The following is a 115,343-nucleotide window of genomic DNA, read 5'->3' on the forward strand; positions in this document are numbered from 1 at the left end:
ACATTATTCGTGGTAAAGAATTACTTGCGCCCTCAACAGCAGCGGTAACGATAGAACCTAATTGGCAAGAACAACAACGTTCAGCTGTTGCCAAACGAACAACCAACTAAGTTTTACAATATTTAAGCATGAATCGCGAGTGTTCATTCAGACATTAATTATCGACGGCATAGCGCTTTATGATGACGTCGACAATTAAAATTTGAAGCCTAATAAGGCGGTACTGAACACTCTAACTATAAAAAGAAAACAGGAGTAAATTATCTTTAAATTTATTAAAACAACAACAAGGAGCTCATCATGACACCTTGGCTATCTGCAGGCATATTATTCACCTTTGCTGCTATTATCTTTGTATTATACCGATGGGGAAATGTTCGCTGTGTTGGCGTAACCCCAGTAAGAACCTTTACCTTTATTGCTATTTTATTTACTTCAGGACTTGATGTGGGACTTATTATGTTCCCGCTCACCGAATTTGCTGGCTATGCCGATTTAGCTACCAGTCCTGAATACGGGTTCACCAATCCGCTAGCGGTAGAGTTTGGTTTTTGGGCTTTTCTTATATGGGCTTTTTACTTTTTAACCTGTTTTTACTTTTGCGTACTTGAACCCCGTGTACGCTTTTTTGAACTCCCTTTGGTTAAAATTATTAATAACATTGTCATCATAGGTACTTGTGCCTTTACCGCCAATTTATTACTGATCAACCTACCTTGGTACATGCCAGAACTTGGCGATGGCGAATCTATTATTGGTAGCTTTTACGCTATTGTTTTCTTGGTCATAGCCTTTGCTGTTTATTCAAGTACCAACATACGCTACGTGCGTATTTTAAGCTTAGCCACTACTTGGCTTTTTCTTGGCTTAATTGCATTAATGTGGGGTGGCGCTTTTCTTGGTGAAAACTCAAGCATCGGCGAATTTGCTAACACCTTTGCCATGCTAGGTGGCTACTTTGGTAACATTCACGAATTTGTTTTACCTATGAACGACTACCACGAGTTTTACCTTTATTGGTGGTTTGCATGGAGTATTATGATCGGCCAATTTACGGCTCGTTTTGTGGGTGGTTTACGTACCTACCAAGTACTTGTGGCTATGATGGTATTTCCGTCTATCCCAATTGCTATATGGTTTACCGTATTGTACTACTACAACTTAAACGGCATAGAAACAGCCGGTTTCTATAACATTGCCATGGTTGTTGTGGGTATTACCTTTGTGATCAACTCACTCGATTCATTAGTGCGTTTATATACCGACAATTTGAATATTGGCGTTGCTCGTATAGGTAAAGTGAAATACTTAATAGGCAACCTCGTTGCACTTAGCTTGCTCACGTTATTATTTAAATTAGATTTCTTACAAATTCAATGGGTTGGAGCTGTAGTTATCGGATTATTCTTTACTTGTTTTGGCTATATTTTATTTACCAAATTCAAAGAAGTAGCAGCAATAGAAAGCTCGCCGAAAGAAAACAAAATCGATTTCACCAAAATAGAACACGTGACTTAATAAATGAGAATTAAATTAATGAAAAAAAGTATTATCACACTAGCAACAAGTTGTTTACTAGCAGTATCTGCCAATGCCTTAGCTGACGTTTCTTCAACTGTTAACCTAACGTCTGACTACACTTTTAATGGTGTAAGTAACAGCGACAATGGCCCAGCATTACAAGCCAGTTTAGATTACTCAAACGACAGTGGTTTTTACACAGGAACATGGGCAACAAACGTAGACTTTGGTAGAGGAGATAACACTCAATTAGAATGGGATATTTACGCCGGTCAATACTTTCAGTTAAACGAAAAAGTAGGACTTGATGCAGGTATTGCTTACTACACTTACCACGGTTATTCAGGAGCAGACGAACTAAACTACCCTGAAGCTTATGCCAAATTTGGTTATAACTCATCTGTGGGCGACACCGAGCTAAACTTCTGGTACAGCTGGGACTATTTTGGTCTTGATGTAGGTCACTACATTGCCATGGTTGCTCATACCTTTGAAATTGCACCAGGACATAACGTTAGAGCCAGTTTCGATCGTTCAACTTCACGTGATGAAAACAAATGGGCATGGAATGGTAAAGAAGCTTACAACCACGTTCGTCTTGAATACATGAGCAGCTACAAAGGTTTTGATTTTAACCTCGCGCTTGAAGACACCAATATGAATATAGATACCGCAGACACACGTGTTGTGTTTTCTGTATCTCGTACCTTTGGTTTATAAAAATCTGAATCTAGTCTTATCATGAAATGATTCATCTTTAAATAGCATGAACAGTAAAAGAGCTTCTATATACTATGTAAAAGCTCTTTTTTAATGCCTGAAATATAACCTTATTTAGAAAAACAATTTGATACTTCTTCGTCAAAATATTCTCTAGCCCATTCAAAACCCGATAGAAAATCACAAAACCATAAAAACTGTTCAACGGAATATAAAAGCTCATGAATAACTATGCTTTGAGGTAACTCTCCTGTATGCGATGTAATATTTCTCTTCTCAATTTGTTTACATATCAATATACAGTGATTGGTTTTCTTAAATGCCAGTATCTCATCCTTATACTCATCAAATAGTTCTGGTAAATAATTTGAAATTATTTTCGGAATTGGCGGACTTGGAATTGATTTTATTAACCATTCACTACTTGGTGAACGAGAACTAATTAGATCTTTCAATCTAACTTCTACAGAAGCTATCCCCATAATTAAAGATGCCCTGACACTCACACTTGATATCTCTTTAGCTTCTCTTAACAGTTCATGCCCTGTAGGCTCTCCATCTTCAGCTACTGAAAGCTCTAGAGTATCTTCAGAAAAAGCAAGATTAATTGGGATAGCGATATCCTTAAGATAACATTTACGAACTTCTAAATTTTTTATAAGTCTCCAAGCTGTATTTTTATTCTTAGAGCAATACGAGTTTATACGTGAACAAGGATTAATATTTGTATCAATATTAAATCTCCACCTTAATGTAGATACAAATGACTTAAGTCTACTGGAATTTTTATCTATTTGATCTAACAAAAAAATTTCTAATTTTTTTGGGTACATTGAAAGAGGTTGTTCTGGTCCATCGTTAATTGATAAGTCAGCGATAGAGATTGCTCTGGCTTTATAATTTGGCTTAAGTTGTTTCCCATCGCAATAAGCTTCCATTAGTGAAATTAGTGCCTCTGGGACATTAAGCTCTGTAATATATGTCAGACGAAAGCTTCCTCGACTATCGTGAACATCATTGTTTTCTAAATCAAATAGTTCAAAGAAAACACTACCAAAAGAAAACTTTACTGATAGTTTATCCATAGTTTGATCTAAAGTACCACTAAGCTTTATATCTTTAACCTCCACCTGTGTTTTCAAATACATCGTACAATCGTCCTAAAAAATTAAAATGGTACACAATTACAATAACCTGAAATATCTACTTAATATAGTTAACTTATCAATAAAAAAATATTTCCAAAGAAGTAACACCATTAAGATCAAAGTCATTTATCAGAGCCAAAATAACTAACTTCCCAACTTTATACTTAGAAAAAGTGTATCAAACACTTCCTGCTGTCTTACTATCCCTGTATTATCTGCGCCATAAATTTCGACAACCTTTGTTGACACCCATCCTTTAGATTGGACCCTGTTATGACCAAAACACACAAACCCAATAGTGCCGCTATGCTCAAAAGAGCACACCAAAATATGCCTTTAGGCGTTGCCGATAGTTACAGATATTGGGGCGAAGATAACACCGTATTTTTAAGTAGCATGAAAGGCTGCACGATTACCGATTGCGACGAGCAAACTTTTGTTGATTTTCGGTTAGCTTACGGGCCTATTATATTAGGTTACCGCGATGAACGTGTGGATAACGAAGTAATAAATGCCATTACTAACATTGGCACTATTTCTGGTTTTTCTACGGGTCTTGATTCTGACGTTGTTGAATTGGTTAAGTCGCTCTGCCCTAACATTGACCAAATGCGCTTTGCTAACTCAGGTACTGAAGCGGTAATTGGCGCAGTACGTACAGCGCGTGGTTTTACTCAACGTAATAAAATTGTTGTAGTTGAAGGTGGATTTCATGGTTTGCACGATGAAGTGATGTGGAAATCAGACGTTGATAACTGGGAAGTAAGCGATAACAAATCGCCCGAAATCATTCCTTTTGGTGCAGGCATTCCACAAAGTACACGCGAACATCAAGTTAGCGTACCACTAAACGACTTTGATGCGATTGATGCGGTATTTGCAGAACATGGTAACGATATTGCAGCTATTTTAATAGAGCCAATTATGGGTAACTGTGGTTCTATTGCATCAACACAAGAATACATGCAAAAGCTACGTGATATTTGCGACAGTAATGGCTCGTTATTAATTATGGACGAAGTTAAAACGGGCTTTCGTGTAGCTAAAGGTGGCGTACAAGCTTTATATAACATACATGCCGATATAACCACTTATGCAAAAGCTATGGGTAATGGTTATCCTGTTGCTGCTTTTGGTGGCCGCGCTGATGTAATGAGTGCAATTTCGTTTGATAAAAATGGCGTAACACATGGCGGTACTTATACTGCAAATATGGTGGCGTTAAGTGCAGCAAAAGCAACGTTAACCTTACTAAAAGAAACCGATGCGCTAGCAACTATCGACCATGTTGGCGAAAAAATTCAAGCCTTGCTTTCTCGTGTATTTACTAAGTTTGGTGTTGAGCATTGCTTCGCAGGACCTAATGCTATGTTTGGTGTGCATTTTGGCGCTAACGTACCGCAAAACTATCGTGATTGGAAAAAAACCAACAGCGATTTATATACGCAATTTGCCATGAATTTAATCGACAATGGCGTAATGCTAGAACCCGATTCGCGCGAACCTTGGTTTATTTGTGAAGCGCATCAAACGATAGATTTTGAATGGTTAGAACAAGTGGCTGAAAAATCGATGGCTGCGGCAATTAACGGATAAGAAGTTAGAAAATCAACGCGTAAAACTAATCAGCTGTATTTAGCACAATTTTTATCATTCAAATTGATTAAATACAGCTTTATTCTTACATTCGATACTTACTGTTTATTATGCGCTAAGTGCGATAGAAGCCATTTTCATGGTACTTTCAAAAGATTCAGCACCCGCAATAAATAAACCGTTATGACAGAACATAGCATCGTTAAGTCCCGTTACTTCTTTCAGCTCATCACCCGATAAACCAGCCCAAGGTGCAGGTAGCGATTTTCTATCTTCAAATGATCCTGGTTCAACCGGTACCGTTTGAATGCGCCACTGACCCGATTGAGACGGATAAACCATATATAACGCTTCTGTAGATAGCGCATGTACAGTTCTTTTCCATGGGGTGTATTTGTCTAACACGATCACTCGTGGATCTTTTGCATTTTCAATCGCTTTCGCCACAATATCTTTTGCGCTAATTCCACCACTAGCTGACGCTATAAATCGCGTTAAAATACGCGCAGCAAACTCAACGGCTTCATCAAAGCAAGTATCAAAATGACTGTCTTCTTGCCATGTAGGGTTAAACATTGAAATGGTTTGGCTAAGACTAATACCTTGCGCAACACCTTCAGTATAACCACAATCAATAGCATCAATCGTTGACACTAAACCCGCATCAACCGCATCAGCGACTTCTTGATTATTTTGGCATATTTCTAAACCGTATTTTTGCCAAATCAAACCAAATGATGAATAAGGAATACCATTTTCACGCGCGCCAGCACCACCACGTTGATGATGATCAAAACGCCCTGCGTCTGCGTTATATTCGCCACCTACATCAATCACAATATCAGCTTTGCCGATAACGTCTAAATCACGCGTACGTATCAATTTAAAAGAAGGAATAATGCACTTAAGTGCAGCGACACTAAATACATCGTCTGCATGAAAATTACCATCGTGAGTTGCTATTGTTTTATCAGTCATTTGTATTCTTAATTTAAATAGTGATTTTGAGAAAGGGATAAGAAGATATCGCGAGTTAAACGTTACGTTTAAAAATAAGTAACCTGTAATACTTGTCAGTAAAATTACATGGCGAATTCTATACGAAGACGTCTAATAACAACAGTTAGTTTTTAATAATTGAGTCAATGCTATTAGCACTGAATACTTTGTAGTGATTTAATGCCAACTAACTTAGTTAGCTGGCATTACTCTTTCTGAGGCTAATCAATACACCTCAAATAACTTTCTATTGACCTATTGGCGAATATTCTCGTAACTTTCGGCTTTAATTTTACTAGGATCTGCCATTTGCTGAATATAGCGTTGTGCTGCTGCATTGCCTAATGGCATTTTACCTTTGTTAGCGATGTTCTCGCGTGATAGATAAAACCAAATATCTTTCGCTTTAGCGTCTTTTAACACTTCACCCTTTTGTGTTTTAGCGTAGTTACTTTTGAATAATCCACTCTGTACGTAGCCGACTAACTTTTTAATTTCATCGTTAGTAAGCGCTCCGCCAACTTTATCGTTATTACCTGCGCCCCATGGTGGCATTGAAGCTCCGTGATTACCCGCAGTTACAAACGACTCCATCGCTATAGCAGGATAGTTCATAAAGTTCTTCAACGGTTTTCCGTCAATACCTTCACCATGTTCGCCATGACATAACATACAGTTCGCTTCAAAAATTTGCTTACCTGTAAGGTTAAGTTTTGTGCCTAAACCTTCAGTAATCGGTTTTGATGCAGGTAGTGGAATAATGGTTCCATCGGTTCGCGTTAATCTATTACGCTCCATTAAACCGTCTACTACAGGATCGGTAATCGCTACCGGTTTAATATTAGCTAACGAGTTATGTTGCGAAGCTTTGTAGTTATTGGCTACAGGCACACGATAGCTTTGTTGATGAACATCACCTTCTAACGCATTAAACGTGCTGTTTTTTGTCGCCATATTACCGACAGAAAGATTAATTTTAACTTCGCCAGCAATAACCGGAGCAGAGCCATATTTACCATGACCTTTACTCACGTAAGGAATGCCATCAGCATCGTCGTCGCCCGTGCCGTAACCGGTAAATACTTCACCTGTTGATTGATGCTCTGAAAGTAACATACCGCTTTGATCAACGGTTTGTACCCACCAGCGTGTCATTTGTTCTATTTGTGTTTCTAACAAATACGTTGGTGTAGTAAACATAACCTCGCGCATTGCAGCCATAGTAATACCTACTGAATACGGTGTTACTGTCGCTATGTCTTGATTTAAATGACTACGGTAAACACCATGCTCTGCAACCCAATATTTTTTGTTCATTAAGTTGTAAGTTAAGCGTGCTGCTTCAAGGTACTTTTTATCGTCTAAAGAATGATACGCCGCAATTAATGCACGTACTGCTTCCCAGTTAGCGGTTGCTACATTGGCTTCACCTGAGGCTGCACCTGTATGCTTGTAACTACTGTTAAAGCTACCATCTGCATTTTGTACTTTCACAATAAAGTCAGCATTGTTTTTAATAACCGTTCTAGCTTGTGCCGCTACTTCTTTATAACGACCAATACCGTCCCAAGATTCTTCTAAATCGCGTAAGGCTACCATTGCCATTGTCATGTCTTTTAACGAAACTTCAGTACCTTTACCTGATTCAGGATGCCACTGCGACGTTAATAAACCGTTGTCGTTAAGATGCATAGCAACAATATTTTTAAATACGGCGTTACCTAAGGATTCCGCCACTTTACCCATTTTCTTTTCAAGTAAGCCACCATCTACAGGTGCATTGTCGGTAAATAAGTTATTACGACGATCAACCATTACGGCATAAGCTGATGTTGCCCAGATCCATGAAGCTTGATCCCATAACTGGCTGCTTTCGTCTTTAATGTCTAACGACCATACGCGCTCAGGAATATCGCCAATCCATACAAGGTTAGGTTCAACTTTATGAGGTAAGTATTTAAAGCCTTTACTTGGATCGTAAGTTTCGGTGTTTAGCCCAATTAAGTTTTCACCGTCGGTAAACATAGAGGCTTTAACTTGTAGCATTTCGTTAAAAGCACTCACCGCTAAACCCCAACCACGTAAGCCTTCTTCAGCGTCGTTACCCACAAGAGACACTTCTTTACCGGCTGAAGCATGCGATGTGCCTTGATGATTTGCTTGATAAAAGCGATCAGCCCATTGTGCTCTACGCTTAACAAATTGCCCTAATGCGCCCATATCAAAAGTGGTGTTCATTTTATCAATATCGAAACGATGAGCTTCGTTATTTAAAAAGGTATTGGCTACGCCCCAACCGCCTTTTTTACCACTCATAGGATCTTCAAAGCTGTCGGTATTATCTAATTGCCCCGTAAAAAATGGTTGTACAGATTCGTACTGTAAGTAAGTCAGTTGAATATCTTCAAATACACGAGGAAATCCAGTACGTTGATATACCAGTGGTAAGTCAAAACCAAGTAATACGTCTTTATTTGAAAATTCACGCTCGCCACGATCACGCACTAATTTATTAAAGTTACTGTGTTTTTTAGCTTTCATGCTCCAATAAGGACCATGCACCATATGAACGCCAGCATGACCTCGGCCACCGACATAATCTAATAAATAGCGTGCATAAAAATACATTTCTCGCGCGGTTACCCACTGAAAAGAACGTTTATAAGCAACAGGGAAACTCGCTTTAACCATGTCGTTGTAGCCTTCCATACCCGTTTTAAAACCTTCGTTTGCCATAAAGGTTGCTTCATTGGTATAAAAGGTACGATCTATTATTTTACTTTCTAACGGTGAACGATATTGCGAAATATCGGGTTGTACAAATCCGCCTTTAATTGGCACCGCTCGTTCGTCTGGTGTGTAAATATAGTTTTTACCTACAGCATAAGACGCTAAACCAACCGCTAACGACAATATACTTACGCGAATAACTGCTTTTTTTACTTTATGGCTTTTCGCCTGAAATTTTGATGTGTTCATGTTAATTCCTATGTAATTATTTTTTGTAGCCTATAGACCAACGCTAATACCAAATCTGAAAATACTGCCCGGAGCAGGACCTAAATCAGGTGCTTTAATACGTTTGATGATTGACGCTGTCATGCGTACATTTGGACTTGGACTAAAAATAATAGAAGGTGCGAAATTCACCGTTAAGCCTCCAGAAAAAGGCGGACGTTCGTGTAACTCAAAAATAAAGGCATCGTCGCCAATAGCGCTACAGTTGCCTATTACACCAATATCGCTTGCATCACATTGATGAATTTCAGGCTCTGGAATACTACCAGCGTAAGAATCTTCTTCTTGGTCAAAAGCAATTAAACTGAAATCTAACGACAAGTAATCTTTATAAATAGGTTTAACAAAACTGGTGAAATACGTAGTTAAATCACCTGGATCAATACCATCGCTTTCTGACACAAATTTATGACTGAAACCACCATGTAATGCGCCTCGGCCAATAATGCTATTGCTTTCAAATTGTCGAGTAAGAAAAGCACCTACAAGGTAACTTGTTGAACCTGTGCCTGATTGTAAAATAGCGGGTAAACGACCATCACCAGAAAAGCGACCAAAAACACCATTATTGAAAGGAAAATCACCAACAAAGGCATTGTCTGCATTAGCGCCACCCGGAGCAAAAGAGCTTACGCCAGCAGCCGGAGCACTAAATGCTGGGTTGTTATTACATACATCGCGATTATCAATATTAAAGTTACGGAAGAAACAACGACCGTCTCCCCATGTACCGTTTTCAACATTTGCTCTTTGCAGTGCGTCAAAACCTTGGGCTACTGTTGTATTAGGTGGCTGCGGACGCGAAGCACTAATACGGCCATTACTACCAAAAGTACCTTCGTTACTACCTGTTGGTAAAAATACCGCACCCACTACCGCTAAACCAAAACCAGAGTTAGCTTGGTCTAATACTTTCTTCTTTAAAAATAAACCAACATCGCCAATATGAGCATCGCTACCCGCATTTTCTAACCCAATAAAAGGTTGGCCGTTCGGATGTATTTGTCCGTCGGTTTCTACATTTCTGTAAGGAATATTTAAACGAACGGTAAAACCATGGAGGTATTTTTTATTTAAATCGAAACCATAAAATAAATCGACATCGGTTAGTTGGCGATCAACTTTAAAGTCTCCAAAAGTATCTAAGTTTGATTTACCGTTAGCAAAAAAGTCTTCACCTCGAATAGAGGCATGGCGTTGTGAAAAATCGATTCGCCATTTGTTAGGTGGTAACACATAAGCATGTTGTGTAAGTGCAGGAGCTAATAAAGGAACGATAAAAGAAGATATTTGCGCGCCTATTTTTTTACGGTCGTTAATAAAAAAGTTATCGTATTTATCTCCCCCCAGTTCAGTACCTAAATTTAAGTAATCGTCAGCTACCGTTTTTTCCGCTATTTCGTCAGCAGCAAAACTTAAAGCACTAGTTGAAAGTAAAGCCCCTGCAAAAAGTGTACTTAACACCACGCTAAGATGAGTTCGCTTCATTTTTTTTCTTCTATTTATGACCATGTTATTCCCGTTCAGTAAATGAATAATGTTTAGAGCAGGATATAAGGAAAGTGATAACAAGAAATCACAGAGATATAACAAAGGGGTAACAATGAACTAACGGAAATATTAATTTTTATTAATATTATCAATAAGTAAAGATTTTGAAATTATATTAAAGATAGACGGTCTATTAGATCCACTCTTTGACTTATCATCAAATATAACGATAAAACTGAATTTTTTATGGAAGGGTTAACTTTATTTGAAAGATGGGTAATAACACTGAGTTGCTACCCAATAACATATATTTGATCACTAAACGACATTAAGTTTGAGCGGTTAATAGAAAAGAGATTGAAATACAATGCATGACTGATTGAATTCACAACCTAAGCAAACATTTACTAAATCATCAGAAAATTAGACTGTGTGAAGCTTATTGCTCTCGTAGCTTTTAAACCGCTCTATGCTAACTTTGAGCCTATAACAGCCAAAAATCTTTATAGATATGATGCAAGAAGCTCTGCTTTGATATATCAAAATAGAGCTTCAAGTTTAGGCTACGTTTTAACTAATTTATAACGTGCGCCTTTCGATCTAAACGGCCACTAAAACGTGTTAAAATAAGTGCTATTAAAACAACAACAGCGCCAACCCAAGGAGTATTCATTAAACCATGCTCTTTAACAATAATACCACCTCCCCATGCCCCTATTGCAATGCCTACATTAAAAGCGGCGATATTTAGGCCCGATGCAACATCTACCGCATCAGGTGTGTATTTTTCAGCTAATTTCACAATATAAACTTGCAAGCCTGGTACGTTGCCAAAAGCAAATGCTCCCCAAACTAAAATAGTTATCACAGCGGCAACTGGGTTATAAGCGGTAAAGTTTAAGACTAATAATATGCCAGCAAGTCCTGAAAAAATTATTGTTAAAGCTTTAATAGGGCCAAAATTATCCGCCATCTTTCCGCCCCATATATTTCCGACAGCAACGGAAACACCGTACACTAAAAGTATTAAACCTACTGAACTAGATTCAAAGCCAGTCACTTCATTAAGAATGGGTGCTAGGTACGTAAAAGCAATAAATGTCCCGCCATAGCCAATCGCTGTGATCGCATAAACTAATAGTAACCTTGGATGTGTTAACACCTTAACCTGTGCTGCAAGATTAGTTGGTTTAGCTTGCTTTAAATTGCTCGGAACGAGTATAGCGCTGCCAATCATGGCTAATAAACCTAAAATAGATACGATTAAAAAGGTAGCTTCCCAACCAAAAACTTGACCGATATAAGTGCCTAATGGAACCCCTGTTACTAAAGCAACAGTTAAGCCTGTAAACATAATAGCAATAGCACTTGCTCCTTTTTCTTTTGGCACTAAGCTTGTGGCAATGGTAGAGCCTATAGAGAAAAATACGCCATGCGCCAAACCTGTAAGTATTCTAGCTATAATTAATGCTTCAAAACTAGGTGCTTGCCAAGCGACTAAGTTTCCAATAACAAATAACCCCATAACCGATAACAACACGTTTTTTCTATTCCATTTACTTGTAAAAGCAGTTAAAACTGGCGCACCTATCGCTACACCTAATGCGTATAGACTAACCAATAAGCCTGCTGAAGGGATTGATATACTAAGGTCTTGTGCCATTGTTGGTAGTAATCCAACAATCACAAATTCGGTTGTTCCAATCGCAAAAGCGCTGAGGGCTAGTGCAAGTAATGCTAGTGGCATCATAATCTCCAAGTTTAATTAATACAGCGATTTGAAGTAGGGAGTTAAAAAAGCCCTTACTTCTGTTTGTTGGCGTAATTATTACCTGCTAAACTGTTGCAATAAACAGTGTTACTTACAAAATACTATTGTAATAAACGGGGTTAATTTGAATTTAAAAACAAGATCAGATGATTTAGAGCTTTTATTAGCCGTTGTTGAGTTTGGCGGATTTTCTGCTGCCGCTGACGCATTAAATATTCAAGTTGCTCGTATATCACGCTCGGTAACGAAAATAGAAAAAGAGCTGGGCGCAACTATTTTAATTCGCACCACTAGACGAGTTATGCTGACAGATGAAGGTAAGAAATTTGTTGATGCGGTCAATATTGGTCTTCAGCACATTCAAAATGCAGAAGCAGATATAACCGTTAAAGCAAAGATCCCTCAAGGAAAGTTACGTATTGATGCTGTTAGCCCATTTATATTTCATCAAATAGCGCCTCATATAAATGCTTTTAAAAAGGCTTACCCGAGTATTGAAATTGAACTTAACTCTAATGAAGGAATCGTCGATTTAATTGAAAAACGTACCGATGTAGCAATTAGAATAGGGAAATTAGATGACTCAACATTACATGCTAAAACTTTAGGAAAAAGCTCACTTTTTATTGTGGCATCTCCGCAATATATTGCACAAAATGGCTTGCCTAAAAAACCAATAGATCTGAAAAATCATACCTTAATCGGTTTTTCAAATATCAAAACACTTAATAAATGGCCGATTAGAGGCTTAGATACAATTACACCAACAATAACGGCAAGTAATGGAGAAACCATTCGCCAGCTTGCTTTGTCGGGAGGTGGTATAACATGCTTATCTGGTTTTATGGTTAATCAAGATATCGCATCAGGTAAACTCATTTCATTGATAGATTCATATAGAATTGAAGGTACAGAAAGGGAGTTGGTGAATGCTGTATTTTATAAATCGTCCGCAGCTTCTGAAAGAGTTAAAGCCTTTATAGACTTCATTAAGCCCAAACTAACATTATGATAAATGTTAGTTTGGGTTTGTAGTTTTAATGATAAAAGATATAAAACACGAAATGCAATGAGCTACTCATGCCATATGTAATTAAATAAGTCTGCCTTTCGTTATTTTTCATATGAGATTAGAATGATAAAGCTGACCATTACATTCTATCTTTAACACTTTTATAGGCCATTCATTTATGTCGATTTATATTTCTTTATTACGTGGGATCAATGTTAGTGGTCAAAAAAAAGTGAACATGAAGGAGTTAGCTTCGCTTTACCAATCACTAAACCTGAGCCAAGTGTCTACTTATATTCAAAGTGGTAATGTTGTTTTTAGTTGTAATAACTTTACTGAGGAAGAGCTCGCTAAAAACATTGAAAATGCTATTGAGAAACATTTTGGCTTTAACGTACCTGTTTTAGTTTTGTCGCAACAAACGTTAGTTAATGCTTTAAAAGCCTTACCTTTTAAAGCTATTTCAGTTGCTGAACAAGGTAGCCAAGTGATATTGAGCTTTTTGTCTAATGAGGTAAAAACAGAAAGTATAGATGCACTAAAAAGCTATTTAACAGTAGAGGAAGAATTAGTTACAGGTAGCAAACTTGTGTATTTACATTGTCCTAAAGGCTACGGAAAAACTAAGTTATCGAATACCTTTTTAGAGAAGAAATTAGCTGTAACGGCTACATCAAGAAATTTAAAAACCGTTGTGAAACTTTGTGAAATGGCTGCTGAAATAGCTTAGTTCTTATTGGTTAAAGTTATTACTTAAAGTTATCAACTAACAAGTTGCAAACTTAACAGTCTAATTTTGTGCTTTGCTCTACCAAAGCACGGCATCAATTTCATTTAATAAATACTGCGTAAAAACGTGAATATCTGGCAGGTCGTGCTTAATAGCATATTCAACGGCAATGGCTTTTTCTGATAGCTCGGTAAAACCAAACATTTGCCCTGCCCCAGCAATACGGTGAGCTAAATTAGCGAGCTTTTCGTTGTCGTTATTTTTAAGATGTAAAATTAAGTCTTCTTGTTCTAGCACTAAATTAGAGCGGAATCTCTCAACAAGGTCAGAAGTATCTATATTTGATACTTTTTCTTCTTGTTCTTTGGCTTTGTGCGAATCACAGCAGTATTTTACTATGGTGTTAATAAATAGCTGCCTTTCAATAGGTTTTTTCAGATGACCATCAAAACCTAGCGATAGATATTCATCAATTTCATGAGACATCGCATTAGCCGTTAGCGCAACAATAGGTACTTCACAGCCTTGCTGCCTTAATACATTAAAGGCTTCTATACCATCCATTTCAGGCATTTGAATATCAAGTAGGATCAAACTAGGTTTACTATTTTTATAGTGTTCAACAGCTTCTTTACCGTTAAGAGCTGTGAGTACTTCAAGCCCCATAGTTGTTAAAATACGCTCAATAATACGTAAGTTGTCTTCATAGTCGTCAGCTAAAATCACTAATCCTTTACAGCTCACGTCATCACTGATTTTAGGTTGATCGAGTACTTGAGTTATTTCAAATTTGTCATCTACCCCAAAACTATAATCACAAGGTAAAATAAACGAAAATACGCTACCAACGTTTAATTCGCTTTCTACTTTAATTTCGCCCTGCATAATACTCGCAAGTTGCTTAGACAAAGATAAGCCGAGCCCCGAACCACCAAAGCGTCTGCTAATACTGCTATCGCCTTGGGTAAAGCTTTTGAATATATCTTGTATTTGCGTGTCGCTCATTCCTATGCCGGTATCAGTAACTTTAAATATCAATTGGTTATTCGATACATAAACGCTTAATTCGACTGAGCCATGTTGAGTAAATTTGATGGCATTAGCACATAAGTTAATTAAAATTTGTTTTAATCTAAAAGCGTCAAATTTAATAATAAAAGGCGTAGGTAAACGATGAGTAATAATAAAAGATAAGCCTTTTGATTTAGCTTGATCTAAAAACATATTAATGAGTTCGATAAAAACACCGTGAAGATCTTGATGATGTAAATCGAGCTCAAGTTTATTTGCTTCTATTTTACTTAAATCTAAAATGCTATTAATTAAGTCTAATACATGCAAACTGTTAGAATGAATAACTTTAACTTCTTTAGATAAACATTCGCCTTTTATTTCACCACTTAATATAGCTTCAGACTGCCCTATAACTGCTGTTAATGGCGTTCTTATTTCATGGCTCATATTGGCTAAAAATTGACTTTTCACCTGATTAGCTAGCTGTAGTTCTTGTGTTAGCTCGACTAATTCTAAGGTTCTTATTTTGATTTTTTTAGCTAACTCTCCTTTTGAACGAATATCTTTTATACGCCTATAAAGGTAAAACGCAGAAATAAAAATAAAGATAATAATTACAATCGTAAAATTACGTTCTTGATTGAGTTTTTGTCTTTCAAGCTCTTGTAGTTTTGTTGTTTGTTCAAGGCTTCTTACCTTTTCTTTTAACTGTTCCGACTCGTATCTCACTAAGCGCTTGTTGGTTTGATCATTTGTATGTTTATAAAATTCGTTAATATAATCTTGTTGAGTAGATAGCGCTTCTTTATTGTTTTTTTGATAAGCGTAAATCAATGAATATAAAGCTAAATTATTATTAATTTGCTGCTGATAATTCATTTTCAAGGCTTTTTCATGGGATAAATCTAACTGCGTTAAAGATTCCTCTACATAACCTAAATGAAATAAACCAACCGCTAACTCATATAAAGCACCTACTTCGGCATTTTGATTTTTTGATAATTTAGCAACACCTATAGCAGCCTCGGCATAGTTAATAGCAAGGTCGGCTTCCAGTTGTTGATTATACAAATCAGAAAGGTTATTCAGTTGAGCGGCTATATAATAATCTCGGTTATTTTTTTGATAGTAGTTGAGGGCTTGTTCTGTGTAATAAAGCGCTTTTTTATATTGTTTAGCATGTTTATAAGAAACCCCTAAATCAGCATATGTTGTGGCAATACCATCTTGATCGTTAAGCAGCTGTTTCTGTTCTAACACTTCAAGCAATAAAGTAATTGCGGAGTCATGCAGTTTAAGTCGTAAATAAAGCTCAGCAATATTGCCGCGAATATCGATTTGATCTTCAATGGTTCCGTAGTTTAAATAAAGTTGTTCTGCTTTTTGATATTGATCTAGCGCGCTGAGCGTATCGCCCATGGCGGCATACACTAAAGCGATATTATTAAGTAAATTGGCATGTTCTACGGGCATGTCTGCTTGGGTAAAATACTTTAATGATTTTTGATAAAAATCTAACGCTTCTTGGTTGTTACCTTGGAAGTAATGAATAATACCAATATATTTATTCGCCAGTGCTTCTTCTTTATTTAATTTATTGCTAGAAGCAAAATACTTAGTTTTTTCAAAAGCCTTTAGCGCTTCGTCGAACTTCTCTTTAGAATAATAAGTAATTGCTTTTGCATGAAGTATTTTGCATTTTTGAATGGAAGTAAGCTCTTCGTTATTTTCAAGAAGAGTTAATTGATGAACGGCAGAGGCAACATCTTTGATCTTTTCAATTTCATTAATCTTTTGTTCAAGATCATTTTGAAAAGCGTATCCAGGTATTAAGCTACTTAATAAATAAAGTAGCCCAATAAAAAAATACGCAGTTTGCCTAAAAATCATGCCTATACCTTAGTTTTTTTAAGTTAGCATATACCCGTTACCAATCAAGAGGCTATTTCAGAGTGCTTGAGCGATATCAATTCAAGGCAATGTTTTGTAATAATGGTCGTTCCCTTATAAAAAGCATTAACGAAGAAGTGATTTTGCTCAAGCGCTTCTTCGATGGGTCTAAAAACAATTTATGCCGCGTTATTAACTTTAGTAAGGGAATAACCATGACGTAAACTTAATGCCTTGCATACATGGATGTATGTACTTAGATTTTGTTTGGAACGTAAAATCTGTGCCTAAATTATTTTTAGTTCCCACTGAAACCTGCATCTTGAATGATAACGGGTATATAACATATTGACCACCTTCAGTAGTAAAAATATTAACTGCTTATGTTTTTTTGTTGATTGAGTAAAAGTTGTTTAATTTCAGCTAATTCTTTTTCAAGTTTATCTATTTGCGCCCTACTGGCTGGCTGACCTTCTTCACCAGTTTCACCATGAGATTCGGCCCTAAAATTTTCATGCTCTTTACCCATCACTTCAAGAACCGTTCCTACCATCATATTTAAAAAGATAAAGGCGGTTAAAAAGATAAAGCTTAAATAATAAATCCAGCTCATGGGGTGTACGGCCATGGTTTCGTACATAACATCGGTCCAATCTTCAAATGTTGCAACTCTGAAAAGTGTTAACATTGAAATAGAAACATCGCCCCATAACACGGAGTTAATAGCACTAAACATGATGCTACCAACAGCTGCGTAAATATAAAAAATAACAAACATTAATAAAGCGATATAGCCCATTCTTGGGATTGCTTTAAGTAGTGCGTTAATCAGTAACCTTAACTCTGGCACCATAGACACTAAACGTAATACCCTGAAAACTCTTAATAACCTTGCGAGTAAAACGCCAGAACCACCTGCGGGGATCAAGCTACCTATAACAATAATGGTGTCGAATATATTCCAACCGCTTTTAAAGAAGTTTCTTTTATCTTTGTAGGTAATAAAACGGATAGATAATTCAATAACAAAAAAGATGGTGATACCGTGATCTAAAATAGACAAAATCGTAACAACATCATCAGGCAAGTTATGGGTTTTAGCACCAATCAACAACGCAGATATAATAATAACGGCGATAATAGACCATTGAAAAACATTACTTGAGTTAATTTTATGCAAAAAAGTTTGTATTTCGTATAGTGTGGCTTTCACTGTTTTTCTCTTAATTAGCTTATTTAAATAGAATAAATTGAATAGGGTTAAATGAACGATAATACACTTTGTTTACCGCTTATAAATAAAGACTTTAGCTTACTACGCTATCAGCAACATATGGGTTAGTTTGGCGTTCTTCACCAAAGGTACTCATAGGTCCATGCCCAGGAATAAAGCGTACATCGTCACCCAATGGAAATAAGTTACTCCGAATTGAGTGTATTAAGGTGGGGTGATCCCCTCTTGGAAAGTCCGTTCTACCAATAGAACCTTTAAATAATACATCACCTACTTGTGCAAGTTTTGATGCTCGATGGAAGAATATAACATGACCCGGCGTATGACCCGGACAAAAATAAACCTCAAGCTCAATGTTGCCAAAAGTAACGATATCATTTTGATTTAACCAGCGGTCTGTCTTAAAAAAATCAGCATCACTAAAACCAAAACGTTCTTTTTGTTCTGGAATTAAATCAATCCAAAATTGATCTTCTTTATGTGGCCCTTCAATAGGTACATTATAGAAAGAAGCCACTTTATGAGTAGCCCCAGCATGATCTATATGTGCATGAGTTAATAATACTTTGGTGAGTTTAAGATTATTTTCGCTAATTGCCGATTCAATTAAGGCGAAATCGCCGCCGGGATCAATAACAGCAGCTTCCATGGTTTCATCGCACCAAAAAAGTGTACAATTTTGCTGGAAAGCCGTCACGGGAATAATTTTAAACTGAAGCATACAACTCGACCTCTACAGGCTAATAACAAACAAAACACATATATTGGGATCAATTACCCTAATCCAATAGAGAATAAAGAAAGTATTTTACATTATTAATATGTCTATTTTATGTATCTCTATCCAAGATAGATTGCAGGTAAATTAAAGTTGTTATAAGTGTTCAAAGCTCATTAAACTTATCTAACCATTCACTAAAAGAGTCTGATACTTGTGTTACGCTGCATAATCCTTGATCGAAAAACCAAACGGCCGCATCTTTTTGCTGGCTTACACAATCCGTCTGCTTAAAACAAAACATATTGCCCTTACAGTCAGACGCAAACAAAATATGCCCTTTCTGCATGCCACTCATTTCGTATAGCTGTGATAACGAATAAACATCTGCCAAACTTAAAAAGTCTTGTACTTCAGAAATATCAGAACCTAAATCACAAATTTTAGTTAATACATTTGGCGTATGAACTAAACCATAAGTCGAAATTAAATACTTGTATGAGTCAGGTAAAAAAGCATTAAGTTTAGATTCCAGCTCGTTAATATCTTCAGCTTTAATAGGAACCATAGCACTTTTACTGCCCCAATTTTTTACGAATAGATCTATGCTATTCATGTGCTAATACTCCAATAAAACAAATAATTAACTCGAGTTAGATGAATAAGTAGGCGCTAATGTAGCAAAAAATTAAATATAAAACATAAATATACAAAGTAACTTAAGAAATTTATAACCTAGTCGATATCTATAATGACTAGGTAAATATGGATCATTAGGGACTTTCAATATGAAAATTCAAACCACGGCTATTAATCAAACACCAACAATAACCAAAGAAATACTACAACAAGCTAATCAGCAGCCTACTACATTAAACATCCTACAAGAAGATACCGTTACGTTTAAAAATGCTAACGGAGAAGAAGTTACCTACAATCTAAAGCCTAACGAAAACCAAAAAGCTTCTGCCACCGATATTAAACGCGATATGTCGCATTTAGGCCAAAAACATAGCCCGATAAAAGCTGCTATAACTTTATTTATGGATACAGGTGAATATCAATTTGGCGAATTCAACAGTAAAGCTAAAATAGACGAATATTTTACTATGACAGATAGGTTAGGTATTGAACAACAAGATAAAATGCAATATATGAAACCTAGCCAAGACTGGTTAGATATTGCAGATAAATTATCAGATAAAGAACTAAATGAGTTTGTTGATTTAATGTATAGCATATCTGAATCTGTTCATTTTGAGCGTAGAAACAGTGATGAAGTTGAGTTAACTATTTCAAAATTTAATAAGCTAACAAGTGGAGAACTTGGCTCTGCTATTAAGACAATGACACAGCTGAATACTCAAGCTAATGATTATAAAAAGCCGACAGACACATATAACAATTGGGGTATAACAACAGGTGCAGGAAGTATTTTTACAGGCACTCTTATAGGTGATGCTGGTGGAGATATATTACGTGATTATAGTAAATTAATGTTCGACTCTGCCTTATCAAAAACAGAACTCAATACCGTTAATGAACACCTATCAGATATGGATTTATCGGCGGCTAAAGGCTTAATAAGTAGCGTAACATTAATGAAAGGAGAGCCTAAAATGCAATTATTTAGCTTACTTTCTGAGTCTGACAGCAATGAGCTATCTGCAGTATTTAGCTATATTAATGATTTAATCAACAAACCATATAATGCGACACAATACGACATTGAATTTAGTGACAATACCAAAAGACTCGCTACAGTTGTAGATCCTGCACTCTCGGAAACAGAACAAACTTATGCCATAGAAAATATTCTTGCTGTTGAAAGTAAAAATGGATTAATGAACACCACTGAATTAACCAAAAAAGTCAATACAGGCACTTCACAAGCCCAAATAAAAATATGGGACACATTAGCTGAAGAATCGGAAGGATCTTCTAATGCTTTAACCAATAAAAATGTAAATGCCTTGCTCCAGAGCGTTACCGAAAAAATTGAACTTAAACACAGACAACAATTACAAAACTCTTTTCCTCTATATGTAGAGGCCTACGGACAAATTAAAACAATAAATAAAGCGCTTAGCTAAAGGCTGTTAATCTTTCAGATTATAGCTATGTTGTTTTGGAAAAAGCGCCCGTTCTATATATTTATAAGATAAAAAACTTTTTAAAGTTCCTTTTAGTAGGTAAGCTTTCCCTCAGCTAATAACAATCAATTATATTAATTAATGACATCATCAAGAGACTTTTTTCATTCGCGTTTAGGTTTTGTACTTGCCGCAGCAGGTTCAGCAATAGGTTTAGGTAATATTTGGGGGTTTCCCACTCAAGCGGCTAATAATGGTGGTGGTGCTTTCTTATTCGTTTACCTTATTGTTACGCTACTTTTCGCTTTACCTGCCCTTTATGCCGAAATTTATTTAGGTAACCAAGCACAATCAAACCCTGTAAGAGCTTTAAAAGAAGCCTGTAAAGATTCAGTGCCTAATTTGGGTAAATACATGGGGATTATCGGCTTATGCGGTACGGTAATGATGTTAAGTTTTTACACCATTGTAGCAGGTTGGATGCTAGCTAATGCCTTATCTCCGCTTGCTGCACTACTTAATTTTTCTGACTTATCAGTATGGTTATCAACATCCAGCACCACACGAAATTTAATTTTTACCCCTATATTTTCTTTATTAGGCGCGGCCATTATTCATCAAGGTATTAACTCAGGTATCGAAAAATGGTCGTCGCGCTTAATGCCAGTACTGTTAGTTATGTTACTTGGATTAATTGTTTATATTTTACAACAGCCAGGTGCAATAGAAGGTTTAAAGGTTTATTTAATACCTGATTTTTCACAAGTTATGGAACCTACATTAATCGTATCAGCCATGGGACAAGCTTTTTTCTCATTGTCTGTTGGTGTTGGCGGCATGATGGTTTATGGCTCGTACATGAAAAAAGATCATGACATTGGCAAGCTAGTGCTTTCGATCGCCTCGTTAGATATGTTTATTGCTTTTATGGCTGGCTTGTTAATTATTCCTGCCCTTTTTGTTGCTCAACATGCAGGTTTTGAGGTATTTAATGAAGGTAAATTAATTGGCGAAGGACAATTAATATTTAATATTTTACCTCAACTATTTTCAAGCATGGGTTCAATAGGTTTATTTGTTTCATTCGCATTTTTCTCTTTGTTATCAATTGCTGCGCTTACCTCAACTATTTCGTCTATTGAAGTTCCCGTGTCTTATTTAGTTGAAGAAAAAAGTAAATCAAGAAACAGTGCAACATGGCTTGTTTCACTTGTAGTGCTTTCGGCAAGTTTATTGATTATCGCTTTTTTTGACACCTTGTTCGGCTTAGTAATACAGGTACTTACTACCATTTTACAACCGTTAAGCTGTTTGTTTTATTTTATAGTGGTGGGCTGGTTATGGAAACGCGGTAATAAACTCGTAGCAACAAACCAACAAAATCACAGTAAATGGCTAGCCTTATGGGGCAATTATTTACGTTATTGCTGCCCTATTTTATTAACCATTGTATTTATTAACGTAGCCATTCTTAACTAGCTTGAGTAATAGTACTAGGCGTTTCATTTAATCTGATACGCCTATCTCCTTATATTTTACTAATTAATCATATTTATGATTGCTTGCACCTATGCACTTGCTAAAATAGTGCATTAATTTCTACTTGGCTCTACTCATACGAATGTATTCACGCTTATTAACACCATTAGATTTAGGTTTTACTCAATTAAAAAACAGAGTTTTAATGGGATCTATGCATACCAATTTAGAAGAAGCGCCCAATGGTTTTAACCGTTTAGCCGCTTTTTATGCATTAAGAGCACAAGGTGACGTAGGCTTGATTATTACGGGTGGTATTTCTCCAAACCCCGAAGGTAGATTAGCGCCCAACCGCGCGATAATGAACGATAAAAGCGACGTAGTAAATCATCAACTTATTACCCGTGCTGTACATGCTGAAGATGGCAAAATATGTATGCAAATACTGCATGCAGGTCGATACGCTTATCAAAAACAAATTGTTGCACCTTCTGCCATTCAATCACCTATTATTCCATTAACACCAAAAGCATTATCGAGTAGCGATGTTGAACAACAAATTAATGACTTTGTTCATACCGCTGTTCTCGCGCAAGATTCTGGTTACGATGGTGTTGAAATTATGGGCTCTGAAGGTTATTTAATTAACCAGTTTATTGTTAGCTCAACCAATACTCGAAGCGACAAATGGGGTGGAAGTTACCAAAACCGCATACAGTTTGCGGTACAAATAGTAAAAAATATAAGAGCAAGAGTCGGCACCAATTTTATTATTATTTATCGCCTATCGGTACTCGATTTAGTCGAACAAGGCAGCTCGCTAGCCGAAGTGATTGAACTTGCTCAGGCAATAGAAGCTGCAGGTGCAACCATAATAAATACAGGTATTGGTTGGCATGAATCAAGAGTCCCTACTATTGCCAGCATGGTGCCTTCAGGAACATTTGCCAGTGTAAGCCAATACATTAAAGATAATGTATCTGTTCCTGTGGTGGCGAGTAATCGTATAAATACGCCAGAGTTGGCCGAAAATATATTAGAAAACAACTGGGCAGACATGGTGTCTATGGCTCGCCCTTTATTGGCCGATAGCCACTTTGTACAAAAAACTAAAAACCAAATACCAGAAGCAATCAATACCTGTATTGCTTGTAATCAAGCCTGTTTAGATCATATTTTCGAAAATAAGGTTGCGACCTGTTTAGTTAACCCTTTTGCAGCACATGAAGAAGAATTTAAACTCGTCCCCTCTCTTACTCCTAAAAAATTAGCTGTAATTGGTGCTGGTCCTGCCGGTATGGCGTTTTCGTTATATGCAGCAACGCGTGGTCACGAAGTTACTTTGTTTGAAGCGACCGATAAAATAGGTGGGCAATTCAACCTCGCGAAACAAATTCCGGGCAAATCAGACTTTAACCACACCTTACGTTATTTTGAATATCAATTAGCTCAGCACAAAGTACGTATTCATTTAAATACCGAATTAAAAGCTCACGATTTAAGTATTTATGATGACGTTGTTATTGCCACAGGAACAACGCCTAACCAGCCAACGTTTGAAGGTTCTAGCCATAACAAAGTGGTGTCGTATCAAGATATTCTTTCAGGAAAAATAACCGCGGGTAAAAGTGTTGCTATTGTAGGCGCTGGAGGCATAGCCTTTGATGTTGCAGAATATTTAACAGACACAAGCAACTCAGCGCAAAATACCGTAACAAATTCAGAGAAAGAAATAGCAGAATTTACTGATACTTGGGGCATAGATCTGTCACTACAAAATAAAGGTGGTGTAAAAGCGGCTAACCATAAAAACTCAGTAAGAAACGTTTATATGCTGCAACGAAAAATTAGAAAACCAGGAGCAAGTTTAGGTAAAACTACAGGCTGGATACACCGAACCTCTTTAAAAGAAAAACACGTGTCCATGCTTTCCGGCGTAACTTATAACAAAGTTGACGACAACGGCTTACACATCAACATTAGAACAAAAGCCAGAGTGCTAGACGTAGACACTATTATTATTTGCGCTGGCCAAACAGAAAATAACAGTATTGTTGATGTAATAGCTAAAAGCATTTCAGCTGACAACATTCATATTATTGGTGGCGCTTTAAATGCGCAAAAGCTTGATGCACAAAAAGCGATTGAAGACGCACTACACTTAGCTAGAACAATTTAGCTTACTAATAATAAAACATAAAAGGACAGCTTTTATTGTGTTAAAAAACTCATTACCAACACATATTGCAAAACGAAAAATTATATTTATTACCAGCATTATTGCTTCATTAGCCTTTATTTTATTTTCTCTTACTGCTTCAAGTCCCAGCTACGGAAGCGATTGGTACAAAGCTTATAATATGGAAAAAGTTGAAGCTTATTCAAAAACCTTCAACTCAAACATTGTCTTTTATAAATCGCAGACTAAATGGAATACGCCCTCGTTAACCTTAATTCATGGTGTGGGTGGCTCAGCTGAAGATTTTAAAAAAATCGTTAAGCAGCTCTCGCAACATTATCAGTTATTTATTCCCGACCTGCCCGGTTATGGCCAATCGCAAAGTCCTAAAAATAACTTTTCCCCCAGCAAGTATGCTCAAGCCTTATACGAAGTACTCCCTAAATTAGTAGGTAAACGTAATATTGTTATTGGCCATTCAATGGGAGGAAATATCAGTGTTCAATTGTCGCTCAAACACCCTGAATTAGCAGAAAAACTTATTTTAATAGATGCGGCTGGCTTTATTAATAAATTTTCTTACAGCCAATATATCGCCAATAATTACGCGCTTGATAAAATACAATTAACAGAACACGAAGCCCCCTTACTAAAAGGCTTAATTAATACCGTTAATAAATTAATTCCTGATCCAAGCAAAGTTTTATTAAGTGACGCAGGTAGAAAATACCTATTAGAAAACAACAGTACTTATATTTCAGCTATTGCTGTACTGGACGAAAATCTAACGAAGTTAATGAGAAAACCAGCACCTCCTACCCATATTATTTGGGGCGGAAAAGATCAAGTCATGCCCGTACAAGTAACCAAGTTACTCAGCTATTTATTAAAAACACAATCTATTGAAATTTATGAAACAGCAGGCCACTCTCCACAAAAACAATTCCCAATACAAGTGGCCAACAGTATTCATAACTTCATACAAAATGGGGCTAAAAGTACTAAAAACATCAATAAAACTACAGTTTACAATCAAAGTATCACTATAGATTGTGATAAAGGTCAAACGACTGATTTGTTAAATAACGCAACGTATTTAAACGTCACTATTAAAAACTGCCAACATAAGAGCAGTATAGACAACTTTACTGCTAGCCAATTAGTTGTTGAAAACTCTAAAATCACTTTTACTAATTTAAGCCTAAATTACCCAGAGGGCTTTAGTTTTATATCGCTTAAATCAAGTATTAATGTGTGGGGCGGAAATTTAAAAGGCTTATCGGTAGGTTATATAGAAGAAAGCGATCTAGAACTTCACGGAGTAGATATATATACCAAAAACACCTTAGTTATTAGTAATGTACCTACCACAATGAATGTATCGTTAACCCGCGTACATCAAAGCAACAGAAGCTTTAGTTGGCACGGAATAATTAACGTAGGGTTTTAGCTAACAGTGCTGTCTTTCTCGTTTTTAACCCTATTAGGTAGCACAATTCTAACGGTTTTAGTAGCAAGATGAACCTCTCGAAGAAAGTAGCTCAAACCTACGGTAAGAGTAAGCATTGACGAGATAAAAAGGGTTCCAACCACCCACTTTATTTCAAAACCTAGAATAGCCTTTATAAAAAGTACCGCAATCACCAAACAAACCAGTAATGCTGAAAGCGTACAGGCTGTAATAGCAGAACTCGCTAAATAGCGACGACGCTCAAGATAATGCTGCTCTACTTCATAACAGTTAAGATTAACATGCTCAGCTTTAACAAATTGATCGGCAACATATCGCCCACGATCAATAATACGCGCAAGACGCCCCGTCATAACATTCAGCATGCTGGCAATACCTGTTAATAGAAAAGCAGGAGCCAATGCGAGCTGTATTACGTGGCTTACATCGCCAAAAAAAGGTGTGGTGTCCATCATAACGGCTTCATCGCGATCAAATTAATTAAGGTTTCTTCACGCTCTTGTGGTGGTTTAATACCAAATAAGTTTTCGCCAATAGCTAAGTCTTCTCGGCTCCACCAAAGAAAAGGATAAGATATTTGTTCATCGTTAACGGTAAAACCAGAATCTTTAATAAGCGTTAAATATTCGTCTGCTGTTTTTTGTACGCTCATCGGATGGCGAAACAGTAAACGGATGATCCACGAGTGAATATAACGTTTAGTGGATTCAGCAAACATGAATATTCCCCCGGGTTTTAAAATACGTAAAAACTCTTTTAAAGCTTCAGGTTGGTAAATTAAGTGGTGAAATGTTTGATGGCAAAATACCATATCCACTGAATTATCTTCCAACTTGATCATTGAGCTAGAGCAACGTACATATTCAACATTGTTTAGGTTATGTAGAGCGACTTCTTTTTTAGTTTCGTCTAGCATTTCCTGATCTATGTCCATGGCAATTAATCGCTCGGGGCTATATCTGTCGTTCAGCTTTTTCATTGAACGACCATAACCACAGCCAACATCAGCAATAACATTAAACGTACGAGGTGTATCTTTTAACAAATGAGTAAGGTCTTCTAGCGCAACTTCTAGAACATAGTCTGTCCATGTATTACTTCTAAGAAACCATTTACCAAAAGCTGATTCAGGTACGTGAGCTTCTGCTAATACGTTTTTCATATATTTTCCGTTGAATGTTATTGTGTAAACTTTTTAAAAATAAGCGAAGTATTGATACCACCAAAAGCAAAGTTATTACTCATTACGTATTGGGTATCTATTTCTCGTCCATCGCCTGTTATGTAGTCTAAATTCCCACATTCGGGATCAACGTTATCTAAGTTTAATGTTGGAGCAAACCAACCATTGTTCATCATTGAAATGCACGCCCATGATTCAATAGCACCACAAGCACCTAATGTATGGCCTAAATAGCTTTTTAATGAACTAATCGGTACGTTAGATGTTACGGCCATTTCAGTTGCGTGTGTTTCTGCTATATCGCCTCTGTCGGTTGCTGTTCCGTGTGCGTTTACATAACCAATTTCAGATGCCTGTATACCTGCGTCTTGAAGAGATTCGGTAATAGCTACCGCCATGGTTTCTTTAGTCGGTTGTGTAACATGAACGCCGTCTGAGTTGGTACCATAGCCCACCACTTCAGCGTAAATAGTTGCGCCACGGTTTACGGCATGCTCGTATTCTTCAAGAATAAGTGTACAAGCGCCTTCACCAATAACAAGGCCATCTCTGTCTTTATCGAAAGGTCTTGGGCTGTTTTTAGGATCATCATTTTTCGTTGAGGTTGCATATAATGTGTCAAACACAACGACTTGGGTAGGACAAAATTCTTCACCTCCGCCAGCAACCATCATTTCTTGTTTACCAAATTTTATAGCTTCGTAGGCATAACCGATAGCTTGAGAGCTAGAAGTACAAGCTGAGCTTGTTGTATACATACGCCCCGAAATTCCGAAGAACACCCCTACGTTAACAGCCGTAGTGTGGCTCATCATTTTGATATAACTGGTAGCGTTAATACCGTTCATATCGCCCGACTTTATTAAGTCGCCAAAGGCAACCATAGGTTCACTTGAACCAGAAGAAGAACCGTAAGCGATACCCATACGGCCAGATTTCAGGTATTTATCGTCTAATAAATTAGCATCTATTAAGGCCTTTTCAGTTGCGCTGGTTGCCATTAATGAAATGCGCCCCATTGAGCGAATTTGTTTTCTTTTATAATGAGCCGGACGTTCAAAATCTTCTATTGGGGCTGATAAGTGTGTATATAAACCCTTAATAGCTTTTAGCGATTCATCTATTTTTACGGCATTTTTTTTCTTACGTAAATTCGCTTCAAAGTCTTCCCAATTATGACCAAGGGACGTAATAGCCGACATTCCGGTAACAACAACACGTTTCATTTAAAAATAAACCTCTTATTCATGTAATTTAACTTTATTACATTTTTCTCTTAAATTGTTATAACTGTTCGGCTAAAAATTTAGCAGGATCGTTAGGCTGAAATACATTAATTCTTGCTGTTGCTAATGGCTTATCATTTTCTGAAATACAACAATCAAACGCGCTTAAACCTGATTCATCACTATACAATTTATCTACTTTCACAATAAGTTTCATGCCTTTTGTAAAAACAGAATAATCGCATTTGTATTTTCTTGAACTTACTAAAAAGCCAATTTCAACCGCTCTACCCTGACTAATTTCATTCGCATTAGCGTAAGCGGCAATACTTTGAGCCATATATTCTATGCCCACGTAACTTGGTACTCCTTGCAAAGCGTCGTTATACAATAAACTCGACTCTGTTATAGTGTGGCAACAAGTGCCAGACTCAGCTTCAAATGAAATAAGCTCATCAAGCAGGATCATCGGCTCTGCATGAGGCAGTACTTCTTCAATGCTAAAGTTTTTCATATTATTTTCCAATGAGAACACTCACGTTATTTCCGCCAAAGGCAAAAGAGTTAGACAAACATGCTGTAAACGCTGAGCCTTTGTTTTGCCCTACGGTAGTTAATGCGATGTTAGGTAATTCTTCATCTTTCGACTCGTCCCAGCAGTGTGGAATATACAAGGTATTTTCGGCTTGTAACATTAACCAGCATAAACCAATTTCAGTTGCACCGGCAGCACCTAAGGTATGACCTATCATGCCTTTTACTGAACTGCATGGCGTTTGAGTACCAAACACTTTATCTACCGCTATGGCTTCCATTGAGTCGTTTTTCTTGGTTGCTGTGCCGTGTAAGTTGATATAATCGACATCACTAGCATTTAAGTTAGCTTCAGCTAAAGTTTGTTGCATGGCTGAAATAGCGCCCTCACCTTCAGGATGAGGTGCTGACATGTGATGTGCATCGCTTGATTCACCGCAGCCTAATAATTTAATGTGACCTTTGTCTTTTCTAAGTACACATAATGCGGCAGCTTCTCCTAAGTTAATGCCGTTTCTGTTGGCGCTAGATGGCTGACATACCCCTGTAGAAGTCGAGTCTAAAGCAGTAAAACCATTTACGGTCATTCCACATAAAGAATCAACACCACCAACTATTGCAGCATCGATAATACCCGCATGTATTAATTCTTTTGCGGTAATAAAAGCTTTCGCGCTAGACGAACAGGCGGTAGAAATTGTATAAGCTGGACCGTCGATACTTAACTCTTCACTAATAAATTCAGCTAAGTTAAACATTTCTTGCATGCGGTAGTCGTAGTTTTTAGAAAACTCACCGCTGGCATTTTTTTCAACAATCGCTTGTTCGCCTTCAGCTATACCTGAAGTGCTGGTGCCAACAATAACCCCTATACGATGAGTGGGCGTTGATGATTTTACGTCATTAATTTCGTTTTCTAACGCGAATAACGCTAATTTAGCGAGTTGATTATTACGCGTATTAAAATAAGGTTTTTTGGTACTTAATGAAGGCAGTTCAGCGTTAACTTCACCCACAAATAAGCGTCCTTCGTTTAATAAACCTTCGCGTTCAACAAGACCTGTTCTGACACCTTCGAACATGTTTTTTTGGATATCTTTATTGTTATTTCCTAAAGCATTAACTAAAGAAAATTCACTTAAAAAAATCGTTTCCGCTTTTTTATTTGTCATTTAATTGCTCTATTACTAACTCATATTGTTCAGCTATGTTTTGTAAAACAATATGTTTTGATGTGTATGTTATTTTAACTAACACCTTGTTTTGATTTTTAATTTCTCGCACTTGTTCACTATTTTCAGTCGATTCAATAAGAGTATATCCTTTTGAAAGACCTTGCTTTATTGTATCAACAGGCCATTTTACCCATTGAATATCGCGAATAATACGCAGTACAACCTCATCATTAAACTGTGTGCTTACCAGTTCAACTAAGCCACTATCATATTGCCATTTGGCTTGAATAATTGGTAAACCGCTATAAGTCATCGCCACCATATTTAAGCGTTGTTCATGAAATTCTATTTGTGTCAGTAACTTTTGAGTTTGTTTATTTTTAAAAACTAACGATTCTAACACGGCTGTATCCACTAAATGAGCGGGTACTGTTTGTAAAGTGTAAAAATCACCGTTAACTTGATTGTTACTAACTAAGTTTGCGCAGCCATTTAACAACATGAATACAAACATACTCAAGGCAAACGGCTTAATTGCAAATAACAGCTTCACTAGTCTTTATTCTCGTCGTTACAAATATCAACTAAAGCGGCTAAACGTCGCTCTGTTTTAGCCACATAAGGATTCGTTTCGTCCCATGCGTAACCAGCTAATATTGAACAAATCATTCTTTTTACGTCGTTGTCATCTTCTTGGAAAAAAATCACATTTTGTAAGTGAGTATCGTACCAAGACATAACAAAATGCTTAAAAACTTCTATCCCACATTTTAACGGCTCGCTGAAATCTGCTTGCCAACAAACCGACTCGCCTTGTAATTGACGATCAAGCGTATTAGCCGCTAAAGAAGCTGACTTCATCGCGATAGTTACGCCTGATGAAAAAATAGGATCTAAAAATTCACCTGCGTTTCCAAGTAGAGCAAATTTATCACCGTATAAACTTGTTACATCAGATGAATAGCCTTGCAAAGCGTTTACTTTGATTGTTTTTTTATGGTTTTTAAGTAGCTTGGCAAGATAAGGTTCTTGGCTAATAAATACATCAAGCAGCTCTTCACCACTCAAATGACTATTCGCATTAAAATAATCAACATCACCAACAACACCAAAGCTACATGTACCATCTGAAAATGGGATCAACCAAAACCAAATATCATTATTATCTGGATGCACGGTGATCAGTATTTTATTACGATCGTAATTTTCATCAGTTATGCCGTCTTGCATATGACAAAAAAGTGCTCTTCTATTCGATAACGTACTCGGTAACTCTAAAGACAACAATTTGGGTAAAACACGGCCAAAGCCACTTGCGTCTAATACAAACTTTGCTTGTATTTCGCTTTTCTGTTCGTTTTTAACAAGATTTAACGTGGCGTATTCTTTAGTAAAACTAATACCTTTAACTTCTTGTTCAAAGCGAATGTCGGTACCTATTTCTTGCGCTCGGTCTGATAGTAACTTATCAAACAAAGCACGTTTAACTTGGTAGGTTGTACCATGCCCTTCACTAAACTTTTTATTAAAATCAAAACTAGAATGCTCACCGTTTCGATAAAAAGCTGCACCGTTTTTAAATTGAAAACCGAGTTCATCAGCATGTTCAATAAAGGTATCTAACATGTCAGCTTCTTCAAGAAAGCTCATACAATAAGGTAATAAGCTTTCGCCTATTGAAAACCTTGGGAACGTTTCTTTTTCAACAACGATAACATTCCAGCCTTTTTGAACAAGAATACTAGCAGCAACAACACCTGATGGTCCTGCGCCTATGATGACAACATCACACTTCTCAACTTCAGTCATTTTTACGTTTTTTCCTTGATTCAAATCCGTGTACTTTAGTGATAATGGGTGAAAATAAAAAGGTAATAACAATACCTATAAAAACAGTTTGTCCGAAACTAGCAATAGCAGGTGTTGCACTAAAACCTAACATAGCAAACACAAATATTGAACTTAATGCAGACATTAAGGTGGTTTGAGTTATAGATTGTGAAAAACCATGTTCAGCATAAAATACTGAATAATCAAGTCCTAAAGCTAAAACAACAAGCCCTGCCGCCACATTAAATAAATTGATATAACCTTGAAATAACTGACTTAACGCAATAGCAATTGTAAAAGCAAATACCGGAACTAAAACTCCAACACATGCTCGTTTCCAACCATAACGAAAGATAAATACGATAAACGCGGTTAAAAACGCAATAGCAAAAATCATCAATAATACTTCTCTAAATACTGATAATTCTTTTTCTGTATCGGCTAACGTATCAACAAAAACGCTTTGTTTTAATTCAGCAAAGGTTGCCGATAAAACCGCTACATCGGTAATATTTGAAAAACGAATAATAGAGTAATAAGACTCTGCGTCTTTAATCAGCATAGATTGATAGGTTTTACCTAAAGGCGTTTCAAACCAGCTTTCAGGCGTTAAATATTGTGTGGCTATATCAACTTTATTGGCGTTTAAACCCAGTAATGATGAGAACTGACTAAAGTATTGATTATTGCCCGCATTAACGAGTAATTGATTGTCTTTCTTTTGGCGCTCAATAGAAGGTAACCATTGAGAAATTGCTTGATAGCTACCAATTACTTGTGTTGATTTTAATTGATTCAATAAAGGTAATAGCTGTTCTTCGTTTTCTAATAAGGTTTGAGCACTATCGCCTTTAACTAACAGATATTGATTATCAAATTTTTGTCCGAGTATTTCTTTAACTTTCACTTCGCTATTCGATAAAGCGTCTGACACACGATAAAAAGACTTAGGATTATCAACAAAGCTGATATTAAATAAGCTGGTAATACACAAGGCTGCAATAATACATACAGCAGCAATGCTCACTTTAACGTTTAGGTTGAATAGCTTTTGATGCAATCGGTTGGCTTTAGCATAAAAAACAAGAGGCTTTTGACGGCTAAAATCAAACTTTTGATGAAGGTACGGATACACCAACAACACGGTTAATAAAGCGCCAAGTAAACCAAATACAGTAAACACAGCTATTTGTTTGAACAGAACAATTGGCACCACCACAAGCAAGGTATAACCTAAGGTTGTGGTAATAAAACTTAATACTAGCGACATTCGAATAGTAGATAAAGGTGAACGCTGCGTTGCCTTAATCCGTTGTAATTCAGTAAAACTGTGAAAACTATAATCGACCGCAATACCAACTAAGGTAATAGCAAAGATCATGGTGAGTAAGTTAACTTCTTTAAAGAAGATATTTAACCCAATAAAACCATATAAAATGCTGATTGAAATGAGAAATAACGTACTAATAACAACAGAAAAACGTCGGTAAGAGATAAAAATTAAAAACAAGGTGGCTATAATAGAAAGCCCGCCTAGTAGTTTCATTTCACTTTCTGCACTGCGGCTTGCTTCGTCGCTATAAAAAATACCACCGGTTCTTACATAGTCAACTTCAGGTGTTAATGGTATTGCGTTTAACGACTCAACAATAGACTTGGCTTTATTAACATTTAACGCCCCTTCTTTGGTGCTAATGGTTACTAAATTATACACAAGATTGTTATGAGGCACAGTTAAATAACCGTCTGACGTTATATTGATTTTATTTTGAGGGAACGGCGAACGATTAAGAAAATGAGCAAAAGATAAGGTAGGATCTTTTTCAATAGTTTGAGCCACCAATTGCTCACCTATTTGATTGATCAACTCAAATTCTATTTTAAATATTTTTTCGAGATCTTGATGCGTTATTGCATCTCGAAAAGCAGGTAATAATAACTGTTGTTCAAAACCACTGTAGCTATTTATCATCATACTTTGATTGGGAATGTTTGATAATTTCCCTGTTACGCTATCGATACCATCAATATTTCCGGCTTGATTAACAAAAGTATTAGCGGCCTCTTTAGCTATGTCTAGACTGCTATGTCCGATCAAATAAATTTGTTTTGTACTAGCGCCAGTATTAAATTGTTGCTGAATAGCTTTCCAATCATCATTCGTATTATTATCGAATAAAGCAGTTAAATTAGCATTTATACTTACGGGTTGATTAGCCGCTAAGTACAATAAAATTACGACAAAGATAATGCATTGAACACACCAAACATACAGTTTATTAATGGATGTTAAATTCATTAATATCTTCATCTGATAAGCTGTTTTTTGTTTGAGTGAGCACTATTTTAGTGGTGTTTTTTTGCGTATCGGTAATTAAAACTTCTCGTTCGCCTTCTTCTTCACCAAGGCATAACTCTAATAAGCTAATCGCTTGAGCTAATAAAGTATCTTTGGGTTGTAACAATAAGCATTGCTCGCTTTTTACTGTTGTGTCCCACTGCTCTTCATTTATAGTGCCAGTAAAAACCGTTTGGATGAGTGTTTCGATGCTGGCGTGTGTCACCATTTTCCGATAATGATTGGCAATACCGTCTTTCGTTTTTACTTCGCTATTATTAGGTTCTATAAATTGCCAAATTTCATTATCAATAATTAATAACTTTGAAAATACAGGACTGTTTACCTGCCAAAGAATATTATGCTTATAAACTTTAAAAAGACCGCTTGATTTAATAGGCGTAGATAAAAAGGAAAACTTCTTTTCTTGCGTAAAAGTAGCAACGCCTTCTTCTATTTTGAAGTCGTCAATAAGCTCTTTGGCATTTACCTGAGTGAAAACCAAAAGCGCTAAACAGCAAGCCAATAAACGAGAAAGTAATTTAGTCATTTTTAATATATGGTGCCAGTTTTTCTATAAGTACAGCAGGCGACTCGTACTGCATTTCATTCGTTGTCATATCAACAGCAACTTGCACGGTATACGCTTTAGTTAATGTTTCACCTGATTCAGTGTCAAATATGCGGTATGAAATTTTCAAACGTGATTCATACTCAACTAAAGTTGCTTCAACACGTATTTTACTACCAAAACGAGCGGGTTTAACGTATTTAAGGCGCATATCAACAACCGGCCATACGTAGCCAGAGTCTTCCATATCGTTGTAATCATAGTCAAAAGCACGTAGTAAATAACATCGAGCTTCTTCCATGTACTTAACGTAATTACCATGCCAAACCACTCTCATGGCATCAACATCATAAAATTGTACGTCTATCTCTGTTGATACCGTAAGTAAGCCCTTAACTTGCCTCATAAAGGTTCCAGCGTTCTTCTTGGATATATGAGATAGTTTTTCTTAGTAACTTGTCTGTTGGACGATCTTCTTCAAGTAATTCAAAGAAACTGGAAACATCATCAACCATAGCCGCTACATCATCAGTTAAAGAGTCTTTAGATAATTCGTTATTAATAATACGAAGTCTAATACCTTGTACTGAAGCTAAAAGCGTTGCTGCTAATACTTGTTCAGTCAGTTGTAATATACGTAAACAATCGCGTGCAGCTATGGTTCCCATGCTGACTTTATCTTGATTGTGACATTCAGTAGAGCGTGAAAATACACTTGCAGGCATGGTCAACTTCAGCGCTTCAGCCGTCCAAGCAGAACAACCAATTTGAATGGCTTTAAAACCATGATTGATATGTCTTCTGTCGCCTGTAGCCCCAGTAAGGTTGGGTGGTAAACCATGATTCATTTTTATATCAACAAGCGTAGCAATTTGTCTATCAGCTAAATCAGCTAAATTAGCAACACAGTTTTTCATTGAATCCATTGCCATAGCAATATGACCACCATAGAAATGACCACCGTGTAAAATATGCTCGCCAATGCCATCAATAATCGGATTATCGTTTGCGCTGTTTAACTCGTTTTCTATCATGGTACGTAACCAAGGTAAGCTATCAGCCAATACGCCAATAACATGTGGTGCACAACGAATTGAATAACGATCTTGTAACCGATGAGAATTACGTGGATGCGTATTGTGGTTTAAATCTGTTTGTATCCACTTAGCTATTTGGTTTTGACCTGGATGCGGTTTTACACTAAATAAAATATCGTCAAAATGGTTACTGTTACCTTTTAACGCTAAGCTCGAAAGTGCCGTAATTCGAGCCATTAACTTAGTAGCATACTCAGCACGTTTATACGCAGTACAAGCTAGAGCTGTCATTACGGCTGTACCATTCATTACAGCTAGACCTTCTTTAGGTCTTAGTTTAATCGGCTTTAAACCTTCTTTTTCAAACGCTTCACTGGCCTGAACTATTTCACCTTTGTAGTAGGTGTCTCTTTCGCCAATTAAGGTACCTGCAACATAAGAAAGTGGTGTTAAGTCACCACTGGCGCCTACTGAGCCTTCTTCAGGAATAACAGGCAAAATATTACGATTAAGTAACTCAACTAATAAGTCGAGCAAGTTCCAGCTAACGCCTGAATATCCACGAGACAATGAAGCTAAACGAGTAGCTAAAATAGCGCGTGATTGTTCTGGCGTAAAAAAGTCACCTAAACCACAGCCATGAAAACGTGTAAGGTGCATAGGTAATTCTTCAACGAGATCTAACGGCACTTCAAACATAACTGAATCGCCATAACCTGTTGTGACGCCGTATATGTGACCTTCTTCTTTTAATATTTTATCTAAGAAACGTACGCCAGCGTCGATGCGTTCTTTAAAATCTTCTGCTTGAGAAAGTGCAACAGGATCTTGTGATTTAGATACATTAACAATGTCTTCAATTGTTAAGTTACCTTCACCAAATAGTATTTTTTTACAATTTTCGCTATTCACTTAGCGTTTCTCCAATTCAATATATTTTTGATAGCTGTTATAAATTAGCTATTACCTATCTTTACTTTATCTTGCTTATTATTTTTTATTCTGCCAAAAACTAAAAAAGTTAAACCATTGGTATGGTTCTTTACGGCAGTAAAATTCTAATCGCTGTGCATATTTTTCAGCAAGCGACGAGAAGTATTCATTTCTTTCTTTACGTTTTACCTTTTTAGGTTGGGCAAACTCTTCAACATAAGCTGAGTAGCGCCCTTCTTCTTTCAAGCAAAACATTAAAAACACTTTACAGTCCATAATCGATGCTAGTGCAAAAGGCCCTTTAGCAAACGGGGCTTCTTCACCAATAAATGGAACGTTATAGACACTATCAGGATTATTAACCGAAGTACGATCAGCAAAAATAACAATAGCTTCACCGTCTTCAATTTTTTGTTTTAATTGAATAGAGTCGGCTGGCCCAAAGTCATTAATATGAATAAAGTTAATGGCAGCATCTTTGTTTACTTTTTTAAGGAAGTTATTAAATGATGGCGTATGTTCGTTGTAGGTAATAACATTAAGCTTACGTTTGTTTTCACCCGTACTAAATATTGCTCGACACACTTCCATGTTACCTAAATGTGCACTAAAAATAACCGCGCCATTGGCATTAATTAAAGATTGATAGGCAGCATCATTTTTAATGTCGATATCTTCAATATTTACCTTGCCCAACCAAGCATCAAACTTGTCGACAATAGATAGACCAAAGTTATAAAAAACTTTGAAGCCTTTTCGAAACAGTTGACCTTGAGTTAAAGTGACATTATTTTTGTATTTGTACATGTTACTTAAGTAATGATGAATGCTTTTTCTAGCAACATCACCCGTTAAGTAAAAGTAAATCATGACCGGAAATAAAACGACTTTAAAGAGCCAGTTACCTAAATATTTGTGCACAAATACGAGTACTTCAATACCCAACATAGATCCACGTTCTTTTAACTTAGACCAATGTAAATCTTCAGGTTTATTTTGCTCTAGCTCGTTGTTTGACGGTTGCTCAGCCATTGCTTTTTTATTCCACTTTTGCGCGAGTAATTTAGGTAGGCGTAATAACATACCGAAAAACAAACGGGTATGCATTTTACTAATAATGACATTATCTTTAAATGCATGAAAATGAGAAATACCAAATTCAGGATAATGCACTTTAGTTTGTACAAATTTAACAGGAACACCTTGCCAAATAAGCTTGACCATAACTTCAATATCAAAATCCATGCGCTTACCTAGCGAAGTATTTTGTATAAGCTTTGCATACGCCGCTAACGGATAAACCCTAAAGCCGCACATGGAGTCGATAACTTTACAAGAAAGTGTTTCTATTCCTACCCAAAAGTGAGTGATATAGCGTCCATAAAAACGCCCTTTAGAAATAGAGTCGTCGTAAACAGGCTGACCACTGATCAAGCTTTCTGGCGAATCAGCGGCTTCTTTAATAAATTCATTAATATCGAGTAAATCATGCTGACCATCTGCATCAACTTGCAAAGCATGAGTCATATTCATGTTAATAGCAGCAGCTAAACCAGTTTGCATAGCCGCCCCTTTACCACCGTTTTCTTGATGATGAATTAAGGTAACCAAAGGAAACTCTTCTGATACTTGCTTTAAAATTTCTCTTGTTGATGCTTGGCTGCCATCATCAACAATAATAATGGGGAAGTTAAATTCGCATAAAGAAGCGATAGTGTCTCTAATAACAATATCATGGTTATAGCATGGAATAACGAAACAATATTGCATTAGCGGTACACTGCTCGGCCAGAAGTGTGAGCGCCATGTTCTGAGCTGTAATTAAAGCTGACTTTGAGGTCTGACATTTTTTTTAAGATTAATTTAACTTGGTACTCAGGCGCAATTATCACTTGAAATTTTAACGCATCAACGGAAAGGTATTGTTCAATTTTCAAATCAAAATATTGTTCAATATAATGCATAACCCAATGTACTTGCACAACACCAGCTAATATTGGTGCCTGTGGAAAGTGCCCTTTAAAATAATATAAACCTGCAGGAATAGTTAAAGATAAAACCACTTCATCTTCATTGGCTTCCACGTGATCAACTTGAGGAAATAACACCTTATTATTCAAAGAACTTCTCCATCTCTTTTTTATTCAATTTTCCGGAAGGATTATAAGGTAAAGCCTCTAAATAACGAAATCTTTTTGGTATAGCAATAGCTTCTAGATCTTCATGTAAAATCGAGGTTATATGACGATTAAAGACTAAATTTCGACTTTGTTTTAACTCAGCTTTCGCTTGTTCTGTTAAGACAATAGCGGCAACTACTTGAGTGCCTCTTTTATTATTAGCGGTTAAGCAGTAGGCATCATCAATACAATCAATCGACTTTAAGCATTGTTGCACATGATCTAACGAGACTCTTTTTTCTTCTATTTTAACAATACGATCAACTCGTCCACAAAGTTCAAATTCGTTGTCACTGATGATATTCACTCTATCGTCACATAAGTACCAATCAGATTGAATAATATAAGGTGATTTTATTTTGAGGCATTCAGACTCTTGTTCAAGGGCGATCTCAATATTGTCGAATGCTAACCAATGTTGTTTATCTTCGCTGAAACGTTGACGCCAAGCTATTCCGCCTGTTTCGGTACTACCAAACACTTCAATTGGCGGTTGCTGTAATTCATTAGCTAACTGCAAACTTGCCTCTAAACTTAAAGGCCCCCCTGAAGAAAACATACAAGAAATATGAGAAACGTGATCTGTGTATACATTGTCTTTAATTAAGCGATGAAAGTGTGCAGGGCTGCTAATTAACGAGACTTTATCTAACGAGTATTTTGTGATGTCGTGACATAAATGCTCTGGGTATTCATAAGGCTGCAATATAATGTTTCGTCCTGACCAAATAGGCCATATCAGTTTAAATAACAAACCATAAATATGTTGATGTGAAACGGTAGAAACTACACATGAATCTTTCAAGTAATGACCAAAGCTTGCTTCTAGTTGCTGAACTTCCTGTAGTAAATGTGAAAACTCTTTGTGAATAGCCTTCGCTTCACCGGTAGAGCCAGAAGTAAATAATATAACTCTTGTGTCTGTATATATAATTAATGGCTCTGGGTTTACTGAACAACCATCAGCTTGATACACAATAGTATTTTCAAAATCTAGTTCATTCGCACCTGCGACACCTTGTACATGGGCTAAGCAAGTTTGTAATTGATTAGTGGTGCCGTTTTGAGGTAATACGATATTTTTACGAGCACCAAGTAAAGCAAAAAATAAAACCGAAAACTCATAAGCATCTTCGCAATAAAGCAACCATGTTTGAGCTGGATTTTGAATAAAAAGCGATCGATGAAATAAAACCGATTCAGACCATTGCTGAAACGTTTTAGCTTGTGAAATAAAATAAGTTTTATCGCTAGGTAATGTAATCTGATTGGTCATTTTTCTTAAATCGTTTTCTAACTATCCATTCACCAAGAAATAAAACACCCATAAGTACATAAGAAACTAAGCCATTATAAAATGCCCAAATTTCATCACTTAAAAACACGGTGACTAAAGAGATAGAAGCATTAATCAAGAAAAACACACACCATACTAAAGTAACTTTCTTAGTGTATTCAACCGCATTAATAGTCAGCTTATCTCTAGCGCTAGCAATTAAGGTAATAACTGAGGGAGGTTTAGCCAATGAATATAAAAATATACTCAAAAAACTTAAACTCATGACTACAGGATATAATTTTAGTAAAAAGGATGAGTTATTAAAAAGGCTAAGCATTAATAAAATAATAATATTAATGCCCACTATTTTAATAAAAGGAATATTTATTGATGCTTTACTGTAGTAAAAGCGTAAACAAGCTAAAAAAACTAGCACTAGAGCAATATATGTGGGCTCTATCCATTTTAATCCTAAAAAAACGATTAACGGATAGAGTACAAAAACACTCCCTATAACAATATGTTTCATTAAAATTAGCTAAGGGCTAATTTTTCAACGGCATCAACTACGTCTTTAACAGTACGAACTTGTTTAAAATCTTCCGGTTCTATTTTTTTACCCGTTATTTCGCGTAATTTTACAACTAAATCAACAGCGTCAATGCTATCAAGATCCATGTCTTCATATAAATGAGCATCCATTGAAATATCTTCTTCATCTATTTCAAACAAAGTCACTAATATGTTGCTAAGTACTTGGTAAATTTCTTCTCTATTTTTCATGTCAATTTAATACCTGAATTATTTATTTTGTTCGATAAATTGGCATAATGATTTAACTGAGTAAAAATGTTTTTTACTGTCTTCAGAATCGCCATCAATTTTCACATTATACGCTTTTTTAATTGCTACACCCAATTCTAATGCGTCTATAGAATCTAAACCTAAGCCATCAATAAACAATGGCTCTTCGTCTGATATATCTGCGGGTTCAATATCTTCTAATTCTAATGTTTCAATAATCAGTTGTTTTACTTCTGTGATTAACTCATTCATGAGCGGCAAATTCCTCTTTATAATATTCTACTAAGTCTCGAGTAAGTTCTCTTACTGAGTTAGAAACTGATTCAGTTTCTCTATATTTTTGTGTTGATAATACAGGATTAACAACTAATTTGACGGTAAATTTTTTATCAGGTATTTGATACCAAGCTAATTCTTTTGTTAACGTGGTTGGCGTAACCGTTAAAATTATAGGTACGATATCAACTTTTGTTCTTAATGCTATGTTGGCCGCCCCGCGTTTAAACTTTAAGGGTTTATCTATGCTACTTCTTGTTCCTTCAGGAAACACAATTAAATTGTTACCTTCTTCAAACGTTTTACTGCAATCCTTTAAAAACGTATCAGGATCTTCTTCATTATTTATATAGCCTGTATTTGTTACAACTCCTTTTAAAAAAGGATTTTTCCACAAACCCGCTTTAACAACACAATCGGCATTTTCTATAATAGAAATTAACACAACCACATCAATTAAGGATGGGTGGTTAGCAATAACCAACTTGCCTTTATGTTGCTTTAATTGTTCTTCGTTTTCAATTTCGAGCGTGAGAATGCCAACAAAGCTCATATAATTCACGAACATTTTAAACGTTTTGTGTACTACTTTTCTAGCACTGTATTTACGTTGATACTCGTTATGTCGATGCATAAAATTAACAATAGGAAAAACAATAAGGGTAAGTAAAATACCGCCAAAGCCGAATAAGGTAAATGCCGATCCGGTTGCAAATATTCTCCAGTATTTATTTAATTTGTTCAAAACAAACGTCTACTGATACGCCACTGATAACGCTTAGACTGAATGTCAAACTCTTTATATTCTCCGTGAAAAAACCTTAAAAAATCAAGAGGCTGAAATGTAAGTTTTTCATCACTATGTTCAGTTTGCTTTTCAAAGGTTAACTGAATGCCTGTATCAGGCTGGTATTTAGTTAAAATAAAAGCGACTGATAAAGTTTGCTCTTCATTTGAAACATATTGGCTGTATTGTTCAGGAACAATTTGATCAGTGTAAACGACTAAAATTTTATCTAAATATTGGCTTTCTAGTTTTGCGTAAGCATCAACTATTGCCATCATTAATGAATCTTCGCCAGCTGAAATAGCAGTCATAGGCTGCTTGTTATTAGCAAAAATACTATATAATCCTGCTACCGCATTATGAACTGACAAACCAAAATGGGTGGGTGATAAATCATTTTTAGTGGCGACGTCTTCAATTAATTTAGCGGTTTTATGTAAATCGCCGTGACGCGAAGAAAAAACACAAGGAATATTACTCGCATTATCGCCAAGAGATTCAAGAATACAATGTAAAGAAAGTTTAGCGAAAGGACTTAATCTTCGACGTTGCATTGCAGGTATTTGTTTTAAAGGCGGAAGATCGTCTTCAGGCGAATAATTTAAATCACCTTTTGCCCATAACTGCCAATCTTCGGTAGTACGTATGTTTCCGTACCATGCTACGCACTTTTCAATACCAAATTTCATAAATACATCAACCGCTAAAATATGCGCAAATTCTACCTAAGCAGCCTTTGCAATTCAACTAAAGAATAGTTAACTACCTGCAGCTAACATGAATAAATACAAGGTTATAAGGTTAAACTACGACTAAAAAAATTACTTTGTATAATATATCCACGATATATTTTTTATTTCATTAAAAGATATCGTTTCACTAACAACTTGAACAACAACGGTGCCTATATAAGCTTCCAATTCATCTGATAAATTGTTTGTATGATAAGAAAAAATGGAATGATTAAAGTCAAATGTTCCAATGTTTTTAATAAGTACATTAGAGCAATTAAAAGAGAACAAATCAGTTAAGTTAGCTTGTGTTGCTTTAGTTAGTGCTTCTTTAGCTGTCCATAGTTTATAAAAATAGTATGAGTCGTATTGCTTATTATTTAAAAGGGTTAACTCATCTTCCACACAAAATTCTTGAGCTAATTCAACAAAATTTCTAGGTTTAATTTTTTCAATATCAATCCCTAGCTTTAACTGTTGTGAACTAATACATACTGCGGCAACAGAGCCACTATGAGTGATTGAAATTGAGAAACTATACTTTTGATTGATGAGTAATTGAGTGTAATTCTCTATTTGGTAAGTCTTTATTTGGGAACTTTCTAAGTGACTGTTTTCTTCTGGTTCATCTTCTGCTTTTAAAGTCAGTGATTTTTGTTGGAGCAGCTGAGCCGCGGCTTGAAGCAATAAAACTCGACTCAGGAGGAGTTGTTGACGTTTTAATGAGCTTTTCATTTTATCAAAACGATTTTTATCCTCATGATTCAATAAAGAAATAGATTGGTTATATTGCTCTATAAACCATGAATCATTAACTTTTGCGTATAAAACAAAAACCGACATGTAATAACCTAAAACAAACTTTGAATGTAAGCTGGCGTAGTAATAGATAAATCTTCTTTAATCAGCTCATCAATGTTCAAATAATTATCTGCATTAATAGTTTTGCCTGTAATCCCCGTCTCACACTTTTCAATAATAAAAGCATAACACTGACGTGACCTTTCAGTGATGGACCATACAATAACAATGCCTTGCGAACTATGATCTTCTAAAAAATCCATTTCAGCTAATGCACAGCTTTTTAAAAAAGGTTGATCACTAGCGCCAATAAAAATATTAGGTCCTTTTATATTAAACTCTTTGGTAATATAAAAGTTTGCCGCATTACCCACAGTAGAAATAAAATCAAAAGGCTTTATAGATTCATTATTCTTCAGACTCATAATAACCGATTGAAAAAGCTCTACACTTAAATATTCTGCGGCACTATATAAAGATAATGGCTTAGATGATAGTGTAAATAACTCCGAAGAATTATTGAATAACCGATACACAGCTAATAGCGACAACAAAGTAAACGTATCTAATCGTCTTACAGATAAATTAGTTTCATTTTTCACTAAAGACCGTATATCTTTATCAGAAAGTTCGTTAGACACACTCACCTTCTCATAAGCAATAAGAGTCAAATACGGATCAGAGTTCATCACGAATTAACCTCTTGTTGCTGGTGAGTTTTATATTTTTTAAAATAACTGCAGCGTTATTTCCACCAAAACCAAAATGATTAAGTAAAATATGTTCTGATAACATCATTTTTTGAGCAGACGAAATAAAAGGATGCAAAAGATCATTTTTCTCTTGTTTTTGATATGTACATTCAGGAAGAACTTCTTGTTGAAAAAGATGCTCAAGCAAGGCTAATTCTAAAACACCACAAGCCCCTAATGTATGACCTAAAAAGGATTTAAATCCAAGTATCTCAGGTGCATTATCAAGCAGCTTGAACAAACGAGTAATAGCATTACATTCAGCTAAATCACTCATTTGTGAAGCGGTTCCATGTATTTTAATGAGATCGATATCTGATTTATTAATATTCCCATTAGCGAGTGCTTTTTCTACTACTTCAACAATATGGTCACCATTTTCATCTGTAATGGTTAAGCTAAAATCGTCACATGATGAATAACCACCTAACACCTCAAAAATAGTTGATGACTTGGGCATGCTTGATAACATCAATACACCAACGCCCTCACCTAATAAAAGCCCGTCTCGTGTATTTGAAAAAGGCCTAACACCTGAGTTACTGAATAAGTCTAATGAATCAAATCCATTAATAGAGAGTTGATTGAAAAACTCGCAACCAACAACAAGCGCATGTTTAATTTTGTTGTGTTTTATAAATTGTGTAGCGTACAGCACAGCATTCGCACTCGAAGTACAAGCCGTATTAAAGGTGTAATGTATTTTATGTAAACCAAATAACGACGCTAGTTTTTGGCTTATCCTGTCCGTTTGAGATAGCCAGATCGATTTGTTTTCATCTGGCTCTACGCACGCTATATCAAGAGATGTAGATCCTAAGAACAAGACAGTTTGAGCGAGTTCTTCAGAGGTTAAATTCGCTTGTTGAATAACGACCTCTATTTGAGAAGATAACAACGAGATCATCTCATCAAATGTTTTGTGTAGCCTGTTTTTATTTATTGGAAAATAGAACGCACTTTTATTTTCAGCCGGAATTTCAACTGTTGACATATTTTCCGGATTATCAACAATATACTGACAATCTTTCTGCTCTCCTATCGCACTAATAGAAGCAGAAGCGACAATAAAAACGTTATTCATGAATATGTTCTTTTAATCATATTAGCTATTTTCAGCAATTAAATTGGCAATACTATTAATTGTTGTTAAATGCTTTCGGCTTTCTTTAGAGCCTTCAACTTTTATCGCGAAGGTTTTCTTTAATACCAAAGACAGTTGTAATGCATCTAAAGAGTCTAAACCTACTCGAGAATCGCTACCAAATAACATTTCATCATCTAAAATATCATTCCAAGCAATATCGTCTTCTTTTTCACATTCTTCAACAATCATTCTTTTAAGTTTTTGTTTTAATTCTTCTAGTTCCACATTAATTTCCTGATTTTGTTGATGAATAAATAAAACGCCATTGATAAAACGAATAAACTAAATACAAGTAACTTAAGTAAATACGGTAAAATATCGACAAATTCTTTACCTGAAAATAAATTTCGAATAATTTCAGCAGACCAATATAAAGGTGAGTAAGTTGCTATTTTAGCCATTACCTCAGGTAAAATATCAATAGGCACCATAAAGCCACTAATAGCCGCTAATAATATATTTATTCCTCCGCCAAAAACAATGGCTTGCTCATAGCTATTCACTAAAGAAGCAATAAAAAACGCTAAAGCATTAGCCGCTAATATAATAAATAAACTCCCTATGATATAAACGCCCCAATGGCTTATAAATATATCCGGCTGCTCTGTCACAACAGGTACAACAAATACACCAACTAAAGTTAATAAAATAAGCTGCAGTATACTTAATAAGTAAAAAGCACTGAATTTACTCATAAAATATTGGCTCGTAGATATAGGAAATGTTTTTAATCTAATTAGCGTGCCATTTTGCTTTTCGTTTATTACGGTAATTGAAACAGGTAAAACAATAAAATAAAGCCCAAAAACAATCCATGAAGGTACACTATATAAAATAGGGGTAAACGTCTGTTTATTCTGTGTTACTACAGTAAAATAAGAAGCAACTTCGGTACTGTTTTCTATTTCTTTAATTTGTTCAGTTAAAGAGAGATCTTCATCTAAGTCGCCACTTTCAAGCATAAAAGCATGAAGTCTTAGTTTAGACAATGCAGTTTGAATAAGCCTTATAACCGCTGCTTTTTTTTGAGGAGTCATATTCGCTTGAATATTAACAACAATAGCTCCCTTAGCTAAACCCGATAATATTTGATTATTAAAGGAACTCGGTAGTTTTATAGAAATATCCGCTAAGCCCTCATTTTCAACAAGTGTAAAACCTTGCTGCTTTATATAACCTTTATAAGCTAATGATATAGGATCGGTATTTTCAGAGATAAAGCTCACTGAAGTTTTATTTATTACATCGGTGCCTTGCTCACTCATTGCAAATGTCATAATTAACATGAAAGCGATAGGTAATATAAGTAAAACACCAATACTGTGTATATCACTTAAAATAATGCGAGCTTCTTTATTTAGGCTACTTAAAATCATAATTTATTGCCCGTGGTCCCTTGCTTATACATATGCTCAACAGAATTAGCTGAATAATGAATGTTTTTTATCGATACTTTTAATTGACTTAACTGCAATAAATGACTATTGAGTTCTTCGGGAGAAGTAAGAAGTAACTGATATTTACACGCTGCAATTTTTTGATAACCGCTGAGAAAGTTAGTACTTGAAGGTTCCTGCTCAAACTCTACTGATAGTAATAAATTCTTTTGTTGTGTTTGCTCAATAAGCGATGCTTTTCCATCTTTAAGTATAATGATATCGTCACAAACTTTTTCAACTTCATCAAGCATATGCGAAGTAAACAATAAGGTTTTACCTTCGGCTTTAAATTGCTCAAGTAAAGTAATAATAATAGCTCTCGATTCAGGGTCTATACCAACGGTTGGCTCATCTAAAAATAAAACTTTGGGTTGTTTAACCAAGGCTATCGCGATATTTAAACGACGTTTATATCCACCTGAAAGTTTACTCACTTTAATATGACTTACATGAGTTAATACACATTGCTCAAGAATTTCACTAATAAACGCATGCTTATCTTCTTTTCTTTTTTTTGATTCTACACAAAGAGATAGAAAATAATAAAGATTTTGCTTAACTGATAATTGTGGGTAGAAGGCATATTCTTGCGGCACTAAAGCGACTTTTTCTTTAACCGAATCAATTAAAGGTTGCATCTGGTTTTCATCATAAAACACCTGCCCTTCAAATGAAGGTAGCAAACCACATAACGCAGAAATAAACGTTGATTTACCAGCACCATTCGGCCCTATAATCCCTGTACATTTATTCGCTTTAATGGTTAAAGAGATATCTGATAGTGAATAAAAATTGTTGTTTTTATACTTAAAGCTTAAGTGTTTTACATAAATAGCATTTGGCATGTATGAGTTATTATAAAAATAAATTTTGTAAATAATATCTATTTAATTAAATAAATTATGGGTTTATTTTTAACATATCCTTATTTTTTAGCACACTATACGTAATTATACAGAATTAATAAATATTGAATGGTTCTTCTTAATTAAATTTATAATCTTCTGGTTAATAATTAACGATAATTTGTAATAATAAGGTTAGTAGTTCAAGGTGATCTTTAATAGAAAAAAAATTCTTAAATTTTAAACACAAAAAAGCCGAACTTTTTGTTCGGCTTTTTATTAACTTATAAGTTGATTAATTATGCTTTACGACGACGTGCGCCAGCAAAACCTAATAAACCTAAACCTAAGATAGCTACTGAAGCTGGCTCAGGAACACTTAAAGTCATGTTTCCATCATGTGAAATTTGGAAGTTTTGAGTGCCACCTGCAGCAGGATAAGTTTGGCTTAAACCTAGGATATCTTGTACAGTAACAATTAAAGTAGCTGTTTTAGCACCTGGAGTTGTTGATAAATCATCACCATTAGTGTTAAAGAAGTAACCTGCAGCAAAGTTAAGGCTTAAATCAAGACCACAAAAACCTTTGTTTTGTAATGGACCTGGCTTGATATCAATTGTACAAGCACCTTGATTAAGACCAAATGAAGCGATTTGTACACCACCATCAAACATGCCGTTACCAACATTCGTTGTATCAACATATAAACCAGAAGCACCTGCGTTAAAGTTTACTTCTAAGTTGCCAGCTGCTGTTGCTGTTGCTGTACCTGAAAATGCATAGTTGTAAAACACTTCATATGCAGCATCAACACCTAAAAGTGCAGAGCCTAATTTAAAGTTTACGATATCTGTAGAACCAAATTCAGAAAACGCTTCAGCACCACCGCCAAGAAGACCGTTACCATCTGTATCAGTTTGTGTTACTTGAGCTAAATCAGCATCGAAATCGATAAAATCAAAAACGACTTCAGAACCAGGAGTTCCGTTAAAAGATGAATCGTTAAATGTAACTACATCTGCTGTAGCTGCGAATGAAGCACTTGTAATTAAAGAAGCTAGTAATAATTTTTTCATGTTTAGTACCCTTTGTTATTAATTGTTTACTGATGATGTTGTTATCATCAGGTTTAAATCTGATATACCATGACAATGCACAAGGTATGCCAAAAACAAATTAACAATAAAAAACAACAACTTAAAAACATACAGCAGCCATCTAAAATATATACTGTAAAATAAACTGACACATATTATATATCTTAATAATTTAACAACTTTAAAAAGATTCAAACACTTTAAATGCGTATTTTTGTAATATATCTGGTGCTTGTGCCATTAATATATCTAAACTTCGTTCATGTCCTTTTATAAACTGAAGGTCATTTACATAGTCTTTTGCCATTTGCTCAATAACCTCACCTAAAACTATTTGCTCAAATTGGCAATCAGGATATTTCATACAATACTGAGTAAAAGCATATAATACTTCAACAATCGCTGACTTATAATAGATTGGATGTAAATGTTGAATAAGTGCATCAAGGGTTTTAGCAAAACTTTCTTCTCTCGGAGTCATTGATGCTCTTATTAAGGTTGAATCTAAAACCTCCCCTGAGTTTTTATTATCTCCAAAAATAATACGTTGTGTATTTGATAAGCTTTGCCAGATATCAGTTAAAAATACGTCATCTATACGAGTGATAAGACCTTTTGCTGTGCGCCACTGTAACCAATCAGTATCAATTGCTTGCATTTTATAAGATATATTTTGATTATTCGCTTTGGCACTATAGCTATATTCTATATTGTAATTAAACGCTTCTTGCTGCTCATTGAGTATCTTTTGTACCAAAGTATTTAATTCTGCAGGTGACTTGCTTGATAAAAGAATTAACGACTCTTCCGTACATTCTGAATGCTCAACACATAACGTTAAAACACTATTTAATTTAATAGAACGCAAACCATTAAATAATTGCGTATCAATACGTATAGTGTTTCCAAGAATAACTAATAACTCCTGTATTAATGTTCTTTCCAATAAATTATCAGAAGTTTCATCAAGTAATTTGACTAATTTTTTAGGTTTTAATAACGCATGCTCTCCATTTAATACCGTTTGATCCTTTTGTCCTACAACGATAGATATATGACGAGCGCACACCTGAGATACATCATCAGCAAGATCTTTATAAGAAAGCTTAAGTATAGAAAAACATAAACGAGCCGTTAACCAGTGTTGTTTATGTTGGGCCCTACTATAAATACTTTCAACTAATGATTTAAACGTAATGCTGGCATATTGAGTTAAAACTGCACTCTCTATATTTTGTGGCAAATGAGAATCTAATTGATATTCTTTATTCCATTTCATTAATTGCTCATAGCTCGTTTTATCAGAATAATTTAATGACTTTAATTCTATCTGGAAAGATTCTGAAAAAAGCGAGAAATCAAAAGGAATAATATGTGAGTCAGAAACTTCAGGCGTATTGGCTAATGCTTGAATAGAAAAGTTAGGTACAACAAGCTTATTCACTCTAGATGCTCTGTAAGCCAAACTAGCTGAAGCGTAACCAATGTTAGTTTGTGTTGCTCTTAGCTGTAAGGAGCGAAGCGTATCTAATAACACATCAGCATTAACACTATCACACATATCTTGAGTTAATAAATAGGTAAAAACAGCAGCTTCGTCATTTATCCAATGCTTATTTATGTGTTCAACTTCACCTTTCAAATGCTCGCTCGCTAATTCAGCATCAAAAATTCGGTAATTATTTTCCTTATGTTGAAGACTTGATAACGACAAATATGCTTTACCATTAAAAGTATATGTTTGTGCTGTAGCTAATCCTTGTAAGCGACGTTTAGGACGGCCAGTAAGCTTTAAACTTTCATTTGCGCCAACTTTTCTAAAACATTCAACAAGCTCTTCCGCTGTAATAACATTTATTGGGCTAATTTCATTTATGGTTTCAGCAATAACACCTTTTTCAGCTAATTGCTGCTTAACACTATTGTTTTCAGCTAATACGACTAACGCAAGTTGCGCCTCATTATTTTTAGTAGATCTAAATCTTAGTTGTAGAGGATCTAGATCATTTTTTTCGATAACCCCCTCATCAAGCATTAATCCAGTAAAATAAAGACTTTGTGCCCAAACTAACGGAATATTTTCATTTGGCGTTCTTGGCTGACTTCCAGGAGATCTTCTTTCTGCTTCAATATTTTCGTCTTCAACATAATAAAGCTCAGGTAAAAGTTTCTTTCCATCAACATCAACCATAATAGCTTCAAGCTTATCTTTATATTTTTTAGCCTCATCAGCATCATTATCAAATAAAGCTTGAATATATAAATAGGTATAAAATAATGGCCATTCTGATTCAATGTTAGCAAAATTAGCCAACTCCGAATGCTCGTAATGAATTCGACTATGATCTTCTACTGCTGTTTGATGACCATCCCACAAAAAGCGTTTGCAACCGTAATCTCCACCTAACTCCGATAAAATTTTATTTTTTGTTTTATCTATGACTTGTTTGTCACTAACAGCAAAAGCAGGAAAACCAATAATACTTAAAAGTGCGCTATCCACTTCTTTTGACATAGATTCTCTTGGCAGAAGATGCGCCAATGTATTACGCGCTCTAGAGACAGCATCAGGAATAGTATGAATAATAGCTCTAGGGTTAGCGTCTTTGCCAAAAAGATTAAACCCATCTAATGCTTGTAAAGCAGCTTTTGCCATACCAACAGAACTTGCATTAATTTCTGTTTTACCATTATTTATCTTATTTCCTCGCTCCCAAATGCCGTAATCAGGAGTTCTATAGGCAAAAGCGATGTAATAAACTAAATTCTGAATAAAATCGACTTCATCAATTGTTTTAATAATACGTAAGCCAGAAGCTGACATTTGTCCGATCATCAATAAAAAAATAGATGTTGCATCTATTTGCAAATGCCCCCATTCATCATCACCAACAACCGTTAATCCTGTAGTTGTACTATATTTTGCATGTAAACAATCCATAGGGTCTAAAGTTGCTTTAAATTTTTCAACTTTATCAGACTGCCTCATCATAGAAGTAAGTAAACCGCGCATTAACTTAATAGTAGATTGCTCTAATTCGTCACATTTAATTTTATCTCCACCGCGCTTAAACGCCATACTCAGGCTCCAAACACTCAAGATAGAATAAACATTATCTCTTACCCACGCATCCGTATAATCTCCGTGCGTAGTTATAGCTGTACTTGCAGGCAGTAAACCTGTAACAGGATGCTGGCGCTTAATAATAATGTTATTAATATCTTCGTATAAACGATGTAACAAAGAAGCTTTTTGCATATTTATGCCCACTTTACGGAAGTATGAAAAATAAAAGATTACCAGATAATATAGTAATGCCAGAAAGAATTACTTATAAAAAACCCGAGTTATTTCGTAATATTATTGCAGTTGAATATTATATTAAGTTGAACAATTTATTATTCAGCTTAATACAATATGTTTGTGAAGAAATAATAGTGGTATTTAGTATAAAAAATCAATGTACTAAAACAAAAAAAGCTCGTTATAAACGAGCTTTTGAATATTTACAGAGATATTATGAAAGCTTTTCAGATAAAATAGTATTAACGACTTCAACAGCTTGGGTGCCATCTATTGTAAGGTATGAACAAGTACCCGACTTTGCTTCTTGTTGGTAGTATTCAACTAAAGGTTTAGTTTGCTCATGATATACCGCTAAACGTTTACGAACAGTTGCTTCTTCATCGTCTGGACGAATAGATAAATCTTCACCCGTTTCATCATCTTTACCTTCAACTGCAGGTGGATTATAAACAAGATGGTATACACGGCCAGACCCTGAATGTACACGACGGCCTGCCATTCTTTCGACGATAACACTATCGGGAACATCAAACTCAATAACATGGTCAACAATAACATTGTTTTCTTTCATGGCATCAGCTTGTGGAATAGTACGAGGAAAACCATCAAGTAAAAATCCTGCTTTGCAGTCATCTTGCGCAATACGCTCTTTAACTAAACCAATAATAAGCTCATCAGAAACTAACTGACCTGCATCCATTACTTTTTTAGCTTTAATACCAAGTTCTGTACCTGCTTTAATAGCAGCTCGAAGCATATCACCAGTAGAAATTTGCGGTATGCCAAACTTGGCCATTAAAAATTGTGCTTGAGTACCTTTACCTGCTCCTGGAGCACCTAATAAAATAATGCGCATTTAAAAAGCCCTATATAATTCATGATGGATTTAAAAAGCAACACTATACATTTTCAGGCGTTTGCAAACAAGTAAGAATATAACACTATCATCAAAAAAGGAGCCATTCGGCTCCTTTTTAATACTTAAGTAGTATATTAAATTTTTACTTCGTTAAACTTAACATTAATTTGTTTAAGCGAGCTACAAATGAAGCGGGATCTTTTAAACTACCGCGTTCAGCTAGCATAGCTTGATCAAAAAGAACCTCTGTCCATTGATTAAATTGCTCATCATCTGGTTCATCTGAAATATGCTTAACAAGTTCATGCTCTGCATTTATTTCGAATATAGGCAGTGTTTCTGGCACACTTTGCCCTACAGATTCCATTAATTTAATCATTTGACTACTCATATCGTTTTCATCGGTAACAATACAAGCAGGTGAGTCTGTTAAACGTTGCGACAATTTAACGTCTTTTACCTTACCTTTTAGAGCGGTTTTAATACGCGTAACAACAGAGTCGAACTCTTGTTCAAGTTTTTCTTGTGCTTCTTTAGTTTCTGCGTCATCCATATCACCAAGATCTAAACCACCACGAGTGACTGATTGTAGCTGTTTACCATCAAACTCATTTAAATGACTTATCATCCATTCATCAATACGATCAGATAACAATAAGACTTCAATACCTTTTTTACGGAACACTTCTAAATGAGGACTATTTTTTGCGGCTGAGAAATTATCAGCAACAACATAATAAATTTTATCTTGCCCTTCTTTCATACGCTCAATATATTCTGGCAAAGAAACACTTTGCACATCGGTATTATCGTTTGTTGAAGCAAAACGAAGTAATTTAGCAATTTGCTCTTTATGAGCCATATCTTCAGCTGGGCCTTCTTTTAAGACCTGACCGAATTCATTCCAGAATGTTTGATATTTTTCTTTATCATTATTTCCTAAACGCTCTAACATAGTTAAAACACGTTTAGTACAGCCTTTTCTGATCGCTTGAGTCACTTTGTTGTCTTGTAAGATTTCGCGAGACACATTTAAAGGAAGATCATTAGAATCTAATAAACCTTTAACAAAGCGTAAATAGGTAGGCATAAATTGTTCGGCGTCATCCATAATGAAAACACGTTGAACATATAGTTTTAAACCATGTTGTTTTTCACGGTTATGCAAATCAAATGGGGCTTTAGCAGGAACATATAACAAGCTTGTGTATTCTGTTTTCCCTTCTACTCTATTATGCGCCCAAAGTAGAGGATCGCCGTAATCGTGCGATACATGTTTATAGAATTCTTTATATTCATCGTCAGACACATCCGTTTTTTCACGTGTCCATAAAGCGGTTGCTTTATTAACGGTTTCCCATGTAGCTTCTTTTGCTTCTATGGCTGGGCGAGTTACATTGCCTTCTTCATCTTTTTCTTCTGCTACAGCTTCAACAGCAGGTGTTAACATTTCAACTGACACTGAAATATGATCTGAATACTTAGTTACAATAGATTTTAAACGCCAATCGTCTGCAAATTCTGACTCTTCTTCTTTTAAGTGTAGAATAATATCAGTACCACGGTTCGCTTTATTTATTTGAGCCGTTGTAAATTCACCTTCCCCTTCACTGCTCCACTCAACACCTTTGGAAGCGTCATCACCAGCAGCTCGAGAGCGAACTGTTACTCTATCTGCAACAATAAAAGCTGAATAAAAACCAACGCCAAATTGACCAATTAATTGAGAATCAGACGCTTGGTCACCAGATAGCTGAGAAAAGAAATCCGCAGTTCCTGATTTAGCTATGGTACCTAAATGAGTGACTATATCTTCATGATTCATACCTATTCCATTATCTGAAATAGTTAAGGTATTATTTTCTTTATCTGCACTTACACGAACACGTAAATCGCTATCGTCTTCGTATAAATCAGCATTGGATAATGCTCTAAAGCGTAATTTATCAGCAGCATCCGCCGCGTTGGATACTAATTCACGTAAGAAAATTTCTTTATTCGAATATAATGAATGGATCATTAATTTCAATATTTTAGCAGTATCAGCACTAAAACTATGATTTTCGCTATTTTTTACATCAGTCATTAGATAAACCTTTTCAAAAAAACTCATTGGGTCATACAGGACAACGAGCACGATTTAACAATTAAGTTAAATCGATAGTCGTTCGTTGACATTAGATATAGGACTGTCTTTTTTCTTTTCAACCTTTAATGATAAAAAGAAAATGAACAAAGGTTCACTTAAGCGTTAGCCGACATAAGTCTGATTTCAATAAAAATAAAAATTAACGCACAGTAATAGTTTATGAATAACGTTTTCGACCAGATAAAGCATGAGACAAAGTATTCCCATCAACAAACTCTAATTCACCTCCAACAGGTACACCATGTGCAATACGTGAAACATCAACATTATACTTCGATGCTAATTCCGCAATATAATGTGCGGTAGCCTCACCCTCGACAGTAGGATTAGTAGCAAGAATTATTTCCTTAAAATTATCACTTCCAAGTAGTGCACTTAATATATCAAGCCCTAAATCTTCAGGCCCAATCCCATCAATTGGTGATAAATGCCCCATTAGAATAAAATACTTCCCTTTGAATTCACTCGTTTGCTCAATAGCAATAACATCTGCAGGCGATTCTACAATACAAAGTTGCTGTACAATTTCACGTTTGGGGTTTTGACAAATTTCACATAAAGTTTGCTCGGTAAAAGTTCGGCATTGTTGACAGTGGCCAATATTTTCCATGGCATTTTTCAACGAATGTGACAATTTAGAACCGCCTATTCTATTTCGTTCTAATAAATGAAACGCCATTCTTTGAGCTGATTTAGCTCCAACACCAGGTAAACATTTTAAAGCATCAATAAGCTCTTGCACTAAAGGGCTGAAATTCATGGTATTTATATACTTTTATTAATTGAAAGAAGTTTAATACATATTATTCTAGCACTAAGTAAATATCTAAAATATAATAGCTTTATTAAATCAGTAGAATTACTGAATAAATAACAGCCCTTTATGTTAATTGAAAGTAAACACTTTGTAATAAAAATAACAACAAAGTGTCCGTATTTTTTACAGCTATTATAAAAGAACAAATAAAGCATTAACAAAAACAAGGTAAACAATTGAAAATAAAGATATTTTAATTATAGGCATGATAAATGCTTTAAATTAAGAAAATTTAAATGTAATGACACTTTTATCATTACATTGCATTAAATAACATAATATTGGAGTTAACATGTTGTTAAATATAAGTAAACTAAGCATAGCAGGCTTAGCATTAATGTCTGCATCTGCATTAGCAAGTGTTACTACTGCTAGTTTTAGTAGCGCATCAAACGATAGTAACAATCAATTTCATGTTGTAAAAGATGGAGTTACTATTACTGTTTCTGGTTGGTCTGATAACAGTGATTTTGCCAGCAATCCTATGACGGGTGATGACAAAATTAATGCAGCGAAAAAAATTGTAAGATATGGAGCTGGATGGGGTATAACAAACCAAGATCCTGACGGACATACTGCTGATAACTATGATGGAAGTAGCAGCACAGATTATGATATGTTCTTACTTGAGTTTTCAAGTGCTGTAAATCTTTCTAGAGCTACATATTCTTATTTAACTACTTCAGCGAGCGATACTCAAGTTACTGTTGCAGCCCTAACAAGTAAAGATATAGATGGAAAAAGTTGGAGTAGCGTAAAAAACACTCAAACCATAGATTCTGGCTATGCTCAAATGAGAAATACTTCAGGCTACTTTACTAATTTTAAAAATAACTCAACGAATGTTAAAGGAACTGTTTCAAAATATTGGTTAATTGGCGCATTAAACACTGCTTTCGGCGGAAATAGTTCATTAGAAGGAAATGATGGATTCAAATTATCTGGCGTTTCGTTTACTAAATCAGCTACTCCTCCAACTACTTCCGTACCAGAACCGACTTCTATCATGATGTTTGGTTTAGCATTAGTTGGATTGTTTGCAGCTAACAGACGTAAAATTAAATAATAATTTTTTATTGTTATTAAAAAGATGGCTTAGCCATCTTTTTTTTTATCTAAAAACTAAGCTATATTCATAGCTCACTAATTCTATTAAACTCTTAATAAAATATAATAATTGAATTAATGAATTCACTTATATAACAAAGTGAATAATTACGAATGTTTCAAGTTTTATTATCAACCTTACAGCTGGATAAATATGCGTTCATTACTTATAGCATCTACATTATTATTGTCACTCAATTCTTACGCTTTTAATGATTTTGAAAAAGCACTAACCTCTTATAATAAAAACGAAGTAGACGAAGCTTATGTACATTTAAAAAATGTTTTAAAAAACGACGAAGACAACCTACCTGCTATCGTACTTATGGGGAGAGTATTACTTCAAAAAGGCTTGTATTTAGAAGGAATTGAAGTATTACAAGAAGCTCTATTTAGAGGCGCAGATATAAATTTTTTGGTCAATGATCTTAGCAGTGCCTTAATGCTAACAAACTCTTATGATGAAGTTATTAAGTTAAGTTCAGACAAAAACTTAACGCCTGCTAGCCAGCTAACAACATTCTTGTTATCAGGTAATGCTTATTCAGCCATGAAAGATTTAGATAATGCGAAAGTATATTATAAAAAAGCCTATGCTCTTGCACCAAACGATTTAAGAACAATTAGCGCTTTGGCTGCTCACGAATTAAATCAAAATAATTATAGTGACGCTGATAACTTAATTGCTAAAGCTCAAATATTGTTTCCAAACGATAGTCGAGTTTGGAATTTAAAAGGACAACTTCACGATAAAAGATCTGAATTTGACTTGGCATTACAAGCTTATAAGCAAGGATATGAGGTAAACCCTGATGACCCCTTTATTCAAAGAGCACTAGCGAATGCGTATGCCAACGCAAATAATACAGAAGAAGCGCTTTCACTCATTGAGAATATACTCAAAGAAACCCCTGATGACCCTTTTGCAAAGCTACTCAAGAGCCGTTTATTTGCATATAGTTCTAGAGAAGAAGAGGCAAATCAGATACTCGTTGATATTAGCCAAAAGTTATCATTACTCAGTGATAAGCAAAGGAATAGCAATGCATCACTTTCTTTAGTGGCAGGGACATCAGCTTATTTACAAAATAATCTAGAGCTTGCTCAAAAAGAATTACAGTTTTATGTTCAAGAGCAACCTCAAGACTTAAGTGGAATTAGCTTACTTGTTGATATTTACTTAAGACAAGGGCAATCTTCAAAAGCATTTGAACTACTTGAAAGTAAAAATAAAATTATCCAGTATAATTTAAGTCTCTCAATTAAACTATTTGAGCTTTATCTTAACGATAATAAAATTTATAAAGCTGAACAAATACTATCCCCCTTAGAAAAAAGTTACGGCAAACATTTACCGTTTATTTTAGCTAAAGTAAACCTTCTCGCTAAAAGTAACCAATTAGGTAAAGCAATAGAGTTATTAAACGAAAATAAGCCTAAAGATTTTTCATCGGCTTACTTTCTTACAAAAGGATTATTATTTGCGAGTAATAATCAAATGCCTGAAGCCCATAAAGTAGCAGATGATCTACTAAAAATAAATATAAAGAATGTCGACTACTTAAGCTTTAAAGCTAGTTTGCTTTTAAAAAACAGCCGCTGGACTGAAGCATTAAATTTTCTAAATCAAATTTTAGAACTACAACCAAATAACTTTAATGCCTTATTTAATAGTGCAACCGCCAACGCTGCTTTATCTAAATTTGAAGATGCAAAAAAAATATCAGTACACTTACTTGAAACTCAACCCGATAATTTATCGTTAAAAGTTCTTAATGCTAAAATTGATAGGGATATGGGAAATATAGACCAAGCTAAAGAAGTATTAACTCAAATAATAGATAAGAACTCAACTTACATACCTGCATTAGAAACTCTAATGGAACTTAACTATCAACAAAAAGAATATAAAGAAGCGTTAGAGCAAGCTGATAGACTAAGTAAACTAAGCTTTTTAAATGCTAAATATATAAAAATGAAAGCACAAATTTATTTAGGATTAGATGATTTTACTAATGCTAAAAAGCAATTACAGCTACTTTCTGGTGTAGTCACGACTCCACGAGATATTTTTATAATGAGCCAAATGCAAATACAAGCAAACGATATATCTGGCGCTAAAAAAAGTTTAGAAAAAGCACTTTCTATTGAACCGGACAATATATTTATTCAACGCTCACTCGTAAAGCTTGAAATTGATTTAGGAGATTTCTCTGAAGCAGATACGATTTTAACGGCTCTTGAAAAAAAGAGGAAACTAGATCCCAATATATTAATGCTTAGAGGAGACTACTACCTTAAGAAAGGTAATAAAGTTACGGCTCAAAAACTCTATTTAAAAGCATTAAATCAAGACAATAACTTCCATAGAGTTTTATTAAAGTTATATCAATTAGCTTTAAATAAAGTTGAAGAGCCAAGTTTTACAGCAACATTACAAAACATATTAACTAAAAATCCAAATAATTATTTAATGCGAACAGTATATGCCGATTACTTATTAAGTAATGGTAATGCTCAAGAAGCTAAAGTTCACTACGAGAAATTAATTACTGTTGATAATTTAATCAACAAGGCCTCTATATTAAATAATCTAGCGAATATATATATCACTATAGATTTAAACAAAGCGGAGTTATATTCAAAACAATCAATGGAGCTGGATAACAATTCATCTGCTATTATTGACACATATGGTTGGATTTTAAGTCTTAATAATAAGTTTGACGAAAGCTTATCTATTCTTAGAAAAGCCTATTCAATGGATTCTAATAATCCTTCAATTAACTATCATATTGGTTATACCTTAGTTAAGTTAAATAGAATTGAAGAAGCTAAGCGAGAACTCAAACAGTCACTAGCTAATAAAAACAGATTTACGGAACGCGAAGACGCTCAAAAGCTTCTTAACTCCCTTTAAAATCCACTTAAAAATATAAAAGCCTAACAACTCTCGTTAGGCTTTTTTCTTTTGAGAGCTATAACCTAAAAAACTATAAATACAACTACATATAAATTATTAATATATAGTAAAATAAAAGAGTTTTTAGGGTTCTCACTTAAAATGATAATATGACAATAATTGGCATCATGTGTAATTTAACCTGAAGCAACTATATAAAAGACAGTATAAGACGTTCATATACAATACCTCTGGACAGCATAAAGGTTTCCAATGCTAATTAATAATAAAGATTCAAATATTACGTTTACAAGTAAAGCCGTTTTAAACTCTGGTGAGATCGCATTAGTAGGAGCTGGCCCTGGAGACCCTGAGCTATTAACCTTAAGAGCCTTACGTTTCATTCAACAAGCAGAAGTAACGATTTACGATCGTCTAGTAAGCCAAGATATTCTCGATTTATTACCAGAAACATCAAAAAAGTATTATGTTGGAAAAAAACAAGCTAACCACTCTGTTCCTCAAAATAAAATCAATGAGTTGCTTGTAGAGCAAGCTAAGTTAGGTAAGCGAGTGCTTCGCTTAAAAGGTGGAGATCCTTTCATTTTTGGAAGAGGAGGAGAAGAAGCTGAATATGCTATTTCTCAAGGAATTAATTGTCACTTATGTCCTGGTATTACAGCAGCATCAGGTTGTACAACCTATGCGGGAATTCCGTTAACGCATAGAGGTGTTGCACAAGGGTGTACTTTTATTACTGGTCATATGGAAAATGATGGCGAACTTAATTTACCATGGGAAAGTCTAACGTCTAATGCTCAAACAATTGTGTTTTATATGGGAATAAATACATTACCTAAAATTGCTACAAAACTTATAGCGCATGGTAAAAAAGCAGATACTCCTGCAGCGCTCATTTATAAAGGTACACAACCAGAACAACAAGTATATCGAGGTCAATTAAATACGTTAGCCAATATAGTCGCTGAACATAAAATAAAGCCTCCTACATTAATTGTGATTGGTGATGTAGTTAATCAGTTAACTAAAAAACAATTATCATCCCCTGGCTTATTAGAAGCAGAAAATAACACAGTTACAATTAAGTAATTTATACCGATAGCACTTCAAATGCAGTTTCACTACGCCTGACAAGAATGCAATTTCACTTGCTTTATAAGCTTGCTAAATACTTTTGGTAATCCTCTATAGCATTGGGATTACCTGTATTTTCTTGGCAAACACTTTGTCGATATTGAAAGTTAAACACATCAAACCATAAATCTAAAACTTCTGCGTTTACGCCCTCTCCTGCCATATCGAGTACTCTAGCTGCGACTTCTGCTGTTGCAAACTGGTTGCTAGCTGATGCTTGTCTAATTTGATACCGAGAAATCATATCCTTGTTGTCTGTCATTTCAGGGTTAAATGAAACAACAGGAAAGCTGTTAAGGTATGGGCTTTTACGAAACATTTTTTTAGCTTCTCGCCAGCTACCATCTAGCATAATAAATAATGGTCGTTTTCCTGCTTTAAAAACAAGAGTTTGATTATAAACTTCCCTTTCAGGTTCGGCATATTGATCAGGAAAGACCACAAAAGGTTGCCATTGTTCATCATTTAAAACGGCTAATAATGCTTTATTTTCTTCAGTTCTTGACCATAAAAAAGCAAACGTATCGGGTACTACGTCAGCAATTAATTTACCCGTATTGCTCGGTTTTAAAATTTCAGTGTCGTACATCAATAATAAAAAACCAGCATTACTTGTCATTTTTGGCGTTAATTTACAAATACAATGAGTTAAGCCAATACGACATTTTTCACAGCGTTTAACTTTCCAACCTCTAGAATTATAAACGGTGGTACTAATGCTTTTTCGATGCTCGTAAAGTCGATGAACTGCGTTCATTAATTATTCTCATTAATAAAAAGGTAAACATAAATAAGTGTTACAAAGTTTCGGTATGCTCGACTCATTGTTTATTGACACTGGAATAGCGCTTAAAACTAAGTATAGTGCCTAATAAAGCTAAAATAATAACAAGGGCTAAACCAACAACACCTAAAACATTATCGACAGCTTTAATACCTGTCCATTTTAAATAATGAATTTGATACATAGTATCAATAAATTCAGTGTCAGGACCTTGTTGATACAAACTCATTTGAGGCCAATTCAAGGTTATTTCGATTTGAGTGGACGTTAATACTGTTAAACCATCAAGACTCACTACATTGCCATAACGTTCAGTATTATGCTTTATTGCATCTTGGATCAAAGCTTCTACTTGTTGCTCACTAGGTATTTCAATAATTTGCATTGTTGCTCTATCCAAATGAGACCATTTATTATCTTCATTTTTAACTAATAAATGCTCTCCAAGAATGGAGTGTATTATTTTAATTTCAGACCACTGATTAGTGTTAGGCGTTGTAAATGAATTGATCGAAGGATATGTTTTTATGGCTAGTTGTTCGTAAGCTTCTGAATAACCAGGTTTAATAAAAAAGAAAACTCCCGTAATTGCCCAAGCAATTAAAGGCAAAAGCATAATAAAACCTAGGTAGTTATGATAATTTTTAAGATTCACGAGGTTCTTTATGATCAGCCTTTACGCTTTTTTTAAGTCTTATACCCAATGAAACAATAGGTAATAAAATAGCGCCAGCTATAACCCCAACTAAACCTTCAAACAAAATAGAAATAGCACTTTTAAGGTCAAAATTTATTAAACTATTGGTCCATGATATAAGATCAGAAATAATATGATGAATAAACTCAATGCTATGAACAATAATTCCGCCTCCTACTAAAAACATAGCGATAGTACCTACAATAGCCAATGTTTTCATTAGTAATGGAGCAAAGGTTAACAAACCTCTACCTAAAGCTTTTTTGAGTGTACTAAATGAGCCTGATAGCGATTGCTTTAATAAATACAACCCTAAGTCGTCTAACTTAACAATTGCAGCAACTAGGCCATAAACACCAACAGTAATCAACAATGCCATGCTAGAAAGTACCATAACCTGCATTTCAAACGAGGCATCTTGTAATGTCCCCAAAACAATAACAACAATTTCAGCAGATAGCACAAAATCTGTACGAATAGCCCCTTTAATTTTATTTTTCTCTAAAGCAACTATATCTACATCGCTGTTGATAACGTTTTTAACATGTTGTTTGTGGTTATTTTTACGGTGGAAAATTTTCTCAACAACTTTTTCCACTCCTTCATAACACAAAAACAAACCACCAATGACAAGCAAGATAGTAATAAACGAAGGAGCAAATGCACTAATAACAAGAGCTGCAGGAACTAATATTAATTTATTTAAAAAAGATCCTTTAGTAACAGCCCAAACAACGGGTAATTCACGGTTGGCTTTTACGCCAGAAACTTGTTCTGCGTTTAATGCTAAGTCATCACCTAAAACACCCGCTGTTTTTTTAGCAGCAACTTTTGAAAGTATCGCAACATCATCCAAAATAGTTGCAATATCATCAATTAAAGTTAATAAACTAGCCCCAGCCACTATTTAGCTCCTTGCTGAAAAATAAGATTAATCTTCGTCTTCTTCGTCATCAATATCTGACTTAAATTGTCTAAAACCTTCTTTTGCAATAATTTCTATATAAAAAGAGGTTAAATTTTCAGATGCAGCTTTATCAATATGTTTATTTATTTCAGTTAAGTGTACTTCTTCAGCTTCAGCCTCTGTTAAGCCAAATTTACAATCAAAATCCCAATAATCAGCATCAACAGGAAGAGTTTTATTACGCTCCCTTTTAATGTATTTTTTAACGTCGTGTTTCACACCATCAATTAATCTTTCGTATTTAATTTTAGGGTGAGTAAGGGTAAATGTCTTTTTCATGATTTTCCTAAATGTTTTACTAAATATATGATTTAGTTCGTTGCCTATATTTTACGTGATTTTTATTAGGGTATCGATACAATAATTAGAAATCACAATTAAAATAATGAATAATAGCCATCAAATTTACCTCAGTATTAAAAACACTCTTATGATCAAGAAAAAGTTAGGCTTTGCAATTAACCTTCTCGCTTTATTTTTATTTGTTCCAGGCATAGTGCTTCCTATGTTTTCCTTGTCGATGGAGATGACTGCAAATGTTAGCGGAACGGGCTTATCTTCAACTATAGTTGATAAAGAGCTCTCGCTTATAACAACAATCCAAGAATTATTTCAAGATGACAGAATACTTGTTGCCTTACTTATTTTAATTTTTTCAATATGTATCCCAGTGATTAAAACGATTTTAGTAACTATCGCTTTTTGGAAAAGAGAACAGCTTATTGAAAAGAAAATTATTAGTTTTGTCGCTTCCATTGGCAAATGGTCGATGGCTGATGTTTTTGTTATTGCTATATTTCTCGCGGTTCTTTCTACAAATCATGCTGAAACAACAGACATACAACAGCTTTCCATGTTCGGATTTAAAATGAATTTACATATTAGTAGCGAAACCTTATCGGTAGTGGGACAAGGTTTTTATTATTTTGCAGCGTATTGTTTGTTATCGCTACTTGGAACACATTTATATCAACATGCTTTAAAAGAAATTGAAAAAACATCTAAATAAAACTGGAATGATTTCTGCTTGTACTATAATTAATTATATTTTGTTAGAAAATTGACGTTACAGTCATTTAGCTATCACATGCATACAACAGAAAGAAAAAGGAGCAATTATGTTAATTATTAGCGGTACTGCAGAATTTATGGGTGAAACAAGTAAATTTGTAAAAGGTGACTTACATGCTTTTACTATGTTTTGTTTAAATGAAAATTTAGATGATCAACTTGTAGATATCGAAAATTTCTTTAATGAACGCGATTGGGATCAAATAACGATTGAAGAAGCAGGATTAATTGATGACGATTCTATGTTAGACAATGATACGCTTAAACAAGCCTATCAGAAAGCTAATGTAGAAAAATTATCTGTGGTTATTCAAAATACGCCGATTTCAAACGCAGCTTAATTCTTTTATATGAAAAAAAATAAAACACTATTTTGCAATAAATAGGGAATAGCGTTTTATCTTTTTTCGTGTATTCGTAGAAGCTATGTTCTAATGAAGCGCTGCTCTAAACGGAAGTTTAGCGCAAACATTTGCTTCAAATTCTAAAATTTCATCTAAGCGTACATCAACAGCATTTTTATCAAAATATTCGTAAGCTAGCTCTACAAATAAATTTTTATGTTTTGCTTCTGATTTAGCAATACTGACATAAAAGTCTTTATCTTTACCTGGCTCTAAAGCCTCAGCAACTAATGAAAATCGCTCATGCCCTCTCGCCTCAATAACCGCTCCTACTAATAATCTATCCATAAAAAACTCTTCTTGACCATGTCTAAATACAGAACGAATTTCTTTTACGTAAGTATCTTTTTTATCATTCGCCAAAGGCACATTTCTAGCCGTTAAAAGTTTCAACACTTGTTTAAAATGAATGAGTTCTTCTAGGGCTAGATCCGTCATTTCTTTCACTAAACGTGTACGATCTTGGTAATGAGACAACATCGAAATTGCCATCCCTGAAGCTTTTTTCTCTGCAGCTGCATGGTCTTGTAAAAAGGTATCAAAATCAGCTAAAACAGCTTCAGTCCATTCAAAAGGTGTATGATATTTAAGTTCAAACATGAGATAAGTCAATAATAAATAAAGCAGGATCTTACCCATCTATTACTGAAGAAAAAAGAATTAATTCGAATTTTTGAAAAAGAAGTGTTTTATCGAGTATCAAAAAGATGTTGTCGTAATAATAAGCATGCAGTAACTCTAATAAAACAATTAGAGTTACTGCATAAAAAAATTACAAACCATATTGGCTATACTCTAATAATTCTCGACGTAATCTTTGTTTTTCTTTAAAACTCTCTATTTCACGCCACTTTCTTTTAGTACCCTTTGTGTTGAGTTTACTGTTTAGCATATTCGTTTCTTCATTAAATAATTCTTCTGTTCCATGTAAATCATAATTAGCCATTTTCAAACCCTCTTCAAAAAAGTTAATAAAGTTAATAAAGTTAAGCTATAAATGTAAAAGTAAAATATGACTAATTCTTTACTGAAGCATGACAACTTGAAGAAATTAAATAAAAAAATTGATCTAGCGCATAAAGTTAACACCGAGAAGTATTTTGTTAATTCGTATTATTTGCTAGAATTCCGCATCTTGTGATTAAGGCCATAGATGTTTTAATTACACTAAGCTAACAACATATTACATATGTTGTTTTAATCTACAGCACCAGATTTACGTTCTGGTTAGTTCAATGGGTAACTCAATGAGTCAAATTACAGTTTGTGCGTTATATAAGTTTGTTCGATTAGAAAATTTTGAAAATTTAAAACCTTCTCTTTTAGCTACAATGGAAAAAAATGAAGTAAAAGGTACGCTATTATTAGCTGAAGAAGGTATTAATGGGACAATAGCAGGCCCTCAGGCAGGTATAGATAATGTACTTAACTTTTTAGAGCAAGACAGTCGCTTATCTCCTTTATCTTTTAAAGTTTCTTACAACACTGAAAATCCATTTCAACGTACTAAAGTAAAACTAAAAAAAGAAATAGTGACTATGGGTGTTGAGGGTATAGACCCTACGCTTACTGTTGGCACCTACGTAAAACCTAAAGATTGGAATGCCTTAATTTCTGATCCTGATGTGCTACTTGTAGATACTCGTAACGATTACGAAGTTGAAATAGGCACATTTAAAAACGCAATAAACCCTGATACAGAAACCTTTCGCGAGTTTCCTGAGTATGTTGAAAAAAACTTAGATAAAAATAAACATAAGAAAGTGGCTATGTTTTGTACGGGCGGTATTCGTTGTGAAAAATCTACCGCTTATTTAAAAGAACAAGGTTTTGAAGAGGTTTATCATTTAGAAGGTGGTGTTTTAAAATACCTAGAAGAAATCCCCCAAGAAGAAACAATGTGGGAAGGAGAATGTTTTGTTTTTGACAGCCGAGTTGCGGTTAATCATAACCTAGAACAAGGCCAATACGATCAATGTTTTGCGTGTAGATTTCCAATTACAGAAGAGGAAAAACAAAGTGAGCATTATGTTAAAGGCGTAAGTTGTCCACGTTGTATTGATAAATATACAGATGAGCAACGCGCGGGCTTCAGAGAAAGAGAGCGCCAAGTAAACTTAGCTAAAGAACGTGGTGAAAGCCATATTGGCGGCGATGTTAAACATATTATTAAAGAAAAACGTAAAGAAAAAACATTACGTAAAAGTGAACAATCTAAAGCCTAACCCCTGAGTAACTTAGCCTTAAAGTCTACTAACCTCAGCTTGTATGCTGAGGTTGGGGTTTAGTTATTCTTTCTTAAAAACTGATTTATCCAGTTTGAATTTTATAAAAAACTTACCTCTCAAAGTCTTTGTTTATTTTTAGGCACATAATTTAAAATAGATAAAGGCACTACTTTTTTCACAGGAAATTGTTCGAACTCCTTTCGTTCAATAATATGCCCTAGCTTACTTTCAATAGCACAAAGGTTTCTAAAGTTGTCTTTCGCCACAAAAGAAATGGCTTCACCACTAGCACCTGCTCTACCCGTTCTTCCAATTCTGTGTATATAGTCATCTGCTTTATCAGGTAAGTCGTAATTTATCACTCTCGATAAATCATCAATATCAATTCCTCGGGCGGCCACAGCAGTAGCCACTAAAAATTGAATTTTTCCCGATTTAAAATCAGCCAGTATTTTTTCTCTTATTTCTTGCGTTTTACCACTATGAATACACTCAGCTTTAATATCACGCTTTTCCAATTGGCTTACTAATTTAGCAGCGCCGTGTTTAGTTTCAATAAATATAAGCGCCTGTTTCCATTCATTGTCTTTAATTAGATAACTTAATAAAGCAGATTTATTGGTTTTATCTACAGTGACTAACCATTGATCGATTTTAGGCTGTGTTGATTTGTCTTGTTTAATAGAAATTTCAACCGCATGAGGACCAATAGCTCGCTTAGCTAACTGGCGAATATCGTCAGATAATGTAGCAGAAAATAATAAGTTTTGGCGCTGCGTAGGTAATCGTTCAATTATTTTATTAATGTCTTCTCTAAAGCCCATATCAAGCATTCTATCGGCTTCATCGAGTACTAATACTTCCAACTCATCAAAATGCAATGCTCGTTGATGCGCCATATCAAGTAAACGTCCAGGTGTAGCAACAAGAATATCTATCCCCCAAATTAAACGCTGCTTTTGAGGTTCTGCATCAATTCCACCATACATAGCCATAGAGCTTAATTCTAAGTGTTTACTGTAATTTGCAATACTCGCTTCAACTTGAACGGCTAATTCTCTTGTAGGTGTCAATATAAGCGCTTTAATGCGCTTACCTCGTAATGTATAACCAGTATTGAGTAACTCTAAAATGGGTAATACGAAGCTGGCGGTTTTTCCTGTACCTGTTTGGGCTGCAGCAATAAGGTCTTTTTTAGACAAAATAATAGGAATAGCGCGTTTTTGTATGTCGGTTGGTGTTTTATAGCCTTGCTCAGCTATTGCTTTTAAAACAGGCTCAGATAAACCCAGTGTTGAAAATGACATACGTACCTCTACTCAAATAGCTCAAACAATTTAAGGCGCGGAGTATAGCAGTATAATGAAATAGATAATAAAGGCTTATTTTAAACTTAGTGCAAAACAATATAGCGACACGAACCTTTATTAATATCAATAAAGCTAGACGAATACATAGAGAAAGCAAAGCTTAAACATAAAAGCTATTGTTGTTAAAGTGACGAGTGTATATCATTGATTATTCGCTAAACTAATCTCTGTAGCTAACATTGTTCAATTTTAATGTTACAGCTTAAATCATTAACCATATAAGATGCCTCCACAGCCATGATCATAAATTTTTCAGATTACTCAGCAAATCAACGTTACCATTTAATGACTCAAACAATTATTCCTCGACCTATCGCCTGGGCATTAACCTTATCTGATGATGAACTATCTAAAAAAGACAATGAATGTCAATTTAACCTAGCACCTTTTTCATATTTCACCGCTGTTTCAAGTAAACCAGCAATATTAATGATATCTGTGGGGAAAAAACCTACGGGAGAAGCTAAAGACACTTTGGTGAATATACTTAACCATAAAAAGATAGTCATTCATATTGCCTCTGAACAACAATCAGAATTAGTTACTCAAACAGCTGCAACACTAGCTCATGGCGAATCAGAGCTTGATTTAATCAATTTAAATGAATCAGTAGATAATTCACTTTTAAGCACTGTACCTTTCGAAGGTTTTGCATTACCTCGACTAGAGCAATGCGATATTGCCTACGGCTGTGAGCTTTATGAAATAAAAGAGATTGGAGATATCCCTCAAACACTTATTTTTGTTGAAGTTAAGCAAGTTTACATCAATGATAAAGTAACCGTTCTAGATACAAAAAATAGAGTTAAAGTGCATGCTGATATGGTTAACCCTCTAGCTCGATTAGGGGCTAGTGAATATGCAGGGATCACTAAACCTTTTACAAAACAGCGCCCTGAATGATTATAAATTTACTTGACCTCTATCTCTACTCAAGTCACTAAAATTCATAACACATTGATTTAAATAACAGTAAGTTATTAATAATCAACCTAGTTATAGAATGAACAACCTCTCTAGGTTATTGAATAACTCGTTACGGCTGAAAATCAGCCGTGACCAATTGTCCATTTTTAATAGTAACAACACGATCAGCTATTTCGGCTAAGTGTTGTTCATGAGTAACAATAATTACAGTTTGATCTTGTAATAATGTAGCCAGTTGTAAATTAAAGTCTTCTTTACCTTCTTTATCAATCATCGAGGTCGGTTCATCCAATAAAAGTATTGAAGGCTTGGCAAGTAAAGCTCTTGCGAGTGAAATACGTTGTCGTTGACCACCAGAGAGTAAAACACCGTTTTCGCCCACTTGTGTCTTATAGCCAAATTCCAGTTCATTTATAAAAGTGTGTGCACCGGCCTTAATAGCCACTTTTTCAATTTCTTCTTTAGTGGCTTGTGGGTAACCATATGCTATGTTGTCCATAACAGAACCATCACACAATGCGATATCTTGTGAAACAAAGCCTATATACTTTCTTAATACCGATAGATTAATATCATTAATATTTGTATCACCAATAGTAATAACCCCAGTTGTAGGCTCTATAAAACGCATCAATAAATGTAATATAGTGGTTTTCCCTTTCCCATTCTCACCAATAATGACCAAGGTCTCACTTGCTGCAATATCTATGTTAACGTTGTTTAACAAAATATCAGTTGAATTATAACTAAAGCTAATGTTTTTAAAGGAAATACTATTACTCTTAATCTCTTGTTCTAACTCCCCTTTATCTATAGGCTCAGGCGAAATATTAAAAACTTTAATTAAGCGGGTAGATGCCCCTAAAGCTTGTTGTGTTTGGCCATATAAGTTAGCTAAAGCACTCATTGGCCTTGCAAATAAAATCCCGTACATTAATAAAGTAATTAAGTCAGGCATTGACAACTTACCTGTTTGATAATGAATAGCGCTCACAACCACAACCACTAACACTCCAGAAGTAACTAATAATTGTACTAAAGGTGATAAAATAGCTTGAATTTTTAATTGCTTTCTTCGTAATTCTTGAATTTTATAGGCATTATTTTTAAAACGATCAGATTCTATATTTTCTCTAGAAAAGGCTTTAACTAATTTAATAACACCAAAGTTTTCGCTAGCGATGGCAACCGAATTAGCCTGACTTTGCACAATATCTTCAGTAAGAGGTTTAATTCCTTTTCCTAAAATTTTTAAAACAACAAAAAATGCAGGCACCATCAACATAATAATGAACGTTATAGTTGGACTAATTGACGCCATGAGTATTAAGGCTCCAACCAATATTAATAACGAAGGCACTAAACTGGTAATTACACCCGATAAAAAATGACTCAAAATGCTTACATCATTACTGAGTAGTGCAAGCGTTTCACCTTTTTTATTATTGTTAAAATACTTAACGGGCAGTACTTGAATATGATCATACAAACGGCAACTTAACTGTGTCAATACTTGTGCGCCTATATAGTTAATTCGGTAAGTAGAGAAAAAACGAAGTACTGCTTGTATAGCGAATAAAGACAACCAAATAAGTGCTATCCATTTATAGCCAAAATCATAAATAGTATAGTTTTCTAGAACACTTTTAGAGAACTGCCCTGCAAACCATGGAACACTTAAACTGACTAGACTTTCTAAAACCATTAAAATGATGACAAACAATACGCCTTTTTTATGTTGTTTAAGCAAAGAGAAAAAATAAAAAAAACTCATTTTTTGTGTTTTCGTATTCAAAAAATCATCCTGATAAAGATTAAGTTACTTGGTATTGAATAATACGCAATGTATATGGCTACAATATTAACCTAAATCAAAATAAAAATTCTTCTTTTGCATAAAGAAGATTTAAATTTATTATTTCATCTAAGTAATATTTAAAAATAACAAACTTTAAATGTAAATAATTTGTTAACGCAAATAAATATAGCTATAATCCACCCAATTATTTAAACAGGGAATTATTTTTATGAAAAAATCAATTTTACGTAGCGCTATTGCCATAGCTATTTCATCTTTATTTGCAACTACATCAGCTTTTTCAGCAGAACAACCTAATGCTGAAGACCTAGTTGGTAAAGCTTATGGTGGTATTCATCTTCTACATATTGATACAGACAGTGAACGTTGGTTAACTAACAGCCCTTTATCTTCACTTAACAATGGTGACGGTTTTGGTGCAGAACTAGGTTACCGCCTAAATACAACAACTGAACTAAGATTAGGTTACAGCCATATAAACTTAGATGCTAAAAATGGTGGTTTTGCAAAGCCTAACTCTTCAAATATCGCATTTGACGTATTGTATTTCCCAACAGAGCAAAACTTCTATTTTGTAGCTGGCTTAAGTGAATTAGACATCGTTAAATCTAAATTATCATCTAACTTAGGTTTAGGTTACCGTCACTATTTAAGTGAAAAAACAGCACTTTATTTTGAAACTAAAGCTCATTACCAATTTGATGAATACTATGATGATTTCTCTGCACAATTAGGTTTCACTTACTTCTTTGGCGAATCAAAAAAATCTAGACCAGCTAAAAAAGAAACAAAACCAGCTCAAGTAATGCCAGAAAAAGCTGTAGCTATGTTAGATTCAGACAAAGACGGTGTTGCTGACGCTAAAGATCAATGTAAAAACACGCCAATGGTAAATAAAGTAGATGACCGTGGCTGTACTATTTACATGGATGATGTTGCTTCAATTAATTTATTAATTAACTTTGATAATAACAACGCTGTAATTAAGCCACAGTACTTTGAAAAAATTAAAGAAGTTGCTGAATTCTTAAAAACATATGAATCAGTAAATGTAGTTATTGAAGGTCATGCTTCAGCTCCAGGTAACGACGCATTAAACAAAACATTATCTCAATTACGTGCTAATGCAGTAGTAGATATGCTTACAAATAAATACGGTATTGATGCTGATAGACTATCTGCTGTTGGATACGGTGAAGAACGCTTATTAAATAAAGCAACGACTAGAGCGGCTAACGCTGAAAACCGTAGAATAGTGGCTACTATGAGTGTTGACAAAAAAGTAGCATTAAAACGTTAATACAGGTAAGTTAACTTACTGAATTAGATTAAATTTATAAACTAAATGGAATCTAAACGACAAGATTTGTTAAAAGGCTAAAACATTGTTTTAGCCTTTTTTTATCTAAATGAATATCCCGCCATTAGTAATGAATTCGAGTAAAAAACTAAGAATAAAGTTAGTATCCTCCTTAGAATTCTGAAATATTATTCTCTTTAAATAACTGAACTAACTCATCTTCAGTAAGTACCTCTACCCCCAAGTCTTGTGCTTTTGTTAGTTTAGATCCAGCTTTCTCTCCAGCAACTAAATAATGCGTTTTTGCAGAAACACTACCTGAGACTTTAGCCCCTAAAGATTGTAAAGCAGCTTTAGCTTCGTTACGGCCCATTTGGCTTAACGTACCTGTTAAAACAAAGGTTTTATTGAGCAAAGGCTGTTCATCAGCAGATGCTACTTTAATTTCAGGCCAACTCATAAAAGATGTTAAGTCAGCAATCACTTCAATATTATGCTCTTGCTTAAAAAACTGAATAATATTTTTCGCCACAATTACACCTACATCGGGTACTGACTGTAGAGTTTCTTCATCTGCGTTTTTAAGCGCATCGAAGGTTAAAAAGTGATGAGCTAAGTTATTTGCTGTAGTTTCACCTACTTCTCGAATGCCTAACGAGTATATAAACTTAGGCAATGTGGTTTGCTTGGCTTTTTCCATACCCGCAATTAAGTTAGCGGCAGACTTTTGTCCCATACGCTCAAGCGTGCTAACACTTAATTCGGTTAATCTAAATAAATCTGCAGGTGTCGATATAAGCTTCTCATCCACTAATTGTTCAACTAACTTATCACCTAAACCATCAATATCAATCGCTTTCTTTGAGGCAAAATGCTTTATTGACTCTTTACGTTGTGCACCACAAAATAAACCACCAGTACATCTTAAAACAGCCTCGCCTTCAGCTTTTAATACAGCTGAATCACATACAGGGCAAATTGTCGGAAATTGAATTTCGCGAGCATTATCAGGTCGTTTATCAATGACAACACTAACAATTTGAGGAATAACATCGCCTGCTCTTCTAATAATCACGGTATCGTTAATTTGTATTCCTAAACGATCAATTTCATCTTGGTTATGTAATGTTGCATTACTCACCGTTACACCACCAACAAAAACAGGCTTTAAGCGTGCCACGGGGGTTATTGCGCCTGTACGCCCTACTTGAAACTCTACATCTTCTAATACGGTTAATTCTTCTTGAGCAGGAAATTTATACGCCATTGCCCAACGCGGTGCTTTAGCTACAAAGCCTAACTTTTGCTGAAGTAAAATGTCGTCAACTTTTAATACAGTACCGTCTATTTCGTAAGACAAACTTGAACGACTATTTAATATATTTTGGTAAAATTCTTCGCATTCATCAGTATTTTTAAGCAATCTAACTTCTGGGCACATAGGTAAACCAAGTGCTTTAACTTGACATAAGCGTTGATGGTGAGAGTTTGATAACCATTGTGTGTTTTCACTGGCAACTCCATCAATAAAATCACCAACAAAACCTAATCCGTATGCATAAAAAGCTAAGTTACGCTTTGACGTTATTTTAGAATCAAGTTGTCTTAAACTACCTGCCGCTGCATTTCTGGGGTTAGCAAAAGTTTTTTCGCCTTTTTTAACGGCGTTTTCGTTAAGTTGTTCAAAGCTTGCTTTAGGCATAAAAACTTCGCCGCGCACTTCAATAATATCAGGGTAGTTATCACCAGTAAGACGAAGTGGGATACTTTTAATTGTTCTTACATTTTCTGTAATATTTTCGCCTGTAGCGCCATCGCCCCGGGTAGCCGCTTGAACAAGTACGCCATTTTCGTAACGTAAGCTCACAGCTAAACCATCTAATTTAGGTTCTGCACAAATTTTTAGCGCTTTAGTGTGACCAATACGGTCTTGTAATCGTTTTACAAAAGCATCCCATTCTTCTTTTGAAAAAACATTATCAAGCGATAACATAGGTATTTGATGAGTAACTTGTGTGAAAACCTTAAGTGCTTCTCCTCCTACTTTTTGACTAGGAGAATCTACTTTTTTCAATTCAGGGTGTTCTGTCTCAATAGCAATCAATTCTTTCATTAACCTATCGTATTCAGCATCAGGAACACTCGGTTCATCTAATACGTAATATTGATTGTTGTATTTATTGATTAAGGTATGAAGCTCACTAACTCTCTGAGATAACTGAATATTTGACATAATAAAGGTGATAATTCACTTAAAGTTAAAAACAAAAAAGGCTCTATAAAATAGAACCCTATTATAACCAAGTTGGTAATATTATTATTAAACTTGGTATTACTTAAACTGCTATAGCATTAAAAAGGTTATGCTAATGCGATACGATTTTTTCTTTCAAACTCTCTAATTTTACTCATGTAATGCTGTTCTGTTTGTTTGGTCATAACACTACGTTTATCATCGAGAAGTTGTGCTCCAAACTCTATAGAAATTTGCTTGGCTGCCCCTAACATATGCTCAAACACTTCAAATGCATCTCCTGCGTTAGGTAAGGTCATAAATAATGTTACCCCGCAGGTTGTGAAGTTTTCTAAAGCGTCTAAGTCGAAAGTTCCAGGGTTCATAATATTAGCTAAACTAAAAGTTACTTTACCATTACCTGCGCTGTCTTGATGACGATGAAAAATATCCATATCTCCATAACGTAAACCTAAAGTGAGCAAGGTAGGCAGTAACGCTGCACCAGAAATCACCTCTCCTTGAGGCATAACAACAGACACTACCAAAACTTCAGGTTCAAGTGGTTCTCTTTTTATTTGTTTTTCAGCGGTTACGGGGTCATCAATTGCTGACATAGATGGCATATCACCGGTATCTACAGGATCACCAAAGTTTAATTCAATTTGATTACGTTTAACGGCTTCTTTTTTTGTAATTGGAGCTTTCTTTTTAACTTTAGGTTTAGCTGTAGTAATAACCTCTTTAGTTTGAGGTTTTGGTTGTGTGATAGGCGTATCGTACAATGGCTTGTCAATAACAACTGGCTTTTCCACAGGTTCATCTATGTTTTCATTATTAAATAAATCAGGGTTTTCTATTACGCCGTAGTCAAAATCGACAATATCGTCACCAATATCTGTAGAATAATCTTGCTCAGAGGTTCCTAATTGCTCAATGCCAGCGTCCGTTAAGCTAATATCAATTGAAGATGATTTAACTTTAGTTTCAGTCGTATTTATCGAGCTTGTTATTTTCAGATCAGATGATTCGCTATAGTCAAAATCATCATTGTCTATTTCTGTATCAACGGCACTATAACTCGGCTCTTTTTTAGCTGCAGTTAAAGGCGTATTTTTTACTTCATTATCACTAAATGACGGTCTATCGCTTGGTGTTTTACTACCAACTACACGCGGTTTACTTACGCCGTCTTGATCAAAGCCAGAACCATCAAAACCTCTTTCAATGGGTTCAATCGGTTCATTCGTCGCTTTTAATTTATAGGGGTTTTTATTTTTTCTTATCGTTATAAAACCATGTATAAAAATTACTGCAATAATAACAGCGCTTAGAATTATAAGGGTGTTTCTAAAATTGCCTTCCATTTTTCAACCTACAATATTTCGGCCATAGCGACAGCTTCTTCAATATCAACAGCAACCATTTTTGAAACTCCGGGTTCAAACATGGTAACACCTGTTAAATGAGAAGCCATTTCCATGGCTATTTTATTATGACTTATATAAATAAACTGAACAGTTCGCGACATTTCACGAACCAAGTTACAAAATCGACTTACGTTGGCATCATCCAACGGAGCGTCAACTTCATCCAACATACAAAAAGGTGCTGGATTTAATCTAAAAATTGCGAATACTAATGATAAAGCGGTCAGCGCTTTTTCACCACCAGATAATAGATGAATAGTACTGTTTTTTTTACCAGGTGGTTGCGCCATTATTGTTACTCCGGTATCTAACATATCGGTTCCTGTTAATTCTAAATAGGCTTTCCCTCCACCAAATACCTTAGGGAACAGGCTTTTCAGGTCTTTATTTACCTGTTCAAAGGTGTTTTTAAATTTCTGACGACTCTCTTTGTCTATTTTTTCGATTGCTGCTTCTAAGGTGTTAATTGCTAAAGTTAAATCATTATTTTGTGTATCTAAATATTCTTTACGTGTTAATTGCGTTTCGTATTCATCAATCGCCGCTAAATTAATCGCACCTAAACGCTCTATATCTTTCGAAAGTCGAATAATATGTGCTTGCCAAATGCTTTCTTTGGCATTTTTAGGCATGTTACTCAGTATTTCATCAAATGATTGTTGTGTTTCTCGCAGTAAATCTAATGACGATTCTGCTCGTAATTTAAAACTTTCATAATCTAAATGAAATTTAGCGGATTTTTCACGTAAAGTTAAAATATTATCCTGATTTTTCTTTTGTTCAAGCTCGAGTGTTTTCACCTCAAGCTGAGTATCAGCAATGTCTTGCTGAAGCTTTTCTATTTTACTGTCTGTTTCAGACATTTCTTTAAGCCATTGAACCAGCTTATCTTCATCAATTTTTAATGGTTCGGCACTGTTATCAATAACATGCTGATTAGACATTTGTTGCTCTATTAAACGCTCTATTGTTTTTTGAACACTTTGAACACTCTGCTTACATTGATCTTTTTCGTTTTTAAATTGCTCAACTTTGATCGCTATATTATGACGATCTTCAGCTAAGTCGTTCACTCGTTTTTGCGCAACACTCACTTGTTTTGCTAGGCTTTCTTGTTGATTTTTTAATTGGTCAAAATCGACATCAGCCGGCATCACTAACTGATTACGCTGCTCCGTAAGCTGGTTAATATTTTGCTGAATATTGATGAGTTGTTGTTTATGAAACTCAATGTCACTTTTTATTTTTTGCTGTTGTGTTAAATAAAATTGCTGATTTTGCTCCTCTAATGCTTCTGTTTGTTTAGCGTTTTGTAGCGATAACTCAATAGTTTTACTTTCAGTATTTAACTGTTCTTGTTCTACTAACAACTCTTGCAACTCAAGTTCTAATTTAACTAACAGTTCTTTATTTGTATTAATAGCTTGTTCTAGTTGACTAATATCTTTCGTTAATTGCTCTTTTCTTTCAAGTAACAAAAGGTGATTAGGCGTGCTTTCAATAGTACCTTTACGAACAAAACCATGTCCTAACCACGTAGTATCCATGCAAATAACAGATTCGTCATACCCAAGTTTAGGAAGCATTTTTTGCGCTTGTTCAACATTATCAGCAAAGTAAATTTTTTGAAAAAAAGAAAGAGCAGACGGTAAGTTCTTTATTTTTTCAGTAACAGAGCCTGCAGGATTTTTGTTTATATGAGTATTCAACTCAATTAACAAAGCCGTATCTAAATGTTTAATGGCTAAAATAGAATCTGATACTGAGTCGACTATTTCTGCTTGCGACCAACTTAACAGTAAACTTTCTACCGCTTTTTCCCAGCCAGATTCAACGCTAAGCTGCTCAACAAGGGTTTGAATATTTTGCTGTTGTTCACCACCTTCAACGACTAAGCCTTTTTCTTGTAGGCTATTTCCTCTTAAACAAGCATGCTGTTCAACTTGCCAATTTTCTTTACGAGAAAGTTGCTCATCGATGTTCGTTATATTGTTATTTAATGCAGTTAAAGAGGCTGTTTCACTGGCTAATGATTGCTTAGTTTCATTTGTTTTATTTTGCTTAGCTTGGATCAACTGATTTAATTGCTGTTGTTTACTTAGGCTAAGCGCTAACGACTTCTCGATAGTTTTACTTTCTTTGATATCGACCTGATTCGATGAATTATTCTGATGCTGCTCATCAATATATAACAGCTGATTATTTAACGATTCGATTTGTTCATTAGCTTGTGATTTTTTTTGCTGCTCTAATTCGACTTTATTTGTAATAGTTGCTGTTTTTTCTTTGAATTCAGCAACACTTTGGTAAGAAGCATTCCATAAAGCTTGCACTTCATTTTGTTGTGTAGATAAACCTTCTAACGTTTTTTGTTCTGTTATTAATTTTTTTTCTACATCGCTCAACTGAGGTAAAATGGTCGTTAAGCTGTTTTCTAATTTATTTCTTTTTTCTTGTTCTGTTTTTAAAAGCGCTTGAGCATTTAAAAGTTGCTGCTGAGTAATATCGTTATTTTGTGTAATACTGGTGCTTTGCTGTTTTAAATGCTTAATATTTTGCTCTGTGCGGGCAATATGATTAGTTAACTCTAACTTTTTATTGTTAAACCCAGTAATGCTCTCATTATTTAGTTCAACCTTTTGCTTCGCTTGAAACAGAGCAATATTTTGTTCTTCTTGAATTTTAGCAATCGACTCAATATCAATTTGGGCATCGTTATAAAACGTTTGTTGCTGTTTACTTTGCTGATCAAAAGTTTGCCAGCGTAATACTGAAAGTTCAGCTTTATATTTTCGCTCTTGTGCTTTTAAGGTACGAAAACGTTTAGCTGCTTCCGATTGTTTATGGAGTTTATCTATTTGTAAACTCAGTTCAGCACGAATGTCACTCAAACGAGCAAGGTTTTCACGGGTGTGTCTAATTCTATTTTCGGTATCTTTACGTCGTTCTTTATATTTTGAAATACCTGCTGCTTCTTCAATAAAGATACGTAATTCATGGGGTTTAGATTCGATTAAACGAGAAATAGTACCTTGTTCGATAATGGCATAACTGCGAGGTCCTAAACCTGTACCTAAAAATATATCCGTTATATCTCTACGACGACATTTGGTTCCATTTAAAAAATAAGTGTTGGTGCTTTCTCTATTGACTAAACGACGAATAGAAATTTCATTGCGATCCGCCATATTACCTTGAATACGGCCATCAATATTATCAAAAACTAATTCTACACTGGCTTGACCGATAGGTTTACGGCTTGATGAACCATTAAAAATAACGTCGGTCATAGAATCGCCACGTAAATTTTTAGCTGAACTTTCACCTAACACCCAACGAACAGCATCAATGATATTAGATTTACCACAACCATTTGGGCCAACAATCGCGGTCATTTGTTGTTCAAAAGGCACTTTAGTTGGATCAACAAAAGATTTAAAGCCAGCCAGTTTTATATGCTTTAAGCGCATATTATAAACAACTCCTTTTAATCATATTTAATTGTCGCCTACAAAGATTGGAATAATTGATGATAAGATAAACGATTTGCTCGCACCCTATTATAAGCCGCTAACTTTACCAGATGTTGATGTGCTTTGTAACAATTCAATACTGTAATTTTAAAGCCGTTCAACATATAATCGACTCTGTAATATCAAACAGTTAGGTAAATTAAAAACAATGCAACATAATACATCTTCAACACAAAATACCAGTGGCGCTGGGTATTTTTTTAAAGGTTTTGACCTTATTCAACAAAAAGGCATTAAACGATTTGTTTTTGTTCCGTTATTTATCAATTTAATTTTATTCGGCGTAGCTTTTTATTACCTTTATTTGCAACTCGATCATTACATGGCAATGTTTACCCAGTGGTTACCTAGTTGGTTAACTTGGCTTAGCACGGTTTTGTGGCCTTTTGTTTTAATTGCCGTTGTGGTGCTGTTTTCTTTTATATTTAGTACGGCAGCAAACTGGTTGGCTGCGCCTTTTAATGGTTTATTATCAGAAAAAGTTGAAGCAATGTTAACAGGTGAACCAACCCCTGATGGTGGTTTTAGCGATATTATTAAAGATATTCCTCGTACTGTAGGCCGAGAGTGGACCAAGCTTTGTTATTACGTACCTAGAGCGCTAGGATTTCTTTTAATCATGTTTATTTTACCCGTTATAGGGCAAGTTATTTGGTTTATTTTTGTTGCTTGGATGATGGCTGTTCAATACAAAGATTACCCTTTTGATAATCATAAAATATCATTCACTGAAATGAAAAATGCACTTAAAGAAAAACAAGGTCTTAGTTATGGCTTTGGCTTTACTGTGGCTATTTTTTCAATGCTTCCTGTAGTCAATTTAATTGTAATGCCTGTTGCCATTTGTGGAGCAACTAACCTTTGGGTTGATCATTATAGAAAATCATTTATACGTTAATTAAAAGTAAGTAAAAGCTATATATCTGCACTCGCTTAGCCAAAACAAACATGCTATAACTCGTTATATTCATATTTCATATAGGGAAATGCTGTGACTAAAAACACCAAAAGATCACTGTTATCTTCAATATTCTGTTCTACCTTATATTCAGCATTGTTAAGTGCCACACTGATAAGTACAAGCGCAAATGCTACAGATACTGAAAAAGTAACGATTGAAGTAATGAACGACGCTAAAATTTTCGCACAATTTGACGATGAAATTCCCGCCGTTATTAATTATTTCACCAAAAGTAATGAAACGAGTATTGTGGATTTTTATGAAGAAAAATATGGCCAAGCCATTTCATCTAACAGAAAAAAAGGCCGTTTAGAAAAATCATTTATAAAAGATAACTACAATATAAAGATTATTATTTCTGAGCAAAATAATTTTAGACAAGTTGATGTGTTAGTCACTAAATAACGCAGATATAATATTCAACCCCTAGTATACAAAAGGAGCTTAATGCTCCTTTTTTAGTTAATAGTTTTGTCTGATAGCTATTTTCAATCAAACAATGCGTCAATCGTTCCCTGCGCTAAGCCATGGTATCCAGGCCTTGCTTGTTTATATACTTTTAAAGCCCAGTCTTTTCCTTCTTTCGTGGTAACAAGCTCTTTATATAACGGCACAATAAGTTTGCGTCGGCCTATAGATTTTAAGTAAGTCGCCATTTGCGGATAAACATGTTTATAACCCACTTTAATTGATAATAAGTACCAAGCATGGGCAATTTCAGCATTCGTACTTACGGTTAAATTAAAACGGTTATCTAGTGTACTCATGAATGATTCATTAATATCTAATGGTAAGTTATTAATGAAATGAAGCCACTCGTGTAACGTCCACTGTGTTGTATTAACTTCATCTAAACTAATACTTTTTGATAGTAATTCATTTGTTAAATTATCAATAACGTTGAAAGCATTAGAGGTTGGCTTAGGTGAAACACTCGGTAAACCTTGTCCATAAATCCATTCGTTCAATACTTTATCAGAAACTATATCAGGGTATTTATGTGTTAAGTTTTCTTTTAAATACACTATAAAGTTTTCAGTACCTAAGCTTTGAAAAGCATGGCTATTGAAATAGTCGAGCATGAATATATCAAACTTATCTCGACCAAATTTTTCTTCCAAATACATTAAAAACAACTGACCTTTTACATAAGGTACACCTGAAAATGCATCATCGGGGTCGCGTCCTTTCAAATCAATATAAAGCTGTGTATCACCAGGTGCTAATACCGAGATTTCATCATTCAAACCTTGAGCGCCCAAAGCTTGCTCCATAACGGCACGATCTACACCAAAAACAGATTCCATAATGCGATTTTCAACATAGCTGGTAAAACCTTCGTTTAACCATAAATCTCTCCAACTTTCATTAGTGACTAAGTTACCAGACCAAGAATGAGCTAACTCATGCGCAATAAGATTTACTAAACTTTTGTCGCCCGCAATAACGGTAGGAGTAATAAAGGATAAACGTGGGTTTTCCATACCGCCAAAAGGAAAGCTCGGTGGTAGAATAAGTAAATCGTATCTACCCCAGCGATAAGGCCCAAATAATTTTTCTGTTTCATCAATCATTGCTTGTGTGTCATCAAACTCAGCAACAGCCGCATCCAATATAGACGCTTCAGCATAAATACCCGTTTGCTTACTCATGGCTTTAAACTGTAAATCACCGACTCCTATTGCAATTAAGTAAGAAGGAATAGCTTGTGGCATTGAAAAGAAATAATCACCATCACGTTCTGTATCAGGTTCATTGTTAGCACTCATTACCGCAACTAAGTCTTTATCGGTTGTAATTCGTGCCGTGTAGGTAGATCTTACCGTGGGTGTATCTTGAATAGGTATCCATGATCGCGCGTGAATGGCTTGGTTTTGACTGAATAAAAAAGGTTTATTTTTACCTGCTGTTTGTTCGGGTAGCAACCACTGTAATCCCGAAGCTTTTTCCGTTGAGTGGTAATATACACGTACTTTTTTTGCTTTAAATTGAGGTTTAATGGTTAGCTTAGCACCAAGAACATCATCTCGCTTTGCTAACATATGTTGCACTTTTACCCAGTTACCTGAGTTATTTTGTGCCATAACACGTTTAATAATTAAATCACGAGTATCTAAATAAATGGGCTGTAAATCATCAGATAGCCATTTTAGCGATAACTCAGCAAACCCTTTAAGTGATTTTTCTTCAAAATCAACAGCTAAGTCTAAATAAATATGGGTTGTAGTGACTTGATCATAGTTGGCATAAGTATATGCGTCTTTAAGTTGAGCATTAACAGCACAAGACAAAGTAACGAAGAAGAAAGTGATAATTTTTAATACGTATTTCATTATATAAACATCCATAAAAAATAGACCTTTAGATTAAGATAACCTAAAGGCCTATTCAACTTAAATGCTTAAATTCGAGATACTTTGCTGGGTAAACGAGACGTTTAACTTGTATCACTCGTAATTAATACGTTAGGGTTTATCCATTCTAATTACTACTCGTCTATTCTTTTCACGCCCTATTATGGTGTCATTTGAAGCTACATGACGCTTTTCACCATAACCTTTTGCTTCTATTCGACTAGGATCAATACCAGTTTTAACAAATTGCTCTCTAATAGTTTGCGCGCGTCGTTTAGACATTTCATAGTTAGCATTTCTAGGTCCGTAGCTATCGGTATATCCATCAATGAGTACTAACTCTAGCTCTGTATCTAAACTTAAATATTCAGCAATCATGGCTAATTTACGTTTAGATGATTTAGTTAAATTGTCACTTCCAAATTGATAATTTAATACCGTATAAGAAATATCATCAAAACTATAGTTGAGTAAATTACCAACACAATTAACAAATTTTTGATAAGCTCGTTGAAATTTAGCGGTTGATAAACCAACAGATATTTTTTCATCGCTTCGGTACCAATCGTTATAATAAAAGGTTGGGCTCATACCTTGATCTAATTCATTCAACATAGTCCAAGCGACTTTTTTAGGTAAACTTGGCGCAAATTGTTTATGTAATTTCATATCAGCCAAAGTATAACCTGCAATACCCGGTCGCCATTTAGGCGCAACAGAACGAACTTCTGCTAACGAGTAGTTATCAGGTAAGCGCATCATGTCTAATTCAAATTCTAAATTAGATTTACGATTAGCTTTACTGTAAAACTTGGCTTCGCCGTAATTGGGAATATTATGGGAAAGTGTACACTCTAAACGTGATTCGTTAGATAATTGCCACTTAGAGTTATCTAAGTTAGCCACATACTGCCTCATACCTGCATTTGCATTGCAAACAGATACTAATAAAACAACGGGTAGAAGATATTTTTTCATAATCAATTACATTTTAGTTTCAATGACAGTAACTATATCGACAAACATTTGAATAACTTTAACACCAATTGATAAAATTAAAGGATAAAAGTAAAAAACGCTCAGTTCTCCGTACTTATTTTAGCTATTTTCTGAGATAATTGTTATTAATTATCAAAATAAATAAGACTTTTTTGTATGACAGATCTTAATTCATCTACGGCTGATTCAGCTGAAAATGGAAAAACACTTTTTGCTCAACGTTTTAGAGGTTATTTCCCTGTAGTTGTAGATGTTGAAACTGCTGGATTCAATGCACAAACAGATGCTCTACTTGAAATAGCGGCAACAACCCTTTCCCTTGATGAAGACGGTAATTTTTCTTTAGATAAAACCATACATTTTAATGTTGACCCTTTTGAAGGTGCTAATTTAGAAAAAGCAGCTTTAGAATTTACAGGTATTGATCCAACAAACCCATTAAGAGGCGCTGTAGATGAAGAAACCGCGTTAAAAGCGATATTTAAATTAATTCGTAAAAAGATGAAAGCTGTAGGGTGCCAACGTGCGGTTATGGTTGCACATAACGCTTCGTTTGATTTAGGTTTTGTGAATGCAGCAACACAAAGGTGCTTAATTAAACGCTCTCCGTTTCATCCTTTTGTTAGTTTTGATACTACAACACTTTCAGGTTTAGTATTAGGACAAACGGTATTAGCTAAAGCTTGTATAGCAGCCAATATAGATTTTAATAACAATGAAGCTCATTCGGCATTATATGACACAGAAAAAACAGCTGAACTGTTTTGCCATATTGTGAATAAATGGAAGCAACTCGGTGGCTGGCCTTTAATAGAAGAGTAATTTTTTTATTCTCTTTAATTATTAATCTTTAATGATATCACTAAAGATTAATAATTAATTTATCCCATAAAAAAAGGAGCCATAAGGCTCCTCTTTCCAAATAAATCTAATCTTAACGACGTAGACCTAATTTACCGATTAAAGCAGTATAACGTTCAACGTTTTTGCCTTTTAAGTAATCAAGTAATTTACGACGTTGGCTTACCATACGTAATAAACCACGACGTGAATGGTGGTCATGGATGTGCTCTTTAAAGTGACCTTGAAGATGGTTGATTTGAGTAGTTAACAAAGCAACTTGTACTTCTGGTGAACCTGTATCACCTTCTTTTTGAGCATATTCAGCAACAATTGCTGCTTTTTCTGTAGCGTTTAAAGACATAATATTTCCTTAGTGTGTTTACTTAAACCGAGTATGGAATAAGTAAGTAAAATTCTCATCCTGCCAAACACTAATTCAGCTAAGACGACAAAAGAGCGCGTATTCTATCAGTAAAGTGTGCGATTGCAACTGTTTACTGCGGATCATTAGTTATATTTATAATTTGCCTCACTACCACTATAAAAATAAAACCTTTAACAATATGGATATTGGTTGTTATTTCTCTTATCGTAAATTCAATATCCATTTTTTCATGATCTATAAACTCTTTCGCTGCAACATAAAGCACATTATCTGCTTATCATGAAATTACGGGGAAACGATTAACAGCACTAAAAAAAATAGGGAGTCTGATTAAAGACTCCCTATAAGTAATTTAAGTTGCTCTGTCTGAGATATAATATTAAAGCTGTAAAAATTAGCCGTTTGAATTTGGGGCAACAACAATGCGCTTAGGTGCTACTCTACCTTCATCATCAATGAAGCCTACGCCAATAAATTCACCGTCAACTTCATTGTCACCAATAAACACTTGTACCATTCCTTCAGCTGGCGCATTAGAAGTTTGTACAGGATTACCATGCCTTAAATAATGAGCTGACATATCATCAACAAAAACAGCAGGTATCCCATCACAAGCCGTTGTCATGGGTAATAACAAAGGGTCAAGCAATGTAGAAGGAGAAACTTCATCCGCCTCTGCTTGCGCTAATAAGGCTTCAAGTTGCTCCATAGTAACCATTCTATTCTTAGGATAATTACCAACCGCACTTCTTCTTAAGTGAGCGACATGAGCACCACAGCCTAATAACTCACCTAAATCATCTACAATCGTTCTAATATAAGTACCTTTAGATACATGAATAGATAAATCAACTTCATCATCTTCAAAACGTAAAAGCTCTAAATTAAAAACCGTAATGTCTCTTGATTCTCGAGGAACTTCTATTCCTTCTCTCGCATATTTATATAAAGGCTGACCTTGATATTTAAGCGCTGAATACATAGAAGGAATTTGCTGAGTTGTACCTCTGAACGAGTCCAGTGCTTTGTTAAGTTCATCGGCACTTACATTCACTTCTTTCTCTGAAACAACTTCACCATCAGCATCACTGGTTGTGGTTCTAAAACCTAACTTAGCGGTAACTTCATAGGTTTTATCTGTATCTAACAAAAACTGAGAAAACTTAGTTCCTTCACCTAAACAAATAGGTAGCATACCTGTAGCTAACGGGTCTAAAGCACCTGTATGTCCTGCTTTTTGAGCAAAATAAATACGCTTAACTTTTTGTAATGCGTTGTTAGATGACATTTCATAAGGCTTATCCAGCAATAAAACACCATTTATTGCTCTGCCCTTTCTCTTCTTGGCCATTAAGTTATTACCTTAAAATGCTAGCTTTACTCTTTATCATCTTCAAGATCTGTAGATTCTACTGACTCATCGTCCATTAAATGCTTATCGCTTGCTACAGCTTTATCAACCAAAGAGCTCATACGCACACCTTCAGCCATAGATTGATCATAAACAAAGCGTAAATGAGGCATAATTCTAGCTCTCAATTTCTTTGCAAGTAATGAACGAATAAAGCCAGCAGCATCGTTTAATACTTCAACAGAGCTTTTAATTTCTGATTCTTCATTTGTAAAAAAAGTAACAAAAATTTTTGCATAAGCTAAATCTCTCGTTACTTCTACTGCTGAAACCGTTGTCATACTTAAACGAGGGTCTTTAACTTCTCTCATCAATATAGTTGCGATTTCTTTTTGAATTTCTTGTCCGACTCTATCGGTACGAGCAAATTCTCTTGCCATCTTAATTACCTATTATTTAAAACAGCTTGCCATGGCTTACTGTTCTTTAAAAACATAAAAGGGCTAATACAAGATTAGCCCTAGTTTCATGTAGTATATTGTTTAATTAAAGTGTACGTTGAACTTCAACTGTTTCAAATACTTCAATTTGGTCACCCACACGAACATCATTATAGTTCTTAACACCGATACCACATTCTGTACCGTTACGAACTTCTTGTACGTCGTCTTTAAAGCGACGAAGTGATTCTAATTCACCTTCGTAAATTACAACGTTTTCACGAAGTACACGAATAGGAGCTGAACGTTTAATAAGACCTTCAGTTACCATACAACCAGCAATCGCGCCGATTTTAGGTGATTTAAATACGTCACGTACTTGTGCAAGACCAATGATTTCTTGTTTGAATTCAGGGGCAAGCATACCGCTCATTGCTTGTTTAACTTCTTCAATCAATGCATAGATAACGCTGTAGTAACGTAAATCAATCTTTTCAGACTCAATCACTTTACGAGCAGCGGCATCAGCACGAACGTTGAAGCCAACAACTATAGCATTTGATGCTGCAGCAAGTGTTGCATCTGTTTCAGTAATTCCACCAACACCTGAACCAATAATTTTAACTTTAACTTCATCAGTTGAAAGCTTAGTTAATGAATCAGAAATTGCTTCAAGTGAACCTTGTACATCAGACTTCAATACAACGTTAACTTCAGAAACATCACCTTCAGCCATGTTAGCAAACATGTTTTCAAGTTTAGACTTCTGTTGACGCGCTAATTTAACATCACGGAATTTACCTTGACGATAAAGAGCAACTTCACGTGCTTTTTTCTCATCTTTAACAACTGTCGCTTCATCACCAGATTGTGGTACACCACTTAATCCTAATATTTCTACAGGTATTGAAGGACCAGCTGATTGAATTGGCTTACCGTTTTCATCGCGCATTGCACGAACACGACCGTATTCTAAACCACATAATACGATATCGCCTTGGTTCAAAGTACCTTCCTGAACAAGAACAGTAGCAACTGGGCCACGACCTTTATCAAGTTTAGATTCAACAACAACACCATGAGCCATTTTATCGACTACTGCAGTAAGTTCTAATACTTCAGACTGAAGTAAAACAGCATCAAGTAATTCATCAATACCTAAACCTGTTTTTGCAGATACATGACAGAATTGAACGTCTCCGCCCCACTCTTCAGAAAGCACGTCGTGTTGTGATAATTCACTTTTAACACGTTCTGGATCTGCGCCTTCTTTATCCATTTTGTTTACAGCAATAATAATTGGAGCATCAGATGCTTTAGCATGTTGAATAGCTTCAACTGTTTGTGGCATAACACCATCGTCTGCTGCAACAACAATAATTACGATATCTGTAGCTTTAGCACCACGAGAACGCATTGCAGTAAACGCCGCATGACCTGGAGTATCTAGGAATGTGATCATTCCATGTCCAGTTTCTACATGGTAAGCACCAATATGCTGTGTAATACCACCCGCTTCGCCATCAGCAACTTTTGCTTCACGAATGTGATCAAGTAATGATGTTTTACCGTGGTCAACATGACCCATGATAGTAACAACTGGAGCACGAGTGATTGACTCACCAGAATCACCACGGTCAGATAGTACCGCTTCTTCAAGTGCGTTTTCTTTAACAAGAACCACTTCACGACCCATCTCTTCAGCAACAAGTGCAGCAGTTTCTTGGTCAATCACTTGGTTAATGGTTGCCATAGCACCCATTTTAAACATTGCTTTAACAACTTCAGCGCCTTTAACAGACATTTTATTTGCTAATTCAGCAACTGAAATAGTTTCACCAATGCGAACTTCATTCAGTTTAGTTTCAGCTGGTTTAGTAAAACCATGCTTTAAACTTTGAGGAGCTGATAATGTTTGCTTACCACGAGCCGCACGACCGCCCCTAGCATTACGATCTTGTGGACCATTCTTTTTCTTACGACGACGACGACCGCCTTCATCAGCTGAATCACTTTTATCTTCAGCTTCTTGAGCATATTTAGACGACGTTAAATGTACCACTTCTTTTTCTTTTGCTTTACGCTCAGCTTCTTCGGCTTTCCAACGAGCTTCATTTTCTTCAGCAAGTTTTTTAGCCGCTTCAGCCGCTGCTTTAGCTTCTTCTTCGGCTTTAGCTGTAGCTTCTGCCTCTTGAATTAAACGAAGTTTTTTGGCTTCATCACTTTCTGCTGGTTTAACTGGAGCTTTAACTTCATCAATATTTTTAGCTTTAGCTACGGCAGCAGCTTTGGCTTTTGCCTCTGCTTCTTCTTTAGCTTTAGCTTTTGCTTCACGTTCAACTTCTAATTTGGCCGCAGCTGCAGCTCGTGCATTTTCAGCTTCTTTAGCGTCTGCAATTGCTTTAGCATTCGCAGCTTCTTCAGCTTTAATACGAGCTTCTTCTTGTGCTTTTGCTTCTTCTTCAGCAATTTGTTGTTCTTCTAACTCACTACGCTTAACGTAAGTACGTTTTTTACGAACTTCAACATTTACTGATTTAGCTTTACTACCATGCCCAAGAACTAAAGTTGATTTAGTTTTACGGTTTAGTGTCATTTTACTAGGCTGTGTTGATGATTCATCACCATGTTGCTTTTTCAAATGTTCTAATAATTTTTCTTTTTCATCTTGCGAAACAGAATCGGTTACCGACTTTTGAACACCAGAGTCAGCTAATTGACTAACTAAGCGTTCCACCGGTGTACCGATTTCTTTGGCAAGCTCTTGTACTGTTACATCTGCCATCTATAATTTTCTCCCGGTGTTATTATTCTTCATTAAACCAACAAATATTGCGGGCAGCCATAATTAGCTCGCCTGCTTTGGTTTCATCTAATTCTTCAATATCTGATATTTCATCAACACCTTGTTCAGCAAGATCTTCTAAGGTAATTACACCTCTACTTGCTAAAACAAATGCTAAATGACGTTCTAAACCTTCAAGATTTAATAAGTCTTCAGCAGGTTCAGCACCTTCAAGTGTTTCTTCACTTGCCAATGCTTGTGTTGTTAATGCTTCTTTAGCTCTTGCACGAAGCTCTTCAACAATATCTTCGTCCATACCATCGATTTGTAACATTTCAGATGTTGGAACATAAGCAATCTCTTCAAGTGAAGTAAAACCTTCTTCACATAATAATGTTGCAAAATCTTCATCAAGATCTAATTTGTCTGTAAACAGTGATAATACTTTATCGTTTTCTGCTTGATGTTTTTCATTCATCGCAGCAACTGTCATCACATTCAATTCCCAACCCGTTAACTGGCTAGCTAAACGAACGTTTTGACCACTTCTACCAATAGCCATGGCTAAATTGTCATCTTCAACAGCAATGTCCATCGTGTTTTTATCTTCGTCAACAATAATTGATGCAACTTCAGCGGGTGCCATTGCATTAATTACGTATTGTGCTGGATTATCATCATATAAAACGATATCAACACGTTCGCCGCCTAATTCACTAGAAACGGCTTGTACACGAGAACCTCGCATACCAACACATGCACCAACAGGGTCAATACGCTTGTCGTTACTTTTTACTGAAATTTTTGCGCGAGAACCTGGATCACGAGCTGCGCCCTTAATCTCAAGCATTTCTTCGCCAATTTCAGGAACTTCAACTCTAAATAGCTCTATAAGCATTTCAGGTTTAGTTCTACTAACAAACAACTGTGCGCCACGTGCTTCAGGTTTAATTTCGTATAATAAGCCACGAATACGATCACCTGGACGGAAGGTTTCACGTGGTAACATGTCATCACGGTATATAATGGCTTCAGCATTACTACCTAAATCTAAAATAACACTATCACGACTGGCCTTTTTAACGACACCCGTAATAATTTCACCAACTTGGTCTTGATATGCATCAACAATAAGTCCGCGCTCTGCCTCGCGAATTTTTTGAACAATAACTTGTTTAGCTGTTTGAGTCGTTACACGATCGAATGTAACAGACTCTATTTGCTCTTCAATGTAATCGCCAATTTGAATATCAGGTTGATCATACTGGGCAGCATCAAATGTGATTTCTGCATATGGATTTTCCATTTGCTCTTCACTCGGAGCTATAACTAACCAGCGACGGAATGTATCAAACTCTCCAGTTATACGGTCGATACTCACTCGAACAACAATATCACCTTCATATTTCTTTTTTGTGGCTGTTTCTAAAGCGGTTTCCATCGCTTCAAAAATACTTTCACGCGGTAATGCTTTTTCATTTGAAACAGCATCGACAACTAGTAATATTTCCTTACTCATGCTACTTAGCCTTAATTATTTAAAATAAATCTAAAAATTATCATTAAAATTTAGGAACAAGGTTTGCTTTATCAATATTGCTAAAAACAAGCTCGTAATCCTGACCATCAACTACCACTATTAATATATCGTTATCGATAGCTTCAAGTTTGCCTTTAAACTTACGGCGACCGTTTAAAGGCATTGATAATTTAACTGTTATGGTTTCACCAATTACCGCTTGAAATTGCTCTAAATCAAATAGAGGTTTATCCAAACCAGGTGAAGACACTTCTAAGTTATATTCTGAACTAATTGGATCTTCTACATCCAATATCGCACTAACTTGACGACTAACTTCTGCGCAATCATCAACGTTTATGCCATTTTCATGGTCTATAAATAAACGTAAAACTGAATTATTACCTGCACTTATAAATTCAATGCCTAGTAACTCTTTACCAACACCTTCTACGGCAGGCCTTAACATTTCAGTTAATTTTTGATCAAACTTAGCCAATCATTTTCTCCAGAAACAAAAAAAGGGCATTAAGCCCATTATCAAAACTATTCATACGTGTGAATAACGTAACAACAATCATTCACACACAAAAAAGCCCCTAACGAGGGGCCTATATTCACTAACCCTCTGTATTGATAAATAAAAAATATATTCATCATAAGTACAACAGTTAATATTTATTGATATCATTCAAATAAATATTTAGTGACAACTGCTACACTAAAAGCTGGGAAGAATTATATATTTCCTAGCGTCTAAGCGCAAGGGCTTTACAAGTATGGATAAAAAAAACAACAAATAAAAAAATACCACATTAAATTTTTGATGCTAACATGAATAAAAAACACTCAAAAAATTAAACATTTGTAATATATCTCAATAGTATATTTTCTTGCTATATGATATATATAGCACGTAAAATCATTTAACATTTGTTCTTTTGGAGCTAACAAATTTATTATGTATACTTTTTCTCAATTATTGCTACGGAATTGCATATTAGGAATTGTTTTTTCTTTAATTGTTGTACTCTTCTCAATATTAACCACATCAAAATATTTACAAGAAATACAAAACAATCATGCATCTATAATTAAAGCAAACTCAACTTTATTGTTAAATGATGAGTTACAGCAAAATAAAAACGATTTAATGGAGCAAGTTTTTATAAGATCGTTACATTCAAATTATAAGTACACATTACTAAAAATAACCAAAAACTCAGATACAAGTGTATATAACTCTTCAAATCCTATCAAAACATTTGTATTACCTTACACTTTACCTAAAGTTAATAAGTTAACCGTAGAGAACAATCTAACTATTATTTATCAGCTTGATTTTAGTAATGAATCATCACTCATTATAAAAATACTTTCTTTAGTGTTAGGTTTAACTTTTATCTTTATATTCATTGCTAGTTTATTAAGCTCGCACAGCTACAAAGCACTTTTAAAGAAATTATGTGATGATTTAAAAACAGCAATAGAAAGTGACTTTTCAGAAAATGAAACCTTAAAAAATAAAGCTCCAGCTGAATTTACTCAAATATTTACTGAACTAAAAAAATTAGTTAATACTCATCATTTAAGTACAACAGCCCTTGAAGAAAAAGCGTTTTTAGAACCTATTACAAAATTAAGTAATCGTAGCCGTTTTGTTCAATATTTTGAAAATCAAATAAGCGGAGATAAATCAATTAAATTTGGCGTGTTATCAATTACACGATGCTCAGAGCTACAAACAATAAACCAAATTCATGGTTACAATGCTGGTGACACCTATATATGTGGTGTAGCAGAAATAATGAAAGGGTTAATAGCTAAGTACCAAGGAGCGCAACTTTTTAGACTAAACAGCTCTGACTTTGCAACTATAATCCCCAACAGTACAATGAATAATGCTGAAAATTATGCAAAACAATTAACTGAAAAATTCAACTCATACCAACAAGTTTCTGATTTAGATTCTGTTGCATTTACAGGATTAGTTTCTTTTCAAAAAGACAAACCCTTAGGCGAGTTATTAGCCTTAGCGGATACAGGGATCAGCATAGCTCAAACCCAACATAAAAACTCTTGGCATGCACAAACTGATACAGATATTTTAGAAAGTGCCAGTGCTAGTTATGGTAATCAAAACTGGCGTCAAGAGATTGATAACGTAATAGAAAATCAAAGAATCACTTTACTTGTACAAAACATTAAGCCGTCTAACCGAAATGTTAAAGTTTACGGTGAAATACTAGCAAGATTCTTAAATTCAAATGAAGAAATGTTACCTACGGCTTCTTTTGTTGCTATGGCAGAAAAACTCGATAAGATTGTAGCTATAGACAAAATGATCATCGAAAAAGTTATTTCTGAAATAACCAATAAAAACCTTACGAGTTCTTCTTATGGAATTAACGTAAGTACACGCAGTATTCACGATGAACACTTCTTAATTTGGTTAGAAAGAAGATTACTCAGAGATTCATCAATTGCTTCAAGGCTTATTTTTGAAATAACAGAATACGGATTACAACAAAACATTAAAACCAGCAAACGCTTTATCGATATGATCCACAGAGCTGGTTCTAAAGTAACAGTTGAGCGTTTTGGTGTTGGGTTAACATCATTTAAATTCTTTAAAGATTTAAAACCTGACTTTATTAAAATGGACAGTACCTATACACGTGATATTGATGAAGATAAAAACAATCAATACTTTTTACGTTTAATGGTAGATTTAGCGCATAGATTAAGCATCTCAGTATTAGCTGAAAGTGTTGAAGGACAAGAAGAAAAATTTGCCCTAGAAAAGCTCTTTGTAGATGGTTGCCAAGGGTTTTATATAGGTAAGCCTTTACCTTTGTAAAGTTTTTATACATTACCTCGCTGCGATGCTCTTTACTTAAAATAACATTGCAGCTCTATTCAAACTATAAAAACATCTCTCTTAAATATTAAAACCAACTTATCCCTACATAATTGCTCGCAATATAAACAATTACTTAAAATGGCCCATAAACTTTCCAAATTGATGAATAACCCTACAATCAAGCGGTTGTTTCTTTTGGTATAAAAACGGATAATATCCACCATAAATTTACCAATGTAATCATTAAATGTCTGAATATCTCTTATTATTAGTCGGTACTGTGTTAGTGAATAACTTTGTACTCGTAAAATTTTTAGGATTATGCCCTTTCATGGGAGTTTCATCTCGTACTGAAACTGCTGTTGGCATGGCCTATGCGACGACATTTGTAATGACATTAGCTTCATTACTCAGTTACCTTGTTAATACCTATATTTTAGCGCCACTAGGGTTAGAGTATTTAACTACAATGGCTTTCATATTAGTGATTGCTGTTGTCGTACAATTTACCGAGATGGTAGTACATAAAACGAGTGCCAATTTATATCGCCTTTTAGGTATATTCCTCCCCCTTATTACCACTAACTGTGCTGTATTAGGTGTTGCTTTACTTAACTTGTATGAACAACACAACTTCTTTGAATCTATAATCTACGGTTTTGGTGCCGCTGCAGGTTTTTCATTAGTACTGATTATGTTTTCTGCTATGCGAGAAAAATTAGCCAATGCCGATATTCCTGCTCCATTTAAAGGTTCAGCAATAGCAATGATCACAGCGGGCTTAATGTCATTAGCCTTTATGGGATTTACAGGATTGGTGAAGTTTTAATGTCTATCGTTATCGCAATTCTTGTTATCGGTTTTATTGCCCTATTATTTGGTGCTTTGCTCGGCTATGCCTCAATTCGATTTAAAGTTGAAGGTGATCCACTCGCAGAACAAATAGATGACCTACTGCCACAAACACAATGTGGCCAATGTGGCTACCCAGGTTGTAAGCCCTACGCAGATGCTGTAGCAAATGGTGAAGCCATTAATAAATGTGCACCAGGTGGCGAAGAAACTATCAAAAAAATAGCTGAATTAATGGGTGTCGAAGTACAAGCATTAGATGAAAACCATGCAACCGACAACACACCAAAAGTAGCCTTCATTATTGAAGAAGACTGCATAGGTTGTACTAAATGCATACAAGCGTGTCCAGTAGATGCCATTATCGGTACCACCAAACAAATGCATACCGTTATTGTAGATGAATGCACTGGTTGTGATCTATGTGTTGCACCTTGTCCCGTTGATTGTATTGAAATGCGACCGATTGAAACAACGAAACAAAGTTGGCAGTGGGATTTAAATAGCATACCTGTAACACAAGTTGATTAGGAAAATACGTGAATTCTATTATTAACCGAATTGATAAAAACCAATTTTGGAAATTCCATGGTGGCATTCACCCACCTGAACAAAAGTTTATCACTGAAAACAAACCTATTCGTACTTTGCCTTTACCAAAAGAGCTCATTCTTCCACTGCAACAACATATTGGTCAAGCAGGTGAGTTAATCGTATCTGTAGGCGATAAAGTGTTAAAAGGTCAAGTATTAACAGCTAGTAATCATCCAATGGCTGTACCTATTCACGCTCCAACAAGTGGCACTATTACAGCAATTAAAGATGCAACTATTGCCCACCCTTCGGCGTTACAAGAACCTTGTTTATTCTTAGCGCCTGATGGCAACGACACATGGCAACAGCGCAATATTTGCACTGATTATCATAAACTCAGTCGTTTCGAACTATTAGAAAAAATAGCGAATGCAGGCATAGCAGGTATGGGCGGTGCAGGCTTCCCTACTCATATCAAAGCTAACAGCTCAGCTGCTCATTCTAAGAGAATAGAGTTTTTAATCATTAATGCTGCTGAATGTGAACCTTATATAACAGCAGACGATTTACTGATCAGAGAACAAAGCCCAACAATAATTGATGGCATCAATATTCTTCATCAACTCATTAATCCTGAATATGTATTAATTGGTATAGAAGACAACAAACCTGAAGCCATTAAAACACTACAAAATGCGACTAAAGATCTCGAACATATAAGAGTTTGTGTTATTCCCACCAAATACCCTTCTGGCGGAGAAAAACAACTTATTCAAATATTAACAGGTAAAGAAATACCCAGCGGATTTTTACCGAGTTCTCAAGGTATTATCATGCAAAACATAGCAACCTGCTATGCTATTGCTGATGCCGTAATTAACGATATTCCGTTAATTAAACGAGTCACTACGGTTACAGGTTTAGGTTTAAATAAACCTCAAAACGTATGGGCTTTACTAGGAACCCCTGTTAACTATTTACTTGAGCAATGTGAATACCAACCGCAAAGTAATAAACAACGCGTTATTATGGGCGGCCCTATGATGGGGTTTACTTTACCGTCAGGCAATGTACCCGTTGTAAAAATAACAAACTGTGTACTTGCACCAAGTGAAAAAGAAATTGCTGCTGAAAATACAGAAGTTGAATGTATACGCTGCGGACAATGTGCCGATGTATGCCCTGCCCAGCTTCTTCCGCAAGAACTCCAGTGGAGCGCAAAAGCTAAAGATCACGAGCAACTAGAAACCCTTAACTTATTTGACTGTATAGAATGTGGTGCTTGCGCTTACGTATGCCCTAGTTACATTCCGCTAGTACATTACTATCGCATTGGTAAAGCTGAAATACGTGAACAAAAACAGCTTGAAATAAAAGCAGAAAAAGCAAAAATAAGATTTGAAGCGCGTAAGCTAAGATTAGAACGAGACAAAAAAGCGCGAGAAGAAAAACAACGTAAAGCCGCTGAAGCCCGTAAAGCAAGAATGAATTCAGGCACTCCTGAAGCCAAAAATGAAATGTCGGCGGTTGCTGCAGCTTTAGCACGTGTAAAAGCTAAAAAAGCACAAACTACAGATACTGCAACGACAACTCCTCAAGAGCAGGCAGTAGAAGCCTCAGAAAAACCTAAAAACCCACAAATTGCAGCTGCGATCGCTCGTGCTAAAGCAAAAAAATTAGCCAACCAAAATAACTTTGATACTGAAAATCCAGCTAAAATTAAAGATAAACAAGACAATCAGACAGACAATAAAACAGAAAGTAAACCTGCTTTAGAGGTGTCTCCAGAAGATAAAAAAGCAAAAGTAGCAGCAACTATCGCAAAAGCAAAAGCTAAAAAACTTGCGAAAGAAAATACAGCTAAAGAAACTCCCTCTACGGTAACTGAAGAAAGTGATGCTCCTGCTGCTGAAACAGTAAAAGTACCTGACGTTGTTGAAACACCTAAATTGACCGAAGCTACCGTTGCAAACGAAGACGATAAAAAAGCAAAAATCGCAGCAACTATCGCCAAAGCAAAAGCTAAAAAACTTGCGAAAGAAAATACAGCTAAAGAAACTCCCTCTACGGTAACTGAAGAAAGTGATGCTCCTGCTGCTGAAACAGTGAAAACACCTGACGTTGTTGAAACACCTAAAGTGACCGAAGCAAACGTTAAAAACGTAGACGATAAAAAAGCAAAAATCGCAGCAACTATTGCCAAAGCAAAAGCTAAAAAACTAGCGAAAGAAAATACAGCTAAAGAAGTCCCTTCTACGGTAACTGAAGAAAGTGATGTTCCTGCTACTGATACATCAAAAGCTGCAAACACCCAGAAAGTAGCTGAAACAGTGAAAGCACCTGAAATTATTGAAACACCTAAAGTGACCGATGCTACCGTTGCAAACGAAGACGATAAAAAAGCTAAAATAGCACAAGCTGTAGCGAAAGCCAGAGCAAAAAAAGAAGTTACAACACCAACAGACAGTAAAGATACAAGTAAAAATACGATAGCAGAAGAGAAGAAAAAAAGAATTGCTGAAGCAGTCGCTAAAGCAAAAGCCAAAAAACAACAACGTTCAGAGTTAACTTAAATTATGGCCTTTTGGATCGCAAGCTCGCCGCATAACCATTTAAAAAATAAAACATCTGCTTTAATGAGGTTGGTAATTTACGCCACCATCCCAGGTATTTTGGCGCAATGGTACTTTTTTGGTTGGGGTAACTTAATTCATATTTCATTAGCTATTGCGAGCGCATTAGTTGCTGAGTTTTTTATTTTATCCTTAAGAGAAAAGAAAATTCCTGAACAAATTTTCGATGGTAGTGCCATTTTAACTGCCATACTTTTAGGTATTAGCTTACCCGCATTAGCGCCATGGTGGATATCTATTTTAGGTGCAGCATTTGCCATTATTATTGTAAAACAGCTATACGGCGGCTTGGGTCATAATCCATTCAACCCAGCTATGGCAGGCTATGTCATGCTACTTATATCATTCCCTGTTCAAATGACATCGTGGCAACCGCCATTACAGTTAATGGCAATCGACTTAAGTGCATTTGACACGCTCTCAGTTATTTTTACCAGCTACACCACAGACGGTTACTCAGTTGAACAATTAAAAAGACACATAGACGGTTACACCATGGCAACCCCGTTAGATACCGTTAAAACCAATTTAACCTTAGGTTTAACCATTGCTGAAAGCATGGACAGCGCCGTTATAGGTAAAAACTTTGGTATAGGCTGGGAATGGGTAAATGCTGGCTTTTTACTGGGTGGCTTGTTTTTAATATTTAAAAAAGCCATTGATTGGATCACCCCTTTTAGCTTTCTATTTAGCCTATTTTTATTTTCATTCATCGCCTTCATGTATAGCCCTGACAGCAATGCTTCAACCATGTTTCATTGGTTTAATGGTGCTTGTATGCTGGGCGCATTCTTTATTCTTACCGACCCAGTCTCGGGCGCTACCAGTAATAAAGGAAGAATGATTTTTGGTGCTTTAGCTGCCTTACTTGTATTTATTATCAGAAAATATGGTGGTTACCCTGAAGCTATGGCTTTCGCTGTGTTACTTTGTAATATGTCTGCGCCTTTAATCGATCAATACACACGTCCTCGCACATACGGACATAAAAAAACGCAGAATGCTCAGGATAAAACTAATGCGTAAAGCTATTCAAAAAAATGCTAATGTGCTTGCCATATTCGCTATCGTTTGTACCGCTGTTGTCGGCATAGTCCACTCATTAACTAAAGATGAAATTGAGTTACAAAAACAACAGCAATTACTCAAAACGCTATCACAAGTTATTGACCCTGCAACATATAACAACGAAATAATTAACGATTGTATTATGTTCAGCCAAACAGGTTCTGATAAAGCAGCTAAGTCAAAAAATCAAACACCTCATGCTGCTTATATTGCAACTTATAATGATTCCCCCGTTGCTATGGCAATAACCGCCACAGCACCCGACGGATACAACGGAAATATTGATATTATTGTTGGTATTAAAACGAGTGGTGTTGTGAGTGGCGTTAGGGTACTAGATCATAACGAGACCCCCGGTTTAGGTGACAAAATAGAACTTAAAAGAAACTCTTGGATCACAACATTTACCGACAAAAAGATTAATGGCAATCCAGATCCTCGCTGGAAAGTTGCTAAAGATGGCGGCATGTTCGACCAATTTACAGGTGCAACCATAACACCAAGAGCCGTAGTAAAAGCTGTACATAACACAGTGGCTTATTTTAACGAAAACAAAGAAACGTTATTCGCTCAACCGAGAAATTGTGGAGATATTGAATGACAAACGGCGCAGAATACAAAGAACTCGCATGGCAAGGTTTATGGAAAAACAACCCCGGCCTCGTTCAACTATTAGGCTTATGTCCGTTATTAGCCGTAACCTCAACAGTCACCAATGCGTTAGGTTTAGGTATAGCAACGCTATTCGTATTAATCTGTTCAAACGCGACGGTTTCATTAGTACGTAAATGGGTTCCTAAAGAAGTTCGCATTCCTATTTTTGTATTAATTATCGCCTCGTTCGTTACTTGTGTTCAGTTATTAATGAACGCATATACCTTCGTGCTCTATCAATCGTTAGGTATTTTTCTTCCGTTAATCGTAACTAACTGTGCCATTATCGGCCGTGCAGAAGCATACGCCTCTAAAAACCCCGTTAAACAAGCCACCTTTGACGGCTTAATGATGGGCTTAGGTTTTCTACTGGTTTTATTTGTATTAGGCGCAGTAAGAGAAGTGCTCGGTCAAGGTACTTTATTTGACGGCGCACACTTATTATTAGGCGAATGGGCTCATATATTACGCATAGAAGTATATAACCTTGATAACCAATTTTTACTTGCTGTACTTCCCCCAGGAGCATTTATTGCCATGGGGTTATTTATCGCACTGAAAAACTTTATTGATAATAAAATTGCCGAAAGCGCACCTAAAAAAGAAGCTAAATCAATCGAGCGTGTACGCGTAAATTTTGATGCGAGTTAATAAATAAAAAACAAAGTAGTAGAAGCTGAAATATGAATAAAGAATCACGAATAGAAATGCTGACAAGATTAAGAGATAACAATCCTAATCCTACCACCGAGCTAAATTTTAGCACTCCGTTCGAGCTATTAATTGCCGTGCTTCTTTCAGCTCAGTCAACTGATGTTGGCGTAAATAAAGCGACCGATAAACTGTATCCTGTAGCTAATACCCCACAAGCGATCCTCGACCTTGGTTTAGACGGTTTAAAGTCTTACATAAAAACCATTGGTTTATTTAACACCAAAGCCGTAAACACCATGAAAACCTGCCAAATGTTGGTAGACTTACATGGCGGCGAAGTACCTGAAAGCCGAGCAGCTTTAGAAGCCCTACCCGGTGTTGGTAGAAAAACAGCAAACGTCGTGTTAAATACAGCCTTTGGTCAATTAAAAGACAACGAAGGTAACTACTTCATTGCAGTAGATACCCACATTCAACGTTTAGCTAATCGCACAGGTTACGCTAAAGGTAAAACCGTAGAAGAAACAGAAAAAAGTATTGTAAAAAATACCCCAAGAAAAACGGAGTTTTTCTTTAACTTACATCACTGGTTTATTCTTCATGGACGATACACATGCGTAGCAAGAAAACCCAAATGCGGCTCTTGCATTATCGAAGACTTATGCGATTTTAAAGAAAAAACGGAGTAACAATACCTATTATGAAATTTCTACACAGCATGGTTCGAGTGAACGACCTAGACGCTTCACTAAAATTTTACGTTGATTTACTCGGTTTAGTTGAAACCAAGCGCATTGACGTACCTGAAGGTAAATTCACACTAATTTACTTAGCTACGGCAATAGGTGAACCTGAAGTAGAGCTCACGCACAACTGGGGTTCAACTGAAGAATACAGCATAGGCAGAAACTTTGGCCATTTAGCCTTTGAAGTAGATAACATTTACGACTTTTGCCAAAAGGTCCTTGATGCTGGAGTTACAGTTAACAGACCACCACGTTGCGGACACATGGCTTTTATTAAATCGCCTGATAACATTTCAATTGAATTACTACAAAAAGGTGAAGCACTTCCGCCTCAAGAACCTTGGTTAAGTATGGAAAACACGGGGAGTTGGTAACCTCCTGCTTTATAATATCAATGACTTAATAGCTTTATAAACGATAAAGCTATTAAGTTAACTCCTTATCCTTATACTAAACACTTATATTCAAGCAACGTTACTTCAACACCGATAACAAATTACTGTAATTATCAGTCCATACCAATTCGTTTGCATTCGGCCATTGTGACTGTAAGCGTTTCACCTTCGTATTTCTTATAAACGACTTATTATTTGTTACCACAACCCATTCTGTTTGAGTAACCTCTTTCTCCGTCGCTTTGGTTTTAAAATACAGGGCTGAATAGTTACTATTTTTAGCAAGCCCTTTTACTAATGCCGTTAAATCTAAATGACTATTAGATACATGAATCGCTAATACTCCATCCGCTTTTAAATGCTTAAAGTACAGTTCAAACGCTTCGGTTGTTAGTAAATGCGCAGGTACTGAATCGCCAGAAAAAGCATCAATCACCAATACATCAAAATTATTAATGGTTCCGTTATCTAGCTCTTTTTGCAGCGTTACACGGCCATCACCTAAAACTACTTCGACATTCGCCCTACTCTGTTCAATATACGTAAAGTATTGTCGCGCCATGCGTTCAACGTTTGGGTTTAGTTCGTAAAAGGTATAATTATCGCCTCTACGTCCGTAAGTGGCTAATGTGCCAGCGCCTAGGCCAACTAATCCTACATTCATAGTAGGTGTTAAAAACAAATGCTGAAGTGCTAGTGCTACGCCTGTATTTTCACGGTAGTAACTCATTGGGATATGGGCTAGGTTTTCGTTTTGCGATTGTGTGCCGTGCGAGGTTGTCCCATCAATTAATCGGCGTTCAACAATGCCGTTAACTTCAACGTCTTTCACACTTAAAATACCGTAAAAATTTCGACTGAGTTCTACGGTATTTTCTTTAAATTGTTGATTCAGCGATACAAAGCCCACCACAAGTAAAATAGCAAAAACACCACAAGAGCTAGCAATAAGTGTTGTGAATTTTTCAGCCTTATTATTCGAAAAGCTTTTCAATATATAAGTACACAAACCCAGTAATATAAATACCGCCACTAAGGCGATGGGAAACTCTAAAAACTGAGTGAAAAATCGTTGCGCAACAAAAGCAACAAAGGCGCTACCTAAAAAACCACCCAACGACATATTTAAATAGAATAAGGTTAGTCTGTCGGTAGACGGTTTTAGCTTAACTAATTCACCATGACAGATCATACAAGACGACAATAAAATCCCCGAATAAATAAGTACTTGAGATAAAATATCGAACTGAGATCCGATAAAAAACATAAGTAAACCAGCAAATGAACTCAGTACAAATAAAATGTACCAATACCAACGCACGTACCATTTAGGGCTATGAAAACTAATAATAAAAGTTAATAAATATAAACTTAGTGGAAGTATCCATAAAAAAGGAACTGGCGGAATGTTTTGTGTCATCGCATTGGTAATAGACACTAATAAAATAACACCTACAGCAGATAAGGCCAGCCATAATAACCAATCAAGTTTAAAGGCTTTTATATGAGTAACATCAGCTTCTTCGCTACTTTCTTGTAACGGGGAAACACCCGACACTAACCTGAATAATTGCACGCAAAAAGCGATAAGCAATACCACTAATAAAATGTAACCCGCCGACCAATACATCAACTGATTAGGTAAGCTAAATAATGGTTCAAATATAAACGGGTAACTCAATAACGCCAGCAAAGAACCTATATTAGAAAGGGAATACAGCTTATAAGGGGTAAAATCAGCTTTAGTGGCATACACATAACTTAACCATTTTTGTACTAGCGGACCGGTAGACGAAAGTAAAAAATAAGGCACGCCAATAGACAACACTAACAACTGTAAAATATCGCTTAAAGGAGCTAATTGATTAAACTCGCTAAGTTGTTTTAGCCCTATCGGCATAAAAAACAAACTGGTAAATAAGGCTACTGCATGAATTGATACTTGAATCGACAAGCTTCTACATTTAGAAAGTATGTGTGCGTATAAATACCCTAACAATAAAAAGGCTTGAAAAAACAATAAACAAGCTGTCCAAATAGCCGCACCACCACCAAATAATGGCAATATTAATTTAGCTATAAGGGGCTGAACTTGAAAGAGTAAAAAAGCACTTAAAAATATAATGAATAAATACAACATGGCTTAACTTTCTAATGTTTGATTTTTGAATTTAAAGTAAAGAAGAAATAAAAAGCCTAATGGACATTAGGCTTTAAATATTGAACCTGTTAAAAATTACTCGCCCCAAATATCTTTAGGTTTAAGCTTTAACACTTTACGCTCTGGTTCAGGTTTTTTAGTTGCTTTAGGATTAACATACAACTTACTTGCATTCGGTGAAGCTGCATTGTAATTTTTGTCTATATTCTCTGGCGCATTATCAGACGTCCTATCCGCTTTTTTAGACCAGCTTTTAGTACCACTATCAGAACGATTATTTTCTTTAGCTGGTGCATCTTGTTTTTTCGTATATTTTTCAGGGCGGCTAACATGGTATTTGTTATCTAAACCACGAATAAAGTTACGTAAAAACTGATCTTTACACACCTTATAATGTTTATGGTCTGACTTTCTGAAAAAAGCACCAAGCTCAGATTTACTAAAATTAAACTCTTCAGCTTTTACAATTTCAAGTATGTCTTCAGCTTTTAAGTTAAGGGCAATTTTTAACTTAGTTAAAATAATATTATTGGTAATTCTTTTTTCTGGCTGAGGTTGAGGACCGTCTTTCTTGCCTCTTTTCTCATTAATTAAACCATTCAAAAAAGTCGCTAACATTACGTCAGAACAATTAACATGAGCTGGATCTTCTTCCTTTTTTAACCAATTGCTTACTTCTTCACGGGTAACCGTACTTTCAGCTAAAGCAAAAATGTTAATCATTTTTTGGTCGTTAAAATTAAACGTGTATCTAAGGCGACGTAAAATATCGTTATTGGTCAAAGGAGTATCCTAAAAAATAAATCAAATAACTGTCCTTAAAAATATAAGGTACAAGCTGAAAATTGCAAAAAGCTATTTTATCAGAATTTAAAATAGATAACTTCCAATAGATGTTATTTAACTTATTTTAGAATGATTAAGTTATCTTGTTCATCGGGTATATCCGATAAGGTGATGGATTCCATAATGCGTTCTTGTGAGGCTAAAGCATGATTCGACCATTTTTTATGTTTATCAGAACGATCTACTCGGTGTCTAAAATCAACCTCTAAAAAGCTATTCTCACTTAACGGTAAACAATAATAATCATTACGCGACAAACGGTTATTACGAACTTCTTGATAAAATACCCAATCGATTTGATTAAAGCTTTTAATATAAGCTGCAGGAATCGGTGGCATCCCCCTATTTTCAATCCAACCTTTAATTTCTTCCTCTAATGCTTCTGCTTCAAATGGCCTAAACATTTTACTTGACTGCTCTATAATTTCTTGACGAATTTTGGTGTTTTTCCCATCAGACCTATTATGATAATCTTCATATTCTTGAATCAAAAAGTTAGCTAAAGCTTGTTTATCTAATACATTTATTTTATCCGTCTGTTTAATACGTAATTGACAACTCAACATACCAAATTCATCACCTGGAATAATCGAGATAACAGGTACATACATCCAGTTTTCAGTCACGATACGCACAAATTTATGCTGTTCATATGTTTTGGCATTTTGCTCAAACCAACTAGTTGAAGTATGCGGAAAACTAACATCTACTTTATTGGGAACCGCCATAACATTACTGTCTGGTAATTGAAGTGTTAATTGTTTATCCCCCAAAATAAAGTGATGTGTAATGCATCGATTAAAATCAGGCCCGCCCACAAAACCACGACAAAAGCCTTTTATTAAGTGCATCATATTCGACTATCACCTTTAGGTAGTGTATTAATAAATTTTCTTACTTTAGTTGCCGCAGGAATATTACCCAATAACTGCAATTGGTCTGCGTAGGAATTTAACCCTAAAAACGGTAACGTATGAGGGCTAATGCCAGGATCTGCTACTAGGTATTTACCAAATTTCATTGACCGTACCAAACTACTTGATGAAAGGTCGTTCGCACCTGCAATATTAGGTACTAAATCAAAGGGATTATTGCGTACTGAATGAATTTTCATCTTCATTCCATTCGCTATTTTTTTTAAGTGTGTCAGATTAGCCCCTGAGCCGTGTATTGCTACTTCTTGTGTTGTTAACGGTTTTCCATAATAAATCCGATAATGTTCTAACGCTGCACAAAATATAATGGCGCCTTGACTATGTACCAACCATTTAACTTTTTTTCCTTGCTGACTATTTTGAGCTAAAATCGCGGCCAAATGCTGTGCATTATGAGATTTCTTCCCTTGCCGTTTATCAAAAGCACATTCTGCTAAATCTAAACATAAATTATCAGTAGGATTATGAAACAATGTATAGGCTTTTATGCCATCACTTTGGTAAGCGGCATCTAAATGCGTGCCCATTAACCATGCAGCTTTATCTAATTCATTAAGCATTCCATTAACAGCAGCATGACTTGTATTAACTTGAGACGTTGGTGAAGGGTTTCTTTCCCATGCTCCTTCTAATGCTTTAAGTCCATCTTTATCCATGGCTTTATCATAAGTTGCATATGTTAATCTATCGACTTCATACAGCATAGTACGCTCTGCTGAAAAGTTATTCTTCGGACCACTAAGTTGTCTATCAAATAACACATCCTCAATATCTATTTTATTAGACGATAAGGAATACCTAATCAAATAATGATAACTACGAAATGGGTATTGCGTACGCCATAAACGTTTTAGAGGGTTACGACTGTGTTTTAATGAATTTTTAGCATTGGGGTGTGCACAAATGTACTTAATTTCTTTTTCTACCATTTGTTGGTCAAAATCATTTAATTGCGACAGCATAGCTAGAGCTTGGCAGGTAAAATTGACTTTATTAAATGGGAAGTTTTGACTTAAATTTACACCGTATTTCTTACAAGAAATAGTATCTAATGCCATAAGTGATTGTGCGTTGATATTCGTGTCAAGCTTAGTCCAAGACATAGTAATTTCCTTTTAAATTGATTCCATTGCCGATAGGGTAATATTTATGTTATTTAATGTAAAGAATAAGACCCTAACCGTTTCGTTCAAATGCTTTTTATATAATTAATGTTTTTACTCAAAAACTTTCTATCTATCTAAACTTTATGATCCATCTCATGCTAATATAACGCCGATTTTCAAACTTTTAACTGTCGGCTTTTAACGACAACTCTAAGTTTGAAACACCACTAAAATCACATATTTTATAGAGATGTTATGAGCAAGAATACAAGCCTTTTCAATCCCGTATTAGCGAAAAGAAAAGGAAAAAATGCAGATAAAAAAACATGGACAAACTTACAAGGCAGTAGCTCAAGCTTAGCGATATATCACGGTGCATGTAATGCCGAGTCGCCTGTTTTACTGCTAACTCATGACACGCCATCAGCTATAAGGATTGAACAAGAGCTAAAAAGCTTAAATACAAGTAAAGCCTTATCCATTTGCTTATTTCCTGATTGGGAAACGCTGCCTTACGATACTTTTTCTCCTCATCAAGACATTATTTCTCAACGCCTTGCTACTTTGTATCAACTTTCACGAATGGAAAGAGGTGTTGTAATCGTACCTGTGTGTACCTTGCTGCAACGTATTTCACCTAAAAAGTATCTTGATTTAAACAGTTTAATTATTAAAAAAGGTGATAGAAAAGATCTTCATCAACTTAGACAAGAACTTGAAGCAAGTGGTTATCGTGCGGTAGACCAAGTAATGGAGCATGGTGAGTTTTGCGCTCGTGGTGCCATTATTGATTTATTCCCTATGGGAAGTAAAACACCGTTTAGATTAGATTTTTTTGATGATGAAATAGATGAAATTCGTTTATTTGATCCTGAAAGCCAACGCTCTAGCGACAAAGTTGACGGTATAGATTTATTACCTGCGCACGAATTTCCAACAGATAAAGACGGTATTAACTTATTTAGAAGCCAATACCGCGAAATGTTTACGGGCAATATTCCTAAAGATTCAGTTTACCATCAAGTAAGTAACGGTATTTTACCCGCCGGTATTGAGTATTATCTACCGCTGTTTTTTGATGAAACAAATACCTTGTGTGATTATTTATCTGAAAATACTTTAGTGATTATTTCTGGTGATATAGATAAAGCACAAACACAGTTCTGGGCCGATGCTCAATATAGATATGAAGACCGAAAATACAATACATCACGCCCATTACTTGCGCCTGAAAAACTTTTTTTAAATAGCGAAGAACTTTATAGCGCGATAAAACCTTACGATAGAATAGTTTTACAGGCTCAAAATACAGAGCAAACAACTGACGATACAGCAAATGAAGAGTCAACCAGCAAAGCAGGTACTATTCATTTCGACGTAAACACACTACCTGACTTAACCGTAGATCATAAACTAAAACAGCCTTTTGAATTGCTCACCCAATTCATGAAAAACAAAGAATCCCCCGGTAAAATTTTATTTATTGCTGAAAGCCAAGGCCGCCGAGAAAGTGTTTTAGAATTATTACAACGCAACAATATAAAACCGAAAACATTTACAAATATCGACGCCTTTATTGAAAGCGATGACGTTATTGGTATAACTGTAAATGCCTTAACCCATGGTTTTATCTTTCAAAGTAAAGGCGTTGCGAAAAAGAATGCTATCGCCCTTATTACCGAATCAGAATTACTTGGCGACAGAGTTCAACAAACACGCCGTAGAAATAAACAAAAAGATATTCAAGCTGACGCTTTATTTAAAAACTTAGCTGAACTATCAATCGGCCAACCTGTTGTGCATATCGACCATGGTATTGGTCGCTACTCAGGCTTAGAAACATTAGAAACAGGCGGCATGACCACCGAATTTTTAATGTTAACTTATGCTAACGAATCAAAGCTTTACGTACCTGTTGGCTCGCTACATTTAATTAGTCGTTACTCAGGTACCGATGCCGAACATGCTCCTTTACACAAGTTAGGCACCGACAGTTGGAGTAAAGCGAAGAAAAAAGCCATTGAAAAAGTTAAAGACGTAGCTGCTGAATTATTAGATATTTATGCCAAACGTGCCACCAATCACGGCTATACATTTAAACGCGACAAAGATGACTATCGCGCTTTTGCTGACAGCTTCGGCTTTGAAGAAACCCATGACCAAGAGCAGGCAATTAATGCCGTAATTAGCGATATGCTTTCACCTAAAACCATGGACCGCTTAGTATGTGGTGATGTTGGCTTTGGTAAAACAGAAGTCGCTATGCGCGCCGCTTTTATCGCGGTTAACGACGGTAAACAAACAGCGATCCTTGTTCCAACTACTCTACTTGCACAACAACATTACGAAAACTTTAGAGACCGTTTTGCTAATTGGCCAGTCTCTATCGAAGTATTATCTCGTTTTAAAACCGCTAAAGAACAAAACGCTGTTATCGCTAAAGTAGAGTCTGGTGAAATAGATATTTTAATTGGTACTCATAAGCTTTTACAAAACAGTATCAAATATAAAGATTTAGGTTTATTAGTTGTTGATGAAGAACATCGCTTTGGCGTTAAACAAAAAGAAAAAATTAAACAACTGCGTAGCAATGTTGATATTTTAACATTAACCGCAACCCCTATTCCTAGAACATTAAATATGGCTATGGGCGGCATGCGCGATTTATCAATTATTGCTACACCACCAGCCAAACGTTTAGCCGTAAAAACCTTTGTAAGACAAAGAGACGATGCGCTGATTCGTGAATCAATACTGCGCGAAACAGTACGTGGTGGCCAAGTTTACTTTTTACATAACAACGTAGACACCATAGAAAAAACTGCAGCAGACATTCAAATTTTAGTGCCTGAAGCACGTATTATTGTTGCCCATGGTCAAATGGGAGAGCGTGACTTAGAACGTGTAATGAGCGACTTTTATCATCAACGTTACAATGTACTTTTATGTACCACCATTATTGAAACCGGTATCGATGTACCAAGTGCCAACACTATCATAATGGACCGAGCCGACCGTTTAGGTTTAGCTCAGCTTCATCAACTTAGAGGCCGCGTAGGTCGTTCGCATCACCAAGCTTATGCTTATTTATTAACGCCCCATGAAAAAGCCATGACCAAAGATGCCAAAAAGCGATTAGACGCTATCGCATCACTTGAAGATTTAGGTGCTGGTTTTACACTAGCCACACACGATTTAGAAATACGTGGTGCCGGAGAATTATTAGGTGAAGATCAAAGTGGTTCTATGAGCCAAATAGGTTTTAGTTTATACATGGAAATGCTTGATCAAGCGGTTTCTTCACTCAAAGACGGTAAAGAGTTATCGCTAGACCAAGTGATGCGTAATCAAACAGAAATTGAGCTACGAGTTCCCGCTTTATTACCTGACGATTATATTTTTGATATAAGTTTACGCTTAAGTATTTATAAACGTATTGCCAGCTGTAAAAACAAACAAGAATTAGACGAAATTCAGGTTGAACTCATCGATCGATTTGGCTTATTACCACAACCTGCAAAGAATCTTGTTCACATTGCTAAACTTCGTCTTAAAGCACAAAAAATTGGTATTTCAAGAATCGAAGCCCATGACTCAGGCGGTTCAATTGAATTTAGCGACGACACTAAAGTTGACCCCATGCAAATTATTAAACTTATTCAGCAAAAAAATACCATATATAAAATGGACGGAGCTAACAAACTTAAATTTATTCAAAAAACTGAAGACAGTAAATCTCGATTTATACTAATAGCCACTATTTTAAATGAGTTAGCTTAGTATTGATGATGACAAACTCAATTGTAAACAAAATGTAAATTTATTAGTAACTCTTTACCCTTGAACTTTGGTATTATTGTTAGATAACATAGCTTATAGCGTAGAAATTAAAGGAAACGACTTGATTAGGAACATACTAAAAACAGCCAGTTTGATAGCATTGCTGCCCACATTAACATTGTCGTCAAGTGCTAATGCCGCTATTAGCTATTCAAACTCATGGTTTGAAATAGAAGTGATTTTATTTCGCCAAATTGACGATAAAAGTCAATTACAAGAAGTATTTCCTGAAACAAGTGTTCTGCCTACGCCTGAACATTTTATCGATCTTTTAGGTCCTTATTTATCCCCTAATATCGCTCAATTAAAAAATAGAATACCAAGTTGTACTGAATTTTCGAATCAAAAAAATACTGAATTTACACTTAACCCTGTTGAAATTCAGTATCAAACCTTTGATGAAGCAATATTAGAAGATATAGCAAACAACTTTTATCTTTTTAACAACGCCAATATTACAAAAGAGCTTAGTGAAATTACTTCACTTGCCCCTAATACAGTAATTGAAAGTGTAACTGACGATACTCAAGGCGATCGAACGAACAATACTATTGATAGTACTCTGTTATTAAGTGAGCCAGGTATTATTGAAAAAGATAATGACGTTCAAGCAGCAGTTGAACAAATTGACCATACATTATCAACAACAGACAACCTCATTACATTACAAGAAGAGCTGACAGAACAAGCTCGTGAAGCGAATACTCAGCAACAATATACGTTTTCTTCATTTGATGTACCGCAAGAATTTTGTCGTGTTCCCGAAGTGTTTTTTGATGACTACAAAAAAAATCATCCATACTTTTCTTATAATGATGTATCGCTAGAAAGCACGCCACTATTATTCTCTGGTGAAGAAGACCTAACAACAGAGCAGCCTTATATAATTAATGAAGCCTCTCTACAACTAAACGACATAGTCAAACAACTTAAGCGTAGTAGAAACTTCAGACCTTTACTTCATATGGGGTGGAGACAAATAACAAGAACCAAAAGCGAAGCAATACCACTCAAATTATATGCGGGTGAAAACTTAATGCAGCCTTATTATCAGGCGCTTGAAAACTACCAAGATGCAGTTAAGCAACAACAAAATAACCTTTTACTAGAAGAACAAGCTTTAATAGCGCAAAACGTTAATAATCAATTGATTGATGACAATACAACAAATAGTCACGAAGCACTGCAACAGCAACTTTTACAAAATAAAATAAGTAATATTTTACAGCAAGCGCAAACCACTGAACCAACTATTGATAATGTGTTAAACAGCTTGAATACTAGTCCAAATGGCGTGGTTAATCCAATCAGTGATTTATTAATGACAGGCGGAGAAAATACGCTTGAGACCCCATTAATTGAACCACAAAAGCCACCGCAGTCTTGGACTATAGATGGCTTTTTAAAAGTAGAAGTAGATCACTTTTTACATATTACTGCTGACTTTAATGTTATTAACATGTCGTTGGCAGAACAAGCAACTCAACAACTAGTATCTAAAGAACCTATTACATTAAAATCAATTCGTTTTGAACAAAACAAACGTGTGCGTAGTAAAGAAATACACTACTTTGATCACCCATACATGGGCATGATTATTCAAATAAGACGCCATGAACAAAATCAACCGGAAGATGAAGCCGAATAAGCTTTAAATTCTCATAGTATCCACCTAAAGCAATAAAGAGTAATAAGCAATGGATAAAGAAGTAGAAATTCAAGCGGCAGTATTTAGACGTTTACTCGCCCATTTAGACAACCGTAAAGACGTGCAGAACATTGAGCTAATGAATTTAGCGGGATTTTGTCGAAACTGCTTTTCTAAGTGGACAGTTGCAGAAGCTGAAAAACTTGGTGTAGAAATAGATATAGACACAGCGCGCGAACAAGTATATGGCATGCCTTATGCTGAATGGAAAGAAAAACATCAACTACCTGCAACACCTGAACAGCTAGAAAAATTTAATCAACTTAATCCTAAAAAGTAAGTTTTTTTTAAAATAGCATATACCCGTTATCATTCAAGATGCAGGTTTCAGTGGGAACTAAAAACAATTTAGGCAAGGCATTAAGTTTACGTCATGGTTATTCCCTTACTAAAGTTAATAACGAAGCATAAATTTTTTTTAGACCCATCGAAGAAGCGCTTGAGTGCTAACGGGTATATACCCCTTACCATTTAGTTTTATAAAAAAGCTAAATGGTAATTGAAATACCAACCTTATCCGACTCTCTACGATCTTTAGTATTTCTTGACTCTAACCAACGGCCTCGTTTAGCAACTTGTTTTCTACGATCATTAGTAGAACGTCTATCTTTTTCTACCCAGTTAGATCTTTTTTTCACTAATTGTGCCTGACTTTCATCCGCATCACTTTCATCAACTTTATCTTCTTTTTTAGTTAACTTTTGCTGCTTATAATGCTTTTGTTTTTGTTTGCTATTATTTGTTATACTTTCAGCTTTAGGCACAAGTACCGACGTTAATAGATCTGGAATAACATCCATAACAACCAACCTTTGTTGTAATTAATTAAATGTCTTAGCAGTTTATCGGCAGGTATTCATTTTTGTTTAGCTTTTTAGATTATTTTATTAACAATAAAATAGACTTTTTCACACGGTAAAGAGTAAGCCATAAAGTCTTTGTTAACACAAAATTATCATTTACCTAAAAAAGCTCACTTCATCTTCAGTTAAGTATCGCCATTCACCTAGCGGTAAATCAGCGAGTTCTACACAACCAATACTCTCTCGATGTAGTCCTACAACTTTATTACCTATTGCAGCAAACATACGCTTTACTTGGTGGTATTTACCTTCGGTAATGGTAAGTAATACCTCTTGTTCTTCAACTATTTCTAAAATACCGGGCTTAGTTAAGCCTGTTTCACCTTGTAGCTGAACACCTTCTTTAAAGCGTTCAATAGCAGATTCGTCAATGGGATTTCTTAACCAAACACGGTATGTTTTATTACAATCTTTTTTAGGAGAAATAATATTATGTGACCAACGACCGTCGTCTGTAACAATAACGAGTCCGGTTGTATCTGCATCTAAACGTCCTGCTATGTGTAAATCAAACGCTTTATCGACTTCAACGTAATTCAAAATAGACGGATAAACTTCATCTACGTTAGAGCAAATGGTATCAAGAGGTTTGTGTACCATAATATAGCGTGAAGTTCTTGGCGTGAGTATTTGACCGTCAATATCGACGGTATTATTTTCGTGAACTTGTGTTGCTGCGTTTTTAACCACTTCGCCATTTACTCGTACATCACCACTTTTAAGGACTTTTTTAGCTTCTGTTCGGGTTAACTCAGTACTTTTACAAATAAATTTATCTATACGCATTTATCTAACTCTTCAAACCTTTTTACCTTTATGCTTATTCAGCAAAATACCAATAACCTAAATCGAGTTGCGCTTTAACAAAACTGATAAACGCTGGATTCTCTTTCCACGGCTCTAGTGCTTCTGAATCAACACATACGTTATCGCACAATAGTTTAATAACAGGTGTAATAGATGAATCAAAATCAACTTGGCTGCCATTTATATAACAAATACCTTGCTCAACCGTATCGGTAAAGTAGAAAGCACGTAAACCACCTAAACGTAATAAACTGGTTTGCGAGAGAATTTCAGTTACATCTTCATCAGCAAAAGGTTCTTCGTTGGGGACAAGATCCATTTCATGTTTAGCTTGCGTCATATAACAACCGGTAAAACTTCTAAAAGCATCATCGTTATCTAGTAATTGCTGTAGTTGATTTTTAATTAATAAATAATCTTTCGAGTCTATTGCACCGCTATGTTGAGTGGCTTCTCGATTAGGATCGACTATTAGCTCGTTACCTTGATCGTTGTCGATCAGGTGATCCGCAAATGCACTCAACAAGCTTACCGTTGAGTTAGTTCTAAAGCCTACAGAAAAGCTCATTGAATTATTTAATGACTTACCTTCGTGAGGAAAGCCCGGTGGAATATACAAAATATCGCCCGCTTCAAGCTCTTCATCAATAATAGCGTCGAAGCTTTCAACATGTAATAAAGCCGTATGAGCCGAAAATTCTTTATGCTCACCATTGTCCCCTACTCGCCAGCGTCGATTACCTGAACCTTGGCAAATAAAAGTATCGTATTTATCCATATGCGGACCAACGCTACCATTAGGCGTAGCAAAACTTGCCATTAAATCGTCTAAACGCCAGTGGGGAATAAATCGAAATGCTTCAATAATTTTAGCGGCATCTTCCGACCAATTATCTAATGCTTGTATGACTAACGACCAGTTTTCTTCACCTA

The 115,343-nt window shown here is 35.4% G+C and carries 97 protein-coding genes and 1 pseudogene (2 of these 98 running past the window's edge); 33 read left to right on the forward strand and 65 right to left on the reverse strand.

Annotated features, from left to right (window positions below; all coding sequences use genetic code 11):
* The 3 genes from betA to B0X80_RS05050 all read left to right on the forward strand — a co-directional run.
* Positions 1 to 110 carry the end of a choline dehydrogenase gene (gene betA, locus B0X80_RS05040; RefSeq protein ID WP_077338701.1) on the forward strand. Its footprint begins 1,576 nt before the window's first position, so only the last 110 of its 1,686 coding nucleotides appear in the window; its start codon lies off the left edge, out of view; its stop codon occupies positions 108 to 110.
* 190 nt (positions 111 to 300) lie between these two features.
* On the forward strand, positions 301 to 1,518 hold the full coding sequence (locus B0X80_RS05045; RefSeq protein ID WP_077338702.1) for a BCCT family transporter: 1,218 nt from the start codon (positions 301 to 303) through the stop codon (positions 1,516 to 1,518).
* Positions 1,519 to 1,536: 18 nt separating this feature from the next.
* The gene (locus B0X80_RS05050; RefSeq protein ID WP_077338703.1) at positions 1,537 to 2,241 is read left to right on the forward strand and encodes a TorF family putative porin; all 705 of its coding nucleotides are present in this window, start codon (positions 1,537 to 1,539) and stop codon (positions 2,239 to 2,241) included.
* A gap of 110 nt (positions 2,242 to 2,351) precedes the next feature.
* On the opposite strand, the gene B0X80_RS05055 is transcribed toward B0X80_RS05050, so the two are convergent.
* On the reverse strand, positions 2,352 to 3,389 hold the full coding sequence (locus B0X80_RS05055; RefSeq protein WP_077338704.1) for a hypothetical protein: 1,038 nt from the start codon (positions 3,387 to 3,389) through the stop codon (positions 2,352 to 2,354).
* A 273-nt stretch (positions 3,390 to 3,662) separates the two neighbouring features.
* Here B0X80_RS05055 and B0X80_RS05060 point away from each other — a divergent pair, with 273 nt between their 5' ends.
* Complete coding sequence (locus B0X80_RS05060; RefSeq protein WP_077338705.1) at positions 3,663 to 4,985, forward strand: aspartate aminotransferase family protein; 1,323 nt, start codon at positions 3,663 to 3,665, stop codon at positions 4,983 to 4,985.
* Positions 4,986 to 5,093: 108 nt separating this feature from the next.
* Here B0X80_RS05060 and B0X80_RS05065 read toward each other — a convergent pair whose 3' ends face one another.
* The 4 genes from B0X80_RS05065 to B0X80_RS05080 form a co-directional block, all read right to left on the reverse strand.
* Positions 5,094 to 5,963 (reverse strand): MYG1 family protein, encoded by an 870-nt coding sequence (locus B0X80_RS05065; protein WP_077338706.1) that lies wholly within the window; start codon positions 5,961 to 5,963, stop codon positions 5,094 to 5,096.
* Between the two features lie 276 nt (positions 5,964 to 6,239).
* Entirely contained in the window at positions 6,240 to 8,963 is a 2,724-nt protein-coding gene (locus B0X80_RS05070; protein WP_077338707.1) for a c-type cytochrome, read from the reverse strand.
* 30 nt (positions 8,964 to 8,993) lie between these two features.
* Positions 8,994 to 10,490, reverse strand: coding sequence for a hypothetical protein (locus B0X80_RS05075; protein WP_077338708.1), 1,497 nt, complete (start codon positions 10,488 to 10,490; stop codon positions 8,994 to 8,996).
* Between the two features lie 577 nt (positions 10,491 to 11,067).
* Positions 11,068 to 12,240 (reverse strand): MFS transporter, encoded by a 1,173-nt coding sequence (locus B0X80_RS05080; protein WP_077338709.1) that lies wholly within the window; start codon positions 12,238 to 12,240, stop codon positions 11,068 to 11,070.
* Positions 12,241 to 12,388: 148 nt separating this feature from the next.
* Between B0X80_RS05080 and B0X80_RS05085 the strand changes: the two genes are divergently transcribed.
* On the forward strand, positions 12,389 to 13,276 hold the full coding sequence (locus B0X80_RS05085; RefSeq protein WP_077338710.1) for a LysR family transcriptional regulator: 888 nt from the start codon (positions 12,389 to 12,391) through the stop codon (positions 13,274 to 13,276).
* Positions 13,277 to 13,454: 178 nt separating this feature from the next.
* Positions 13,455 to 14,006, forward strand: coding sequence for a DUF1697 domain-containing protein (locus B0X80_RS05090; RefSeq protein ID WP_077338711.1), 552 nt, complete (start codon positions 13,455 to 13,457; stop codon positions 14,004 to 14,006).
* 78 nt (positions 14,007 to 14,084) lie between these two features.
* Here the strand turns inward: B0X80_RS05090 and B0X80_RS05095 are convergent, their stop codons facing one another.
* The 4 genes from B0X80_RS05095 to B0X80_RS05110 form a co-directional block, all read right to left on the reverse strand.
* Positions 14,085 to 16,910 carry a response regulator gene (locus B0X80_RS05095; RefSeq protein WP_077338712.1) on the reverse strand — a complete coding sequence of 942 codons (2,826 nt, stop codon included), beginning with the start codon at positions 16,908 to 16,910 and terminating at the stop codon, positions 14,085 to 14,087.
* 373 nt (positions 16,911 to 17,283) lie between these two features.
* The gene (locus B0X80_RS05100) at positions 17,284 to 18,123 is read right to left on the reverse strand and encodes an ion transporter (RefSeq protein ID WP_245825394.1); all 840 of its coding nucleotides are present in this window, start codon (positions 18,121 to 18,123) and stop codon (positions 17,284 to 17,286) included.
* A gap of 94 nt (positions 18,124 to 18,217) precedes the next feature.
* Entirely contained in the window at positions 18,218 to 18,865 is a 648-nt protein-coding gene (locus B0X80_RS05105) for an MBL fold metallo-hydrolase (protein WP_077338713.1), read from the reverse strand.
* Between the two features lie 163 nt (positions 18,866 to 19,028).
* On the reverse strand, positions 19,029 to 19,478 hold the full coding sequence (locus B0X80_RS05110; protein WP_077338714.1) for an SMI1/KNR4 family protein: 450 nt from the start codon (positions 19,476 to 19,478) through the stop codon (positions 19,029 to 19,031).
* A gap of 172 nt (positions 19,479 to 19,650) precedes the next feature.
* Between B0X80_RS05110 and B0X80_RS05115 the strand changes: the two genes are divergently transcribed.
* From B0X80_RS05115 to B0X80_RS05130, 4 genes are all read left to right on the forward strand, one after another.
* Entirely contained in the window at positions 19,651 to 20,955 is a 1,305-nt protein-coding gene (locus B0X80_RS05115) for a hypothetical protein (protein ID WP_077338715.1), read from the forward strand.
* 141 nt (positions 20,956 to 21,096) lie between these two features.
* Positions 21,097 to 22,434: a sodium-dependent transporter gene (locus B0X80_RS05120; protein WP_077338716.1), complete on the forward strand. Its 1,338-nt coding sequence runs from the start codon at positions 21,097 to 21,099 to the stop codon at positions 22,432 to 22,434.
* A 142-nt stretch (positions 22,435 to 22,576) separates the two neighbouring features.
* Positions 22,577 to 24,613, forward strand: a complete 2,037-nt coding sequence (locus B0X80_RS05125) for an NADPH-dependent 2,4-dienoyl-CoA reductase (RefSeq protein WP_175623877.1) — start codon at positions 22,577 to 22,579, stop codon at positions 24,611 to 24,613.
* Between the two features lie 37 nt (positions 24,614 to 24,650).
* Complete coding sequence (locus B0X80_RS05130; RefSeq protein WP_077338717.1) at positions 24,651 to 26,063, forward strand: alpha/beta fold hydrolase; 1,413 nt, start codon at positions 24,651 to 24,653, stop codon at positions 26,061 to 26,063.
* On the opposite strand, the gene B0X80_RS05135 is transcribed toward B0X80_RS05130, so the two are convergent.
* From B0X80_RS05135 to recR, 30 genes are all read right to left on the reverse strand, one after another.
* Entirely contained in the window at positions 26,060 to 26,539 is a 480-nt protein-coding gene (locus B0X80_RS05135; protein WP_077338718.1) for a DUF2721 domain-containing protein, read from the reverse strand. The two genes, B0X80_RS05130 and B0X80_RS05135, sit on opposite strands and share 4 nt — an antisense overlap.
* Entirely contained in the window at positions 26,536 to 27,246 is a 711-nt protein-coding gene (locus B0X80_RS05140) for a class I SAM-dependent methyltransferase (RefSeq protein ID WP_077338719.1), read from the reverse strand. Before B0X80_RS05140 ends, B0X80_RS05135 begins: the two co-directional genes overlap by 4 nt.
* A gap of 17 nt (positions 27,247 to 27,263) precedes the next feature.
* Positions 27,264 to 28,493 carry a beta-ketoacyl-ACP synthase gene (locus tag B0X80_RS05145; protein ID WP_077338720.1) on the reverse strand — a complete coding sequence of 410 codons (1,230 nt, stop codon included), beginning with the start codon at positions 28,491 to 28,493 and terminating at the stop codon, positions 27,264 to 27,266.
* A 58-nt stretch (positions 28,494 to 28,551) separates the two neighbouring features.
* Positions 28,552 to 29,007: a hotdog family protein gene (locus B0X80_RS05150; RefSeq protein ID WP_076418926.1), complete on the reverse strand. Its 456-nt coding sequence runs from the start codon at positions 29,005 to 29,007 to the stop codon at positions 28,552 to 28,554.
* Between the two features lies 1 nt (position 29,008).
* On the reverse strand, positions 29,009 to 30,199 hold the full coding sequence (locus B0X80_RS05155) for a beta-ketoacyl-[acyl-carrier-protein] synthase family protein (protein ID WP_077338721.1): 1,191 nt from the start codon (positions 30,197 to 30,199) through the stop codon (positions 29,009 to 29,011).
* Positions 30,189 to 30,755 (reverse strand): DUF3261 domain-containing protein, encoded by a 567-nt coding sequence (locus tag B0X80_RS05160; RefSeq protein WP_077338722.1) that lies wholly within the window; start codon positions 30,753 to 30,755, stop codon positions 30,189 to 30,191. The genes B0X80_RS05155 and B0X80_RS05160 overlap by 11 nt, the downstream gene beginning before the upstream one ends.
* Complete coding sequence (locus tag B0X80_RS05165) at positions 30,755 to 32,011, reverse strand: NAD(P)/FAD-dependent oxidoreductase (protein ID WP_077338723.1); 1,257 nt, start codon at positions 32,009 to 32,011, stop codon at positions 30,755 to 30,757. The genes B0X80_RS05160 and B0X80_RS05165 overlap by 1 nt, the downstream gene beginning before the upstream one ends.
* Positions 32,004 to 34,331 (reverse strand): MMPL family transporter, encoded by a 2,328-nt coding sequence (locus tag B0X80_RS05170; protein ID WP_077338724.1) that lies wholly within the window; start codon positions 34,329 to 34,331, stop codon positions 32,004 to 32,006. The genes B0X80_RS05165 and B0X80_RS05170 overlap by 8 nt, the downstream gene beginning before the upstream one ends.
* Entirely contained in the window at positions 34,312 to 34,920 is a 609-nt protein-coding gene (locus B0X80_RS05175) for a hypothetical protein (protein WP_077338725.1), read from the reverse strand. The genes B0X80_RS05170 and B0X80_RS05175 overlap by 20 nt, the downstream gene beginning before the upstream one ends.
* The gene (locus tag B0X80_RS05180; RefSeq protein WP_076418920.1) at positions 34,913 to 35,347 is read right to left on the reverse strand and encodes an acyl-CoA thioesterase; all 435 of its coding nucleotides are present in this window, start codon (positions 35,345 to 35,347) and stop codon (positions 34,913 to 34,915) included. Before B0X80_RS05180 ends, B0X80_RS05175 begins: the two co-directional genes overlap by 8 nt.
* Positions 35,334 to 36,890: an HAL/PAL/TAL family ammonia-lyase gene (locus tag B0X80_RS05185; protein WP_077338726.1), complete on the reverse strand. Its 1,557-nt coding sequence runs from the start codon at positions 36,888 to 36,890 to the stop codon at positions 35,334 to 35,336. The genes B0X80_RS05180 and B0X80_RS05185 overlap by 14 nt, the downstream gene beginning before the upstream one ends.
* A gap of 78 nt (positions 36,891 to 36,968) precedes the next feature.
* Entirely contained in the window at positions 36,969 to 38,681 is a 1,713-nt protein-coding gene (locus tag B0X80_RS05190; RefSeq protein ID WP_077338727.1) for a glycosyltransferase family 2 protein, read from the reverse strand.
* Positions 38,681 to 39,031 (reverse strand): ApeI family dehydratase, encoded by a 351-nt coding sequence (locus tag B0X80_RS05195; protein ID WP_077338728.1) that lies wholly within the window; start codon positions 39,029 to 39,031, stop codon positions 38,681 to 38,683. The genes B0X80_RS05190 and B0X80_RS05195 overlap by 1 nt, the downstream gene beginning before the upstream one ends.
* A complete protein-coding gene (locus B0X80_RS05200; protein WP_077338729.1) occupies positions 39,024 to 40,367 on the reverse strand; it encodes an AMP-binding protein in 1,344 nt (447 codons plus the stop codon). Before B0X80_RS05200 ends, B0X80_RS05195 begins: the two co-directional genes overlap by 8 nt.
* Positions 40,342 to 40,899 carry a COG4648 family protein gene (locus B0X80_RS05205; protein WP_077338730.1) on the reverse strand — a complete coding sequence of 186 codons (558 nt, stop codon included), beginning with the start codon at positions 40,897 to 40,899 and terminating at the stop codon, positions 40,342 to 40,344. The genes B0X80_RS05200 and B0X80_RS05205 overlap by 26 nt, the downstream gene beginning before the upstream one ends.
* Positions 40,900 to 40,904: 5 nt before the next feature.
* On the reverse strand, positions 40,905 to 41,153 hold the full coding sequence (locus B0X80_RS05210; RefSeq protein ID WP_076418914.1) for an acyl carrier protein: 249 nt from the start codon (positions 41,151 to 41,153) through the stop codon (positions 40,905 to 40,907).
* 18 nt (positions 41,154 to 41,171) lie between these two features.
* Entirely contained in the window at positions 41,172 to 41,426 is a 255-nt protein-coding gene (locus tag B0X80_RS05215) for a phosphopantetheine-binding protein (protein ID WP_076418913.1), read from the reverse strand.
* Positions 41,419 to 42,195, reverse strand: coding sequence for a lysophospholipid acyltransferase family protein (locus tag B0X80_RS05220; RefSeq protein WP_077338731.1), 777 nt, complete (start codon positions 42,193 to 42,195; stop codon positions 41,419 to 41,421). The genes B0X80_RS05215 and B0X80_RS05220 overlap by 8 nt, the downstream gene beginning before the upstream one ends.
* On the reverse strand, positions 42,192 to 42,926 hold the full coding sequence (locus B0X80_RS05225) for a beta-ketoacyl synthase chain length factor (RefSeq protein ID WP_077338732.1): 735 nt from the start codon (positions 42,924 to 42,926) through the stop codon (positions 42,192 to 42,194). Before B0X80_RS05225 ends, B0X80_RS05220 begins: the two co-directional genes overlap by 4 nt.
* Before the next feature lie 132 nt (positions 42,927 to 43,058).
* Entirely contained in the window at positions 43,059 to 43,811 is a 753-nt protein-coding gene (locus tag B0X80_RS05230; protein ID WP_077338733.1) for a 4'-phosphopantetheinyl transferase family protein, read from the reverse strand.
* Between the two features lie 8 nt (positions 43,812 to 43,819).
* Complete coding sequence (locus tag B0X80_RS05235; RefSeq protein ID WP_139345292.1) at positions 43,820 to 44,461, reverse strand: hypothetical protein; 642 nt, start codon at positions 44,459 to 44,461, stop codon at positions 43,820 to 43,822.
* Positions 44,448 to 45,605 carry a beta-ketoacyl synthase N-terminal-like domain-containing protein gene (locus tag B0X80_RS05240; protein ID WP_077338735.1) on the reverse strand — a complete coding sequence of 386 codons (1,158 nt, stop codon included), beginning with the start codon at positions 45,603 to 45,605 and terminating at the stop codon, positions 44,448 to 44,450. The genes B0X80_RS05235 and B0X80_RS05240 overlap by 14 nt, the downstream gene beginning before the upstream one ends.
* Positions 45,606 to 45,626: 21 nt before the next feature.
* Entirely contained in the window at positions 45,627 to 45,893 is a 267-nt protein-coding gene (locus tag B0X80_RS05245) for an acyl carrier protein (RefSeq protein ID WP_077338736.1), read from the reverse strand.
* Positions 45,884 to 47,044, reverse strand: coding sequence for an ABC transporter permease (locus tag B0X80_RS05250; RefSeq protein ID WP_077338737.1), 1,161 nt, complete (start codon positions 47,042 to 47,044; stop codon positions 45,884 to 45,886). The genes B0X80_RS05245 and B0X80_RS05250 overlap by 10 nt, the downstream gene beginning before the upstream one ends.
* Positions 47,041 to 47,952, reverse strand: coding sequence for an ABC transporter ATP-binding protein (locus tag B0X80_RS05255; protein WP_077338738.1), 912 nt, complete (start codon positions 47,950 to 47,952; stop codon positions 47,041 to 47,043). Before B0X80_RS05255 ends, B0X80_RS05250 begins: the two co-directional genes overlap by 4 nt.
* Positions 47,953 to 48,251: 299 nt before the next feature.
* Positions 48,252 to 49,028 carry a flocculation-associated PEP-CTERM protein PepA gene (pepA, locus tag B0X80_RS05260; RefSeq protein WP_077338739.1) on the reverse strand — a complete coding sequence of 259 codons (777 nt, stop codon included), beginning with the start codon at positions 49,026 to 49,028 and terminating at the stop codon, positions 48,252 to 48,254.
* Positions 49,029 to 49,230: 202 nt separating this feature from the next.
* Positions 49,231 to 52,308: a phosphorylase b kinase regulatory subunit alpha/beta gene (locus B0X80_RS05265; RefSeq protein ID WP_077338740.1), complete on the reverse strand. Its 3,078-nt coding sequence runs from the start codon at positions 52,306 to 52,308 to the stop codon at positions 49,231 to 49,233.
* A gap of 259 nt (positions 52,309 to 52,567) precedes the next feature.
* Entirely contained in the window at positions 52,568 to 53,212 is a 645-nt protein-coding gene (gene adk / locus B0X80_RS05270; RefSeq protein WP_076418902.1) for an adenylate kinase, read from the reverse strand.
* 145 nt (positions 53,213 to 53,357) lie between these two features.
* Entirely contained in the window at positions 53,358 to 55,301 is a 1,944-nt protein-coding gene (gene htpG / locus B0X80_RS05275) for a molecular chaperone HtpG (RefSeq protein WP_077338741.1), read from the reverse strand.
* Between the two features lie 220 nt (positions 55,302 to 55,521).
* A complete protein-coding gene (gene recR / locus B0X80_RS05280) occupies positions 55,522 to 56,124 on the reverse strand; it encodes a recombination mediator RecR (protein ID WP_077338742.1) in 603 nt (200 codons plus the stop codon).
* Between the two features lie 349 nt (positions 56,125 to 56,473).
* Here recR and xdp1 point away from each other — a divergent pair, with 349 nt between their 5' ends.
* The 3 genes from xdp1 to cobA all read left to right on the forward strand — a co-directional run bounded on the left by xdp1 (position 56,474) and on the right by cobA (position 61,300).
* Positions 56,474 to 57,247, forward strand: a complete 774-nt coding sequence (xdp1, locus tag B0X80_RS05285) for an exosortase-dependent surface protein XDP1 (RefSeq protein ID WP_077338743.1) — start codon at positions 56,474 to 56,476, stop codon at positions 57,245 to 57,247.
* A 195-nt stretch (positions 57,248 to 57,442) separates the two neighbouring features.
* Positions 57,443 to 60,208 (forward strand): tetratricopeptide repeat protein, encoded by a 2,766-nt coding sequence (locus B0X80_RS05290; protein ID WP_077338744.1) that lies wholly within the window; start codon positions 57,443 to 57,445, stop codon positions 60,206 to 60,208.
* Between the two features lie 255 nt (positions 60,209 to 60,463).
* Positions 60,464 to 61,300, forward strand: a complete 837-nt coding sequence (gene cobA, locus B0X80_RS05295) for a uroporphyrinogen-III C-methyltransferase (protein WP_077338745.1) — start codon at positions 60,464 to 60,466, stop codon at positions 61,298 to 61,300.
* Positions 61,301 to 61,364: 64 nt separating this feature from the next.
* On the opposite strand, the gene B0X80_RS05300 is transcribed toward cobA, so the two are convergent.
* The 4 genes from B0X80_RS05300 to B0X80_RS05315 form a co-directional block, all read right to left on the reverse strand.
* Positions 61,365 to 62,102, reverse strand: a complete 738-nt coding sequence (locus tag B0X80_RS05300) for a tRNA-uridine aminocarboxypropyltransferase (protein ID WP_077338746.1) — start codon at positions 62,100 to 62,102, stop codon at positions 61,365 to 61,367.
* Positions 62,103 to 62,166: 64 nt separating this feature from the next.
* Positions 62,167 to 62,784 (reverse strand): PepSY domain-containing protein, encoded by a 618-nt coding sequence (locus B0X80_RS05305; RefSeq protein WP_077338747.1) that lies wholly within the window; start codon positions 62,782 to 62,784, stop codon positions 62,167 to 62,169.
* Positions 62,774 to 63,730, reverse strand: a complete 957-nt coding sequence (locus B0X80_RS05310) for a DUF808 domain-containing protein (protein ID WP_077338748.1) — start codon at positions 63,728 to 63,730, stop codon at positions 62,774 to 62,776. Before B0X80_RS05310 ends, B0X80_RS05305 begins: the two co-directional genes overlap by 11 nt.
* Before the next feature lie 27 nt (positions 63,731 to 63,757).
* Complete coding sequence (locus B0X80_RS05315) at positions 63,758 to 64,072, reverse strand: DUF6172 family protein (protein WP_077338749.1); 315 nt, start codon at positions 64,070 to 64,072, stop codon at positions 63,758 to 63,760.
* Positions 64,073 to 64,223: 151 nt separating this feature from the next.
* Here B0X80_RS05315 and B0X80_RS05320 point away from each other — a divergent pair, with 151 nt between their 5' ends.
* Both B0X80_RS05320 and B0X80_RS05325 read left to right on the forward strand, forming a co-directional pair.
* Complete coding sequence (locus B0X80_RS05320; protein ID WP_077338861.1) at positions 64,224 to 64,802, forward strand: paraquat-inducible protein A; 579 nt, start codon at positions 64,224 to 64,226, stop codon at positions 64,800 to 64,802.
* Between the two features lie 109 nt (positions 64,803 to 64,911).
* Complete coding sequence (locus B0X80_RS05325) at positions 64,912 to 65,205, forward strand: hypothetical protein (RefSeq protein ID WP_077338750.1); 294 nt, start codon at positions 64,912 to 64,914, stop codon at positions 65,203 to 65,205.
* A 90-nt stretch (positions 65,206 to 65,295) separates the two neighbouring features.
* On the opposite strand, the gene B0X80_RS05330 is transcribed toward B0X80_RS05325, so the two are convergent.
* On the reverse strand, positions 65,296 to 65,868 hold the full coding sequence (locus tag B0X80_RS05330) for a MiaE family protein (RefSeq protein ID WP_077338751.1): 573 nt from the start codon (positions 65,866 to 65,868) through the stop codon (positions 65,296 to 65,298).
* A 172-nt stretch (positions 65,869 to 66,040) separates the two neighbouring features.
* Positions 66,041 to 66,214, reverse strand: coding sequence for a DUF3545 family protein (locus tag B0X80_RS20295; RefSeq protein WP_089024836.1), 174 nt, complete (start codon positions 66,212 to 66,214; stop codon positions 66,041 to 66,043).
* A 301-nt stretch (positions 66,215 to 66,515) separates the two neighbouring features.
* Here B0X80_RS20295 and trhO point away from each other — a divergent pair, with 301 nt between their 5' ends.
* Complete coding sequence (gene trhO / locus B0X80_RS05335) at positions 66,516 to 67,493, forward strand: oxygen-dependent tRNA uridine(34) hydroxylase TrhO (protein WP_077338863.1); 978 nt, start codon at positions 66,516 to 66,518, stop codon at positions 67,491 to 67,493.
* A gap of 119 nt (positions 67,494 to 67,612) precedes the next feature.
* Here trhO and B0X80_RS05340 read toward each other — a convergent pair whose 3' ends face one another.
* A complete protein-coding gene (locus B0X80_RS05340; protein ID WP_077338752.1) occupies positions 67,613 to 68,803 on the reverse strand; it encodes a DEAD/DEAH box helicase in 1,191 nt (396 codons plus the stop codon).
* Positions 68,804 to 69,103: 300 nt separating this feature from the next.
* Here B0X80_RS05340 and B0X80_RS05345 point away from each other — a divergent pair, with 300 nt between their 5' ends.
* Entirely contained in the window at positions 69,104 to 69,769 is a 666-nt protein-coding gene (locus B0X80_RS05345) for a flavin reductase family protein (RefSeq protein ID WP_077338753.1), read from the forward strand.
* Between the two features lie 133 nt (positions 69,770 to 69,902).
* Here the strand turns inward: B0X80_RS05345 and B0X80_RS05350 are convergent, their stop codons facing one another.
* Positions 69,903 to 71,588, reverse strand: coding sequence for an ABC transporter ATP-binding protein (locus B0X80_RS05350; RefSeq protein WP_077338754.1), 1,686 nt, complete (start codon positions 71,586 to 71,588; stop codon positions 69,903 to 69,905).
* A gap of 232 nt (positions 71,589 to 71,820) precedes the next feature.
* On the opposite strand from B0X80_RS05350, the gene B0X80_RS05355 reads away from it, so the two are divergent.
* Positions 71,821 to 72,912 carry an OmpA family protein gene (locus B0X80_RS05355; protein WP_077338755.1) on the forward strand — a complete coding sequence of 364 codons (1,092 nt, stop codon included), beginning with the start codon at positions 71,821 to 71,823 and terminating at the stop codon, positions 72,910 to 72,912.
* A gap of 172 nt (positions 72,913 to 73,084) precedes the next feature.
* Here B0X80_RS05355 and ligA read toward each other — a convergent pair whose 3' ends face one another.
* The 3 genes from ligA to smc form a co-directional block, all read right to left on the reverse strand.
* A complete protein-coding gene (gene ligA / locus B0X80_RS05360) occupies positions 73,085 to 75,145 on the reverse strand; it encodes an NAD-dependent DNA ligase LigA (RefSeq protein WP_077338756.1) in 2,061 nt (686 codons plus the stop codon).
* Positions 75,146 to 75,273: 128 nt separating this feature from the next.
* Entirely contained in the window at positions 75,274 to 76,512 is a 1,239-nt protein-coding gene (gene zipA, locus B0X80_RS05365; RefSeq protein ID WP_077338757.1) for a cell division protein ZipA, read from the reverse strand.
* A gap of 8 nt (positions 76,513 to 76,520) precedes the next feature.
* Positions 76,521 to 80,045, reverse strand: coding sequence for a chromosome segregation protein SMC (smc, locus tag B0X80_RS05370; protein ID WP_077338758.1), 3,525 nt, complete (start codon positions 80,043 to 80,045; stop codon positions 76,521 to 76,523).
* 211 nt (positions 80,046 to 80,256) lie between these two features.
* Between smc and cysZ the strand changes: the two genes are divergently transcribed.
* Positions 80,257 to 81,006, forward strand: coding sequence for a sulfate transporter CysZ (gene cysZ, locus B0X80_RS05375; protein ID WP_077338759.1), 750 nt, complete (start codon positions 80,257 to 80,259; stop codon positions 81,004 to 81,006).
* A gap of 93 nt (positions 81,007 to 81,099) precedes the next feature.
* Positions 81,100 to 81,474, forward strand: coding sequence for a hypothetical protein (locus tag B0X80_RS05380; RefSeq protein WP_077338760.1), 375 nt, complete (start codon positions 81,100 to 81,102; stop codon positions 81,472 to 81,474).
* A gap of 83 nt (positions 81,475 to 81,557) precedes the next feature.
* Here the strand turns inward: B0X80_RS05380 and B0X80_RS05385 are convergent, their stop codons facing one another.
* Together B0X80_RS05385 and B0X80_RS05390 are read right to left on the reverse strand one after the other, a co-directional pair.
* Complete coding sequence (locus B0X80_RS05385) at positions 81,558 to 83,402, reverse strand: M1 family metallopeptidase (RefSeq protein ID WP_077338865.1); 1,845 nt, start codon at positions 83,400 to 83,402, stop codon at positions 81,558 to 81,560.
* A 132-nt stretch (positions 83,403 to 83,534) separates the two neighbouring features.
* Positions 83,535 to 84,401: a flagellar protein MotY gene (locus B0X80_RS05390; RefSeq protein ID WP_077338761.1), complete on the reverse strand. Its 867-nt coding sequence runs from the start codon at positions 84,399 to 84,401 to the stop codon at positions 83,535 to 83,537.
* Between the two features lie 177 nt (positions 84,402 to 84,578).
* Here B0X80_RS05390 and rnt point away from each other — a divergent pair, with 177 nt between their 5' ends.
* Complete coding sequence (gene rnt, locus B0X80_RS05395) at positions 84,579 to 85,244, forward strand: ribonuclease T (protein WP_077338762.1); 666 nt, start codon at positions 84,579 to 84,581, stop codon at positions 85,242 to 85,244.
* Between the two features lie 112 nt (positions 85,245 to 85,356).
* Here rnt and rpsO read toward each other — a convergent pair whose 3' ends face one another.
* The 6 genes from rpsO to rimP all read right to left on the reverse strand — a co-directional run bounded on the left by rpsO (position 85,357) and on the right by rimP (position 92,244).
* Positions 85,357 to 85,626 carry a 30S ribosomal protein S15 gene (rpsO, locus tag B0X80_RS05400; RefSeq protein WP_076418899.1) on the reverse strand — a complete coding sequence of 90 codons (270 nt, stop codon included), beginning with the start codon at positions 85,624 to 85,626 and terminating at the stop codon, positions 85,357 to 85,359.
* Positions 85,627 to 86,044: 418 nt separating this feature from the next.
* Positions 86,045 to 87,001: a tRNA pseudouridine(55) synthase TruB gene (gene truB, locus B0X80_RS05405; protein WP_077338763.1), complete on the reverse strand. Its 957-nt coding sequence runs from the start codon at positions 86,999 to 87,001 to the stop codon at positions 86,045 to 86,047.
* Between the two features lie 26 nt (positions 87,002 to 87,027).
* Positions 87,028 to 87,441 (reverse strand): 30S ribosome-binding factor RbfA, encoded by a 414-nt coding sequence (rbfA, locus tag B0X80_RS05410; RefSeq protein ID WP_076418897.1) that lies wholly within the window; start codon positions 87,439 to 87,441, stop codon positions 87,028 to 87,030.
* A 106-nt stretch (positions 87,442 to 87,547) separates the two neighbouring features.
* Positions 87,548 to 90,226 (reverse strand): translation initiation factor IF-2, encoded by a 2,679-nt coding sequence (infB, locus tag B0X80_RS05415; RefSeq protein ID WP_077338764.1) that lies wholly within the window; start codon positions 90,224 to 90,226, stop codon positions 87,548 to 87,550.
* Between the two features lie 22 nt (positions 90,227 to 90,248).
* Positions 90,249 to 91,745: a transcription termination factor NusA gene (gene nusA / locus B0X80_RS05420; RefSeq protein ID WP_077338765.1), complete on the reverse strand. Its 1,497-nt coding sequence runs from the start codon at positions 91,743 to 91,745 to the stop codon at positions 90,249 to 90,251.
* 43 nt (positions 91,746 to 91,788) lie between these two features.
* Positions 91,789 to 92,244 (reverse strand): ribosome maturation factor RimP, encoded by a 456-nt coding sequence (gene rimP, locus B0X80_RS05425; protein WP_077338766.1) that lies wholly within the window; start codon positions 92,242 to 92,244, stop codon positions 91,789 to 91,791.
* Positions 92,245 to 92,706: 462 nt separating this feature from the next.
* On the opposite strand from rimP, the gene B0X80_RS05430 reads away from it, so the two are divergent.
* The 9 genes from B0X80_RS05430 (at position 92,707) to B0X80_RS05470 (ending at position 102,123) form a co-directional block, all read left to right on the forward strand.
* Positions 92,707 to 94,605, forward strand: a complete 1,899-nt coding sequence (locus tag B0X80_RS05430; protein WP_077338767.1) for an EAL domain-containing protein — start codon at positions 92,707 to 92,709, stop codon at positions 94,603 to 94,605.
* Positions 94,606 to 94,855: 250 nt separating this feature from the next.
* Positions 94,856 to 95,437: an electron transport complex subunit RsxA gene (rsxA, locus tag B0X80_RS05435; protein WP_076419737.1), complete on the forward strand. Its 582-nt coding sequence runs from the start codon at positions 94,856 to 94,858 to the stop codon at positions 95,435 to 95,437.
* A complete protein-coding gene (rsxB, locus tag B0X80_RS05440) occupies positions 95,437 to 95,991 on the forward strand; it encodes an electron transport complex subunit RsxB (RefSeq protein ID WP_077338768.1) in 555 nt (184 codons plus the stop codon). Before rsxA ends, rsxB begins: the two co-directional genes overlap by 1 nt.
* An 8-nt stretch (positions 95,992 to 95,999) precedes the next feature.
* Complete coding sequence (gene rsxC / locus B0X80_RS05445; RefSeq protein WP_077338769.1) at positions 96,000 to 98,567, forward strand: electron transport complex subunit RsxC; 2,568 nt, start codon at positions 96,000 to 96,002, stop codon at positions 98,565 to 98,567.
* Positions 98,568 to 98,570: 3 nt separating this feature from the next.
* On the forward strand, positions 98,571 to 99,653 hold the full coding sequence (rsxD, locus tag B0X80_RS05450) for an electron transport complex subunit RsxD (RefSeq protein ID WP_077338770.1): 1,083 nt from the start codon (positions 98,571 to 98,573) through the stop codon (positions 99,651 to 99,653).
* Complete coding sequence (rsxG, locus tag B0X80_RS05455) at positions 99,646 to 100,296, forward strand: electron transport complex subunit RsxG (protein ID WP_077338771.1); 651 nt, start codon at positions 99,646 to 99,648, stop codon at positions 100,294 to 100,296. The genes rsxD and rsxG overlap by 8 nt, the downstream gene beginning before the upstream one ends.
* Positions 100,293 to 101,000 carry an electron transport complex subunit E gene (locus tag B0X80_RS05460; protein ID WP_077338772.1) on the forward strand — a complete coding sequence of 236 codons (708 nt, stop codon included), beginning with the start codon at positions 100,293 to 100,295 and terminating at the stop codon, positions 100,998 to 101,000. Before rsxG ends, B0X80_RS05460 begins: the two co-directional genes overlap by 4 nt.
* Before the next feature lie 32 nt (positions 101,001 to 101,032).
* Complete coding sequence (nth, locus tag B0X80_RS05465; RefSeq protein ID WP_077338773.1) at positions 101,033 to 101,692, forward strand: endonuclease III; 660 nt, start codon at positions 101,033 to 101,035, stop codon at positions 101,690 to 101,692.
* Between the two features lie 11 nt (positions 101,693 to 101,703).
* A complete protein-coding gene (locus B0X80_RS05470) occupies positions 101,704 to 102,123 on the forward strand; it encodes a VOC family protein (protein WP_077338774.1) in 420 nt (139 codons plus the stop codon).
* 100 nt (positions 102,124 to 102,223) lie between these two features.
* Here the strand turns inward: B0X80_RS05470 and B0X80_RS05475 are convergent, their stop codons facing one another.
* The 4 genes and pseudogenes from B0X80_RS05475 to B0X80_RS05490 all read right to left on the reverse strand — a co-directional run bounded on the left by B0X80_RS05475 (position 102,224) and on the right by B0X80_RS05490 (position 107,189).
* Positions 102,224 to 104,284 (reverse strand): fused MFS/spermidine synthase, encoded by a 2,061-nt coding sequence (locus B0X80_RS05475; RefSeq protein WP_077338775.1) that lies wholly within the window; start codon positions 104,282 to 104,284, stop codon positions 102,224 to 102,226.
* Positions 104,285 to 104,620: 336 nt separating this feature from the next.
* Positions 104,621 to 105,088, reverse strand: a pseudogene (locus tag B0X80_RS05480) (YehS family protein); the annotation flags it as partial.
* A gap of 122 nt (positions 105,089 to 105,210) precedes the next feature.
* Entirely contained in the window at positions 105,211 to 106,005 is a 795-nt protein-coding gene (locus B0X80_RS05485; protein ID WP_077338777.1) for a hypothetical protein, read from the reverse strand.
* Complete coding sequence (locus B0X80_RS05490) at positions 106,002 to 107,189, reverse strand: hypothetical protein (RefSeq protein WP_077338778.1); 1,188 nt, start codon at positions 107,187 to 107,189, stop codon at positions 106,002 to 106,004. The genes B0X80_RS05485 and B0X80_RS05490 overlap by 4 nt, the downstream gene beginning before the upstream one ends.
* A gap of 258 nt (positions 107,190 to 107,447) precedes the next feature.
* Between B0X80_RS05490 and mfd the strand changes: the two genes are divergently transcribed.
* The 3 genes from mfd (at position 107,448) to B0X80_RS05505 (ending at position 113,020) form a co-directional block, all read left to right on the forward strand.
* On the forward strand, positions 107,448 to 110,972 hold the full coding sequence (gene mfd, locus B0X80_RS05495) for a transcription-repair coupling factor (protein ID WP_077338779.1): 3,525 nt from the start codon (positions 107,448 to 107,450) through the stop codon (positions 110,970 to 110,972).
* A 121-nt stretch (positions 110,973 to 111,093) separates the two neighbouring features.
* Complete coding sequence (locus B0X80_RS05500; protein WP_175623878.1) at positions 111,094 to 112,680, forward strand: CsiV family protein; 1,587 nt, start codon at positions 111,094 to 111,096, stop codon at positions 112,678 to 112,680.
* Positions 112,681 to 112,729: 49 nt separating this feature from the next.
* The gene (locus tag B0X80_RS05505; protein WP_077338781.1) at positions 112,730 to 113,020 is read left to right on the forward strand and encodes a DUF1244 domain-containing protein; all 291 of its coding nucleotides are present in this window, start codon (positions 112,730 to 112,732) and stop codon (positions 113,018 to 113,020) included.
* Positions 113,021 to 113,228: 208 nt separating this feature from the next.
* On the opposite strand, the gene B0X80_RS05510 is transcribed toward B0X80_RS05505, so the two are convergent.
* The 3 genes from B0X80_RS05510 to B0X80_RS05520 all read right to left on the reverse strand — a co-directional run.
* On the reverse strand, positions 113,229 to 113,540 hold the full coding sequence (locus B0X80_RS05510) for a hypothetical protein (protein WP_077338782.1): 312 nt from the start codon (positions 113,538 to 113,540) through the stop codon (positions 113,229 to 113,231).
* A 159-nt stretch (positions 113,541 to 113,699) separates the two neighbouring features.
* The gene (locus B0X80_RS05515; RefSeq protein ID WP_077338783.1) at positions 113,700 to 114,389 is read right to left on the reverse strand and encodes a pseudouridine synthase; all 690 of its coding nucleotides are present in this window, start codon (positions 114,387 to 114,389) and stop codon (positions 113,700 to 113,702) included.
* 34 nt (positions 114,390 to 114,423) lie between these two features.
* Positions 114,424 to 115,343 carry the 3' portion of a ribosomal protein uL16 3-hydroxylase gene (locus tag B0X80_RS05520; RefSeq protein WP_077338784.1) on the reverse strand. It continues 226 nt past the right edge of the window, so the window shows 920 of its 1,146 coding nt (coding positions 227-1,146); its start codon lies off the right edge, out of view — the gene reads right to left on this strand; it ends in the stop codon at positions 114,424 to 114,426.

Source organism: Pseudocolwellia agarivorans (genome assembly GCF_002000085.1).
GTDB classification, from domain to species: Bacteria; Pseudomonadota; Gammaproteobacteria; order Enterobacterales; family Alteromonadaceae; genus Pseudocolwellia; species Pseudocolwellia agarivorans.

Bases quoted from the DNA above. Each gene is read 5' to 3' on its own strand.
- B0X80_RS05045 (WP_077338702.1), top strand. From the start codon at position 301: ATGACACCTTGGCTATCTGCAGGCATATTATTCACCTTTGCTGCTATT.
- B0X80_RS05050 (WP_077338703.1), top strand. From the start codon at position 1,537: ATGAAAAAAAGTATTATCACACTAGCAACAAGTTGTTTACTAGCAGTA.
- B0X80_RS05055 (WP_077338704.1), bottom strand. From the start codon at position 3,389: ATGTATTTGAAAACACAGGTGGAGGTTAAAGATATAAAGCTTAGTGGT.
- B0X80_RS05060 (WP_077338705.1), top strand. From the start codon at position 3,663: ATGACCAAAACACACAAACCCAATAGTGCCGCTATGCTCAAAAGAGCA.
- B0X80_RS05065 (WP_077338706.1), bottom strand. From the start codon at position 5,963: ATGACTGATAAAACAATAGCAACTCACGATGGTAATTTTCATGCAGAC.
- B0X80_RS05070 (WP_077338707.1), bottom strand. From the start codon at position 8,963: ATGAACACATCAAAATTTCAGGCGAAAAGCCATAAAGTAAAAAAAGCA.
- B0X80_RS05075 (WP_077338708.1), bottom strand. From the start codon at position 10,490: ATGAAGCGAACTCATCTTAGCGTGGTGTTAAGTACACTTTTTGCAGGG.
- B0X80_RS05080 (WP_077338709.1), bottom strand. From the start codon at position 12,240: ATGCCACTAGCATTACTTGCACTAGCCCTCAGCGCTTTTGCGATTGGA.
- B0X80_RS05090 (WP_077338711.1), top strand. From the start codon at position 13,455: ATGTCGATTTATATTTCTTTATTACGTGGGATCAATGTTAGTGGTCAA.
- B0X80_RS05095 (WP_077338712.1), bottom strand. From the start codon at position 16,910: ATGATTTTTAGGCAAACTGCGTATTTTTTTATTGGGCTACTTTATTTA.
- B0X80_RS05105 (WP_077338713.1), bottom strand. From the start codon at position 18,865: ATGCTTCAGTTTAAAATTATTCCCGTGACGGCTTTCCAGCAAAATTGT.
- B0X80_RS05110 (WP_077338714.1), bottom strand. From the start codon at position 19,478: ATGAATAGCATAGATCTATTCGTAAAAAATTGGGGCAGTAAAAGTGCT.
- B0X80_RS05115 (WP_077338715.1), top strand. From the start codon at position 19,651: ATGAAAATTCAAACCACGGCTATTAATCAAACACCAACAATAACCAAA.
- B0X80_RS05120 (WP_077338716.1), top strand. From the start codon at position 21,097: ATGACATCATCAAGAGACTTTTTTCATTCGCGTTTAGGTTTTGTACTT.
- B0X80_RS05125 (WP_175623877.1), top strand. From the start codon at position 22,577: ATGTATTCACGCTTATTAACACCATTAGATTTAGGTTTTACTCAATTA.
- B0X80_RS05135 (WP_077338718.1), bottom strand. From the start codon at position 26,539: ATGATGGACACCACACCTTTTTTTGGCGATGTAAGCCACGTAATACAG.
- B0X80_RS05140 (WP_077338719.1), bottom strand. From the start codon at position 27,246: ATGAAAAACGTATTAGCAGAAGCTCACGTACCTGAATCAGCTTTTGGT.
- B0X80_RS05145 (WP_077338720.1), bottom strand. From the start codon at position 28,493: ATGAAACGTGTTGTTGTTACCGGAATGTCGGCTATTACGTCCCTTGGT.
- B0X80_RS05150 (WP_076418926.1), bottom strand. From the start codon at position 29,007: ATGAAAAACTTTAGCATTGAAGAAGTACTGCCTCATGCAGAGCCGATG.
- B0X80_RS05155 (WP_077338721.1), bottom strand. From the start codon at position 30,199: ATGACAAATAAAAAAGCGGAAACGATTTTTTTAAGTGAATTTTCTTTA.
- B0X80_RS05165 (WP_077338723.1), bottom strand. From the start codon at position 32,011: ATGACTGAAGTTGAGAAGTGTGATGTTGTCATCATAGGCGCAGGACCA.
- B0X80_RS05170 (WP_077338724.1), bottom strand. From the start codon at position 34,331: ATGAATTTAACATCCATTAATAAACTGTATGTTTGGTGTGTTCAATGC.
- B0X80_RS05175 (WP_077338725.1), bottom strand. From the start codon at position 34,920: ATGACTAAATTACTTTCTCGTTTATTGGCTTGCTGTTTAGCGCTTTTG.
- B0X80_RS05180 (WP_076418920.1), bottom strand. From the start codon at position 35,347: ATGAGGCAAGTTAAGGGCTTACTTACGGTATCAACAGAGATAGACGTA.
- B0X80_RS05190 (WP_077338727.1), bottom strand. From the start codon at position 38,681: ATGCAATATTGTTTCGTTATTCCATGCTATAACCATGATATTGTTATT.
- B0X80_RS05200 (WP_077338729.1), bottom strand. From the start codon at position 40,367: ATGACCAATCAGATTACATTACCTAGCGATAAAACTTATTTTATTTCA.
- B0X80_RS05205 (WP_077338730.1), bottom strand. From the start codon at position 40,899: ATGAAACATATTGTTATAGGGAGTGTTTTTGTACTCTATCCGTTAATC.
- B0X80_RS05210 (WP_076418914.1), bottom strand. From the start codon at position 41,153: ATGAAAAATAGAGAAGAAATTTACCAAGTACTTAGCAACATATTAGTG.
- B0X80_RS05215 (WP_076418913.1), bottom strand. From the start codon at position 41,426: ATGAATGAGTTAATCACAGAAGTAAAACAACTGATTATTGAAACATTA.
- B0X80_RS05225 (WP_077338732.1), bottom strand. From the start codon at position 42,926: ATGAAATTTGGTATTGAAAAGTGCGTAGCATGGTACGGAAACATACGT.
- B0X80_RS05230 (WP_077338733.1), bottom strand. From the start codon at position 43,811: ATGTCGGTTTTTGTTTTATACGCAAAAGTTAATGATTCATGGTTTATA.
- B0X80_RS05240 (WP_077338735.1), bottom strand. From the start codon at position 45,605: ATGAATAACGTTTTTATTGTCGCTTCTGCTTCTATTAGTGCGATAGGA.
- B0X80_RS05250 (WP_077338737.1), bottom strand. From the start codon at position 47,044: ATGATTTTAAGTAGCCTAAATAAAGAAGCTCGCATTATTTTAAGTGAT.
- B0X80_RS05255 (WP_077338738.1), bottom strand. From the start codon at position 47,952: ATGCCAAATGCTATTTATGTAAAACACTTAAGCTTTAAGTATAAAAAC.
- pepA (WP_077338739.1), bottom strand. From the start codon at position 49,028: ATGAAAAAATTATTACTAGCTTCTTTAATTACAAGTGCTTCATTCGCA.
- B0X80_RS05265 (WP_077338740.1), bottom strand. From the start codon at position 52,308: ATGCAAAAAGCTTCTTTGTTACATCGTTTATACGAAGATATTAATAAC.
- adk (WP_076418902.1), bottom strand. From the start codon at position 53,212: ATGCGCATTATTTTATTAGGTGCTCCAGGAGCAGGTAAAGGTACTCAA.
- htpG (WP_077338741.1), bottom strand. From the start codon at position 55,301: ATGACTGATGTAAAAAATAGCGAAAATCATAGTTTTAGTGCTGATACT.
- recR (WP_077338742.1), bottom strand. From the start codon at position 56,124: ATGAATTTCAGCCCTTTAGTGCAAGAGCTTATTGATGCTTTAAAATGT.
- xdp1 (WP_077338743.1), top strand. From the start codon at position 56,474: ATGTTGTTAAATATAAGTAAACTAAGCATAGCAGGCTTAGCATTAATG.
- B0X80_RS05290 (WP_077338744.1), top strand. From the start codon at position 57,443: ATGCGTTCATTACTTATAGCATCTACATTATTATTGTCACTCAATTCT.
- cobA (WP_077338745.1), top strand. From the start codon at position 60,464: ATGCTAATTAATAATAAAGATTCAAATATTACGTTTACAAGTAAAGCC.
- B0X80_RS05300 (WP_077338746.1), bottom strand. From the start codon at position 62,102: ATGAACGCAGTTCATCGACTTTACGAGCATCGAAAAAGCATTAGTACC.
- B0X80_RS05315 (WP_077338749.1), bottom strand. From the start codon at position 64,072: ATGAAAAAGACATTTACCCTTACTCACCCTAAAATTAAATACGAAAGA.
- B0X80_RS05320 (WP_077338861.1), top strand. From the start codon at position 64,224: ATGATCAAGAAAAAGTTAGGCTTTGCAATTAACCTTCTCGCTTTATTT.
- B0X80_RS05325 (WP_077338750.1), top strand. From the start codon at position 64,912: ATGTTAATTATTAGCGGTACTGCAGAATTTATGGGTGAAACAAGTAAA.
- B0X80_RS05330 (WP_077338751.1), bottom strand. From the start codon at position 65,868: ATGTTTGAACTTAAATATCATACACCTTTTGAATGGACTGAAGCTGTT.
- B0X80_RS20295 (WP_089024836.1), bottom strand. From the start codon at position 66,214: ATGGCTAATTATGATTTACATGGAACAGAAGAATTATTTAATGAAGAA.
- trhO (WP_077338863.1), top strand. From the start codon at position 66,516: ATGAGTCAAATTACAGTTTGTGCGTTATATAAGTTTGTTCGATTAGAA.
- B0X80_RS05340 (WP_077338752.1), bottom strand. From the start codon at position 68,803: ATGTCATTTTCAACACTGGGTTTATCTGAGCCTGTTTTAAAAGCAATA.
- B0X80_RS05345 (WP_077338753.1), top strand. From the start codon at position 69,104: ATGATCATAAATTTTTCAGATTACTCAGCAAATCAACGTTACCATTTA.
- B0X80_RS05355 (WP_077338755.1), top strand. From the start codon at position 71,821: ATGAAAAAATCAATTTTACGTAGCGCTATTGCCATAGCTATTTCATCT.
- ligA (WP_077338756.1), bottom strand. From the start codon at position 75,145: ATGTCAAATATTCAGTTATCTCAGAGAGTTAGTGAGCTTCATACCTTA.
- zipA (WP_077338757.1), bottom strand. From the start codon at position 76,512: ATGGAAGGCAATTTTAGAAACACCCTTATAATTCTAAGCGCTGTTATT.
- smc (WP_077338758.1), bottom strand. From the start codon at position 80,045: ATGCGCTTAAAGCATATAAAACTGGCTGGCTTTAAATCTTTTGTTGAT.
- cysZ (WP_077338759.1), top strand. From the start codon at position 80,257: ATGCAACATAATACATCTTCAACACAAAATACCAGTGGCGCTGGGTAT.
- B0X80_RS05385 (WP_077338865.1), bottom strand. From the start codon at position 83,402: ATGAAATACGTATTAAAAATTATCACTTTCTTCTTCGTTACTTTGTCT.
- B0X80_RS05390 (WP_077338761.1), bottom strand. From the start codon at position 84,401: ATGAAAAAATATCTTCTACCCGTTGTTTTATTAGTATCTGTTTGCAAT.
- rnt (WP_077338762.1), top strand. From the start codon at position 84,579: ATGACAGATCTTAATTCATCTACGGCTGATTCAGCTGAAAATGGAAAA.
- rpsO (WP_076418899.1), bottom strand. From the start codon at position 85,626: ATGTCTTTAAACGCTACAGAAAAAGCAGCAATTGTTGCTGAATATGCT.
- truB (WP_077338763.1), bottom strand. From the start codon at position 87,001: ATGGCCAAGAAGAGAAAGGGCAGAGCAATAAATGGTGTTTTATTGCTG.
- rbfA (WP_076418897.1), bottom strand. From the start codon at position 87,441: ATGGCAAGAGAATTTGCTCGTACCGATAGAGTCGGACAAGAAATTCAA.
- infB (WP_077338764.1), bottom strand. From the start codon at position 90,226: ATGGCAGATGTAACAGTACAAGAGCTTGCCAAAGAAATCGGTACACCG.
- nusA (WP_077338765.1), bottom strand. From the start codon at position 91,745: ATGAGTAAGGAAATATTACTAGTTGTCGATGCTGTTTCAAATGAAAAA.
- B0X80_RS05430 (WP_077338767.1), top strand. From the start codon at position 92,707: ATGTATACTTTTTCTCAATTATTGCTACGGAATTGCATATTAGGAATT.
- rsxA (WP_076419737.1), top strand. From the start codon at position 94,856: ATGTCTGAATATCTCTTATTATTAGTCGGTACTGTGTTAGTGAATAAC.
- rsxB (WP_077338768.1), top strand. From the start codon at position 95,437: ATGTCTATCGTTATCGCAATTCTTGTTATCGGTTTTATTGCCCTATTA.
- rsxD (WP_077338770.1), top strand. From the start codon at position 98,571: ATGGCCTTTTGGATCGCAAGCTCGCCGCATAACCATTTAAAAAATAAA.
- rsxG (WP_077338771.1), top strand. From the start codon at position 99,646: ATGCGTAAAGCTATTCAAAAAAATGCTAATGTGCTTGCCATATTCGCT.
- B0X80_RS05460 (WP_077338772.1), top strand. From the start codon at position 100,293: ATGACAAACGGCGCAGAATACAAAGAACTCGCATGGCAAGGTTTATGG.
- nth (WP_077338773.1), top strand. From the start codon at position 101,033: ATGAATAAAGAATCACGAATAGAAATGCTGACAAGATTAAGAGATAAC.
- B0X80_RS05470 (WP_077338774.1), top strand. From the start codon at position 101,704: ATGAAATTTCTACACAGCATGGTTCGAGTGAACGACCTAGACGCTTCA.
- B0X80_RS05475 (WP_077338775.1), bottom strand. From the start codon at position 104,284: ATGTTGTATTTATTCATTATATTTTTAAGTGCTTTTTTACTCTTTCAA.
- B0X80_RS05485 (WP_077338777.1), bottom strand. From the start codon at position 106,005: ATGATGCACTTAATAAAAGGCTTTTGTCGTGGTTTTGTGGGCGGGCCT.
- B0X80_RS05490 (WP_077338778.1), bottom strand. From the start codon at position 107,189: ATGTCTTGGACTAAGCTTGACACGAATATCAACGCACAATCACTTATG.
- mfd (WP_077338779.1), top strand. From the start codon at position 107,448: ATGAGCAAGAATACAAGCCTTTTCAATCCCGTATTAGCGAAAAGAAAA.
- B0X80_RS05505 (WP_077338781.1), top strand. From the start codon at position 112,730: ATGGATAAAGAAGTAGAAATTCAAGCGGCAGTATTTAGACGTTTACTC.
- B0X80_RS05510 (WP_077338782.1), bottom strand. From the start codon at position 113,540: ATGGATGTTATTCCAGATCTATTAACGTCGGTACTTGTGCCTAAAGCT.
- B0X80_RS05515 (WP_077338783.1), bottom strand. From the start codon at position 114,389: ATGCGTATAGATAAATTTATTTGTAAAAGTACTGAGTTAACCCGAACA.